Source organism: Bacillus sp. FAU20 (genome assembly GCF_056033865.1).
Genome location: NZ_JBVYHY010000011.1, coordinates 288,358 through 403,700 on the forward strand (window position 1 = coordinate 288,358; position 115,343 = coordinate 403,700).

109 protein-coding genes, 10 pseudogenes and 1 riboswitch (2 of these 120 only partly in view) are annotated in these 115,343 nt (G+C 34.2%); of the genes and pseudogenes, 88 read left to right on the forward strand and 31 right to left on the reverse strand.

Annotated features, from left to right (window positions below):
- Together AC0OM3_RS09860 and ycaC are read right to left on the reverse strand one after the other, a co-directional pair.
- Positions 1 to 570: pseudogene (locus AC0OM3_RS09860) on the reverse strand (amidohydrolase family protein) (its annotated part extends 108 nt beyond the left edge of the window); the annotation flags it as partial.
- Between the two features lie 18 nt (positions 571 to 588).
- Positions 589 to 1,233 carry an isochorismate family cysteine hydrolase YcaC gene (ycaC, locus tag AC0OM3_RS09865; protein ID WP_000129304.1) on the reverse strand — a complete coding sequence of 215 codons (645 nt, stop codon included), beginning with the start codon at positions 1,231 to 1,233 and terminating at the stop codon, positions 589 to 591.
- Positions 1,234 to 1,736: 503 nt separating this feature from the next.
- On the opposite strand from ycaC, the gene AC0OM3_RS09870 reads away from it, so the two are divergent.
- The 6 genes from AC0OM3_RS09870 (at position 1,737) to AC0OM3_RS09895 (ending at position 10,428) form a co-directional block, all read left to right on the forward strand.
- A complete protein-coding gene (locus AC0OM3_RS09870; RefSeq protein ID WP_001074309.1) occupies positions 1,737 to 2,573 on the forward strand; it encodes an alpha/beta fold hydrolase in 837 nt (278 codons plus the stop codon).
- Between the two features lie 387 nt (positions 2,574 to 2,960).
- Positions 2,961 to 4,550: a bifunctional metallophosphatase/5'-nucleotidase gene (locus tag AC0OM3_RS09875; RefSeq protein ID WP_046946076.1), complete on the forward strand. Its 1,590-nt coding sequence runs from the start codon at positions 2,961 to 2,963 to the stop codon at positions 4,548 to 4,550.
- 509 nt (positions 4,551 to 5,059) lie between these two features.
- Positions 5,060 to 6,391, forward strand: a complete 1,332-nt coding sequence (locus AC0OM3_RS09880) for an erythromycin esterase family protein (RefSeq protein ID WP_000726825.1) — start codon at positions 5,060 to 5,062, stop codon at positions 6,389 to 6,391.
- Between the two features lie 437 nt (positions 6,392 to 6,828).
- Complete coding sequence (locus tag AC0OM3_RS09885; RefSeq protein WP_474211791.1) at positions 6,829 to 8,052, forward strand: serine hydrolase domain-containing protein; 1,224 nt, start codon at positions 6,829 to 6,831, stop codon at positions 8,050 to 8,052.
- Between the two features lie 772 nt (positions 8,053 to 8,824).
- The gene (locus tag AC0OM3_RS09890; RefSeq protein ID WP_000272622.1) at positions 8,825 to 10,090 is read left to right on the forward strand and encodes a Y-family DNA polymerase; all 1,266 of its coding nucleotides are present in this window, start codon (positions 8,825 to 8,827) and stop codon (positions 10,088 to 10,090) included.
- On the forward strand, positions 10,087 to 10,428 hold the full coding sequence (locus AC0OM3_RS09895; protein WP_000800255.1) for a YolD-like family protein: 342 nt from the start codon (positions 10,087 to 10,089) through the stop codon (positions 10,426 to 10,428). Before AC0OM3_RS09890 ends, AC0OM3_RS09895 begins: the two co-directional genes overlap by 4 nt.
- Before the next feature lie 310 nt (positions 10,429 to 10,738).
- Here the strand turns inward: AC0OM3_RS09895 and AC0OM3_RS09900 are convergent, their stop codons facing one another.
- The 3 genes from AC0OM3_RS09900 to AC0OM3_RS09910 form a co-directional block, all read right to left on the reverse strand.
- Positions 10,739 to 12,412, reverse strand: a complete 1,674-nt coding sequence (locus AC0OM3_RS09900) for a ribonuclease J (protein ID WP_000022522.1) — start codon at positions 12,410 to 12,412, stop codon at positions 10,739 to 10,741.
- Positions 12,413 to 12,499: 87 nt separating this feature from the next.
- A complete protein-coding gene (locus AC0OM3_RS09905; protein WP_000500355.1) occupies positions 12,500 to 13,354 on the reverse strand; it encodes a manganese catalase family protein in 855 nt (284 codons plus the stop codon).
- A 234-nt stretch (positions 13,355 to 13,588) separates the two neighbouring features.
- Positions 13,589 to 14,722, reverse strand: a complete 1,134-nt coding sequence (locus AC0OM3_RS09910; RefSeq protein ID WP_000649073.1) for a zinc-dependent alcohol dehydrogenase — start codon at positions 14,720 to 14,722, stop codon at positions 13,589 to 13,591.
- A gap of 342 nt (positions 14,723 to 15,064) precedes the next feature.
- On the opposite strand from AC0OM3_RS09910, the gene sasP reads away from it, so the two are divergent.
- Together sasP and AC0OM3_RS09920 are read left to right on the forward strand one after the other, a co-directional pair.
- Complete coding sequence (gene sasP / locus AC0OM3_RS09915) at positions 15,065 to 15,277, forward strand: small acid-soluble spore protein, SasP family (protein ID WP_000002833.1); 213 nt, start codon at positions 15,065 to 15,067, stop codon at positions 15,275 to 15,277.
- 294 nt (positions 15,278 to 15,571) lie between these two features.
- Positions 15,572 to 16,087 carry a DUF3231 family protein gene (locus tag AC0OM3_RS09920; protein ID WP_000512139.1) on the forward strand — a complete coding sequence of 172 codons (516 nt, stop codon included), beginning with the start codon at positions 15,572 to 15,574 and terminating at the stop codon, positions 16,085 to 16,087.
- 35 nt (positions 16,088 to 16,122) lie between these two features.
- Here AC0OM3_RS09920 and AC0OM3_RS09925 read toward each other — a convergent pair whose 3' ends face one another.
- A complete protein-coding gene (locus tag AC0OM3_RS09925) occupies positions 16,123 to 16,593 on the reverse strand; it encodes a YndM family protein (RefSeq protein WP_474211614.1) in 471 nt (156 codons plus the stop codon).
- 274 nt (positions 16,594 to 16,867) lie between these two features.
- Between AC0OM3_RS09925 and AC0OM3_RS09930 the strand changes: the two genes are divergently transcribed.
- The 3 genes from AC0OM3_RS09930 (at position 16,868) to AC0OM3_RS09940 (ending at position 18,760) form a co-directional block, all read left to right on the forward strand.
- Positions 16,868 to 17,080 (forward strand): alpha/beta-type small acid-soluble spore protein, encoded by a 213-nt coding sequence (locus tag AC0OM3_RS09930; protein ID WP_000069660.1) that lies wholly within the window; start codon positions 16,868 to 16,870, stop codon positions 17,078 to 17,080.
- Positions 17,081 to 17,249: 169 nt separating this feature from the next.
- Positions 17,250 to 17,402, forward strand: a complete 153-nt coding sequence (locus tag AC0OM3_RS09935; RefSeq protein ID WP_000872954.1) for a hypothetical protein — start codon at positions 17,250 to 17,252, stop codon at positions 17,400 to 17,402.
- A gap of 14 nt (positions 17,403 to 17,416) precedes the next feature.
- Positions 17,417 to 18,760: an amino acid permease gene (locus AC0OM3_RS09940; RefSeq protein ID WP_000128225.1), complete on the forward strand. Its 1,344-nt coding sequence runs from the start codon at positions 17,417 to 17,419 to the stop codon at positions 18,758 to 18,760.
- 52 nt (positions 18,761 to 18,812) lie between these two features.
- Here the strand turns inward: AC0OM3_RS09940 and AC0OM3_RS09945 are convergent, their stop codons facing one another.
- Positions 18,813 to 19,439, reverse strand: coding sequence for a LysE family transporter (locus tag AC0OM3_RS09945; RefSeq protein ID WP_000510852.1), 627 nt, complete (start codon positions 19,437 to 19,439; stop codon positions 18,813 to 18,815).
- Positions 19,440 to 19,530: 91 nt separating this feature from the next.
- Positions 19,531 to 20,289 (reverse strand): YqcI/YcgG family protein, encoded by a 759-nt coding sequence (locus AC0OM3_RS09950; protein ID WP_474211617.1) that lies wholly within the window; start codon positions 20,287 to 20,289, stop codon positions 19,531 to 19,533.
- Positions 20,290 to 20,806: 517 nt separating this feature from the next.
- On the opposite strand from AC0OM3_RS09950, the gene cotF reads away from it, so the two are divergent.
- From cotF to AC0OM3_RS09965, 3 genes are all read left to right on the forward strand, one after another.
- Positions 20,807 to 21,286, forward strand: a complete 480-nt coding sequence (gene cotF, locus AC0OM3_RS09955; RefSeq protein WP_000121386.1) for a spore coat protein CotF — start codon at positions 20,807 to 20,809, stop codon at positions 21,284 to 21,286.
- Positions 21,287 to 21,628: 342 nt separating this feature from the next.
- Positions 21,629 to 22,135 carry a DUF2243 domain-containing protein gene (locus tag AC0OM3_RS09960; protein ID WP_000494506.1) on the forward strand — a complete coding sequence of 169 codons (507 nt, stop codon included), beginning with the start codon at positions 21,629 to 21,631 and terminating at the stop codon, positions 22,133 to 22,135.
- Positions 22,125 to 22,958: a cytochrome c oxidase assembly protein gene (locus tag AC0OM3_RS09965; RefSeq protein ID WP_474211621.1), complete on the forward strand. Its 834-nt coding sequence runs from the start codon at positions 22,125 to 22,127 to the stop codon at positions 22,956 to 22,958. Before AC0OM3_RS09960 ends, AC0OM3_RS09965 begins: the two co-directional genes overlap by 11 nt.
- 286 nt (positions 22,959 to 23,244) lie before the next feature.
- Here the strand turns inward: AC0OM3_RS09965 and AC0OM3_RS09970 are convergent, their stop codons facing one another.
- Positions 23,245 to 24,102, reverse strand: a complete 858-nt coding sequence (locus AC0OM3_RS09970) for an MBL fold metallo-hydrolase (protein WP_474211623.1) — start codon at positions 24,100 to 24,102, stop codon at positions 23,245 to 23,247.
- 195 nt (positions 24,103 to 24,297) lie between these two features.
- Positions 24,298 to 24,957, reverse strand: coding sequence for a DUF1796 family putative cysteine peptidase (locus tag AC0OM3_RS09975; protein ID WP_003301681.1), 660 nt, complete (start codon positions 24,955 to 24,957; stop codon positions 24,298 to 24,300).
- A gap of 385 nt (positions 24,958 to 25,342) precedes the next feature.
- Between AC0OM3_RS09975 and ppsA the strand changes: the two genes are divergently transcribed.
- The gene (ppsA, locus tag AC0OM3_RS09980) at positions 25,343 to 27,949 is read left to right on the forward strand and encodes a phosphoenolpyruvate synthase (protein WP_089149501.1); all 2,607 of its coding nucleotides are present in this window, start codon (positions 25,343 to 25,345) and stop codon (positions 27,947 to 27,949) included.
- Positions 27,950 to 28,004: 55 nt separating this feature from the next.
- Here ppsA and AC0OM3_RS09985 read toward each other — a convergent pair.
- A pseudogene (locus AC0OM3_RS09985) lies at positions 28,005 to 28,154 on the reverse strand (TetR-like C-terminal domain-containing protein); the annotation flags it as partial.
- A 2-nt stretch (positions 28,155 to 28,156) separates the two neighbouring features.
- Between AC0OM3_RS09985 and AC0OM3_RS09990 the strand changes: the two are divergent.
- Positions 28,157 to 28,597, forward strand: a pseudogene (locus AC0OM3_RS09990) (ABC-2 transporter permease); the annotation flags it as partial.
- A 105-nt stretch (positions 28,598 to 28,702) separates the two neighbouring features.
- Here AC0OM3_RS09990 and AC0OM3_RS09995 read toward each other — a convergent pair.
- Complete coding sequence (locus tag AC0OM3_RS09995) at positions 28,703 to 29,209, reverse strand: GNAT family N-acetyltransferase (RefSeq protein ID WP_001139525.1); 507 nt, start codon at positions 29,207 to 29,209, stop codon at positions 28,703 to 28,705.
- Between the two features lie 309 nt (positions 29,210 to 29,518).
- Between AC0OM3_RS09995 and AC0OM3_RS10000 the strand changes: the two are divergent.
- The 8 genes and pseudogenes from AC0OM3_RS10000 (at position 29,519) to AC0OM3_RS10035 (ending at position 36,647) form a co-directional block, all read left to right on the forward strand.
- Positions 29,519 to 29,863 (forward strand): annotated as a pseudogene (locus AC0OM3_RS10000) (ferritin-like domain-containing protein).
- Between the two features lie 215 nt (positions 29,864 to 30,078).
- Positions 30,079 to 30,546 carry a DUF2691 family protein gene (locus AC0OM3_RS10005; protein ID WP_000820197.1) on the forward strand — a complete coding sequence of 156 codons (468 nt, stop codon included), beginning with the start codon at positions 30,079 to 30,081 and terminating at the stop codon, positions 30,544 to 30,546.
- A 23-nt stretch (positions 30,547 to 30,569) separates the two neighbouring features.
- On the forward strand, positions 30,570 to 31,085 hold the full coding sequence (locus AC0OM3_RS10010; RefSeq protein WP_474211627.1) for a GNAT family N-acetyltransferase: 516 nt from the start codon (positions 30,570 to 30,572) through the stop codon (positions 31,083 to 31,085).
- The gene (locus AC0OM3_RS10015; RefSeq protein WP_474211628.1) at positions 31,086 to 31,964 is read left to right on the forward strand and encodes an aminoglycoside phosphotransferase family protein; all 879 of its coding nucleotides are present in this window, start codon (positions 31,086 to 31,088) and stop codon (positions 31,962 to 31,964) included.
- Positions 31,965 to 32,075: 111 nt separating this feature from the next.
- On the forward strand, positions 32,076 to 33,404 hold the full coding sequence (locus tag AC0OM3_RS10020) for a YjiH family protein (RefSeq protein WP_001289420.1): 1,329 nt from the start codon (positions 32,076 to 32,078) through the stop codon (positions 33,402 to 33,404).
- 390 nt (positions 33,405 to 33,794) lie between these two features.
- Positions 33,795 to 34,382, forward strand: coding sequence for a GNAT family N-acetyltransferase (locus AC0OM3_RS10025; protein WP_000394343.1), 588 nt, complete (start codon positions 33,795 to 33,797; stop codon positions 34,380 to 34,382).
- Positions 34,383 to 34,711: 329 nt separating this feature from the next.
- Complete coding sequence (locus tag AC0OM3_RS10030; RefSeq protein WP_000662216.1) at positions 34,712 to 35,344, forward strand: YdcF family protein; 633 nt, start codon at positions 34,712 to 34,714, stop codon at positions 35,342 to 35,344.
- Positions 35,345 to 35,498: 154 nt separating this feature from the next.
- Entirely contained in the window at positions 35,499 to 36,647 is a 1,149-nt protein-coding gene (locus AC0OM3_RS10035) for an acyl-CoA dehydrogenase family protein (protein ID WP_001218340.1), read from the forward strand.
- A gap of 214 nt (positions 36,648 to 36,861) precedes the next feature.
- Here the strand turns inward: AC0OM3_RS10035 and AC0OM3_RS10040 are convergent, their stop codons facing one another.
- The gene (locus AC0OM3_RS10040; RefSeq protein ID WP_000991285.1) at positions 36,862 to 37,332 is read right to left on the reverse strand and encodes a DinB family protein; all 471 of its coding nucleotides are present in this window, start codon (positions 37,330 to 37,332) and stop codon (positions 36,862 to 36,864) included.
- Positions 37,333 to 37,401: 69 nt separating this feature from the next.
- On the opposite strand from AC0OM3_RS10040, the gene AC0OM3_RS10045 reads away from it, so the two are divergent.
- The 11 genes from AC0OM3_RS10045 to AC0OM3_RS10095 all read left to right on the forward strand — a co-directional run bounded on the left by AC0OM3_RS10045 (position 37,402) and on the right by AC0OM3_RS10095 (position 46,098).
- Positions 37,402 to 38,109, forward strand: coding sequence for an ArsR/SmtB family transcription factor (locus AC0OM3_RS10045; protein WP_474211631.1), 708 nt, complete (start codon positions 37,402 to 37,404; stop codon positions 38,107 to 38,109).
- 199 nt (positions 38,110 to 38,308) lie between these two features.
- Positions 38,309 to 38,986, forward strand: coding sequence for a copper homeostasis protein CutC (locus tag AC0OM3_RS10050; protein WP_000895114.1), 678 nt, complete (start codon positions 38,309 to 38,311; stop codon positions 38,984 to 38,986).
- A gap of 23 nt (positions 38,987 to 39,009) precedes the next feature.
- A complete protein-coding gene (gene lepB, locus AC0OM3_RS10055) occupies positions 39,010 to 39,561 on the forward strand; it encodes a signal peptidase I (RefSeq protein ID WP_000662502.1) in 552 nt (183 codons plus the stop codon).
- Positions 39,562 to 39,716: 155 nt separating this feature from the next.
- A complete protein-coding gene (locus tag AC0OM3_RS10060) occupies positions 39,717 to 40,469 on the forward strand; it encodes an IclR family transcriptional regulator (RefSeq protein WP_000026351.1) in 753 nt (250 codons plus the stop codon).
- A 14-nt stretch (positions 40,470 to 40,483) separates the two neighbouring features.
- Complete coding sequence (gene pxpB / locus AC0OM3_RS10065; RefSeq protein WP_046946031.1) at positions 40,484 to 41,188, forward strand: 5-oxoprolinase subunit PxpB; 705 nt, start codon at positions 40,484 to 40,486, stop codon at positions 41,186 to 41,188.
- A complete protein-coding gene (locus tag AC0OM3_RS10070; protein ID WP_000382224.1) occupies positions 41,179 to 42,168 on the forward strand; it encodes a 5-oxoprolinase subunit C family protein in 990 nt (329 codons plus the stop codon). The genes pxpB and AC0OM3_RS10070 overlap by 10 nt, the downstream gene beginning before the upstream one ends.
- Before the next feature lie 18 nt (positions 42,169 to 42,186).
- Entirely contained in the window at positions 42,187 to 42,948 is a 762-nt protein-coding gene (pxpA, locus tag AC0OM3_RS10075; protein WP_061884339.1) for a 5-oxoprolinase subunit PxpA, read from the forward strand.
- A gap of 22 nt (positions 42,949 to 42,970) precedes the next feature.
- A complete protein-coding gene (locus AC0OM3_RS10080; RefSeq protein ID WP_000239810.1) occupies positions 42,971 to 43,666 on the forward strand; it encodes a DUF969 domain-containing protein in 696 nt (231 codons plus the stop codon).
- A 1-nt stretch (position 43,667) separates the two neighbouring features.
- A complete protein-coding gene (locus AC0OM3_RS10085; RefSeq protein WP_001021649.1) occupies positions 43,668 to 44,630 on the forward strand; it encodes a DUF979 domain-containing protein in 963 nt (320 codons plus the stop codon).
- Between the two features lie 16 nt (positions 44,631 to 44,646).
- Positions 44,647 to 45,294, forward strand: a complete 648-nt coding sequence (pcp, locus tag AC0OM3_RS10090) for a pyroglutamyl-peptidase I (RefSeq protein ID WP_474211635.1) — start codon at positions 44,647 to 44,649, stop codon at positions 45,292 to 45,294.
- Positions 45,295 to 45,360: 66 nt separating this feature from the next.
- A complete protein-coding gene (locus tag AC0OM3_RS10095) occupies positions 45,361 to 46,098 on the forward strand; it encodes an NAD-dependent protein deacylase (RefSeq protein WP_074594268.1) in 738 nt (245 codons plus the stop codon).
- 22 nt (positions 46,099 to 46,120) lie between these two features.
- Here the strand turns inward: AC0OM3_RS10095 and AC0OM3_RS10100 are convergent, their stop codons facing one another.
- Entirely contained in the window at positions 46,121 to 46,735 is a 615-nt protein-coding gene (locus tag AC0OM3_RS10100; RefSeq protein WP_074594270.1) for a hypothetical protein, read from the reverse strand.
- A 289-nt stretch (positions 46,736 to 47,024) separates the two neighbouring features.
- Here AC0OM3_RS10100 and AC0OM3_RS10105 point away from each other — a divergent pair.
- Together AC0OM3_RS10105 and lepB (AC0OM3_RS10110) are read left to right on the forward strand one after the other, a co-directional pair.
- Positions 47,025 to 49,179: pseudogene (locus tag AC0OM3_RS10105) on the forward strand (peptidoglycan D,D-transpeptidase FtsI family protein).
- 81 nt (positions 49,180 to 49,260) lie between these two features.
- Positions 49,261 to 49,809, forward strand: a complete 549-nt coding sequence (gene lepB / locus AC0OM3_RS10110; protein WP_474211638.1) for a signal peptidase I — start codon at positions 49,261 to 49,263, stop codon at positions 49,807 to 49,809.
- A gap of 4 nt (positions 49,810 to 49,813) precedes the next feature.
- Here the strand turns inward: lepB (AC0OM3_RS10110) and AC0OM3_RS10115 are convergent, their stop codons facing one another.
- A complete protein-coding gene (locus tag AC0OM3_RS10115) occupies positions 49,814 to 50,437 on the reverse strand; it encodes a cephalosporin hydroxylase family protein (RefSeq protein WP_277996463.1) in 624 nt (207 codons plus the stop codon).
- Positions 50,438 to 50,595: 158 nt separating this feature from the next.
- On the opposite strand from AC0OM3_RS10115, the gene AC0OM3_RS10120 reads away from it, so the two are divergent.
- Positions 50,596 to 51,120: an NUDIX hydrolase gene (locus tag AC0OM3_RS10120; RefSeq protein WP_000280185.1), complete on the forward strand. Its 525-nt coding sequence runs from the start codon at positions 50,596 to 50,598 to the stop codon at positions 51,118 to 51,120.
- Positions 51,121 to 51,301: 181 nt separating this feature from the next.
- On the opposite strand, the gene AC0OM3_RS10125 is transcribed toward AC0OM3_RS10120, so the two are convergent.
- Entirely contained in the window at positions 51,302 to 52,063 is a 762-nt protein-coding gene (locus tag AC0OM3_RS10125) for a class I SAM-dependent methyltransferase (protein ID WP_151522195.1), read from the reverse strand.
- Positions 52,064 to 52,571: 508 nt separating this feature from the next.
- On the opposite strand from AC0OM3_RS10125, the pseudogene AC0OM3_RS10130 reads away from it, so the two are divergent.
- The 7 genes and pseudogenes from AC0OM3_RS10130 (at position 52,572) to AC0OM3_RS10160 (ending at position 59,263) form a co-directional block, all read left to right on the forward strand.
- A pseudogene (locus tag AC0OM3_RS10130) lies at positions 52,572 to 52,770 on the forward strand (hypothetical protein).
- Positions 52,771 to 52,926: 156 nt separating this feature from the next.
- Positions 52,927 to 53,664, forward strand: a complete 738-nt coding sequence (locus tag AC0OM3_RS10135) for a lipoprotein BA_5634 family protein (RefSeq protein ID WP_474211640.1) — start codon at positions 52,927 to 52,929, stop codon at positions 53,662 to 53,664.
- A 26-nt stretch (positions 53,665 to 53,690) separates the two neighbouring features.
- The gene (locus tag AC0OM3_RS10140) at positions 53,691 to 54,383 is read left to right on the forward strand and encodes an ABC transporter ATP-binding protein (protein ID WP_000407084.1); all 693 of its coding nucleotides are present in this window, start codon (positions 53,691 to 53,693) and stop codon (positions 54,381 to 54,383) included.
- Positions 54,384 to 54,401: 18 nt separating this feature from the next.
- Complete coding sequence (locus tag AC0OM3_RS10145) at positions 54,402 to 56,387, forward strand: ABC transporter permease (RefSeq protein WP_000580037.1); 1,986 nt, start codon at positions 54,402 to 54,404, stop codon at positions 56,385 to 56,387.
- Between the two features lie 77 nt (positions 56,388 to 56,464).
- Entirely contained in the window at positions 56,465 to 57,163 is a 699-nt protein-coding gene (locus tag AC0OM3_RS10150) for a response regulator transcription factor (protein ID WP_001035094.1), read from the forward strand.
- Between the two features lie 8 nt (positions 57,164 to 57,171).
- Positions 57,172 to 58,407 carry a HAMP domain-containing sensor histidine kinase gene (locus tag AC0OM3_RS10155; protein WP_000798888.1) on the forward strand — a complete coding sequence of 412 codons (1,236 nt, stop codon included), beginning with the start codon at positions 57,172 to 57,174 and terminating at the stop codon, positions 58,405 to 58,407.
- Between the two features lie 49 nt (positions 58,408 to 58,456).
- Positions 58,457 to 59,263 (forward strand): hypothetical protein, encoded by an 807-nt coding sequence (locus AC0OM3_RS10160; RefSeq protein WP_000483292.1) that lies wholly within the window; start codon positions 58,457 to 58,459, stop codon positions 59,261 to 59,263.
- Between the two features lie 114 nt (positions 59,264 to 59,377).
- On the opposite strand, the pseudogene AC0OM3_RS10165 reads toward AC0OM3_RS10160, so the two are convergent.
- From AC0OM3_RS10165 to AC0OM3_RS10175, 3 genes and pseudogenes are all read right to left on the reverse strand, one after another.
- A pseudogene (locus AC0OM3_RS10165) lies at positions 59,378 to 59,960 on the reverse strand (DNA alkylation repair protein).
- A gap of 33 nt (positions 59,961 to 59,993) precedes the next feature.
- Complete coding sequence (locus tag AC0OM3_RS10170) at positions 59,994 to 60,299, reverse strand: iron-sulfur cluster biosynthesis family protein (protein ID WP_046946025.1); 306 nt, start codon at positions 60,297 to 60,299, stop codon at positions 59,994 to 59,996.
- Positions 60,300 to 60,412: 113 nt separating this feature from the next.
- Complete coding sequence (locus tag AC0OM3_RS10175; protein ID WP_001083381.1) at positions 60,413 to 61,879, reverse strand: amino acid permease; 1,467 nt, start codon at positions 61,877 to 61,879, stop codon at positions 60,413 to 60,415.
- 112 nt (positions 61,880 to 61,991) lie between these two features.
- Positions 61,992 to 62,185, reverse strand: a riboswitch (Lysine riboswitch).
- Positions 62,186 to 62,505: 320 nt separating this feature from the next.
- On the opposite strand from AC0OM3_RS10175, the gene AC0OM3_RS10180 reads away from it, so the two are divergent.
- Positions 62,506 to 62,955, forward strand: coding sequence for a GNAT family N-acetyltransferase (locus AC0OM3_RS10180; RefSeq protein ID WP_000764603.1), 450 nt, complete (start codon positions 62,506 to 62,508; stop codon positions 62,953 to 62,955).
- A gap of 35 nt (positions 62,956 to 62,990) precedes the next feature.
- Here AC0OM3_RS10180 and AC0OM3_RS10185 read toward each other — a convergent pair whose 3' ends face one another.
- The gene (locus AC0OM3_RS10185) at positions 62,991 to 64,001 is read right to left on the reverse strand and encodes a sulfite exporter TauE/SafE family protein (RefSeq protein WP_474211647.1); all 1,011 of its coding nucleotides are present in this window, start codon (positions 63,999 to 64,001) and stop codon (positions 62,991 to 62,993) included.
- 98 nt (positions 64,002 to 64,099) lie between these two features.
- On the opposite strand from AC0OM3_RS10185, the gene AC0OM3_RS10190 reads away from it, so the two are divergent.
- The 6 genes and pseudogenes from AC0OM3_RS10190 to AC0OM3_RS10215 all read left to right on the forward strand — a co-directional run bounded on the left by AC0OM3_RS10190 (position 64,100) and on the right by AC0OM3_RS10215 (position 68,607).
- Complete coding sequence (locus AC0OM3_RS10190; RefSeq protein ID WP_474211650.1) at positions 64,100 to 64,897, forward strand: VOC family protein; 798 nt, start codon at positions 64,100 to 64,102, stop codon at positions 64,895 to 64,897.
- Positions 64,898 to 64,911: 14 nt separating this feature from the next.
- On the forward strand, positions 64,912 to 65,850 hold the full coding sequence (locus AC0OM3_RS10195) for an aminoglycoside phosphotransferase family protein (RefSeq protein ID WP_000392072.1): 939 nt from the start codon (positions 64,912 to 64,914) through the stop codon (positions 65,848 to 65,850).
- Between the two features lie 13 nt (positions 65,851 to 65,863).
- Positions 65,864 to 66,607: a metallophosphoesterase family protein gene (locus AC0OM3_RS10200; protein WP_061884331.1), complete on the forward strand. Its 744-nt coding sequence runs from the start codon at positions 65,864 to 65,866 to the stop codon at positions 66,605 to 66,607.
- A gap of 173 nt (positions 66,608 to 66,780) precedes the next feature.
- Positions 66,781 to 67,284, forward strand: a pseudogene (locus AC0OM3_RS10205) (P-loop NTPase fold protein); the annotation flags it as partial.
- A gap of 103 nt (positions 67,285 to 67,387) precedes the next feature.
- Positions 67,388 to 68,212 (forward strand): DUF2785 domain-containing protein, encoded by an 825-nt coding sequence (locus AC0OM3_RS10210; RefSeq protein WP_151522191.1) that lies wholly within the window; start codon positions 67,388 to 67,390, stop codon positions 68,210 to 68,212.
- Positions 68,213 to 68,292: 80 nt separating this feature from the next.
- Positions 68,293 to 68,607 carry a DUF3892 domain-containing protein gene (locus AC0OM3_RS10215; RefSeq protein WP_474211653.1) on the forward strand — a complete coding sequence of 105 codons (315 nt, stop codon included), beginning with the start codon at positions 68,293 to 68,295 and terminating at the stop codon, positions 68,605 to 68,607.
- A gap of 70 nt (positions 68,608 to 68,677) precedes the next feature.
- Here the strand turns inward: AC0OM3_RS10215 and AC0OM3_RS10220 are convergent, their stop codons facing one another.
- Both AC0OM3_RS10220 and pdxR read right to left on the reverse strand, forming a co-directional pair.
- Positions 68,678 to 69,124 (reverse strand): YaiI/YqxD family protein, encoded by a 447-nt coding sequence (locus AC0OM3_RS10220; RefSeq protein ID WP_000708785.1) that lies wholly within the window; start codon positions 69,122 to 69,124, stop codon positions 68,678 to 68,680.
- Positions 69,125 to 69,354: 230 nt separating this feature from the next.
- A complete protein-coding gene (gene pdxR, locus AC0OM3_RS10225) occupies positions 69,355 to 70,797 on the reverse strand; it encodes a MocR-like pyridoxine biosynthesis transcription factor PdxR (RefSeq protein WP_000454887.1) in 1,443 nt (480 codons plus the stop codon).
- Positions 70,798 to 70,921: 124 nt separating this feature from the next.
- Between pdxR and AC0OM3_RS10230 the strand changes: the two genes are divergently transcribed.
- The gene (locus AC0OM3_RS10230; protein ID WP_151522189.1) at positions 70,922 to 71,833 is read left to right on the forward strand and encodes a DMT family transporter; all 912 of its coding nucleotides are present in this window, start codon (positions 70,922 to 70,924) and stop codon (positions 71,831 to 71,833) included.
- A gap of 33 nt (positions 71,834 to 71,866) precedes the next feature.
- Here the strand turns inward: AC0OM3_RS10230 and AC0OM3_RS10235 are convergent, their stop codons facing one another.
- Complete coding sequence (locus AC0OM3_RS10235) at positions 71,867 to 72,319, reverse strand: NUDIX hydrolase (RefSeq protein WP_000624002.1); 453 nt, start codon at positions 72,317 to 72,319, stop codon at positions 71,867 to 71,869.
- A gap of 201 nt (positions 72,320 to 72,520) precedes the next feature.
- Between AC0OM3_RS10235 and AC0OM3_RS10240 the strand changes: the two genes are divergently transcribed.
- The 5 genes from AC0OM3_RS10240 to AC0OM3_RS10260 all read left to right on the forward strand — a co-directional run bounded on the left by AC0OM3_RS10240 (position 72,521) and on the right by AC0OM3_RS10260 (position 76,348).
- On the forward strand, positions 72,521 to 72,823 hold the full coding sequence (locus AC0OM3_RS10240) for a DUF3980 domain-containing protein (protein ID WP_080545888.1): 303 nt from the start codon (positions 72,521 to 72,523) through the stop codon (positions 72,821 to 72,823).
- 17 nt (positions 72,824 to 72,840) lie between these two features.
- A complete protein-coding gene (locus AC0OM3_RS10245) occupies positions 72,841 to 73,311 on the forward strand; it encodes a GNAT family N-acetyltransferase (protein ID WP_044584591.1) in 471 nt (156 codons plus the stop codon).
- Between the two features lie 48 nt (positions 73,312 to 73,359).
- Positions 73,360 to 74,250 carry an AraC family transcriptional regulator gene (locus AC0OM3_RS10250; protein WP_151522188.1) on the forward strand — a complete coding sequence of 297 codons (891 nt, stop codon included), beginning with the start codon at positions 73,360 to 73,362 and terminating at the stop codon, positions 74,248 to 74,250.
- 24 nt (positions 74,251 to 74,274) lie between these two features.
- On the forward strand, positions 74,275 to 75,210 hold the full coding sequence (locus tag AC0OM3_RS10255) for a serine hydrolase domain-containing protein (RefSeq protein WP_474211660.1): 936 nt from the start codon (positions 74,275 to 74,277) through the stop codon (positions 75,208 to 75,210).
- A 100-nt stretch (positions 75,211 to 75,310) separates the two neighbouring features.
- Positions 75,311 to 76,348: an SDR family oxidoreductase gene (locus AC0OM3_RS10260; RefSeq protein ID WP_474211662.1), complete on the forward strand. Its 1,038-nt coding sequence runs from the start codon at positions 75,311 to 75,313 to the stop codon at positions 76,346 to 76,348.
- A gap of 59 nt (positions 76,349 to 76,407) precedes the next feature.
- On the opposite strand, the gene AC0OM3_RS10265 is transcribed toward AC0OM3_RS10260, so the two are convergent.
- Entirely contained in the window at positions 76,408 to 77,199 is a 792-nt protein-coding gene (locus AC0OM3_RS10265) for a DUF4240 domain-containing protein (protein WP_474211664.1), read from the reverse strand.
- A gap of 193 nt (positions 77,200 to 77,392) precedes the next feature.
- On the opposite strand from AC0OM3_RS10265, the gene AC0OM3_RS10270 reads away from it, so the two are divergent.
- Together AC0OM3_RS10270 and AC0OM3_RS10275 are read left to right on the forward strand one after the other, a co-directional pair.
- Positions 77,393 to 77,860, forward strand: coding sequence for an NUDIX hydrolase (locus AC0OM3_RS10270; RefSeq protein WP_000366248.1), 468 nt, complete (start codon positions 77,393 to 77,395; stop codon positions 77,858 to 77,860).
- The gene (locus AC0OM3_RS10275) at positions 77,861 to 78,526 is read left to right on the forward strand and encodes an alpha/beta hydrolase (RefSeq protein ID WP_474211667.1); all 666 of its coding nucleotides are present in this window, start codon (positions 77,861 to 77,863) and stop codon (positions 78,524 to 78,526) included.
- A gap of 45 nt (positions 78,527 to 78,571) precedes the next feature.
- On the opposite strand, the gene AC0OM3_RS10280 is transcribed toward AC0OM3_RS10275, so the two are convergent.
- Positions 78,572 to 80,515 carry a GTP-binding protein gene (locus tag AC0OM3_RS10280; RefSeq protein WP_474211669.1) on the reverse strand — a complete coding sequence of 648 codons (1,944 nt, stop codon included), beginning with the start codon at positions 80,513 to 80,515 and terminating at the stop codon, positions 78,572 to 78,574.
- Between the two features lie 265 nt (positions 80,516 to 80,780).
- Here AC0OM3_RS10280 and AC0OM3_RS10285 point away from each other — a divergent pair, with 265 nt between their 5' ends.
- The 19 genes and pseudogenes from AC0OM3_RS10285 (at position 80,781) to AC0OM3_RS10375 (ending at position 97,748) form a co-directional block, all read left to right on the forward strand.
- Entirely contained in the window at positions 80,781 to 81,209 is a 429-nt protein-coding gene (locus tag AC0OM3_RS10285; RefSeq protein WP_000204164.1) for a MarR family winged helix-turn-helix transcriptional regulator, read from the forward strand.
- Between the two features lie 18 nt (positions 81,210 to 81,227).
- A complete protein-coding gene (locus AC0OM3_RS10290) occupies positions 81,228 to 81,866 on the forward strand; it encodes a nitroreductase family protein (RefSeq protein ID WP_474211671.1) in 639 nt (212 codons plus the stop codon).
- A 44-nt stretch (positions 81,867 to 81,910) separates the two neighbouring features.
- Complete coding sequence (locus tag AC0OM3_RS10295; RefSeq protein WP_097915399.1) at positions 81,911 to 82,204, forward strand: putative quinol monooxygenase; 294 nt, start codon at positions 81,911 to 81,913, stop codon at positions 82,202 to 82,204.
- Between the two features lie 197 nt (positions 82,205 to 82,401).
- Entirely contained in the window at positions 82,402 to 82,677 is a 276-nt protein-coding gene (locus AC0OM3_RS10300; protein ID WP_474211674.1) for a TIGR04197 family type VII secretion effector, read from the forward strand.
- A 40-nt stretch (positions 82,678 to 82,717) separates the two neighbouring features.
- The gene (locus AC0OM3_RS10305) at positions 82,718 to 83,080 is read left to right on the forward strand and encodes a DUF3958 family protein (protein WP_000077521.1); all 363 of its coding nucleotides are present in this window, start codon (positions 82,718 to 82,720) and stop codon (positions 83,078 to 83,080) included.
- Complete coding sequence (locus AC0OM3_RS10310; RefSeq protein WP_061884318.1) at positions 83,077 to 84,843, forward strand: T7SS effector LXG polymorphic toxin; 1,767 nt, start codon at positions 83,077 to 83,079, stop codon at positions 84,841 to 84,843. Before AC0OM3_RS10305 ends, AC0OM3_RS10310 begins: the two co-directional genes overlap by 4 nt.
- 28 nt (positions 84,844 to 84,871) lie before the next feature.
- Positions 84,872 to 86,119: a PoNi-like cognate immunity protein gene (locus AC0OM3_RS10315; protein WP_474211677.1), complete on the forward strand. Its 1,248-nt coding sequence runs from the start codon at positions 84,872 to 84,874 to the stop codon at positions 86,117 to 86,119.
- Between the two features lie 194 nt (positions 86,120 to 86,313).
- A pseudogene (locus AC0OM3_RS10320) lies at positions 86,314 to 86,997 on the forward strand (cytoplasmic protein); the annotation flags it as partial.
- Positions 86,997 to 87,455 carry a hypothetical protein gene (locus tag AC0OM3_RS10325; RefSeq protein WP_474211679.1) on the forward strand — a complete coding sequence of 153 codons (459 nt, stop codon included), beginning with the start codon at positions 86,997 to 86,999 and terminating at the stop codon, positions 87,453 to 87,455. The pseudogene AC0OM3_RS10320 and the gene AC0OM3_RS10325, both read left to right, overlap by 1 nt.
- Before the next feature lie 352 nt (positions 87,456 to 87,807).
- Positions 87,808 to 88,995: pseudogene (locus AC0OM3_RS10330) on the forward strand (polymorphic toxin type 50 domain-containing protein); the annotation flags it as partial.
- A gap of 20 nt (positions 88,996 to 89,015) precedes the next feature.
- On the forward strand, positions 89,016 to 89,354 hold the full coding sequence (locus AC0OM3_RS10335; RefSeq protein WP_000387012.1) for a hypothetical protein: 339 nt from the start codon (positions 89,016 to 89,018) through the stop codon (positions 89,352 to 89,354).
- 231 nt (positions 89,355 to 89,585) lie between these two features.
- Positions 89,586 to 89,939, forward strand: a complete 354-nt coding sequence (locus AC0OM3_RS10340; protein WP_199717591.1) for an immunity protein Imm33 domain-containing protein — start codon at positions 89,586 to 89,588, stop codon at positions 89,937 to 89,939.
- Between the two features lie 210 nt (positions 89,940 to 90,149).
- A complete protein-coding gene (locus AC0OM3_RS10345) occupies positions 90,150 to 91,082 on the forward strand; it encodes an AAA family ATPase (protein ID WP_474211682.1) in 933 nt (310 codons plus the stop codon).
- The gene (locus AC0OM3_RS10350) at positions 91,079 to 92,188 is read left to right on the forward strand and encodes a DUF58 domain-containing protein (RefSeq protein WP_151522179.1); all 1,110 of its coding nucleotides are present in this window, start codon (positions 91,079 to 91,081) and stop codon (positions 92,186 to 92,188) included. Before AC0OM3_RS10345 ends, AC0OM3_RS10350 begins: the two co-directional genes overlap by 4 nt.
- A 15-nt stretch (positions 92,189 to 92,203) precedes the next feature.
- Complete coding sequence (locus tag AC0OM3_RS10355; RefSeq protein ID WP_001284448.1) at positions 92,204 to 92,932, forward strand: hypothetical protein; 729 nt, start codon at positions 92,204 to 92,206, stop codon at positions 92,930 to 92,932.
- 258 nt (positions 92,933 to 93,190) lie between these two features.
- Positions 93,191 to 93,697, forward strand: a complete 507-nt coding sequence (locus tag AC0OM3_RS10360; protein ID WP_000805745.1) for a DUF3902 family protein — start codon at positions 93,191 to 93,193, stop codon at positions 93,695 to 93,697.
- A gap of 204 nt (positions 93,698 to 93,901) precedes the next feature.
- Positions 93,902 to 95,068: a serine hydrolase domain-containing protein gene (locus AC0OM3_RS10365; protein ID WP_000710631.1), complete on the forward strand. Its 1,167-nt coding sequence runs from the start codon at positions 93,902 to 93,904 to the stop codon at positions 95,066 to 95,068.
- Positions 95,069 to 95,352: 284 nt separating this feature from the next.
- Positions 95,353 to 97,107, forward strand: a complete 1,755-nt coding sequence (locus tag AC0OM3_RS10370) for an adenine deaminase C-terminal domain-containing protein (RefSeq protein ID WP_474211686.1) — start codon at positions 95,353 to 95,355, stop codon at positions 97,105 to 97,107.
- Between the two features lie 113 nt (positions 97,108 to 97,220).
- Positions 97,221 to 97,748 (forward strand): hypothetical protein, encoded by a 528-nt coding sequence (locus AC0OM3_RS10375; RefSeq protein ID WP_000719379.1) that lies wholly within the window; start codon positions 97,221 to 97,223, stop codon positions 97,746 to 97,748.
- Between the two features lie 122 nt (positions 97,749 to 97,870).
- Here AC0OM3_RS10375 and AC0OM3_RS10380 read toward each other — a convergent pair whose 3' ends face one another.
- Entirely contained in the window at positions 97,871 to 99,250 is a 1,380-nt protein-coding gene (locus AC0OM3_RS10380; protein WP_001003073.1) for a catalase, read from the reverse strand.
- Positions 99,251 to 99,550: 300 nt separating this feature from the next.
- Here AC0OM3_RS10380 and AC0OM3_RS10385 point away from each other — a divergent pair, with 300 nt between their 5' ends.
- The 6 genes from AC0OM3_RS10385 (at position 99,551) to AC0OM3_RS10410 (ending at position 107,216) form a co-directional block, all read left to right on the forward strand.
- Positions 99,551 to 100,768: an aspartate aminotransferase family protein gene (locus AC0OM3_RS10385; protein ID WP_001286511.1), complete on the forward strand. Its 1,218-nt coding sequence runs from the start codon at positions 99,551 to 99,553 to the stop codon at positions 100,766 to 100,768.
- Between the two features lie 298 nt (positions 100,769 to 101,066).
- A complete protein-coding gene (locus AC0OM3_RS10390) occupies positions 101,067 to 102,089 on the forward strand; it encodes a hypothetical protein (RefSeq protein ID WP_000794259.1) in 1,023 nt (340 codons plus the stop codon).
- Positions 102,090 to 102,465: 376 nt separating this feature from the next.
- On the forward strand, positions 102,466 to 103,983 hold the full coding sequence (locus AC0OM3_RS10395; protein ID WP_000839306.1) for a glycosyltransferase family 2 protein: 1,518 nt from the start codon (positions 102,466 to 102,468) through the stop codon (positions 103,981 to 103,983).
- A gap of 52 nt (positions 103,984 to 104,035) precedes the next feature.
- Positions 104,036 to 106,357, forward strand: coding sequence for a glycosyltransferase (locus tag AC0OM3_RS10400; protein ID WP_151522262.1), 2,322 nt, complete (start codon positions 104,036 to 104,038; stop codon positions 106,355 to 106,357).
- Positions 106,358 to 106,662: 305 nt separating this feature from the next.
- A complete protein-coding gene (locus tag AC0OM3_RS10405; protein WP_001277651.1) occupies positions 106,663 to 106,863 on the forward strand; it encodes a hypothetical protein in 201 nt (66 codons plus the stop codon).
- A 110-nt stretch (positions 106,864 to 106,973) separates the two neighbouring features.
- Positions 106,974 to 107,216 (forward strand): hypothetical protein, encoded by a 243-nt coding sequence (locus AC0OM3_RS10410; protein ID WP_000752466.1) that lies wholly within the window; start codon positions 106,974 to 106,976, stop codon positions 107,214 to 107,216.
- A 142-nt stretch (positions 107,217 to 107,358) separates the two neighbouring features.
- On the opposite strand, the gene AC0OM3_RS10415 is transcribed toward AC0OM3_RS10410, so the two are convergent.
- Positions 107,359 to 108,855 carry a glycosyltransferase family 2 protein gene (locus AC0OM3_RS10415; protein ID WP_474211691.1) on the reverse strand — a complete coding sequence of 499 codons (1,497 nt, stop codon included), beginning with the start codon at positions 108,853 to 108,855 and terminating at the stop codon, positions 107,359 to 107,361.
- 83 nt (positions 108,856 to 108,938) lie between these two features.
- Positions 108,939 to 109,199: a hypothetical protein gene (locus AC0OM3_RS10420; RefSeq protein WP_000889744.1), complete on the reverse strand. Its 261-nt coding sequence runs from the start codon at positions 109,197 to 109,199 to the stop codon at positions 108,939 to 108,941.
- Between the two features lie 403 nt (positions 109,200 to 109,602).
- Between AC0OM3_RS10420 and AC0OM3_RS10425 the strand changes: the two genes are divergently transcribed.
- Positions 109,603 to 111,060 (forward strand): MFS transporter, encoded by a 1,458-nt coding sequence (locus AC0OM3_RS10425; protein WP_001186931.1) that lies wholly within the window; start codon positions 109,603 to 109,605, stop codon positions 111,058 to 111,060.
- Positions 111,061 to 111,116: 56 nt separating this feature from the next.
- Here AC0OM3_RS10425 and AC0OM3_RS10430 read toward each other — a convergent pair whose 3' ends face one another.
- From AC0OM3_RS10430 to AC0OM3_RS10440, 3 genes are read right to left on the reverse strand one after another with little or no spacing between them, the layout of a single operon-like run.
- Entirely contained in the window at positions 111,117 to 112,226 is a 1,110-nt protein-coding gene (locus AC0OM3_RS10430) for a DUF4018 domain-containing protein (RefSeq protein ID WP_474211693.1), read from the reverse strand.
- A complete protein-coding gene (locus AC0OM3_RS10435) occupies positions 112,198 to 113,364 on the reverse strand; it encodes a DUF58 domain-containing protein (RefSeq protein WP_151522174.1) in 1,167 nt (388 codons plus the stop codon). The genes AC0OM3_RS10430 and AC0OM3_RS10435 overlap by 29 nt, the downstream gene beginning before the upstream one ends.
- Positions 113,361 to 114,290: an AAA family ATPase gene (locus AC0OM3_RS10440; RefSeq protein ID WP_095021626.1), complete on the reverse strand. Its 930-nt coding sequence runs from the start codon at positions 114,288 to 114,290 to the stop codon at positions 113,361 to 113,363. Before AC0OM3_RS10440 ends, AC0OM3_RS10435 begins: the two co-directional genes overlap by 4 nt.
- Positions 114,291 to 114,496: 206 nt before the next feature.
- Between AC0OM3_RS10440 and AC0OM3_RS10445 the strand changes: the two genes are divergently transcribed.
- On the forward strand, positions 114,497 to 114,814 hold the full coding sequence (locus tag AC0OM3_RS10445; RefSeq protein ID WP_000991895.1) for a PadR family transcriptional regulator: 318 nt from the start codon (positions 114,497 to 114,499) through the stop codon (positions 114,812 to 114,814).
- Between the two features lie 7 nt (positions 114,815 to 114,821).
- Positions 114,822 to 115,343 carry the 5' portion of a DUF2812 domain-containing protein gene (locus AC0OM3_RS10450; protein ID WP_474211696.1) on the forward strand. It continues 6 nt past the right edge of the window, so only the first 522 of its 528 coding nucleotides appear in the window; its start codon is at positions 114,822 to 114,824; its stop codon lies beyond the right edge, outside the window.

The window sequence follows — 115,343 nt, forward strand, 5'->3', positions numbered from 1 at the left end:
ATGGGCATCGTGAGAAAGTATAGTGTGGGCTAGGTTAGCACCACCATAACCATAAACTCCCGTCGGTGACCAATCAGGTGATGCTGGTGGCAATTCAGGTGATAAATTTTTAAATTCATCATTTCCATAAACAACCTGCCCACCCATAATGGTGAGTAATGATTCAAGGTTCTTGATTTCTTCTTCTGGCAAAGTAAAGTAGTCAGCAGACAATACAGCAAGATCAGCAAACTGACCTACTGCAAGGGTTCCTTTTTTACCTTCATCACCAGAGAACCACGCACTTCCTTTTGAATATAATTCCAGGGCTACTTTTCTATCAAGTTTATTTTTTTCATCGTATATCGAAAGTCCACCAATGGTTTTTTCGGCAACCATCCAGTAAAGAGCGACCCAAGGGTTATAGCTGGAAACCCTAGTTGCATCACTACCGGCGCCAACAGGTATACCTAGGTCTAACATACGATAAATCGGAGGAGTACGCTTTGCAGCTTCCTTTCCGTATAAATCAACAAAGTATTCACCTTGAAAAGCCATGCGGTCTTGGATGGCAATACCACCATTTAAAGCTATTTCCTTGAAATACATTTATGCATTTTGTTTACTAAGATCTCGCTGCGCGCCCATATAGCTTCCAATTATATTTTGATAGCCTGGAAGATTGCTAGCAAGCAAATTGCCAAAACCTTCGACATCGTTGCGCCAATCACGTTGTAATTCGCAAGCTACGCTAAACCAGTTCATAAGTTGCACACCACTATGTGCCATACGAGTATTTGCAGCATCTGCTACTTGTTTACTGAAAGTTCCTGAAGCATCAGTAACAGCAAATACTTCATATCCAGCTTTTATAGCGGAAAGTGCAGGGAAAGCAACACAAACGTCAGTAACTACGCCCGCGATGATAAGTTGCTTTTTTCCAGTTTCTTCGATTGCTTTTACAAAATCATCATTATCCCATGCGTTAATTTGTCCAGGTCGAGCTATTTTTGGTACATGAGGAAAGAGATCAACCAATTCTTGCATTAAAGGTCCGTTAGGCCCGTTTTCAAAACTTGTTGTTAAAATAACTGGTAAATCAAAAAACTTAGCAGTATGAGCAAGAGCTAGAACATTGTTCTTGAATTCATCAACACCATAGTCACGTACTAGTCCGGACATAAGACCAGTTTGATGATCTACTAAAAGCACGACAGCATCATCTTTGTTAATACGAGAATAGAAATCAGTCATTATGTATTCCTCCTAAAAATTAAGTAATCGAAGAAAGTTTAAATAGTCGAATACTATCATAAGTTTCTTCGTTTATAACTAAGCTGACCAATAATATTGGTTATAGCAGCATTCACAGAACATGAAGTGCTATACAAATTTATAGTATTTGAAAACTGATTAATTAATCAATTCTAAATCATCTATAATTTGTATAGGTCGTAACTATAGTTGTTTTCACTATAAAATAGATTGGTTTTACCTATACATCCTATAGATAGAACAATATTGATAGTCACCTATTTTTGTTATTACAATTGAATATGAGTAATGTTCAGTAATTATTTTATGATGAAAAAGGTATTAGAGGGGGGGATTGTTCCAAAAGGAGAAAATGAATGCATTGGAACAATAGAGTTTCATACTTAGAGTTCACAACATAAAGGTGCATGAATAGGTTATGAGATTCATCCGAGTTATTGAAGAAAAGGATACATATTAGAATATTTTTTGGAGGTAGAAGCATGGCTAAAATTACTGTAGGAACCGAAAATCAAGCACCAATTGAGATATATTATGAGGATCATGGCACAGGAAAACCAGTTGTACTAATTCATGGTTGGCCGTTAAGTGGTCGATCTTGGGAATACCAAGTTCCAGCTCTTGTTGAGGCTGGATACAGAGTTATAACGTATGATCGTCGAGGATTTGGAAAATCATCTCAGCCGTGGGATGGGTATGAATATGATACCTTTACTTCTGATTTACATCAACTATTAGAACATTTAGAGCTTCAAAATGTCACACTTGTTGGTTTTTCTATGGGTGGAGGAGAGGTAGCTAGGTATATTGGGAAATATGGAACCAATAGAGTAGAGAAGGCTGTATTTGCAGGAGCTGTACCACCATTCCTTTACAAGTCAGCAGATCATCCTGAGGGTGTATTAGATGATGTAGCAATTCAAGGATTTGAAAATGGAGTAAAAAGTGATCGCCTAGCATTCCTTGATGAGTTTACGAAAGGATTTTTTGCTGCTGGAGATCGAACTGACTTAGTTAGTGAACCATTTCGACTTTACAATAGGGATATCGCTGCAGGTGCATCACCTAAAGGAACACTAGATTGTATCGCTGCTTTCAGCAAAACAGACTTCAGAGGCGATTTAGCTAAGGTTAATATACCTACCCTTATTATTCATGGTGATTCAGATGCGACTGTACCATTTGAATATAGTGGGAAATTAACACATGAAGCAATTCCTAATTCTAAAGTAACGTTAATAAAGGGTGGTCCACATGGGCTAAATGCAACGCATGCCAAAGAATTTAATGAAGCACTCCTATTATTTTTAAAGGACTAATTATAACTATATAATTGTTAATTGATAACTTATAAACAAGTTAAAATAAAGCTTTATAAAAGATGCTCTTGGATAAATCCAGGAGCATCTTTTTAAATGGTGATATTGAGATGTTAGATTGATAAATCTCCAGTAGTTTTGGATTGAATATTCTTCTTAACAGCTAAAATGTATTGATTAGAGTTTTTTAGATTTCTTAGAAGTATTGTTATATTACTATCAAGATAATATTTTGAATAATCCTCAAAAAAAGAAATGTTTTGTCAGAAAATAATAAAATTTTATTAATTTTTATAATTAGTTGAATTTTTATAGAAATAATTCTCTTAATATATTAAAATAACATCGTATTATGTCAGATTTTAATTATTAGGGGAGAGAAATTTTATGTTGAAAAAAATCATTCCAGTTGCTTTAGCAATAAGTACAGTTACTTTTACTAGTGTATTTGCTTTGCCTTCAGTACAAGCGAGTACAGAACCAAACCGCTACATAGATGTGCAAATGCTCGGTATTAACGATTTTCATGGGCAACTAGACACGGTAAAAAAAATTAACAATAAAGATGCAGGGGGAATTGAGTACTTAGGGGCTTATTTACGTAATCGTGAAAAACAAAATCCGAATACATTAAAGGTACATGCTGGCGATGTTGTTGGAGCAAGTACTCCTGTTTCAGCATTATTACAAGACGAACCTACGATTGAATTTCTAAATGATTTGAAATTCGATGTTGGAACGATAGGAAATCATGAATTTGATGAAGGTGTTGCGGAAATGAACCGCCTTATTTATGGTGGATACCATGAGAAAACAGGGAATTTTAAAGGAGCAAAATTCCCATATGTTGCCGCAAATTTCTATAATAAATCCACTGGTCGTTTATATTTACCACCATTCACTATAAAAAAGGTACAAGGAGTTCCTGTTGGATTCATCGGAGTCGTAACAACGGATGTTCCTAACCTTGTTATGCCTACTATGCTAAAGAATGTAGAAATTACAGATGAAGTTGAAGCTATTAACAAATCCGTAAAGCAATTAAAAAAACTAGGCGTTAAATCTATCGTTGTTCTTGCGCATAACGGAGGTATAACAGATGGGAACGGTGTAACAAATGGTGATATCGTCCGATTAGCAAATGAGACTGATCCAGAAGTCGATGTTATTTTTGGTGGGCATAGCCACACTTATGTAAATGGAACTGTTAATAATAAACTTGTCGTACAAGCAAATTCTTATGGTATGGCTTTTGCTGATGTTGATGTAAAGATTGATCGTAAGACACAAGATATTGTTGAGAAAAAAGCAGAAATTGTTACAACTTACCATGAAGGCATGGAGCCTGATAAAAAAATAAAGAAGAAGATGGAGAAATATCAAGCAAAAATCGCACCTCTTGTTAATGAAGTTGTAGGTAAGTCTATTGCTCCACTAGATCGTAAACTCAATACGGCTGGTGAATCTACTCTCGGAAATTTAGTTGCTGATGCCCAGCGTGCAACAATGCAATCTCAAATTGCACTTATGAATCCTGGTGGTATTCGTAATGACTTAGATGCTGGTGATATTACATGGGGAGAGATATATGGTATTCAACCATTCGGAAATCAATTAATAAAAATAAATTTAACAGGTCAAGACATTCGTGATATTTTAAATCAACAATGGCAAAAAGATATAACAAGAATGCTTCAAATTTCAGGTATCCAATACACTTGGGATGCGAACAAGCCTAATGGAGAAAAAGTAACAAGTATTCGCTTAACAAATGGAGAAGAAATCATTCCTTCTAAAACTTACAGCGTCGTTGCTAACGCATTTCTAGCTTCAGGTGGAGATGGATTTGTATCCTTTAAAAACGGTAAAGATGCTGAAACAGGACCAACTGATTTTGAAGCATTAGTAGATTATATAAAAAAATCAAAAGAACCAATTCAGTCTATTATCGATGGAAGAATTCAACAAATAAATTAGTTTTTATTAATCTCAAAAACAACTAGATTACCTGTGCGCTATACTCTTTAGTGTGCAGGTAATCTATTTTTTTGATTTGAAATAGTCTAACTGTGGCCAATGGGTATACCGTCTAGATGCAGAGTACCGAAAAAAATGAAGTGAACAAAAAATAACCCCTAAATTAACTCTATGATAAAGAGACTACAAACAATCAAAATTTGGAACTTCATATTAACCACGTTAATAATACATACTGAAATTGAATACTTTAGATAACATCATTTATAACGAATATCTATACATTATAATGTTATGCAATGAGGAATTTACACTACAATGGATTGAAGCTTATGTAGTTTTATATTCGTATAAGTGAATTAAGAATTTCTTAAGAACCTATTAAGAAATAAGTGAGTTTTAGGAATTAGAATAAATGTATCTTAACAGTAATAAGAAAATGAATGTTTTAAATGGAAGTTGGCAGAGTATGTCAAAAAGCTATAAGTAAATATTTCAGGAGGTTTTTTATGAAAAAGAAAATAATTATTGCAATTGTTGCTTCTGCTATAACAATGACTCATTTTGTAGGAAATACTTATGCAGATTCGAAAACAGAGGTTTCTGTTACAGCTCCCTACAATATAAATCAAATAGTGAAATGGTTAGAAGCACATGCAAAGCCTTTAAAAACAACTAATCCAACTGCATCTCTTAATGATTTGAAACCACTTAAGAATATGATAGGTTCAGCTTCAATTGTAGGTTTAGGTGAAGCTACGCATGGGGCTCATGAGATTTTTACAATGAAACACCGCATTGTTAAGTATTTAGTATCTGAAAAGGGCTTTACCAACTTAGTTTTAGAAGAGGGATGGGACAGAGCTTTGGAACTTGATCGATATGTTCTTACTGGAAAGGGAAACCCAAGCCAACATTTATCACCTACATTTAAGACGAAAGAAATGCTAGATTTACTTGATTGGATTCGGCAATATAATGCTAATCCAAAACATAAATCGAAAGTACGTATCATTGGGATGGACATTCAATCAGTAAACGAGAATGTCTATAATAGCATAATAGAATATATTAAAGCGAACAATTCAAAACTGTTGCCTAGAGTAGAAGAGAAGATAAAAGATCTTATTCCTGTAACAAAGGATATGAATACTTTTGAAAGCCTTACGAAAGAAGAAAAAGAAAAGTATGTTTTAGATGCTAAACAAATTAGTGCTTTATTAGAGGGAAATAAAAGCTATTTAAATGGAAAATCTAAAGAGTTTGCATGGATAAAGCAAAATGCTCGTATTATTGAACAGTTTACTACAATGTTAGCGACACCTCCTGATAAACCAGCGGATTTTTATTTGAAACATGATATTGCAATGTATGAAAATGCGAAGTGGACTGAAGAACATTTAGGGAAAACCATTGTATGGGGACATAATGGACACGTTTCGAAAACAAATATGCTTCCTTTTATATATCCTAAAGTAGCTGGGCAGCATTTGACAGAATATTACGGAAAAAGATACGTATCTATTGGAACGTCAGTTTATGAAGGACAATACAATGTCAAGAATAGCAATGGTGAATTTGGCCCATATGGAACATTAAAATCGGATGATCCAAACAGTTATAACTACATTTTTGGACAGGTCAAAAAAGATCAATTTTTTATTGATTTACGTAAGGCGAACGGCGTGACAAAAACTTGGTTAAACGAACAACATCCAATTTTCGCTGGAATAACTACCGAAGGGCCTGATATACCAAAAACTGTTGATATATCATTAGGTAAAACGTTTGATATACTTGTTCAAATTCAAAAAGTGAGTCCATCTCAACTACATCAATAAATTTAGAATAATGTACCTTAATGACAACTTGAGAAGTGTTTCATATAACACTATGAAATTTGTTTTATATAGCAAGAAGAATAATCGTATTAGAAAAAATCAGCAGTTTAACCTGTTAAGAGTAAAACGAATCTTCAATATGTAAAGCGCAAAAAACACTGAAGCGAAAAGCATCGGTGTTTTTTGCGCTTTTGGGCACAGATGCTACTTCGATCCTATTGTAGAAGTGATTTTGTATGTAAGGAATTTGTAAGGAATAGGTAAGGAAAAAGAGATTTTCATTGTGTAGGATAAAAATATAAGGAGGCGTGAAGGGGGGAACAAGTACGGCCTACATATAAAACAAATAATCAGTAACAAGAGTGTTTTGTGAAAATAATGAGTACAATGATTGCAAATGCATTGTTGCCTTTTCATCATTGAGAGAATGGATAGCTGTGTGGTTCGTATATGACACTGCTATTAACTATCTATATAATTTAAATAGAAGAGAGGAATTCTTTATGAAAACACGCAGTAAAATTACATGTGCAAGTCTAGCACTTTTAATAGGTGGAAGTTCCCTGTTATACATAACACCAACATCAATTGTAAAAGCAGAATCTACGCAAAATGTATCTAGTTCGTTACAAACAAGTACGAAAAGCGATCGTACTTCCGTTAAGAAAGCAATACGGGATGAACTGCAACTTGGATACCCGGGAATACTCGCTCAAATTTCTAAGGGTGGTAAAACTTGGAGTTATACCACTGGGGTAGCGGATCTGAAAACTAAGAGACCAATGAAAGCAGATTTTCGCTTTCGCATTGGCAGTGTGACGAAAACGTTCATTGCAACGACTCTACTTCAATTATCTGGAGAGAATCGTTTGAATCTAGACGACTCCATTGAAAAATGGTTGCCTGGTGTCATTCAAGGAAACGGATATGATGGTAACCAGATTACTATCCGGCAAATATTGAATCATACAAGTGGTATTGCTGACTATATAAATTCAAAAGACTTTGATATAACGGATATAAAAAAATCGTACACGGCTGAAGAATTCGTAAAGATGGGGATTTCACTTCCCCCAGACTTTGCACCAGGAAAGGGTTGGTCTTATTCAAACACAGGATACGTATTACTGGGAATCCTTATTGAAAAAGTAACTGGCAACAGTTATGCCGAAGAGGTTGAAAATCGGATTATTGAACCGCTTGATTTGTCAAATACATTTCTACCTGGCAATTCAAGCGTGATTCCAGGTACCAAGCATGCACGTGGCTATTTGCAACTAGACGGAGCGAGTGAGCTAAAAGACGTTACTTATATTAACCCAGGTAGCTCGGATGGAGATATGATTTCTACTGCTGACGACTTAAACAAATTCTTCTCTTACTTACTAGGTGGCAAATTACTGAAGGAACAGCAACTAAAACAAATGCTTACTACAGTTCCTACAAATAGAGAGGGAACTGGATATGGTCTTGGAATCCTTGAAATTAAGCTTTCGAACGGTGTCTCGGTATGGGGACACAGAGGTGCCGTTCCAGGGTTTTCCACTTTTGTTGGTGGAACACTTGGAGGTAAACATACACTCGCTATCAATTCGAACAGTTTAAACATTAATAACCCGGAATTTTTTAAAAACATTTTACTTGCTGAATTTAGCAAGTAGACAAAAAGGAAAACTGGATAAATTTATCATTTGCAATTTCAATAGGAATGGATTAACACTTGAAATGAGTATAGGGGGGCATTAAGTATCTAGAAATAATCAAACCAATAATGAGAGATTGCTAAGTAAAAGGATTTGTTTATATATTCTATTCTCTCCAGCCGATTAAAAAAGTAACAGATATAATGAGTGATTATTATGTATACATTATTGCATTTGTGTTGGTATCGTCACTGATTATAAATTTGTATAAGGTGCGAAGTCTAATTTATGACTTCGCACTTTTGCTGTTTAACAGCCATTATTACTAAGCTATTAATAATAGAAAAAAGGAGAATGTAACTAGTTATGCAGATGAATCTTGGCACAGGCGTTATGTAGGAGGTTTTGCTGAGAATAAATTTAGAAGAATATATGAATTAGAGACATGAAGGCTGAAGTGAATTTTAGTAGTTTTTATGTTCATGAGTTACTTGAAATTCTAGCTGTTTTGTATGCATAGTTTTTCCCACCGTGATTGATAGTGCATAGATATTATTCTTATTATTATATATATATTACCGAGTATGCATTAAGTGAGATTTTTTTAGAACTAAATACAGTGCCATCCCCTAATGGTGAAAATGGTATTTGAATATTGTAGGGCTCTTAAGTATTTTTTAGATTTTTAAAGCCCGGTCATTTTAACCAAAATTTTCATAGAAATACCTTTGAAAAGAACGTAAGTTTGTATATAATAAGAACGAATGTTCTTTTGTTGGGAGTGATAACCTTGTATGATTATTCTCTTTTACCGAATCGTATTATTCTTTGTGTAGACCTTCGTAGCTTTTATGCAAGCGTATCATGTATTAAAAAAGGACTTGATCCAAGATATACAAAATTGGCTGTCGTAGGGGATGTGAACCAGAGCGGATCAATTGTATTAGCAGCAACACCGCCATTAAAAGCGTTAGGAATAAAGAAGATGGCTCGTTTGTACGAAATACCGAAGCGACCAGATATTATTATTGTGAATCCAATTATGCATACGTATATGAAATGTTCAACTTTCATAACGGGTTTGGCTTTGCAGTATGTCGCGCCGGAAGATTTTCATCAATATAGTATCGATGAATTTTTTATGGATATGACTGCAAGTATTCATTTGTTTGCCAGTAATCCGCGCGAATTCGCATTAAAGTTCAAGCGAGAAATATATGAACGTACAAGGATTGAAAGTACGATTGGTATAGGGCCTAATTTATTATTAAGTAAAGTAGCGATGGATGTAGAAGCGAAGAAGAATAGGGATGGAATAGCGCAGTGGACGTATGACGATATACCCGAGAAGTTATGGAGTATTAGACCGCTCAGTAAATTTTGGGGTATATCGTATAAAACAGAGATGAAATTGAATCGAAAAGGTATACATACCATTGGAGAATTAGCTCAGTATCCTTTGAAATATTTAAAGCAATCATTCGGTGTAATAGGAGAAGAATTACATCTACATAGTAACGGAATTGATTTTAGTAGAATAGCAGAAAAATACGTTCCAGCAACAACATCTATAGCGAAAAGCCAAATATTATTGCGTAATTATTCGATAGAAGAGTTCATAGTTATTTTATTAGAGCATATAGAAGAGGTTTGTTATAGGTTGAGACGAGAAAAGAAATGCGCGCAAACAATTCATTTTTCAGTTGGATATAGTAAGGAATACGGTGAGGGAATAAAAAAGGTACATACGTTAAATAGAGCAACAAACTTAACGATGGATATTTATAATGTTTGTACATATTTTTTATATGAACGCCATACAGGAGAGCCGATTCGATCAGTAAGTGTTTCATTAACAAACCTTATTAATGAAGGGGAAGAGCAAATTTCGCTTTTCGATAACATTATACAAAGAGAAAAAGAAATACGATTAACGAAAGTTATGGACGAAATTCGAACACGATTTGGTAAGAATAGTATTTTACGAGGTGTTTCTTACACAAGCGTCGCAACAGCAAGATATAGAAATACATTATTAGGAGGGCACAAATCGTGAAGAATGTTAATATGCCAAAAGGAAGAGGTATGGTAAAGTGGCAACCGTTTGCCAGTATGCCGGAGCAGTTCGCAGTTATTAAAGAAATGGTAAAGGAGCAAACGAAAGCCTCGCGTCCAACTGTAACGCAAGATGCAAAAGAAATGATTGAAAATAAGCTATTAATTTCATTTTTAGGTGAGGAAGAGGTTTTACTTACATATTATAAAGATGGTTATTTATATAAAAATTACATAACAGTAGTGGATATTAATCCATTAATGGAGACGATCACTTGTACGGATGCTTTTTGTAATAAGCGCACTTTTAAGTTTTTTGATGTAATTGAGATTGATTAAAGTATATTTCTATGCAGCAGGCGTATTTTTTTAGCCTACTGCATAGAAAGGTCAGTTACAGTATTAGGCTTATACTAAAAATAAGATACCCTTTATTACCATTGACGATAGTTGCATTTTAGATGAAAGAATGTGGGGAAACACCCCCCGTTAACAATAGAATTAGCATTAACATTAACAGCAGTTATAGGGTTTCTTAAAATTATGCATATCAGTTGTTAGAGGGTGCGATATTTATTTAGAAAAAGCCGTTTTAGATACTAATAGATATAATTAAGAAAAGACTTAATGACTAAAGAAAATAAGCATTTTACACTTCAATTATAATAGGGAGGATCATTGGTTTTCTTTTTGTATGTGAGTATATAAAGTGACCAAGTGATTCTCGTATTTCTCTTTTTAGAACATTCCATTGATTAATATGTGCTTTTTGTAATCTGTTGACAGTTTCTACAACTAATTGATTAATTTTATTTAAGAAATCTTCTGAGTCCCGAACATATACAAACCCACGAGAAATTGTATCAGGGCCAGAAATTATTTTCTCTTCTGTTTTACTCAAGGTTATAACTATTACAAGCATACCATCTTCAGAAAGTTGTTTGCGATCGCGCAATAAGGCGTTTCCAACATCTCCAATACCTAAGCCATCTACATATATATTACCCGCAGTTATACGTCTTGTTTGCATAGCAGTTTGATTTTTAATATCAACAACATCTCCATTGCCGATAACATAAATATTATCTTTCTTGACACCAACAGATTCTGCCAATTGACGGTGATGATGTAACATTCTAAATTCACCGTGTATGGGAATGAAATATTTAGGTTTCATTAAAGTAAGCATCAATTTTAATTCCTCTTGATATGCATGTCCAGAAACGTGCATTCCTGTTGAACTTCCAGATCCATAAATAACATTTGCTCCTAATAGATATAAGTTATCTATAATACGTGAAACATTACGCTCATTTCCTGGTATGGGGGATGCAGACAAAATGACTGTGTCACCTGGTAAAATATCAACTTGTCGATAGTTGCCACTAGATAATCGGGACAGAGCAGCCATAGGTTCACCTTGACTACCAGTGCAAAGTATAGCGACTTTTTCGGGTTCCATTTGATTAATCTCATTTGCTTCGATTAACATGCCTTCAGGTATATTCAAATAGCCTTGTTCTAAGGCGACAGAAACTACGTTCACCATACTTCTTCCGAGGAGGGCAAGCTTTCTATTTGTTTTTAAAGCGGCATCTACTATTTGCTGTACACGATTCACATTAGAAGCAAAGGTAGATATAATAACTTTGCTGTGAGCCTTTACAAAGGCTTCTTCAATTTTTTCGCCTACTAATCGTTCTGATGGAGTAAATCCAGAACGTTCGGCATTCGTACTTTCTGAGAGGAGAGCTAAAACTCCGTTACTTCCGATATTAGCCATTTTGTGAATGTCTGGATATTGATTGTTTATGGGAGTCAAATCAAATTTAAAATCACCTGTATGGACTACTGTACCTTCTGGTGTATGAAAAGCAATCCCGAGGCAATCGGGAATACTATGATTTGTTTTGAAAAAAGATAGGTTTATCTGTCCGAATTCAATTAAAGACTCAGAGTCAATAACAATTAACTGTGTCGAATCTTGAAGTTTATGTTCTTTTAATTTAATGCCGATTAAGCCTAAGGTTAATTTTGTTGCGTAAATTGGTACATTCAATTGTTTTAAAAAATACGGAATACCTCCAATGTGATCTTCGTGTCCATGTGTAACAATTAAACCTCGAATTTTATCTTTATTTTCTTGTAAATATGTAACATCAGGTATTATTAAATCTATGCCTAATAAACTCTCGTCAGGAAACTTAGAACCACAATCAATGATTACAATGTCATCTGAATATTGTATGACATACATGTTTTTACCAATTTCATTAACGCCACCTAAAGCAAAAATAGATAGTTTATCATTTATTATACTCAAATGAATATCCTCCTCTTAAAACAAATTTACTTGAATCTATGTAAAGGTTTGTAACCAACTATTCATTAATAGTTGGTTACAGTTATCTCAAAGACCCATATCTTTTAATCCAGGACTATGCTCATTTGGCATTTCAGGAAGTTCTGGTACAGGAAAACCTTTTGGCGGGTCAGTTACTGCTAATGTTCCTTTGTTTCTACTTGGTGATTCACCTTGGAATATTTCTCCTATTCTTGTTGGATCTAAGCTAAAATTAAATTGTGCGTTATGGAATCCCATGTCTACATACTTTCTGCACTCTGGGTATTTATTAATATCATAGTTCGGCACAGGGAAGAGTTTCCCCCATTCAACACCCAATGTCTCTAAAGCTTTTGCGAAAGCATTTTGATGAGCATTATCACGTACAATTAAAAATGCAAGTGTTTCTCTAAAAGTTTGATTGGAACTCATTTCATAAATTCGAGTTTTTTGAAGTACACCTGTAGATTCAAGTACTACGTTATCTAATAAATCGCTAATTAAATTCCCATGACTATATACCCAAGATCCATTCCATGGGTTGCCAGCTGCATCAACAGGCAATGAACTTTGAGCACCTACAATAAAGTGGTGAGGATTTGCATGTTTAACCGCTTCATCAAGTGGTGCGTTGTCAACACCAGCATTTCCTGGCGTAGGTTCACCAGATCCAGTTAATAGTTGATTAATTGTATGTTGTACAAGTTCTACATGGCTTATTTCCTCTAAAAAAACACCTCGAAGTAAATCGCGATATTGCTTCTCTTTACCTCTAAAATTTGAGCTTTGGAAGAAGTATTGCATCATTGTACGCATTTCGCCATAATGCCCACCTAATATTTCTTGTAAAACTTTTGCGGCAGCTGGATCTGGCTTGTCCGGCTTGATAATATTAATCAGTTCTTCTTTATAATAAAACATGAAGTACACCTCTTTTAAGTTAGTTAACATTGTTATCGTGTCCGCTAATTGGTTACTTAATACTCAAATTCATTTTTTTACCAATAAATCATGATCTCAAAATGCAAATTCTTTTGGAAATAACTATTTTCGATATGAGATGAAAATGGGGGAATAGCTACTTACAATTTAATAAAAAAGATAAGATTACGGAGTGTAATCTTATCTTTTTATTAAGAATAATAAATTGTATCTTCAAGGTTTTAAAATGACTTTTATACAATCATCTTCACGATTATTAAAAATTTGATAACCATAGCTCGCTTCTTCAAGGGGGATTTTGTGTGTAATAATCTCTTTTGGATCGAATTCTTTGTTTATTATTTTTTCAAATAGTTCCGGCATAAAATGAATAACAGGTGCTTGTCCCATTTTAAGGTTAATATTTCTAACCCAAAATGCTCCGAGTGGAAATGCATTATAATTGCCACCATAAACGCCAGTCATTTGAACCGTTCCATATTTTCTTACGGCTTTCGTAGCGATTTGAATAGGGCCGAGAGTTCCGCCTTGTAATTTTAATTTTTGTTCTAGAAATTCTAGTGGCGATTTTTTTCCATCCATGCCCACGCAATCAATGACTACATCGGCACCGCCATGTGTGATTTCCTTTAAATGTTCTCCCATATCGGGGAATTTTGTAAACTCAAATACCTCAACATTGTTAATCTTTTTTGCATAATTTATACGATAATCTAAGTAATCGACTGCGATTACACGCTTAGCACCTTGCATCCAAGCAAATTTTTGTGTCATTAATCCAACAGGCCCGCAACCAAGGACGATAACAGTATCACCTGGCTTAACACCAGCGTTTATTACACTCCAATAGGCTGTTGGCAAAACATCGGATAAAAACAGTAAAGATTCATCTTCAAGTTCGCATGATTCTGGTATAACAAATGGAGTGAAATTTCCAAAAGGAACTTTTAAATATTCTGCTTGTCCACCTGGATGGTTACCAAATTTCTCTGTATAACCAAAGTATCCACCAGAATCATAATGAGGATTGGAGTTATCACATTGGCTTTCCATTTCATGTTGGCAATAAAAACAATGTCCACAAGAAACGTTGAAGGGGATGACAACACGATCTCCTTTTTTCACTTTAGTAACATCTGGACCAACTTCTTCAACAATGCCCATTGGCTCATGACCAATAATGTAACCTGGAGGTAAAGGCATGTTGCCCTGATATAAATGTAAATCAGAACCGCAAATAGCAGTTGAAGTAATTTTTACAATAATATCATCTTTTTTCTCTAACTTTGCATCATCAACCTGTTTAACTTGTACTTGGTTTGGTCCTTGATAGGTTACAGCTTTCATCTCATATCTCCTTAGGAATCATTTTTCATAATTTATCTCGCTATTTGCCGGCTGCCCGTAAAAGCCCGATTGATGAGGGCTGATAATCACCCGGGGATGAACAAAACCCCACTGATTAAAATTTCACTTTATATGTATCTCCTGATAAAATATAAATTTTTAGTAAAGAGAAACCTGTACATAGTGTTGTTATGAAAGTATGTTATAGCAACTCTTCTTTCTTATATCTTTTGCCCTATTTTAAGAAGAAACTCAATAATTATTCATAATCTAATTTCCATAAAAAGGATAATTATTATTTCATAATTTGTCGCATATTAAAAACATCGGAGGTGAAATAATATGGCAAACAATAATAGTGGAAATCGTAATGAATTATTAGTTCGAGGCGCTGAACAGGCTCTTGATCAAATGAAATATGAAATTGCACAAGAGTTTGGTGTACAACTTGGTGCAGATACAACAGCTCGTTCAAACGGATCTGTTGGTGGTGAAATTACAAAACGTTTAGTTGCAATGGCTGAACAACAACTTGGTGGTAGAGCTAACCGCTAAGAGAATTCGTATAAAATATAGCGAATATGTAAATCAATTTCTTTTGTATATGTATAAAAATAAAAACCCTTATAGTAAATGGATTCTCACTCAAAGATTATTGATAATCTTCTTTCATAATCTTTGGGTATTTAATTTGTAAACTACTTTCCTAAACAATAAACACGCAGTGTTGGAAAGGTGTTTTCCATGCATAGTAGAAAAGCTTTTGCAGGAAAAAGCATACTTAAAAATTTGATTTCAATATTGAAATCAATATTGATTATGATATTTTCGAAAGGGAGGAATTTAAAAATGGGTATTTTAAGTGGAAACCCTCAAAATGAACCGTTACATTACGGAGAAGTATTTGATATTTGGAGTTATCTTCTAGCCGCACAAGGTGGAATCGCAAGCCATCAAGTATTTATGAATCATACAGGTGACGAAGATTTGAAGAAGTTTTTAGAAAGCTTAATTGAAAATGATATGAATTCAGAAATAGAAGAGTTAAAAACTCTTTTAAAAGTTAATGGCGTAGCTTTACCGCCAGCTCCGCCAGAACGACCAGTTGCATCTATTGAAGACATTCCTCCTGGAGCACGTATTAATGATGCAGAAATTGCAGCAGCGGTTTCTACAGGATTAGCAGCTGGACTTGTGACATGTAGTCAAGTGATGGGAAAATGTCTTCGAGAAGATGTAGGGATGCTATTCGGACAATTTCATATGAAAAAAGCACAAGCAGGTGTAACTTTGCTACGTTTAAGTAAGAAAAAAGGGTGGGTAGTTCCACCTCCATTACATGTGAAAAACTCTGATCAAGCTTAATAAACAAAAATAAAAAAGTGGCATTGGCCACTTTTTTATTTTTTAGATGTATCCTCAACTTTGGATTTATTTATTGTAGAAGAATCCATATATTCATCTGACATTTCCATAGCATATTTATCATGATGATTGTGATTTCTTAATTCATCGTCGTTACGCAGTACTAACCTCTTCATATAAATGTGGAAGAAAACCTCTATTCCGCCAATAATTAAAGCGGCTAAGAATGAAGAAAGTCCAATATTACGAGTAGCATCTAAATTAGTAAACAAGTATGTTAAAAGCCAAATTCCGAAGAAGCTTAAGCCGAAATCTGCCATTGTAGCAATCGTATTTCCGTATTTAGGTAAAATGAAGAGATCGCCGATTAAATAGGCAGCTCCTGTTAAGAAAAGAGAAATGAGTAATACTCTAGGAATGGAAATGCCTTGAAAGATACTGAGTACGATAAGTAATACTGCAGTTATCGCTGTGTATTTAATTAATAAAGCAACAATATGTTTCATCATTTTCCTCCATTGTTTAAACGTATATGGAATAAAATATTTCATTAGAAACGGGTTATGCTTTTATATAGCGTAACCCGTTTCATTTTCTGATGGAGGCCTATTTATAATATCCCATGGCACGTATATTGTATTTCGTTCTCCTATACACTATTATGTTGGGCTTAAAGGGCATCAATTATACCTTTGAATTCACGGTCGTAATTACCAATTAATTAGCTATATATTTTAGCATGTAATTTAACATATTAAAGAAAGAAGGAGGTGAATGAACATGTCAAACAATAACAGTGGAAGCAGCAATCAATTATTAGTACGTGGCGCTGAACAAGCTCTTGATCAAATGAAATATGAAATTGCTCAAGAATTTGGCGTACAACTTGGTGCAGATGCAACAGCTCGTGCAAACGGATCTGTTGGTGGTGAAATTACGAAACGTCTTGTATCATTAGCTGAGCAACAACTTGGTGGTGGCGTTACTCGTTAATTTTATATATGAAATGGATATAAAGGAGAGGCATGCCGTCTCTCCTTTCTCATACATTTTTATTTGTTTAACTTTTAGACTCTCGAGGTTTTAAATACATAATGAATTTTTTGTGAAATAAAAGGATAAAAGATAAGAGGTTATATTTGATGCGAAAGGGGCAGAAAAAATGAAATATGAAGCGTTATTTACAGTTGAGATTTCTGTAGGAAGTGAGAGAGTAGCAAACCATAAAATAAAGGCACATGATGTCGTTGATGTTGTTGAAAAGCTTGCTGAAAAGTACTTAAGTAATCATGAGGGACATTCTCAAAATGAATAAAGGAGAATCGTAATATGACCTGTCATGATGTTAAGAACAAAACGAAAGAAAAAAAAGATTTAAAATGGTGGCAACTCTCACTTATTGGAATTGGTTGTACGATAGGAACGGGCTTTTTTTTAGGATCCAGTATAGGGATTAAAATAGGTGGATCTTCAATTATTCTTATTTTGATTTTAACTGGATTCACTACATATATTGTATTTGAAGCATTGGCAAAAATGGCTGTGGAAGATCCGCAAAAAGGATCGTTTCGCATTTATTCAAGAAAAGCTTTTGGAAATTGGGCGGGTTTTAGTCACGGATGGACATATTGGTGTTCGGAGTTGCTTATTATGGGCAGCCAGTTAAGTGCGTTAGGAATCTTTTCACGTTACTGGTTCCCTAAAATACCACTATGGATATTTGCTGCTGTATATGGAGTAGCGGCTATATTAATTATTTTTATAGGGGTAAAGATATTCGAACGTTTAGAAAAATGGATGGCTATTATAAAAATCGTTGCTATTGTGGGGTTTATTGTAATTGCCATTTTAGTTATTTTAGGATTTATAAAGGGTGGTTTATATAAGGCACAAATCCCGCGTAATTTTAAAGACTGGTTCCCAAATGGATTAAAAGGCACTTGGTCCTCTCTAATTTATGCATTTTATGCATTTGGAGGAATCGAAATTATGGGGTTAATGACAATAAGACTGAAAGACCCTAAAGATGCACAAAAGTCAGGAAGAGTAATGTTAATGATTTTAACGATTATTTACGTAGTCTCTTTAGGGTTGGCAATTATGATGGTTCCGTTAAATCAGTTTAATACGAAAGAAAGTCCTTTTGTAATAGCGTTACAAGACTATAATTTACCGTATGTGCCATTTATTTTAAATGTAGTATTAATTTTAGCGGGCTTTTCAACGTTAGTTGGTTCATTATTTGCAGTGACAAGTGTATTAATGAACTTAGCTGAAGAGGGTGATGCACCTGCGATGTTTGCGAAAAAAAACAAGAAGAATATCTCTTTTCCAGCTTTAATTCTTATCATAATGGGGCTTGGTGCTTCTATCCTTAGCGCTTTATTACTACCAAAAAATATATATGAATATGTAACAACTGCAGCTGGATTAATGTTGTTGTATACATGGAGTTTAATTCTTCTTTCCTTTTGGAGACTAATGAATCCAAAAGGGTGGATGCAGATAAAAAGTATTATTGGTCTTATTATGATTGCACTAGCTGTTAGTGGAACACTATTACAAAAAACAACGCGTTTTGGTTTCTTAGTGAGCTTGTTGTTTTTAGGAATAGTTATTATTGTTACTATAATTGTTCATTTTGTCTCACGAAAAAGGAATCCAGCTATATGAAGTATCTTTCTTTTCACACCATGAATAGTATGTCAGAACTAAATAATAGAAGTTATTGAAAAATGATTTGGTAAGTTTGAAAACCAAAATATAATCCATAAATAATAAGTGATATTCCAGATACTACTGTTATAAGAGACAATATACGTGTATTCAAAATTTTACGAAATATACTAGATGTACTTGCCATCGTAATATCCCAAATAAAAATGCCTAAAATAATCCCGAAACTATATAACAAAAGCTGCTCTTTATTATAGGAAGAAGCGGCTTTTGCTAATATAGAGCCGAAAATTCCAAGCCAAAATAGAATTGTTAATGGATTAGATAAGGACATAAAAAAACCAGAAAAAAAGCTTTTAATAACTGAATCATCATTTCTCGTATTACTAATGCTAATTTGATTTGCATTTTTTAAACTTTCGATACCTGTATAGATTAAAACAAAAGCGCCGAAAGACCATAAGAAAAGTTTTATAATATCTTTTTCGAGGAAATGAATGACACCTAAATAAATAAGTGCCATGTAGATGACATCTGCAAGTAAGGCTCCTATGCCAAGAATCCAAGCGTGAAAAAACCCACTCCTAATACCTTTTTCTAACTGTGCAGCATTAATAGGCCCCATTGGAGCAGATAATGATAAACCTAAGAAAACATAGCTTAAAAATATGCCCACGTATGATATGCTCCTCCCACTAAATTTGATCTATATTAAATCTATTCAGTGGTTAAAGTTTGTACAACTAAATAATAAAAAGTGGAGTGGGTTACTTATTTTTATGCAAGTATTTTATTATTCGAGAAAAGGGACACTTGGATGGAATTGTTTCATCATCACGTAAAAAATATTGTTGCCATTCATAATTATCTTTTTCACCATAATCTTTAAGAGAAGGGTGAATAGGAGCTTTGTCATAAGCGGCTAGACGTTGACGTATTAAGTTTTTTAGTTTTCTACTGCGTTTCTCAGAATTCATAATTCCCTGTAAAACCCACCTAGGAGTTAAAGCAAGCATCATACATGAAAAATGTCTACTTTGTCTATTGACATGGGCAGGTGTAGCGCAGTAAACAAAATATGATTCATTATGAAAGCAAAATTCCCAAGTGTTTTCCATAGGATCATTTGGAATGTGCATAGGCCATTCCATTTCGTCCAAACGGCTAGTTGTATTAAGTAGAGACCAATAAATATGTTCAAAATCTTCAACTGTAGTTTCTCGCAGTAAATCTATTGGTGTATGAATAAAAACAATAAGTGAAGCGTATTGCCCTGTGTCTCTAGAACATTCCGTATATTCTTTAAGTAATGTGGCAAAATCAGCGCTAGTATTCGTATCTCTAGGATCACCTATGAATCCGTACCGGAGGTGATTGGCTGTAAAGCCGTGTTGAGCTGGGATACAAGGGAACGGCTTATTTTTATCTGTCATTTTTAATTTAAAAGAATGGAAAGCTTCTTGTTGCCAATGTGGAAGGTTAGTAATATTTTTTTGTAAAGAGTCTTTATCATAAAGCATAGTCATCTTTTTATCCCTCCTAAGTCATAATATATAACCTATTAATTATTTAAAAATAGGTGACTAACACGGCTAGAATAATTATTTTTTAATCTATAAAAATAAAATGATTTAATGAAGAATCCCCTTCAATGTAGTTACTTTAATAGTTGATCTTTAATAACGTATAAATTTAAGTAGCTATAAAATTTGAAAAATATATAAGGAATATGTAGGTACAATGTTCACATTTATATTTTCTAACTAATATGGTTTATAACGAAACAAGAAGGGATGTATTATGATGGGGATTTTTAAGGAAGAAAAAATTAAATTTATAGATTGTAAAGGCGAGGAAGTCATTTTGAAAATCAAAATTAAGGATATAAAAAAGTAGGGAAGAGGAATTAAGGATACTTTATTGTGATTAACATAGAAGGATGAAAAGTAACCATGAATTAGATTGAAATGAATTCAGTAGTATAGGCCCTTTTTGAATTTTTTTGCATATTGTAGCATGAGTGAATATTAAGGGGGAACGTCTATGTCTTATCCTAATCAACTAGCTTGGCATGAAACATTGGAGTTACATGAATTAGTAGCATTTCAAGCAAACGGTTTAATCAAATTAAAAAAATCAGTTAGGAATGTACCTGATCAAGCACTTCAATCGTTATATATTAAAGCTATAAATGCCATCCAAAACAATTTACAAGAGTTAGTACAGTTTTATCCATATGCTCCTGGATTTCAATCGCAACATCGTGATGACACTGGATTTTACGCTGGAGATTTGCTTGGGTTAGCAAAGACATCTGTTCGAAATTATGCAATAGCGATTACTGAAACTGCAACGCCTCGTCTTAGAGAAGTTTTAATCCGTCAAATAAATGGTGCTATACAATTACATGCACAGGTTTTTAACTTTATGTATGAGCGTGGTTACTATCCAGCTTATGATTTAAAGCAACTATTAAAAAATGATGTTCAAAATGTGCAAAAGGCAATACAAATGCAATATTAAAATGAAGATTTGGAAATTATCATGAGAGAAAAACTATAGTTTATTTATAGAGGATCAAATAATTAAGACTATATGATAATTTCCATTGTTAATAAATTAATTAAATGCTAAAAATATAGATTCATTCTAAAATATTAAAGAAATTATACTAGCGCTATTTTAGAATGGTGAATTCCTTAAAGCTTTTTTAGTGAGTTTTAATAAAATATTAAATACGCTTGAGAATAAGTATTTATATGATACATCTAATTGAATGTTATTTTCCTTCGGCACTAAGTATGTTTAGCACGTTTTTCTTTTGGGAAAAATAAGAATATACATTAGTGGAAAGGATAGGATTTAATGTTTACCAAAACCGATAATACAAGCTATTTAACCTCTTCTGTTTATTTGACCCGTAATCTATGGTCAGGTATCTTGTTTGGGCTAGGGTTAGTAGCTTTTATAGATGAAACTATTTTTCATCAACTGCTACATTGGCACCATTTCTATGATAAATCTACAACAGATATTGGACTCATTTCAGATGGTCTTTTTCATGCTTTTAGTTGGTTTGCAACGATTGGTTCCTTGTTTATGGTTGCTGATCTCCGCCGTAGAAATGCATTTTGGTTGAAAAGATGGTGGAGCGGATTAATGCTTGGTAGTGGTGGATTTCAATTATATGACGGTATAATTCAACACAAACTAATGAAAATACATCAGATTCGATATGTAGATAATGTTCTTATCTACGACGTAATATGGAATATAATTGCGACTGTAATGCTCTTAATTGGCATTCTGCTAGTTTTTCAGACAAGAACTGATGAAAGATTATTGAGAGGTAAAAGCTTAAATGAACAATAACCATCTTCATCATGAAATATGGAATGCACTGGATATTTTACTATTCGTATTCATTTTAATTATGTTAATAATTTATATAGTAGCCACGATTTTATCAAATAGCCATTACAAACGATGGCCGTTATATCGAAGTGTCTTCTGGATTTTAGGACTTATTTGTGTGGCAATAGCAGTTGTTGGGCCCTTAGCTCATCGTGCTCATAATGATTTCACAGTGCATATGCTTGTGCATTTACTCCTTGGGATGCTTGCTCCAATTTTTATAGCATTAGCCGCTCCAATGACTCTTTTTTTACGAACGCTCAATGTGAAAGCAGCACGACGTCTTTCAAGGATACTAAAGAGTAGGCCTCTACAACTTCTTACTCATCCAATTATCGCAACCTTACTTAATTTAGGAGGACTATGGATTCTCTATACGACTAGCTTATACTCGATGATGCACGAAAGTATACTTCTTCATTTGTTCATACATTTCCACGTTTTTATTGCAGGATATCTGTTTACCACATCAATGATTTATGTTGATTTAATATCCCATAGGTATAGCTATACGTACCGATCAATTATTTTAATAATTGCATCAGCTGGTCATGGGATATTATCAAAATACATATATGCTCATCCGCCTGCTTGTGTAGTTACTAAACAAGCAGAAATTGGGGGCGTGCTGATGTATTATGGCGGAGATTTCGTTGATATTGTTCTTATTTTTATACTTTGTTTGCAATGGTCTAGGGGTAGCAGAAAGAGAACAAAAGTTAATAATGTAGTAAGGGCATGGGATGTATCGGATTTTTTGAAACTAAAAACTTTGAAATGAAATGTAGTTAAACTGTATTATGGATTAAGTATGGTATGAACAAAATTTAAAAAAGTATGTTAAAAGTAAAAAGAGCAGTTATTTATTATGACTGCTCTTTTTTATGGTAAGAAGTACAACCTGGGTAAGAAGCAGGCTACACTACAGGTAGTGTTTGCGGAATATCGAGTTTTATTCAACAAGGATAGTTCCATTCTTAAAATAGAGAGGTCGCCTAAGGTTATTGTTTTCACATATTTTAACATTCTTTGACATTTTGATTTTGTGAGACATTTTAGTTTTTTGTTTAATTTATGTTTTTATCTACATATTTTCCATAATCAGGTGTAGCAATTTTATCAAATTCTTGAACCAGTGTATTGAGGCTTGTTGATAGCAATTCACCTGACATTGGTATCCCATGTCCAGTAATAGCGACTAGAGGCTTTAATTCTTCTAATTTAATGACTGATTCTTTAGCTGCTTTCCAGTCTGTTGTTAAATAACGAGGGGGTCCGCTTATTTCCTGTTCTTGAGTTATTACTTTATACAGATACTCCTGTTTCACTGTAACAAAAGCGTCCCCAGCAATTAAAGTTCGGTCCTTCTCTCTGAATAATGAAATATGCCCAGGAGTATGCCCTGATGTATGAATCCATCTAAACTCTGGCATATAGGGAACAGTTCCATCGGTAGGTAGTGCTTTTACGCTATTTCCTAAATCAATCGGTTCATTAGGGAACAGGGGAGACATTTTCGCTACCATACCACCTTCAACTGTTGGATCTGGTTCAGGATAGCTTTGTTGTCCAGTCAAAAACGGTATCTCCATTTGATGGGCATAGACTGGAACATCCCAATATTTAATGAGTTCAATTATTCCTCCAACATGATCAAAATGGCCGTGAGTTAAAATAATTGCTTTTGGGCGACTATTGGTACCAAATCGATTCTCAGCGATAGAGATAATTTCATTTGCACATTTAGGCATTCCAGCGTCAACTAAAACAAAATCATCGGTATGCGGATTCCCAACAAAACATATGTTGACGATTTGAATCGTGTAGCAAAACAAATCAGGCAATACTTCGATGCCATGACCACTTTCAATTGAAGTTGCTGGAATAAACTTATAATCACTTCCATAATTCATCTCATTGTCCACTTTTTATCCCCCTTACTATATGTTAATACGACATTATAGTTCCCTAATTTCTCAAATCCATTTTGGAGGATTTGAGAAAAGAATGAGTGGGGGATTAAAAAAACAATAATTTACTCCTAGAATTAAGGTGGAGACATATCAATTTATATAAAGTGCAAACAAAAAATATTGATTGTAAAGTCGTAGTTTCTACTATTATTTTGAGTTTAAGTGTATATCTTTTAAGAGGATATACCAAGTTCTTTTATTTTGATAATTACTTGAAACTTGAATAGGGAAAACATGATCAAGCCCCCATTCTAATTCGTTTATTTCATTTTCAAGTCCTGTTGGATAGAGTAAAAGAATCTTAAAATTATTTTTAACAATATTCGATAAAACGGTTTGTAATTCTAGTGCTTCAGTCAAGTTTCCGCCCCATCTAACAAATAAAATGGATTGTGAATGATGAATTTTTTCGTAAAAGTTATCAATTCTTCGATCTAATTTTTGTTTAAAATCATGGTATGTGATGAACCAATCTTCATTTGGAATAACAGGGAAATCATGATAAGATGTTACGTTATATTTTGTGTCTTTTATAATATGAGAAAAAACAGGTTGTATCACACCATCATTAAACACAATATTTTGTTCCTGCATTGCGTGCATGTTTTTTAAATCCATAAAGTCTATAAAATTATTTTTCAATAATGTGTTGATAGAAGAAAGATTCGGTGATTCAAACCAATCTAGAGGACCTGAATATTTCCGCAGCCTATATTTTTTCAGATGGATAGCGGTATAACAATTTTCCCCTAAACTAATAACATCATCATAAATTCCTTGAAGTTTTTTCATTTCCAATACAATCATCCTTTTTTTGGGAAAATAGGAGAACTAATTCATTATAAATAATATATGTATGTATAAAACCTCCTGTGAAAAGGCTCACAGGAGGTTAAACTAAAGCGTATTTCGAGTTATATACTATTTGTCGAGGTAAGAATTGTGTGTGATAATTAATGGCGTGTTATAAAAAAGGAGAAAAACAGAAGTACATTGAAGTTAGTTGTGAATAAATTATAATTTAAAATTGAGCGGAAATAAGGAGCCCCAGTTACTTCATTATGCAACTGGGGCATTTTTTAATCTCTTCCTAACTTAATTATATCATGTAAATCAAGTTCGAAATAGACTGTTTCTTCTCATTTACTACTGTTACAATCAAGAACACATGAATAGTAAGGAGAGGTGCCAAATGAGTTCTTTCGTTCTCGGTTTTCAGGAAATAGAAAAAACACAGCTTTTTCTCGTTGGTGGAAAAGGATTGAATTTAGGGGAGTTATCCAATATTCAAGGGATACAAGTGCCAGAAGGTTTTTGTGTTACAACGGTAGGGTATGAACAGGCCATCGGAAAAAATGAAGCATTTCAAACTTTGTTGAATCAATTAAAAATGCTAAAAATTGAGGAACGAGATCAAATTGGTGAAATTAGTAAGAAGATTAGAGCAGTCATTATGGCGGTGGAAATTCCAGTTGATGTAGTGGAATCAGTAGCTCATTATCTCTCGCACTTTGGCGATGAACATGGGTATGCAGTGCGTTCGAGTGCTACTGCTGAAGATTTACCGTATGCCTCGTTTGCTGGTCAACAAGATACGTATTTAAATATTATTGGAAAAGAAAACATTTTGCAGCATATTAAAAAATGCTGGGCTTCTTTATTTACAGATCGAGCGGTTATATACCGAATGCAAAACGGTTTTGATCATAATCAAGTTTCTATATGTGTTGTCATTCAAAAAATGGTTTTCCCTGTGGCTTCAGGGATTTTATTTACTGCGGATCCGATTACTTCGAATAGGAAGGTGTTGTCAATCGATGCCAGCTTTGGACTTGGCGAAGCGCTAGTATCTGGATTGGTTTCTGCAGATAATTATAAGGTAAAAGAAGACGAAATCGTCGAAAAGGTCATCGCAACGAAAAAATTAGCCATCTATGGACGAAAAGAAGGCGGAACAGAGAGAAAGAAAATTACTCCTAATAAGCAAAAAGTTCAAACACTTACTGAACAACAGATTTTACAACTAGCACGCATCGGAAGACAAATCGAAGCTTATTTTGGTTGTCCGCAAGATATTGAATGGTGCTTAGTTGATGATACATTTTATATAGTCCAAAGCAGGCCAATTACGACTTTATATCCAATTCCAGAAGTAAATGATGGGGGAAATCACGTTTATATATCAGTTGGTCACCAACAAATGATGACCGATGCGATGAAACCATTAGGTTTATCCTTTTTCTTGTTAACGACTAATGCTCCTATGTGCAAAGCGGGAGGAAGGCTGTTTGTTGATGCTACGCAACAATTAGCTTTACCTGCTAGCAGAGATTATTTAGTAAACACTTTAGGGAAATCGGATCCACTCGTAAGAGATGCATTAACGACTATAATCGAACGAGATTATTTTATTAAATTATTACCGGATGAAGAAAAAGAAAAGAGTGCTAGTAAAAGTAAGCCACCAGTAAGTTCGCAACCAGAAATCGAAATTGATCCAGCAATCGTTACAGATTTAATAAAAAATAGTGAAGCATCAATCGAAGAGTTAAAGCGAAACATGCAAACGAAATCAAGGGTGGATGTACTTGATTTTATTTTGGAAGACATTCAGCAATTAAAGAAAGTATTATTTAACCCGCAAAGTATAGCGGTCATTATGGCAGGTATGAATGCTTCGGCTTGGATCAATGAAAAAATGGAGCAATGGCTAGGCGAAAAGAATGTAGCAGACGCGCTTTCTCAATCGGTACAAAATAATATTACGTCAGAAATGGGGCTAGCATTAATGGATGTTGCTGATGTGATTCGGCCGTATCCAGAAGTTATTGCGTATTTACAACATGTAGAAGAGGATAACTTTTTAGATGAACTTGTTCAGTATAACGGCGGAGAAAAAACTCGAGATACAATCATTGCTTTCCTAAATAAATATGGAATGAGATGTAGCGGAGAAATCGACATTACGAAAACGCGCTGGAGTGAGAAGCCAACAACCATTATCCCAATGATATTAAATAATATAAGAGACTTTGAATATGGTGCGAGTAAGCGGAAGTTTGAAGAAGGACTGCAAGAAGCTTTGAAAAAAGAAGAAGAATTATTAGACCGATTGCAGCACGTGCCGGATAGTAAACAAAAAGTAGAAGAAACGAAGCGAATGATTCGTAATATCCGTAATTTTATTGGCTATCGTGAATATCCAAAATACGGTATGATTAATCGTTATTTCATATATAAGCAGGCGTTATTGAAAGAAGCTGAGCAACTTGTGCAGAGCGGTGTCATTCATGAAGTTGATGATATTTACTATTTAACTTTTGAAGAGCTTCACGAAGTTGTTCGCACGAAGAAACTAGATTACGAAATTATTCATAAACAAAAAAATGATTATAAATTATATGAAAAACTAACGCCTCCGCGTGTAATGACGTCTGATGGAGAAATCATTACAGGTAAATATAAACGTGAAAACCTTCCAGCTGACGCAATTGTAGGCCTGCCTGTTTCTTCAGGAGTGATTGAGGGAAGAGCTCGCGTTATTTTAAACATGGAAGAAGCGAATTTAGAAGAAGGAGATATATTAGTTACTGCGTTTACTGACCCTGGCTGGACACCATTATTTGTATCTATAAAAGGATTAGTCACTGAAGTCGGCGGGCTGATGACCCATGGAGCGGTTATCGCACGTGAATATGGATTACCAGCAGTTGTCGGGGTAGAGAATGCTACGAAATTAATAAAAGATGGGCAACGAATACGGGTACATGGAACAGAAGGGTATATTGAAGTGTTGTAATGAAATAAAAGATCATCCGCTATAAATAGTGGATGATCTTTTATTTTGCAACAACTCATTTCTTTAAACCAGCCGCATAAAAAGGACCATGAACTGCGATTGTTGATAAAAAGCGAGCAATCTCCTCAGGTGTTTCTTTTTGTCCACTATTTAACCATTGTTGGATGACACCTATATGCGCAGATGCCATATAAGAAGTTAAGTATTATTGCGACACTTGTAATTGGGTTTGGTCTTACATGGATTGCGGATGGGATGGTAGGGTTAAATATCTCGAACTTCACGGATAAAGCTCTATTCTTATCCATTACTTCTTTTAGTTTCTTCTTAATGATATCTGCGGTACTTTCATTAGTTGGGCTAAAAGGGATCGGTTTATTCGCTTTATTACTATTCTTCGGGGCGCCGTTATTATCGTTAGCACCTGAGATGTTGTCTCCGTTTTATCAAGACTGGGTTTACTCATGGTTACCAATGAAATTTATGATTGAAGGCCTAAGAGAAATCTTCTTCTTCGGAAAAGGGTTAAGTTGGAATACTCCTGTTACTGTACTCGTTTGGATTGGTATAGTAAGTATGGTTACTATATTAGCAACTGCACTCAAACGTAGTGTAGTAAAAGGGCATGAAACAGAATTGAATGCTTAAAAACAAGCTGTTTCACTAATTAGTGAAACGGCTTGTTTTTGATTTTTTCTCAATGTAAATGCCTGATTGTTGAAAAGTGTATTGTTTAGAATTAAGTCGGAATCTCTAAAAATCGCGTACGTTCCAAACAATCTCACCACGTTCATCATCCCACGTACTGTGATGACGCTTAAATCCTATCTTTTCTAGTACCCGGAGGGAAGCGATATTCCAAGCACCTACAGTCGACCAAAGTCTTTGGCGCCCAGTAGCAATCGCTGCGTCCAGTACAATAGATGCCGCCTCAGTCGCATAACCTTTACCATGAACGCTACGGAACAACTCGTATGCAACCTCCGGCTCTTCAATTGTGGAACGTCCAATAATTAAGCCACAGTATCCGATGAAATCACCTTCATTGCGCCTTCGAATAGTGAGAAGAGAAATGCCATTTTCGTCTGCCTTCTTGCGCATCTCAATGAGCCGGTTACGAACGGAATCAACGGCTGGAATGTCCACGCCACGTTCGCCAATTAATTTGCTCAGCCAAACGGAATCGGATTCCTCCCACATACTAAGCTCAAGTCTTTCGGTTTTCAGCTGGAAGGCCATAGTTTTAAATAAAGATGGCATAGTGGTACCTCCTAGTTATATGACTGGATTCATAATAGCTTCGCATCTCAACACCACATCTGGTTGGAAACCTGATTCATTCGCGAATTTATAGCAACAGCGTACAAAAAAATAGTGATATTTTATCCGCTATTTGTCGTGTAGTAAAATCCCCACTGAATATAGTTTCACTTTATGAATAAGCAATTCCTTTGCAAAATAGACCCTTTTCTCAAACTTTTCTTTCAATCTAAAGCCGTCCCGTTATATACATAGGCTCCTACTATTTCTAAATGCATAAAATGTTAAGCGAAAGTATGAAGGGATACGATGTATAATTCGAATTATTATGATTGGTATAGACAAAATGATAAGTTGATTAGTGATATTGAAAAAGCTATAAATGGAGAGTATAGCGCTATAAGCTGCTATGCAAAATTAGCGAATATGGCTCCAAATCAAGTAGAACAAAAATAAATTTTTGAAATTCGTAATGATGAAATAAAGCATTTCCACAACTTTTTACAAATTTATACGAACTTAACTGGCAGGCAGCCGAAAGCACAAATTACTGAAAACTGTTCGAATACGTATTTACAAGGATTAGAGTTTGCTATACAAGATGAACAAAATCATGCAGTATGGTTTTTATATTACTTCCTGAAGTCGAAGTGAGCATTAAGAATGAACGGCTAATGTGGTGCATATATTAGAAAACATTTTAAAACGTAGTGCAACAATTGAATGAAATATTTAAATGTAAGCAGAAGGAAACCGTTTCGCTAGTAGTGGAGCGGTTTTTTATGATGTACATATGTATCGACAAAATATAGTAATTACATTTGATATATAATGTATGAAATGAAAATGAATAAGTTAGGAGCAGACATATGAAAAGAGGGATTACAGTAGATATTCTAGATGGATATGATAATTTACTTTGGAAAGTATTAAAGCCAATTGATATTACTGTATTTGATTGGCAAGTCATGGGAAGGGAGGAAGCTTATATAATAATAGGGAATGAATTAGGTCCAGAATTATTTTCAGAAGATAACGAGATCATGGAAGGATCAGAATTAAAAAAGCTAATAAAAGATAACATATATTATCTTTTATTTTTAGATCTAAAAGCATGTCCAAAAGGAGAGGTACTAGGAGAAATTGCAACATTTGAAGAATTTAAGGAGAGTAAGTGTGAAGTAGTCGTATTAGTAGCGGATGGTGAGTATATACAAATTTATGCGAAAAACCAAGAAGAGATTGAAATGATGTATGAAAACGCAGTGAATCAAGGATTTTATGTAGAATATATTACAGATGAAAATGATGGAAGGACTCGTTTGTCAGTATGGTAGCAATTTGAAAGGGGAAAGGCAATATGGAGAGCAGTATAAGTAAAGAATATGCAATTCGAATTGCTACTGAAAATGAAAGTGATAGTATTATCCTTTTATTAAAAGAGGTAGCACAATGGCTACAATATAAAGAAGTGGATCAGTGGCAGTATCTTTTAGGAGAGGAAGCTACGGCTGAAATAATAGAATGTATAAGAGAGAAATATACATATGTTGTTCTGAAAGAAGATGAAATAGTTGGTACGGTTACAGTTTCTCCTAAACAAAATGAATGGGATGAACATATTTTTGGTAAAGAGGAAGTTTCTAATTCATTATATATTCATAGATTTGCGGTGAAACGGAAGTATAAGGGGAACGGAATTGGCGAATGGATTTTACAGTGGATAGAAGAGAATGTACAACATGACAAAGAGTATTTGAAGTTAGATTGCGTGGGGCATAATCGTACGTTGAATGATTTTTATAAGAAAAATAGTTTTGAATATGTTGGGAGTACGGATGGGCTTAGTAAGTTTCAAAAGAAAAGGAGAATGTGAATGCATCCAATTAATGTAAGTTTAGTTAAAAAGTTAATACAGGAACAGTTTCCTGAATGGGCCCATTTAGAAGTGAAACTTGTAAAGTTTAGTGGGCATGATAATAGGACGTTTCACTTAGGGGATGAGATGAGTGTAAGATTGCCAAGTGATGTGGCATATGCACCGCAAGTAGAGAAAGAAAATAAGTGGTTACCACTATTAAGTAAGGGGCTTTCTTTACCGATTTCTACCCCACTTGCGAAAGGAAATCCGTCTGAAGCGTATCCATTGCCTTGGTCTATTAATAAGTGGATAGAGGGAGAAACAGTTACGAAACAAAACGTTCGGGATTTAAATGAATTTGCGGCGGACTTAGGATCTTTTTTAGTAGAATTGCAATCTATTAATGCGAGTAACGGACCTTTAGCTGGAACACATAATTTTTACCGAGGCGGACTTATATCTGTATATGATGAAGAGGCGAGAGTTGCTATTGAAAATAATAAGGATGTTTTTGACGAGGCATTATTAAAGCACCTTTGGAATGTAGCACTTAGTTCAACATGGGACCGTAAGCCAGTTTGGATTCATGGAGATGTAGCACCGGGGAATTTACTCGTTAAAGAGGGAAAACTTTGTGCTGTAATTGATTTTGGTATTTTAGGTGTAGGAGATCCTGCTTGTGATGCAGCGATGGCGTGGACGTTTTTTGATGAAAATAGTAGAAATGTATTTAAAGAAGTATTACGCATGGATGAAGAAAAGTGGAATAGAGCGAGAGGATGGGCTCTTTGGAAGGCGTTAATTACATATGATGCGAATAGGGATAGTAATGAAAAAGTAGCAGAAGAATCGTATCGTATCATTCAAGTGATTGTGGATGATTATGAGAGGTAATAGAAAAGCCTATTTTAAAATAGGCTTTTTCATATGATTAAATAGTAGAAATGGAAAGAAGGAATATAACATAATTATACAGAATATTTAGATAATAGGAGGTGTCGAATTTTGAGTGAAATTGAATTAAAGAGTAATGTAATTAAGACAGGGCGAGAGAAGGGGATTATTCTTCGGTTTATACTTGCTAGTCTCGTTGGGGTGTTTATGTTTTTCGTTCCTGTTACGATAAACGGTGCATCGTCTATTATGATTGATCATATCGTATCGTGGATTAGGGCTTCGGTTCCAGGCGTAGTACCTTATTATGCATTGTTCGTTATGGCGATTGGTGCGATTTATCCATTTTATACGAAGAAATGGAATGCATCTATCGTAGACATTTGTTTTTCTATTTTAAAAGTAGTTGGCGTTGTTTTTGGCATATTATATTGTTTAAAAGTAGGACCAGCTTGGTTCTTTGCGCCAGATGTTGGACCGTTTTTATATGAGAAGCTAGTCATATCAGTAAGTTTGCTCGTTCCAATTGGCTCGGCGTTTTTAGCGTTATTAGTCGGATATGGATTGCTTGAATTTATCGGTACATTCTGTCGTCCGATTATGAGGCCATTATGGAATACGCCGGGGAGATCGGCAATCGATGCAGTTGCGTCCTTCGTTGGAAGTTATTCGCTTGCTCTCCTTATTACGAATCGCGTGTATAAAGAAGGAAAGTATACGACAAAAGAAGCGGCGATTATCGCTACAGGATTTTCTACAGTATCCGCTACATTTATGATCATCATCGCAAAAACATTAGATATTATGCATTTATGGAATGTTTATTTTTGGACTACACTTGTTGTAACATTCATCGTGACTGCTATCACCGTAAGAATCCCGCCCCTCAGTAGAAAACCAGATACATATGTAACAGAAGAAGGGTTCCCAGAGCCTGTTTATAAAGAGAAAATGTTAGAACGTGCTTGGGAAGATGCGTTAGAAGTATCAAAATCTGCACCGAGCATTATGAAAAACATTGCAGTGAATTTAAAAGATGGATTTATTATGACGATGGGAATTTTACCATCTATTATGTCAGTAGGATTAATTGGTATCGTCTTAGCGAAGTTCACGCCAATATTTGATTGGATTAGTTATATTTTCTATCCATTTACATGGCTATTACAATTACCGGAAGCAGAATTAGCTGCTAAAGCCGCATCAGTTGGTATTGCAGAAATGTTTTTACCGTCATTATTAGTAGTAAGTGCACCACTTGTGACAAAGTTTGTTATTGCAGTTGTTTCCGTATCATCTATACTGTTTTTCTCTGCTTCCATTCCTTGTATATTATCAACAGATATTCCGTTAAAAGTATCTGAACTTATTATTTTATATGTGCAGAGAACGATTTTAACGTTGCTTATCATTACGCCGATTGCTTATTTGTTGCTTTGAAGTTTTAATAAGATAAAGTTATAAAAAAGAAGCCGTCTGTAAAAAGAGGGCTTCTTTTGTTTAAAAGCGGGATATTTTTATTTATTTTTCGTATATGACGTAACGCTTCTTAAGAAGATTCCTAGTCCCGCAAAAAAGAACCCTAAGCATAATAAGCTGCCTGGCGTTCCCCAAGTAATTTGATCTAACATTTTTTATCCCCTCCCGTTTATCATTATATAGGATTTATTGGAAATTATGAAAAGCTTCTTTTTTAAGGGTTACTGATGAGTCTTCCTACCGTATAATACGAGAAGAATATATTTGAAAAGAATTTTTTTATTATATTTTTTTATTCTTATAATACGTTTTTAATTCTTATGATATAGTAACAACAAAGGGGGCTTACAAATGGAATTTATTCACGAAAGAGCAAAGTTGCGGTTAATGGATAATACTGATGTCGAAACTTTGTTTTCGATTGTAGAAGGAAATCGGGATATTTGGGCGTATTTAATCTCTAAAACGGATAGTGTGCAAGATATGCAACAATACGTTCAAAAAGCGATAAAGGGTTACGGAAGAGGTACTCAAATACCTTTCGTAGTCGTAGATCAACAGACGAATAAGATTGTAGGAAGTACACGTTTATATAATATTTCAGTAGAAGATAAGACAGTTGAGTTAGGGCAAACGTGGTATCATCCGAGTGTGCAACGTACGAGTATAAATACAGAGTGTAAGTATATGCTTCTCCAGTATGCTTTTGAAAAACTGCATATGCTTAGGGTACAAATTAAGACGGATGCAAGAAATGAAAAAGCACAACGAGCAATTGAAAGGTTAGGAGCAGTAAAAGAGGGTGTGCTTCGAAATGAAAGAAAATTACCGAATGGTTATGTGAGAGATGCGGTGGTGTACAGTATTATCTCGAGTGAATGGCCAGGCGTAAAAGAACAATTGTTAGAAAAATTAGAGTTATATAAAGAAAAGTTATAATTCGTGTTTTGAAAGGTATATTGTTCGTGATATATGAAAAATATACCTTTTTTCTTACAAAATGCTACTTTATTTTAATTCCTTTTGTTTCATCGTTCCCTTCTGAGAAAAAATTCGTTACAATGTAGTTGTATGGTAATAAACTTATGAATTTAAAAAATGTAATGAAAACCGCAAATGAAAATGAATTGATAATCCTCAATTTTAAATGAAAACCCTTTTATATATAAATAACAAGTAAAGTTCCTTCTTTTAAATAAACTCAAACAAAACGATTTGATATAAATGTTTTTTATAGAAGTATGGATGATGTACGGAGGCAATTACAAATGAAAGAGAATAAGAAGAGTAAGAAAAGACGAATCTTTCAAGTATTTTTACTAATGATTTGTTCTGCTATTTTATATGTAAGTTATGCAGCTTACGATATTTGGAGTTATCGTTTTAAAGCAAATGATGACGTGAAAACGGATGCTGGTATCGTACTAGGAGCAGCTTCGTGGAACGGAAAACCATCTCCTGTATTTAAAGAAAGAATTAATCATGCGATTTCTTTATATAAGAACGGAAATATTAAAAAGATTATTTTTACAGGTGGTACAAAGTTCGAGGCAGAACTTGAGGAAGCACGTACTGCAAGAGTATATGCAATGAAACAAGGTGTAAAAGAGGAAGATATTTTAATTGAAACTAAATCCCTTTTCACTGAAGAAAATTTAAAAAATGCGAAGCAAGTTGGAATAGAGAACGGAATACGCACATACACGATTGTAAGTGATCCACTTCATATGAAACGCGCAATGAGAATTGCAAAACATATTAATATTGAAGCGTATGCTTCACCAACGCCGACATCAGCATATAAAACGTTAGACACAGAAATTCCATTCTTCTTTAAAGAATTATTCTCGTATATTGGATATGTAACCTCTTTGCCATTAAAGGCATTGAAGGGAGATTAACATAAGAAAAGAACCTATCCTTAAATAGGAACTTTTCTTATTAGTCAAAAACATTGTATTTTTATCGGAATAGTGAAACAATAGAGAGGTAGCTTCATATAATCATAATGAAAAAGTGAGCGGTTGATGAATCGAACATAAAGGAGATTATAGTATGGCACTCTCATTTGTTGAAACAGAAGAACAATCTTTCATTATTGCACAAATAAATAAATTGATTCCGAAGTTCATGGAAAGGGAGCATCAGCTAAGTGAATTAGGATCATTTCCGTATGAAAATATAAATGATTTGAAAGATATCGGATATACGAAATTAACATTACCGAAGGAATTTGGTGGTAGTGCGATTTCTTTATATGACTTTGTTTTATTTCAAGAGAAAATCGCGGAAGGCTGCGGAGCTACTGCATTATCGATTGGCTGGCATCTTGGCATTGTGAAAGAGCTAGCGGAAAATCGCTCTTGGAATGATGAGATGTTCAAATGGTTTTGCGAAGAAGTACGTAATGGTGCGCTCTTTAACAGGGCAGCAACAGAACCGAAAACAGGGAGTCCGACGCGTGGCGGCAAACCAGAAACAATAGCGGTTCAACAAGGCGAGAAGTGGGTTATAAATGGAAGAAAAACTTTTACAACGATGGCGCCAGTACTTGATTATTTTATTATTTCAGCAAGTATGGAAGGCCAAGAAGAAGTTGGTGAGTTTGTTATTCCAAGAAATACACTCGGTGTATCTATTGAAGAAACGTGGGATAGCGTTGCAATGCGAGGGACTGCTAGCCACGACCTTGTCTTACAAAATGTAGAGATAGAAAGTCGCTTTTTTACAGATATAAAAGGCGGGAAAGTAAAACAAAAGGGTGTTGGCTGGTTGCTACATATACCAGCATGTTATTTAGGAATTGCACAATCAGCAAGAAATTATGCAGTTCAATTTGCGGAATCATACAAGCCAAACAGTTTAAACCATTCTATTAGTTTATTGCCAAATGTTAGAAAATTAATTGGAGAATTAGAACTTGAGCTTATGCAGGCTCGTGTCTTTTTATATCAAATTGCGAAAAAGTACGATGAGGCAGAAGATAAACTATCACTGCAAGCAGAATTAGCAGCCGTGAAATACGCCGTAACAAATGCGGCGATATCTATAGTGGATAAATCGATGCGCATCGTAGGAGCAAAAAGTTTATCAGAAAAAAATCCGCTCCATCGTTACTATTTAAATGTCAGAGCAGGATTACACAATCCACCGATGGATGATGCAACATTGTCTATGTTGGCGGATGCGGCGTTTCGGTCGTAGTTTTTAAATTTTACATTTTATTGTTTGTGGATATTATAGTTGTTTTGAAAGCACGGGTTTGATTAGTAATCAAACCCGTGCTTTTTATGTGTATGAAGTACTTAGTTGAGATGTAGGTTTTTAATATAAATGATTATCATGGTTTGTGATTGTTTCTTGTTGAAAAATTCTTATTGTAATGCCAGTTTGGAGGCTGTATAAACATTTTTCGTATTTAATCCCAAATTAATGGTCTTTCTAAGTTTACCATTCGTAAATATTGTAAAAATTGACCTGCATGGACCGCATCATGATAGGCAATTCGTAATAGCATATCGCCTAAATATCGTTGATAGCCAACATCGCTTCTATCAATAAGTCTTGAATCTAGCTCGGCTATGCTTATTGATTGAACATATTCTATGAAGTCAGTAAAGTATGATTGTGCCAATTCAATTTCTTTTTTTACACAAGTAATCGGCTCGTCATCATACGTGATACGTATGTCGTTTATTGAACCGTTGTTTTTTATAATCATATGGTAGTAAAAAGTTGAACTCCATACATGACGAATCATCTCACCAAAAGACATAGCCTCAGGATCAGGCTTCCAATTAAGAAAATTATTAGGAAGAGAATTCCATAATTTTTCTGAGCGCCTTCTCGTTTCTTTCAAATTTAATATACTAAGATCAATTGCATTCATAATAAATTCTCCTTTACTATTAAACTTAAAATAATTGTATCAATTTAATAGTTAGGGTATCATCGAAATATGAATGTATATCCGAATATCTCATATATAGCTAAACTAATTGCTGAACCTACAAGAGCAATCATATTAGATTGTCTAATGAATAATCAGGCACTACCCGCTAGTGAATTGGCTTATATGGCAAAAGTGTCACATCCAACAATTAGTTCTCATCTTTCTAAATTAGTAGAAGGGAATTTACTTACAGTTGAACAACATGGTAGACATCGTTACTATCGACTTGCTAATCAAGAAGTTGCAGAAGTGCTTGAAAAGTTAGGGACAATCGCACCAACAGTTCAAGTTCGCTCTTTAAAACAATCAGGTCAACTAAAACAAATTCGTTATGCTCGAACTTGTTATGATCATCTTGCAGGCAAACTCGGTGTAGAGATAACTGGAAAATTACTAGATAGGCAATTTATAATTTTAGAGGATGGAGAATACATTGTAACGGAACAAGGTAAGAAATGGTTTCTGAATTTTGGAATAAATGTTGATGAGGCAGATACAAAAAGGAGGGTATTTGCAAAACCATGCCTTGATTGGAGTGAACGGCGTTACCATATTTCCGGTTGGTTAGGGTCTGCAATTGCAAAACTGCTTTTTGAACAGGGATGGATTACCAAAACGGATAAGAACCGAGCTGTCCATCTTACAAAGAAAGGTGTAAAGTTATTGGAAGATCAATTAGGCATTGATATGAAAACTGAGGAAAGAAAAGCTTGAAATTAGAAAAGTCCGTCAAAATGACGGGTTTTTTTCATTATGGTAGGAGTGTACATGAATAATAGGATGTTACCAATAATTGTTGCCAATAAAAAAATCTTTCTTTTCATTCTTCTTTTTTAAGTTTTAAAGGAGAAAGCTAGGCTTCTTATTTTTACTAATGTTATAATAAGAAAAAAGCACGAAAAGAGGTCATCTCATGCTAGAGGTTATTGCAACATGTTTAGAAGATGTAAAACGAATTGAAAGCGCTGGCGGGAAGCGGATTGAATTAATTTCATCTTATACAGAAGGTGGTTTAACACCGAGTTATGCTTTTATAAAAAAAGCGGTAGAAGCGGTAAGTATACCAATTCATGTTATGATTCGTCCGCATGCGAAGTCTTTTACATATACGGAAGAAGAAATTGAAATGATGAAAGAAGATATTATAGTTGCACAGAAGTTAGGAGCAGCTGGTGTAGTATTAGGCGTATTAAGCGAACGAAATGAAGTGGATGAAGAGAAATTAGCGGATTTACTATCTGTTGTAGATGGAATAAATGTAACGTACCACCGTGCGATAGATGATATAGAAAATCCAGTAGAAGCGATGAACACTTTAAAGAAGTTTCATAAAGTGACTCACGTTTTAACTTCAGGTGGACAAGGAAATATAGTAGAGAATATTCCGGTGCTTACAGAAATGCAAAAGGTAAGTGATGGTCAAATTCAGCTTGTAGCTGGAGCTGGCGTGACGAAAGAAAATATAAAGCGATTGCTAGATGAAACTGGAATTTCGCAAGCTCATGTCGGTACAGCGGTAAGAGAAGGAAAATCATGTTTTTCTGAAATAGACCCTAATTTAGTACAAGAATTAGTTAAAATCATAAAATAAGTGCTTAAGAAAGAGGAGAAACGATGAAGGAAAATACGAAGAAAGAATTATTCTCTTGGGCTAAAACGATAGGTTTTACCCTTGTATTAATTGCTATTATTCGCGGTGTTTTATTTACACCTTCTTTAGTGCAAGGTGAATCAATGATGCCCACTTTAAAAAATAACGAACGAGTGCTCGTGAATAAGATTGGTTATAGTATAAGTGGATTAGATCGCTTTGATATTATCGTCTTCCACGGAAAAGAAGGATACGATTTAGTAAAACGAGTAATTGGTTTGCCAGGCGATACAGTTGAGTATAAAAATGATGTTTTATATGTAAACGGCAAAGCGATGGAAGAACCATATTTAAAACAGTTTAAAGAAAAAGCAGTAGGCCGTGTATTAACTCCAGACTTTACGTTAGAACAAATCACAGGAAAAACGAAAGTGCCAGAAGGCCAAGTATTTGTTTTAGGGGATAATCGTGAAGTTTCTAAGGATGGTCGCATGTTTGGCTTTATTTCAGAAGATGAAATTGTCGGAAAAGGACAAGCTGTTTTCTGGCCGTTGAAACAAGTAAGAGCGTTATAAAGTGTAGTGAAGTATGGGAGAGATATTCTTCCATACTTTTTTATTTGCTTAAAATCTATTGATTGAATTGAAAGAATATTTTATAATTTTAAATTATATGTTTGTTTCGAAAAACGGAATTTAAGTTCCGTAATTCGGAACGAAAGGGAGATAGAATGAGTATAAATAAAACGGCAGTTAAGACAATGGATATTTTAGAGTTGTTTTATGAGCATGAAGAGCTAAGTTTAACTGAGATGGTTCAGCTTACCAATATGCCGAAAACATCTGTTTATCGTTTAATTGGCTCGTTAGAAGAGATGGCGTTTTTACAAAAAAACGAAAAGGGGAAATATCGTTTAGGGGTCGTATTTTTACGGTTCGGTCAACTTGTTTCACAACGATTATCAGTAAGAAATATAGCAATTCCTTATATGAAAGAACTTAGAGATAGTTTAGGACAGGCAGTTAATTTAATAATTCAAGATGGTAATGACGCAATTTACGTTGAAAAGATGGAAGGTGTTCAGCCGGTACGCGTGTATACGGCGGTTGGAAGAAGAGCACCGCTTTATACTGGTGCATGTCCAAGAATTTTACTATCGTATTTCTCTGAGGAAGAGAAACGGAGATACATAGAGGAAGTGGATTTAAAACAGTTTGCAGATGGAACAATCGTGGATAAGAAACAATTGTTAGAAGTGTTGCAAATGGCAAAAAAGGAAGGCTATACAATTAGTTATTCTGAGTTAGAAAATCATACAGCCGCAATAGCAGCGCCCATTTTCGCAAGTGATGGAACGGTTGTAGCAGGCATTAGTATTTCAGGATTAGCAATTGAGTACAGCGAAAGTAACATTTCATATTTTATCGCTAAGGTGAAAGAAACAGCACATCGCATTTCGAAAGAACTCGGCTTTTTGGCATAGAAAGAGGGAGTAGGATGAAATTTTCTGCGTTAGGGGATCAAGCAATTATTGTTACATTTGGTGAAGAAATTAAGATGGATATATATGAGAAAGTACAGCGGTTATTTCAAGCACTGCAGCAACATCCGTTTGCAGGAATGATTGAGTGCGTTCCATCGTTTACTTCATTAGCTGTTTACTACAATGTATATAAAGTATGGAAGAGAAGTGAAAGACCATATGATTATGTTCGCCAGTATATAAAGGAGCTTTATGATTCTAATAAAGAAGAAGTAAAACAGGATGTGAAACATATTTCTATACCAGTTTGTTACGGGGGAGAATATGGACCTGATTTAGAAGATGTCGCACATTATAAAGGTTTACAAGTAGAAGATGTGATTCGAATACATAGTGAAACTACATATTTTGTATATATGCTAGGTTTTACACCAGGGTTCCCGTATCTAGGAGGACTATCAAAAGAATTAGAAACACCTAGAAAAGAAACACCACGGTTACAAATTTCTCCTGGTTCAGTGGGTATTGGCGGGAATCAAACAGGTATATATCCACTTGAAACACCAGGAGGATGGAATATTATCGGCAGAACTCCTATTTCATTATTTAATCCAGAAGAAGAAATACCAACATATATTCAAAGTGGTATGTATTTACGATTTATCCCAATAACGAAGGAAGAGTACGTATCACTTGAGGGGGCTAAAGAATGGATGTAGAAGTTTTGCATGCGGGAATGTTTACAACAGTCCAAGATTTAGGGCGATCACATTATCAACAATACGGTGTACCCGTTGGCGGGGCAATGGATCAAAGTGCGCTTCGGATGATCAATATGTTAGTTGGTAATGAAGAGAATGAAGCCGGACTCGAAATTACGATTATGGGACCTAAATTGTTAATAAAGAAACCGACTTTACTTGCGATTGGCGGAGCAGACATGGAACCGTTATTGAATGGAGAACGTATCCCGTTATGGCGTCCCATTTTAGCGGAAGAAGGTAGTATGCTTTGTTTTGGAAAGGTGAAAAGTGGTTGCAGAGCGTATGTGACTTTTGCGGGTGGCATCCATATTGATCGCACTATGGGAAGTAAAAGTACGTACATACGTGCTACGATTGGCGGTATAGAAGGAAGAATGTTGAAAAAGGGTGACTACTTCCAAATTGGTGCACAACCAGAAATGGCGAATTGTTTCATTCAAGACTTACAAAAAGATGAGCGAATAAAAACGAAATGGGCAATTAGCAACAGCGTACTACCAAAGTATAAGAAACATCCTAAGCTTCGTGTCATAGCTGACTTTGAATATAATCAATTTACAGAAGAAAGTAGAAAGGCATTTTTTACGAAAGAGTATAAGGTATCTAATCATGCTGACCGTATGGGCTATAGAGTTGAGGGAGAAGTATTAAATAGGATTGAAGAAAAAGAGATTTTATCGAGTCCTGTTACATTTGGAACCATTCAAGTTCCAAATGGTGGACAGCCGATTATATTAATGGCAGATAGACAAACGACAGGTGGCTATCCGAGAATTGGAAATATCATTTCAGTAGATTTACCTCTTCTTGCCCAGCTAAAGCCGGGGGACTATGTTTCTTTTGAGAAAATTACGCTTGAAGAAGCGGAACAATTGTACATAGAACAAGAAGTAAATATGAATCTATTAAAGAAATTCATCGCTTTACGAAGCTGAGAGCAGGAGGGAAATATCATGACTACAATTGATTTGAATTGTGATTTAGGAGAAAGTTTTGGCGCTTATAAAATGGGGAATGATGATGAAATTCTTCCGTTCGTTTCCTCTATAAACGTTGCTTGCGGTTTTCATGCGGGTGATCCGTCTGTTATGCGTCAAACTGTTGAAAAAGCTTTGGAGCATAACGTAGCAATAGGGGCGCATCCTGGATTTCCTGATTTAATTGGATTTGGTAGAAGAAACATGAATGTTTCAGCAAGTGAAGTATACGACTATGTATTGTATCAAATCGGTGCATTAGACGCTTTTTTGAAAGCAGCTGGCGGGAAGATGCATCATGTAAAACCACACGGTGCTCTATATAATATGGCGGCGACTAATCCGGAAATTGCAGATGCAATTGCGAAGGTAATTTATCATAGTAATCCAAATCTATTACTTTACGGATTAGCAAATAGTGAGGCATTTATACAGGCTGCAAAAAAATACAAAGTAACTCTCGTACAAGAGGCTTTTGCGGATCGTACATATAAGCAAGATGGTACATTAACGAGCCGTACAGAAGAAAATGCGCTTATAAAAGATGAAGACGAAGCGATAAAGCAAGTACTTCAAATGGTGAAAGAAGGCCATGTAAATTCGGTCAATGGAAAGAAAGTAGTAGTCCAGGCGCAAACGATTTGTTTACATGGTGATGGGGAAAAAGCAGTGCAATTTGCAGAAAGAATATACAGAACATTCAAACTTAACGGCATTTCTATTTGTGCACTGAAGTAAAAAATGAGGGGAAGTGTTGGAATTGGTGAAATTAATCGGGATATTACTTGTTGCAGTGGGCTTTTTATTTAGATTAAATACACTTTTAGTAGTTATGGTTGCAGGTATTGTTACTGGTATGGTTTCAGGATTAAGTTTTTATGATGTGATCAGTATGTTCGGTAAATTTTTCATAGAAAATAGATATATGTCTATGCCAATTATATTAACATTACCGGTAATCGGAATTTTAGAGCGTTACGGTTTAAAAGAAAGAGCAGAAGCACTTATAACGAAATCAAAAGGAGCAACAACTGGAAGAGTATTAATGTCATATTTTACGATAAGAGAATCCTCAGCAGCACTTGGACTGAATATTGGTGGTCATGCACAAACAGTAAGACCGCTCGTTGCACCGATGGCAGAAGGAGCCGCACAAGGTAAATACGGTAAACTCCCTGAAAAATTAAGAGAAAAGATTAAAGCAAACGCAGCTGCTGCGGAAAATACAGCTTGGTTTTTCGGAGAAGATATTTTCATCGCAACTGGTGCTATTTTATTAATGAAAGGATTCTTCGATTCAGTAGGTATGCATGTCGGTGTATGGGATATGGCACTTTGGGGCATTCCTACAGCAATATCTGCACTTATTGTAAGCTGGATTAGATTTAGAAGGTTTGATAAATATATAGAGAAAACAATGAAGGCAGAAGGAAAAGAAGAGAAGGAGGTAATCTAATATGAACATCATCACAATGGATACAATCTATTATGTATTAGGGATAATCGTTGCCTTTATCGCTGTTCGTATCGCATTCGATCGTGAACATCCAAACAGATTCGGTTCTAGTTTATTTTGGGCATTGTTTGCAGTTACATTTTTATTCGGAAATATAATTCCTTCGTTTTACGTTGGTTGTATAGTGCTTACTATGGTCGTTTTAGCTTCACTAAATAAAGTAACAAAGTCTCAGGAAAAAGAAGTACCAGTACAAGAACGTGTGAAACATGCTGAGAAATTAAAAAATAAAATTTTTATGCCTGCACTTTTAATTCCTATTTTTACAATTATCGGTACGTTAACGTTAGGGAAAATTAAATGGGGAAATGTCTCTCTTGTTGATCCAGATAAAGTAACATTAGTTGCATTAGCGCTTGGTGCATTACTCGCATTCGTCGCGGCAATGCGTATTACAAAATCAAAAATAACAACGCCTGTACAAGAAGGAAGCAGACTATTACAAGCTGTCGGCTGGGCTGTCATTTTACCACAAATGTTAGCAGCACTTGGTGGTATATTCGCGAAGTCTGGCGTTGGACAAGTTGTTTCAGACTTAGTCGGACAAGTGTTACCGACAGAGTATCCGTTCGTTGCTGTTATGGCGTACTGTTTAGGCATGATGCTATTTACAGTCGTAATGGGAAATGCATTCGCAGCGTTTGCTGTTATTACCGGCGGAATTGGCTTACCTTTAATAGTTCAAATGCACGGCGGAAACCCAGCGATTATGGCAGCGCTTGGTATGTTTGCTGGATATTGCGGAACACTGCTTACTCCAATGGCAGCAAATTTTAATATCGTACCAGCAATGCTTTTAGAACTAAAGGATAAAAATGCAGTTATTAAAGCACAAGTACCAATTGCTCTTTCAATTTTTATCATAAATATGTTTATTATGTACGGCCTTGTATATCGTTTCTAATTAGGAGGATAAAACTATGAAAACAGTATTATTAACAGGGTTTGATCCATTTGGCGGAGAAAATATCAATCCAGCTTGGGAAGTAGCAAAAGGTTTGCATGAAAAAACAATTGGAGAATACAAGGTAATAAGCAAACAAGTACCAACTGTATTTCATAAATCAATAAGCGTATTAAAAGAGTATATAGAAGAACTAGCGCCGGAAATTATTATATGCATTGGACAAGCTGGGGGCAGACCAGATATTACGATAGAACGTGTTGCAATTAATATTGATGATGCAAGAATTGCTGACAATGAAGGAAATCAGCCGGTAGATGTACCGGTTGTAGAAGAAGGACCAGCTGCCTATTGGTCTGCACTTCCGATGAAAGCAATTGTAAAAAAACTTTACGAAGAGGGCATACCGTCATCTGTTTCACAGACGGCAGGCACATTCGTTTGTAATCACTTATTCTATGGACTTATGCATGAACTAGAGAAACATGATAAGAAAATAAAAGGCGGATTCATTCATATTCCGTTTTTACCAGAACAATCGAGTAATTATCCAGGGCAACCGAGTATGTCACTTTCTACTATTAGTAAGGGAATAGAATTGGCAATTGAAGTAACGATGACAGTTGAAGTAGATATTGTAGAGATTGGGGGCGCAACGCATTAAGTAAAATGAATTGTACAACACCTCCTGTAAACAACTGGTATAATAAGAATAGGAAAATACATAGAGGTGATTTTTGTGCAACAATTTGAAGAAGTACGTTCAATTTTAGAAAAAGCGAAGAAAATTACAGTATTAACAGGCGCTGGTGCAAGTACGGAAAGTGGTATCCCAGATTTCCGTTCAGCAAATGGATTGTATGCTGATGCGAATGTGGAGATGTATTTATCAAGAGGATACTATAACCAAAGTCCGAAAGAATTTTGGAAGCATTATAAAGAAATCTTTCAAATTAATACGTTCCATCAATATAAACCAAATCGTGGACATCGTTTTTTAGCTGAGCTAGAAGAACAAGGGAAAGATATTACGATTTTAACGCAAAATATTGACGGTTTACATCAATTAGGTGGCAGTAAGCATGTTATTGATTTACATGGAACACTTCAAACAGCACATTGTCCAAAATGTAAATCAGGCTATGATTTACAGTATATGATTGATCATGAAGTACCGCGTTGTGAGAAGTGTAATTTCATTTTAAATCCAGACGTAGTTTTATACGGAGATACATTACCGCAATATCAAAATGCGATAACACGTTTATATGAAACAGATGTATTTATCGTTATGGGAACCTCATTAAAAGTACAACCCGTCGCTTCATTCCCGCAAATCGCAAAGAGGGAAATAGGGGCAACAACAATTTTAGTAAATGAAGAGTTAACAGGGCAAGAATATAACTTTGATTTTGTTTTTCAAAATAAGATTGGTGAGTTTGTTAAAGGGGTATCTTCAGTGAAATAAGTTATCTAAAAAAGTGAGGTATCTACCTCACTTTTTTATTTGAGTAATCGCTGTTTAAAGCGATATGAAAACATTTTGATAACGTAGTAACAACATCTTTATAATTTATAAAAAAGAGTTTGGTAGGTAAAATGGCAGAGTAAGAAGTAATATTTTCTTTAGCGAATACACAATCGTCATAAAGTAAGCTAATGTGTACCTGTTGTAAAGGTTTTATTTGGTTTTGTTTTAAGTATAAAACTAAATCATTATAAAGTTGCGTACTATACTCACTTACAGACCATTCTAATGAATGCTGACCTACTATGCTAGTCCACCATACTTTAAAACTACACAGTAATTCTTTAAAAGATTCCTCATTACATAATTGAGTGTCAAAAAGCTTCTCGTAAAATATATGATTCTCCTCGTGAAAAATTTGTAAATCATATCTGTCGTTAGCAGTTTGCTTACGAAGAGTCAGCCATAATTCTTTGAAGTTTGTTTTAAAGTCAGTGGAGAAATGTAATGTTTTTGTTATGTAAGGAAAACGAAAATTTTCTTTTTTTCCTTTTTGATTGAGATAAATATTTTGAATGTAAATCATAAAGTTTAAACAATGTGGCGTATTAGTATATATGATAAACGAATCTGTCATTTTCGTTCTCTCCTTAAGTAATGTCTTTTATGAATCTATTTCTTTAGTATACAAAGAAATGTGAATTAATGGTATAAAAATCAATTTGTCCCATTTTTCTTTTAGAATAATATTCATGTTATTGTGCATTAAGGGAATGGTAATAAATAGGATAGTGAAATAAAAAACTGAAAATTAAATCTTTTATTTCTTTTGTAATTAATATAAAATTCTATATATATCATATAAATAAATTTGATACATAATGATTTTGCATAGAAATGTTAATAGAATGAAGCGAGGGAGCGAAATGAGACAGAAAAAGGAGCAGAAAAAACAATCGAAAAAGAAAAAGACTCATATTCCATTTCGGTTAAATGTACTATTTTTTATTGTCTTTCTTTTATTTTCAGCTATTATAATTCAATTAGGTAAAGTACAAATCATTGATGGAGAAACGTATAGAAATGAAGTAAACAAAAAGGAAGATGTAACGGTAGAGCACTCCCGTTCCTAGAGGGAAAATGTTTGATCGGCAAGGTCACGTTATTGTAAATAATAAACCATTGCGAACCGTTACATATACGAAAATGAGAGGAGTAGACTCGAAAGAAGTTTTACAGGTAGCAAAAGATTTAGCTAAGCTAATTGAAATGTCGCAAGAGGACATGGATAAGTTAACAGAGACAGATAAGAAAGATTTTTGGATGCAGTTAAATGAAAAGCGGGCAGCAGCGAAAGTAACGAAAGAAGATGAGAGTAAATTTAGAAAGCAAGAAATAGAAGGAAAAGAGTTAGATAAAAAAGTAGAAGAACTGCGCCGGGAAAGAATTACACAAGAAGAATTAAATGAGCTTTCAAAGGAAGATATAGAAGTATTAGTAATTAAAAGCAAAATGAATGCGGGATATAAAATGACGCCGCAAATCGTTAAAAAAGATGTAAGTCAAAATGAATATGCTGTCGTTAGTGAAAGGTTGGCAAGTTTACCGGGGGTAGATACAACAGTAGATTGGGAACGTGAATACCCAAATGATAAAATACTGCGCTCTATACTCGGTAGCGTTTCTAATGAAAATGAAGGGTTGCCAAGAGAACAATTAGATTATTATTTAGTTCGTGATTATAATCGAAACGACCGTATTGGTAAAAGTTACATCGAAAAACAATACGAAGATGCACTACATGGAACGAAAGAACAGTCTAAAAATATTATGGATAAAGCAGGGAAGATTGTTCGAACTGAAAAAGTGACTGAAGGAAAAAGTGGAAATAACTTGATGTTAACAGTCGATATGGATTTACAGAAAAGAGTAGAGGGAAGCCTTGAAAAGAATTTACGAGCTTTTCATGCTGCAGAGCCGATGATGGATCGTGCGTTCGTAGTAATGATGAATCCGAAAAACGGTCAAATTTTATCAATGGCAGGAAAGAAAATTGTAAATAAAGATGGCGGTATGCAAATAGAAGATTATGCACTAGGAACGATGACAAGTTCTTATGAGTTAGGGTCAACTGTAAAAGGTGCTACTTTATTAACTGGATATCAAACAGAAGCGATTAAGCCGTATACACATTTCTTTGATGCACCAATGTATTTTAAAGGAAGTTCTAAGCCGAAGAAATCGTGGAAAGAATTTGGGGATATTGATGATTTAAGAGCTTTGCAAGTGTCATCGAACGTTTATATGTTTAATACGGCTTTAAAAATGGCAGGCATTAATTATGTCCCAAACAATCCATTAGACATTAAACAAGAAACATTTAATAAAATGCGCTACTATTTTAGACAATTTGGCCTAGGTGTGTCGACTGGTATTGACCTGCCAAATGAATCAATTGGTCAAGTAGGTAGAACTGATAACATACCCGGATTTTTACTTGATTACGCGATTGGACAGTATGATACATATACGCCGCTTCAGCTTGCGCAATATATTTCAACCATTGCAAATGGCGGTTACCGAATGAAACCACAAATTGTACAAGAAGTTAGAGAGCAACCGAATAGACCAGAGGATGTAGGAAAAGTCGTTCGGTCGATTGAACCAGTTGTATTAAATCGAGTGGATATGGACACTTCGTACATTAATCATGTAAAAGAAGGATTTAGAAGGGTTTTTCAAGAAGCTGACGGAACAGGTACTGGAACGTTTAAAGGTTTACCATATAAACCAGCGGGAAAAACAGGAACAGCTGAGACAGTATATGGTGGAGAAAGTGATATTGGAAGAGATGAGAACAACAACAGAAAAAAATGTTATAATTTAACTCTTGCCGGTTATGCGCCATATGATGCTGATCCGGAAATAGCCTTTTCAGTTGTTGTGCCATGGGTGAATGATGATAAATCAGGAATTAATTCTGCCATTGGTAAAGAGATTTTGGATGCGTATTTTGAATTAAAAACAAATAGATCAAATGCAAATTCAATTCCAGTAGAACAACCGAACAAGGCACAGTAAAAATAGTATCACTGCATGGAAACTTATTGTGCAGTGATATATTTTTTGAGTTAAAAAGCGCTTTATAAGGTGGGAATGGATATGAAAAAGGAGATTAAGAGAGGCTGGGGAAAGTACATACTATTTATATTGGTGATAGTCATAGGCTACCATTCTTTTACTTTATGTAAGGTGGAAGGGGAATCGATGCAGCCGACTTTATATGAAGCAGACTACGTATTTGTAAATAAAGCAGCAGTACGTCTTTCTAATTTACAACACGGAGAAATTGTCATTATAAAAGAAGAGGATGAATCGAAATATTATGTGAAACGTGTAATAGGGCTTCCGGGTGATGTAATTAACATAACGAATGGAAAGGTATATGTGAACGATAAAAAGCAAGAAGAACCATATACGAACAAAGATTTATTTAACAACACACAAGTGTTTTATAACTTTCAAAAGACAAAAATTCCACCAAATAAGTTATTTGTAATGGGAGATAACCGCGAAGTAAGTAGAGATAGTCGCAATGGCTTAGGATATATTGAAGAAGATAACATAATTGGCAAGGTGGAATTCGTATATTATCCTTTTTCAAAAATGAAAATGATAGAATCAGTGGGGGATGAATCCCTCACTGATTAAAGTTTCACTTTATTTTCTTTAAAAACCCTTTTGGATTAAATGATATGAAAAATTTATGTTTAGAGTCGTCGATTATGAAGTTATTATTTTTTGTTAAAAACTCATCTACAGCTTCCATCGGGCCAGGACCCCAATCAGGAAGAAGTGGATTTCCATTAATGGAGGTATCTTCTACAATTATATAACTGCCAGTAGTGACGATAGATTTATATAGTAAGAGTTCTTTGGATACATGTTCTTTACTATGATCAGAATCTAAAATAACTAAAATCACATCATCAGGTTTGCGCATACTTACTATTGTTTGAACGGCCTGCACAGAAACAGAAGAGGCTGTTAAATACGTAATCCGATTATGTGATGGCCGATTTGGCTGCGGAGTTATATCGATAGTAAGTACGTGACCTTTTCCAATTAAATCTAACATAGAAGCTAAATACAGTGCACTACCACCATGAAAAGTCCCGCATTCAATAATTAAATCGGGCTTTAATTCATAAATGATTTCTTGATACAAAAAGAGATCAGAGGGAAGTTTACAGATTGGAACCCCGAGCCAGTGTGTATCGTTTAACCACACAAGGCTGTTGTAATATTGGTTTAAAAATTCATTGCTTATAGTATCGATTTTAAATTCTCCTTTCTAAAAAGGATTCTCTCGTTTGACGTAAAGTGTTTACGCATGAAAGTTGTACTATATATTATGTAGTAAGGAATTGTAAGGCGAGTGTTTTTACTTGAAAATAAGCCAAATAACTCATGTGGAAAATGAAAGGAAATGATTGTATGTACAAGTACACAATTTGCTTTATTAGAAAAAGCGATAAAATACTGCTATTAAATAGAAATAAAAAGCCGAATATGGGGATGTGGAATGGTGTCGGAGGAAAAATAGAAGATAATGAAACGCCATACGAAGGAATAATTAGAGAAACATTTGAGGAAACGGGCATAGAACTTTCAAGTGTAACGTATAAAGGGACTGTTGTTTTTAAAGGTAAAGATGAGCCCCAGGCTAATGAAGGAATGTATGTGTTCGTTGCTGATTTGCCAGATGAAATGCAGATGAATACACCATTTCGTACGGCTGAAGGATTATTAGAATGGAAAGAAATTGATTGGATATTAGATGGTGATAATAGAGGTGTAGTTAGCAACTTACCAAAATACTTACCGACAGTATTAACAGAAGAAAATAAGTTAAAACATATATTCACGTACGATAACCGGAATATTATTAATTACACAACTGCATATTTGACAGAAGATGATACGAACAAGCGATATGAAAAACAACTTGTTTCTCAATAGAAGAGGAAAGTGAAAAATCACGTTTTTGCTCTCATTATATATGCGAGGTGATTATATGTTTCAGAAATACAACTCATTGGTCATAATTGTAATATGTATGATATAACTTTTCTTATGATGAAAGAGTAGAGAACATACGTAAACGGAGCAAAAAGGAGGTGGCTATGCCACCTCCTTTTTGCTAGCTGCGAATCGCCTTAGTCATAAATCGATGTTGCTTCACATCAAAATATCCTTTTTGCAAGATGCTCTCATGTATGCGATATAAATCCTCATAATATCTTTCGACAGTAAAATCAGGAATTTGCCACGGAATCGCTTTTAAATAATAGACGATAGCGCCAATATCATAAAAGCGTTGGAAAGGGAATTCTTCCCTTGCTTCTAAAATAGTAAATCCATTTTGCTTTAACTCACTGCATGCTGTTTCGAGAGACCAACTTGCAAAGTCGCTATTTAGTGTTGAGCCAAACTGCTCATTAAGTTCCGCGCAATCAAGACCGCCAACTTGTTGTGTAAGAAAAACGCCACTTGGAGAAAGGATTCTGTTTACCTCAGAAGCAGCATACGATTCATGTTGATTTATAATTAAATCAAACTGCCCATCTTGAAATGGTAATGCAGTATCATCAGTTACTTCTAAAACAGTAACTCCTAAAGGCTCTAATTTGTTTTGAGCAATTGACACGTTTGGAGTGTAGCCCTCAGTAGCGAATATAGTTGACGGGAACGGTTGTAACATAGATAAAAACTCTCCGCCGCCAGTACCCATATCGAGCATTGATTCTGCACATTGCATAAGCTGAAAAGCAGTGCTGCCGTACGACCACGATAAAGGCTCGCTCTTCATTCGACCCGTTTCTGAAATGAAAGAAAAATCCCAGCCGCTAAAGTTTGTATTTGCACTTTTTAATAAAGTTAAAAATAATGGATTACGTTTCATAATTATTTCCTCCTATTTCGTAAATGAATGATATGATGAGAAAAGAAAAAGGGAGGACCTCTTATGAAAGAGAGGCAGTTTTACGTTTCGTGTTCGAATAGATTCATATAGATTCGCTCCTTGTGAGAATGGTAATTTATATATTCGGGATAACCGAGTGGAAATCATTTGAAATTATGGGAGAAGGTAGTTGTTTAATGAAAGATTGGATGGAGTGTACAGAAAAAGGGTGCACTCAAACTTTAGAAAAGGTATTTAGTAAACTTAAATTTCCGCCCAGCCCTTTTATGAGATATGTGATATTTCTCACTACTATTAAGTAACAATAAAGTCGTACTGTTTATAAAAGAAGTGACGTTTTTGTATCCCTTTGGATTTACTTAACTATGGGATAAGAAAAGAAGTAGACATATAAACTGAATATAAAAACGCTTTAATTCTTTGAAAACATTCCATAACTTAGTATTTTTATATATGGATAATTTGTTTGTACGAAAAGAGGAATAAGATGTTTATACAAAAGTATAAGGGTTTGATGCTAGGGATAGTTGGTGCTGTATTAGGAGTAATATCCTTTGTTTATTTTAAAGATTTAGATTATATATAAGACGGGCCTTAAGTTATTATCTGTAACATTAATCATTATAGGTCGGGTTATTGCCTGTGATTCGACCCGTTCCAATAAAAAAGAGAATAATAATGTATAAGATTATTATTATATAAATTTAGCTTGTTGAGCATGGGGAATACTAATCTTACAAAATTGTAAGATTAGAAGTCACATAGTTAGATAGAAGTCATTAACTTATGAAAAAAACTCATCTATAATCCAGATATAAATCATTTACTAAAGGAGTATTCTAATGAAAAAAATTATCAGTTATACGGTTGTTATTGCTATTTTTATAGGAATAGGATTAGGAGTAAAACGTTATGTGCAAGGTCCAGGACAACCAGTCGATGGGATTCTAGTTAGTGGTACTGCAACTGACGTAGAAAAAGTTAAACAAGAGTTTAAAGATGACACTAAACAATCAATAGACTATAAGATAAAGTACGTCACAACAACAAAAAGGATTCCATTATCAGAAGAAGATAAGAAACAAAATGATACAAATGAAGAATTTGAAATCAACACTACAGAATATGCAGTTATTAATAGTTCTACCGCGGTAAAATTATTTAATAAGGGACTTCTAAGAGCTAGAAAAGATCCAAATTCAGCATCTATTATTTCTGAGAGGGTGAAAGATAAAAATAAAGTATCTAGTGATCAGAATCTATTATTTTCTTATGCGGGTGATAATTCTACGGTTGATAATTTTGAAAATAACCAGTTGAATTTGAACGATAAGATAGTACCTGCTCAGTATGTTAAACAGCAAATTTGGATTGGGTATGTTCCAATGAACCTTGTTATTCTAAACGACCAAGAATATAATACACTTTCTGAATCAGAGTCAATAATGAAATTGATTCAATTTCAAAAACGTAATTTTGATTATAAAAACAAACAAGAAGTAGACAAAGTTTTACAACAGGTTGATAAGCTCTCTTCGAATAATCAGAATAAAATAAACTTTGTAGAGGTACAAGACTAAATTAAAATGAAAATAAGGTGATATGAGTGGAAATCGTAAGAATAGAGGATGTCGTCAAAAGTTATGGTGAAGGCAATAGTAGGGTAGATGCTTTGAAGGGAATAAACCTTACAATACATCAGGGGGAATTTGTTTCAATCGTAGGAGCTTCTGGCTCAGGTAAAAGTACATTGTTGCATATTTTGGGAGGGTTGGACCGTCCGAGTTCAGGACAAGTATTTATTGGAGAGAACAATATTTATAATTATTCAGATAATGAACTTTCGATATTTAGAAGAAGAAAAGTTGGTTTTATATTTCAGTTCTTTAATTTAATTCCTGTATTGAATGTGCAAGAGAATATAGCTTTGCCCACTTTACTAGATAATGAACCTGTAGATAATCCTTATATGGACGAAATTATTGAAATTCTGGGACTTCATGAAAGACGAAATCATTTACCATCTGAATTATCAGGAGGTCAGCAACAACGGGTTTCGATTGGGAGGGCACTTATAAATCGCCCACATTTAATCTTAGCTGATGAACCTACAGGAAATCTTGATACTCAAAATACAAAAGAAGTCATGGATTTATTAAGATTGACAGCAAAAAAATATAATCAAACTATTGTATTGATTACTCACGATTTAAAAATTGCATCAACTTCTGATCGTATTATTACAATTGAAGATGGCCAAATCATTTCTGATCAGTGGCTAGCTACGAATAAGCCTTAAGACGGGAGGAAACTAATCTTGATTGGTAATTATAAACAATTAAGCAGGAGATACTTAAAGGGAAATAAGAAACGAACAATTTTAACTTTGATTGGAATCGTACTCTCTGTATCGTTAATTTCTACAATCGGCCTATTTATGAACGGTACTCAGATTTCTCAAATCGAGAATACGAAAAAGAGGCAAGGGTATTCTTTTCATGCCGTTGTATTAAATTACGATGAATCGATATTGAAAAAAATTAAATATAACTCGCAAATTGAATCATTTGGTTTAATGTCACAGGGAGAAACAGTCCAAGTTGGAGAGGCTGCTGTACAAATGAATTTTGCTGATGATAACGCCTTGGAATTTTTAAAATACAGTATTATTAAGGGCAGATTGCCATCTAATGATCAAGAAGTTGCTGTTGATCCCTGGGTATTACCTTATATAAAAGAAAATATTCAAATAGGTGATTCATTCGAATTAAATGAAAAAAAATACAAATTGGTTGGTTTTCTAAGTGATAGTACATATACACAGGAGAATAAGGTGGGACGGTTACTAACCTATAAGAGTAAGTTTAGCGCTCGTGAAGGGAAAATATTAGTTGGAATTAGCTCAAAAGCAAACTTTAATGAGGTTTTAGAGGGACTCAAGACCATTTCCGGAGAGAATAATATTAATATAAGTAATGAATTAATTCAATTAGAGAAACCAGGTTACAATAATTCGATTATGGCTACGCTAATTATTACAATCAGCATTGTTGTGATAGCGACAATTGTTGTGATTTACAACGCTTTTCAAATCAGTGTCGTAGAACGAACGAGGCAGTTTGGCTTGTTGAGAAGCATTGGTGCAACACGAAAGCAAATTAGACAAATCGTTCTGAGAGAAGCTACTTTTCTGGCTGTCATCGCTATACCAATTGGAATTATATGTAGCCTAATAGCACTTGCCTCTCTGCAGTTCACTTTTTCACTTTTAATGGAAAATAGTAAAGCGGTCTCGATATTCCATGTCGATTGGAATATTTTACTAATCAGTTCGATTATTACCTTGCTTTCTGTAATAGCGTCAAGTTTGTACCCAGCTTATTTTGCAGGGAAAATCTCCCCTTTGTTGGCAATTAGTAGCAGGTTGTCAATTAAAAAGGAACAAATCAAAAAACAAAAGAATTCCATGGTGAAAAAACCTTTATCTATTCCTTTGAGCATGGCTATGAAAAATGTTAAGCGAAATAAAAATCGCTATACCATTACAATCTTATCAATTATTATAAGTAGTGTGTTATTTATTACTTTCTCGTATTTAATGAGTGTTGCATTTGCATCTAAATCTTTTGATAAGTTATCTGTTAAATCGGATATTACAATTAAGATAGAGGATAATAATCCAGATCATTTAGCTGAGAGTGAACAAGTTTTGCATCAATTGAAATCACTTGAAAATATATCTAAAGTATACGAAAAAAAGGAGAATAGCTTTGAAACTAAATTAAAGGATGTAACTCAATCTTCCGCGACAGTAAAGGAAATAGAAAACACGATTGGAAAAAGATATTCCATTACAATCGTAAATAATTATCAAGAAAATAAAACAAAAAAAGAAGAAAAACTTACTTTACAAGTGCTTGCATATGGTTTCATCACAGTCATTTCTTTAATTAGTAGCGTTAATATCCTCAATACTATAACTATAAGTATCATGACTAGACGAAAAGAATTGGCCGCGTTGAAATCCATTGGTATGTCACAAAAGGATTTGAAAAAAATGATTACCTATGAAGCTTTGATTTACGGTTTTTCTGGAAGTTTACAAGGAATCTTTTTTAGCTGTATATTGTCTTATATTATATATTTAGCTATATCTAATATGTTGAAAATGACATGGACAATTCCCTATGAGGCTTGTATCATTACGTTTGTTTCAGCTTTAATAATTAGTTATTTATCAGTCTTAAATCCATTGAAAAAAATTCAACAAGATAATATTATTGATAATATCAGAGAACAATAATATTATAAGCCTGGCTAGATTATAGCCAGGCTATTGTAATTGGAATATAAGCTAGGGGAAAAAAGGAGAGGGCATACTTGAATAAAAAAATATTACTAGTTGAAGATGATGAAGCTCTTGGCATAGCCATCGAATTTTCATTGAGAAATGAAGGTTATGAGGTGATTAGAGCGTCCAGTGTAAAAGAAGCTAAACACCAGTTTGTTCACAATACATTTGATTTGTCCATCCTTGATATCGGCCTACCAGATGGTAATGGTTATGACTTATGTTTGTATTTTAAAAAGAAAAACGAGAATTCGATTATTATTTTCTTAACTGCACTAGATGAAGAAGCAAATGTGGTAATGGGGCTGGATATAGGCGGTGATGATTATATAACCAAACCTTTTCGGGTTAGGGAACTCATGGCCAGAGTGAAAGTACAATTGCGTAAACAAGCGTCGCTAGAAACGCCATCTCAAATTTTAAGATCTGAGAATATAAGAATCGATACGAACCTAGTCAAGGTTTATAAAAATTGTGAAAGTATTACATTGACGAATTTAGAATACAAGCTGCTATTGAATTTCATGAAGAATTCTCACAAAGCATTAAAAAGAGATGAACTCCTACAACAAATAACAGAAGGAGAAAATGTTTTTTTTGATGAAAACACGTTATCTGTATACATAAAGCGTTTAAGAGCTAAAGTTGAAGACAATCCTCAAAAACCACAGTTTATCGTTACCGAAAGAGGATATGGTTATCGTTGGAGCAAGGACGTGATTGGGTGAGCAAGATAATGAAAAATACCGAGTTAAAAAGCTATATGACGATACTAGCCGTCCTTTTATCTATATTTGTGATTTACCAATTTATTATTCAACAATTATTTTATGATCATTTGAAAAGAGACTCTATTGCAACATGGGGGGAAATTACAGCTAGGTTGGTAGAGCAGAATCCAGAAAATGAAGCGGAAATTATGAAAGTCTTATCAAGTCATTCGTCTCACTCAAGTAAATATCAGGAAAAAGGGACAGAGATCCTAAAGCAATATGGATTATATGAAGACTTGGATTCAAAATTTTTTCCTCACTTAAATAATCTAATTATTAATCACAATCAATTTATGATGTGGGGATTGATTGCTTTTGGATTTTTACTTTTTGTTGCAAACTACATGCAACAAAAAATTATTTTCAATAAGATTAGCCAGCTTACTAGAGCTGCAAAAAAGATAATCGAGGGAGATTACTCGGTTGTCATCAATGAAAATAAAGAGGGGGATTTCGCGAAACTGGCGATTTCATTTCGTTCAATGAGGGATATCATTAGAAAAAATATGCATGATTTGCTTGAAGAGAAACGGTTTTTAGGAGAAATGTTGCAGGATATATCTCATCAGTTAAAAACGCCGCTTTCAACTATTTCTATCTATAATGAAATGTTGTTAAATGAGAAACTATCCCGAGAGCAACAAGCTCAATTACTACAAAATAATGATATTCAGATTTCTAGAATGAATGTCTTAATTCAGAATTTGTTAAAAGTAGCAAAAATTGATGCAAAAGCGATTTCGTTTGATAAAGAGCCAGGGAATTTAGTAGATACGACTGAGGAAGTACTAAATCGCTTGCAAAGCATGATAAGTGATAAAAATATTTTGATTGATTGGAATGCACCAAGAGAAATAGTCGTTATTCACGACAAATTATGGATGCAGGAAGCTTTGTTAAACCTGTTGAAGAATGCAATCGAACATTCTAAACCCGGTGGTAAAATAATGATTCAGGCCAAAAATTCTCCAATCTATACAGAACTAGTAATCCAAGACTTTGGAGAGGGAATTTCAGCTGAAGAATTACCTCATATTTTTGAACGATTCTATAAATCAAGTAGTTCTAAAAAGCACGGATCGACCGGAATTGGATTGGCACTTGTCAAAGCTATTATAGAGGCACATCACGCCTTAATTACAGTTGAAAGTGAAAAAAATGCTTATACAAAATTTACAATTATTTTTATGAAATTTTAATAACAGTTTGGTATATATTTTAATCTTTTTAATATAAAGGGGTTTTTTTATGTTTAATAGATTGAAGTGTTTTCTTTTATCTGAGAAAGAAATAGTTGATACTGTGAAAAAATACAAGGAGGAAAAAATACACGTTTCCATAATAAAAGATTTTTTAGGGGATTTAATCTTAATAAGAACTTTTACATTTTTAATGTTTGTTCCAATATCAACTTTTATTTTTTCAGTTATAATTTATGGAGCTGTTTTCTTTTTATCAGGCATTAAGATTACTGTTTGGGGCATCACTATAATGTTATTAGTTCCAATAACATTACTTTTCTATATGAATATAACTAATACATCAATTATTATTACTGATTTAGTGAGAAAATTTTTATTAACCATAAAATATCTAAATCCATTTTACTCAATCATAAATAAACCTTGGCTCTTTATTTTTGAATTATTAATTGGTTTTTTATATGTATTTCTACTATCTTTATTTTCTATTTGGATAGTATTACATTCATTAGAAATAGATTTTTCTGAATTTAGTTCGGAGGATAATCGAAGTTTTCAATTTTCAATTATTATTTTACATACAGCAATTTATTTGTTTATAAGAGTTCATGGTCAGTATTGTAAGACAACTAAGCAAAAAATTAAAAAGTTGAAAATGAAGTTTTATTTATGGTTTTGTTCTATGATTGCAAGTATTGTATATATATTTGAATCACTCTTTAATTATATGAATGGAATCCAAGCAATTTATTTTATTTTTGTTTTAATGATTGCTTTAGAAAGAACAGTGACACATTATAAGAAATTTATAGATTTTTTAGAATGTGAAAATTTGTATGAAAAATATTTTTAGAGAGAAAAGTCTTTTGAAATATAAAAAGTTATACCTACTAAATACTGGACGAGTAAAAAAACGCTATTCTTTTTCTAGAATCATAGGAAAGGATAGCGTTTTTGTTTAATATACTCAAAAACAAAAATCTTTTGGTAAAGTACCATTTTTAATAACTGTTCTTAACCCATGTTTTATAATCCAAGGATTAATAGGATGCTGTTTATCACGTAATTGCTGTAACCATTGAAAAACGAGTTCTTTATCTTCTTTCGTAATATCGTTAATATGATTGGCTACTGATTTTTGGACATATTTAGAAGTATCATTCATTAATGGTTCAAGAAGCTGTAAATTGTACTTAAAGTCACCTTTCAGAGCTCCTATTTTTTTAGCCCAAGGAAGCCTTGGTCTTGTACCTTCAGAAACTAATCTTCTAATGTGGCTGTTTTCGTCATGAATCCACTGTTGTATTTTCTGGTCCTAATGTTTTCAGTAATATATGTATTGCTGCATTAAAATCTTTTTGTAAAGCATTTTGTAATTCATCTGCTATTACTTCAATACGTTGTTTTAACTCTAAACCTTCAACTTTACATGTTACAGAGGTTACAAAGTTTTTTTTAGAGAAATTCGGATCGTATTTACAAATAGAATCAGCTATTTTTTCTGCTAATTCTTCGCTAAATAAAAATTTTAACGGAACATAATTATCCATTTTTTCACCTCGGTGGTCAAATGAAAACAATTTTTATTTTTTAATCGACAATCCATAAACTAACGTCTCACTCGGAGTCGTAATACTAAAACCAGTCGTCTTATAATCAAGCTTCACTGTATCACCAGTGTAGTCTTTCGTGAATGAATCCATTTGTACGATAAGCTCTGCATCTTCATATACAACATCATCTGCGTTATATGTATCCCAAATTAAATCGACATCAACGAAAATACTACAAGAGTTTGTCATTGTCCCTCTAATGCGAATGATCTTTTTGTCTTCACGTTCTAATCTATGTATAGCTGCTTTTGCTTCATCAGTAATACGAATGTTCATAGTATCCCAACCTTTATTTATATTTCCTTTATTATTGCAAAAACAGGAGCAATAGGGAAGCAAAGAGGTTTGCAACAAAAAACGAGCAAACAAATTTGTTTGCTCGTTTCACTTTATTTTAGTTCACATTTATCAAGTGGAATCACTTTTGTTTTTTTCGTAAATTTATATCCTAACCATAGTACTAAGAAGAGTGGTAAACCGATGTAAGAAACGAGTACGCCATTCCAATCGATTGATTCACCCATAAATGCCCCGTAGTTTTGTCCTAAAATTACGATGATACAAAGTGTAAATGCGAAGATTGGACCAAATGGGAACCATTTTGCTCTATATGGTAAGTCATTTAAATCTTTTCCTTGTGCGATATATGCTTTACGGAAACGGTAATGACTAATTGCGATTCCAACCCATGCGATAAAGCCAGACATTCCAGATGCGTTTAATAACCAAATGTATACAACACCGTCACCGAATAAAGAAGCAATGAAAGCAATACTACCAACAATTGACGTTACGATTAACGCGTTAACAGGTACACCGCGGCTATCTAATTTGCCTAAGAATTTTGGTGCTTTTCCTTGGCGAGCTAAATCCCAAAGCATACGAGTTGATGCATACATACCAGAGTTACCAGCAGATAGTACAGCAGTTAAAATAACAGCGTTCATAACAGAAGCAGCAAAGGCAACGCCCGCTTTTTCAAAAATAAGTGTAAATGGACTTACTGTTACATCACTTGCTGCAAGGCTTTCAGTTGTATAAGGAATTAATAAACCGATAACGAGAATCGCAAGGATATAGAATAAAAGAATACGCCAAAAGATCGAACGAATTGCTTTCGGAATATTACGTTCTGGATCAGATGTTTCACCAGCAGCTACTCCTAATAATTCAGTTCCTTGGAAAGAGAAACCAGCTGCCATAAATACACCGATAATTGCCATGATACCGCCGTTAAATGGTGCATCTGCAACAGTGAAGTTTTTGAATCCAACCGTTTCGCCGCCCATAATTCCGAAAATCATCATGAAACCAACAATTAAAAAGATAATAATAGTAACTACTTTAATAAGTGCGAACCAATATTCAGATTCACCAAACCCTTTAACAGATAAGTAGTTTAAAAGGAAAATAATAGCTAAACATAATCCGCTCCAAATAAGAGAAGGGGTATCCGGGAACCAAAATTTCATAATTAATGTTACGGCCGCTAGTTCTGCCGCAATTGTAATTGCCCAGTTATACCAATAGTTCCATCCAAGTGCAAAGCCAAGTGATGGATCAACAAATTTTGTTGCATACGTGCTAAAAGATCCAGTAACAGGCATGTAAGCTGCAAGTTCAGCTAAGCTTGTCATTAAAAAATAAACCATAATTCCAATTGCGGCGTATGCAATTAATGCGCCACCAGGTCCAGCTGTATGGATGACACCACCGCTGGCAAGAAATAGTCCGGTACCAATTGTACCACCGAGAGAAATCATCGTAAGGTGCCTTGATTTTAGACCGCGTCTTAATTCACCTTTTCCTTGTGTAGTTTGCGTTTTAGAGGTAGATTGATTTGTTGCGCTATTCATGTTCAACACTCCTTTTCTTGTAGGTTAGGAAGGAGCGGGGGAGAAAAATACAAAAAACCGCCAAAGGAATTTGGCGGAACGTTTCACAAATAACCACCCCATCATACCCTTCCGTTAAGATAGCACCCCACGTTTACACGGTAATTTTGTAAACGTGACAGTTCTGTTCCTTTCGGAGACAGCCCCAGCTCATATTTCCAGAGAAGAAATATAAACTTCGGCAACTTTTCCTTTCAAACGGAGTCAGCTGACATTCTCTGTGTCTCGTCCGTTTTACTATTAAAAGTCGCAACCTCTACCTCATCGGATTGATGAGGATTTATATATTGCTAAGATTTTTAATATATGGCAATTGTAATGACTTTCTGAATATATTGCAAGATATTTTGTAGGAAAAAATCAAAAAATATCGGTTATTGTATAGGAAACGCTTGCAAAACTCCACCCGAACCAACTATTATGTAGCAATAAGCAAAGAAAAAATTGTTATACAAATGTTTCGCAAAAAATATTGAAAAATCCTTTAAATTAAAAGAAAATTCAGAAAAATATAATTCGACATTCATGATAAGGTCATATTATTTGTTATAATTAGAGTAACGTTTAAGCAAAAAGGGGAAATCAAAATGAAATTAGAAACAGAAAGGCTCTATATAGTGCCGTGTACAGAAGAGAGGATTCAAGTCGCTAACGAGCAAGGATATAATAGCGGTCCGCATATTGTGGGGCATGTAGGGAATATAAAACAAGATGCGGATTTATTATCATGGGGGGCGTGGTATGTTCTTCGGAAAGAAGATGATATCGTTTTAGGTGATATTGGGTTTAAGGGGAAACCAAATGAGAATCAAACAGTAGAAATCGGTTATGGATTTATTGAGAAATATTGGAATCAGGGCTATGCAACAGAAGCTGTAAGAGAACTAATCGATTGGGCTTTCAAAACAGGAGAGGTAGAAACAATAATTGCAGAGACACTCCTAGATAATTATAGTTCGATGCGTGTTTTAGAAAAGTTACATATGAAGAGAGTAAATGCTACAGAAACGATGATTAATTGGAAAATAGAAAAATAAAAAATACCGCTCTAAATTGGGCGGTATTTTTATAGTTATGGTAGCATTTGCTTCTGATCATTCGGATACTCAGCCGTTGATGCGTTAGGCCGATTGGAATGATTTCGAACAGCAATGAGAATAGAAATAATAACGACAAGACCAACTGCAACGTAAGAAAGTGAAATAATAGTTGGATCCACTTTAAATGTAGTAAGCAGTGTACGAATATTTGTGAAGATAATAAGACCGCCAACTAATACGCCAAGTAAATGTGCTGGAACGATGCGAACTAACCATGCAGCAATTGGTGCAGCGACAATACCGCCAAGCATTAACGCAAATACCCAAACCCAGCTTACTTGTTCCCAGCCAAGTGAGATGAAGAAGCCAATTGTTGCAGCGAGTGAAACAGGAAACTCACTCGTATCTACAGATCCGATAACTTTTCTCGCTTCATTTCCTCTTGCTAAAAGTACAGGTGTCGTAATCGGACCCCAGCCACCACCACCAGTTGAATCAACGAATCCAGCGAATAAGCCAAGCGGCACAAGTTGTTTTGCAGACATACGTTTTTTTGAAGCAACAATTTGTTTTTGAATGATGAATCGTAATAAAATATAAACCCCTAAAGTAAATAAAAATACAGAAATGTACGGTTTAATGACATCACCAGGTAAATTGCTTAAAAAACATGCCCCAACAAATGCGCCAATTGCTCCTGGCAATGTAAGCCTGGAAACTGTATATTTATCAACATTTCCAAATTTGATATGAGATGCACCAGAAGCCGCGGTTGTAACGACTTCAGCTAAATGAACAGATGCGGAAGCGACAGCTGGTGCAATACCAAACATTAATAATAAAGAGGAAGACGTTACCCCGTACGCCATTCCAAGCGCTCCATCGATTAATTGAGCGAAAAATCCAATAATAGCAAAGACAATTAATTTCTGCATAAAAAATCCCCCTGTAATAATAAATGAAAAAGGCACTTTTCCCGTATGAGAAAAGTGCCTTTGGTTTTTCCAATCAGCAATAATTAAATTTGTTTCATTATAATACATATTAATCTTATAAATCAACTGGGTTTTAAAGTTTTTTGAATTGAATGAAAGAAAAATAAAATATACAATAAAAGGATGGAAAGAAAGGGGAGAAAGACATGTTACGATTTGATCATCTCGTACACGCAGTACATGGTACACCGGAGGAAGCAGCAAAACAAATGCAGGAACTTGGATTTCATACTGTATTAGGCGGAGAGCATACGAATTGGGGTACTTGGAATAGTTTAAGTTATTTTGATTTATCATATATAGAATTTTTAGCAGTTCAACATGAAAAAAAAGCGAAAGAAGCAGAAAATCCGTTAGTACAAGAAACGGTAGTGAAATTACAAGATGGCGAAGGGATGCTACAAATCGCAATTCGAACAGATGCCATTGAAGAATTAGCAGATAAGTTTAGTAAATACGGTTTACAAACAAAAGGACCATTTGAAGGGAAACGTATGAGAAAAGATGGTCGCCTTTTAGAATGGAAAATGTTATTTGTAAAGCAAGAAGAGAACGGGCCGAAATTACCTTTCTTTATACAATGGAATGAAACAGATGAAGAAAGAAGAAAAGATTTACGTAACATTGGAACAATCACGGAACATAAAAACAAGGTACAACAAATTGAAACGGTTCATTATGCGGTGAAAAATGTTCGAGAAACGGTGCAGAAATGGAAAGAAGTAATGGAGTTAACTGCAAGCTCGGTCGTGAAAAATGAAGAATGGAATGCGGAGTGTCAAAGTGTATCGTTTGGTGACATTCATGTGCAGTTTTGTGAACCGGTTGGAGAAGGTCTAGTGCAAGAATACAAAAAAAATCATGGCGAATATCCATTTGCAGTGGAGTTTAAAGGTGAAAATAAACGAGAGCATGAAGTGTTAGGTAGTTTGTACATATATTGATAGAGGTGAACGTTGTGGAAGAAATGCTTAGAGAGATAGAGAGAGAACTAGAATGGCCTCGTATTGTAAAGTGTACAGCTATTTCGAAAGGTTTTTCACATGAAGAGAAATATAAAATAGAGTTAGAAAACACAGTAACATATTTTGTAAAAGTATGTGATGCTGTTCATTTTGAACGTAAACAAGAAGAATATACGTATATGAAACAATTAGAGTTATTACATATTCCAACGCCGAAGTTAATTCATTTCATAAAACTTGAGGAATTAAATAAATGTGTTCAAGTATTTGAATGGGTCCAAGGTGTAAATGGTGAAGAAGGTTTAGGGAAGCTATCGGTGGAAGAACAGTATTATGCAGGAAGAAAAGCAGGGGAAGTATTAAAGAGGATTCATTCAATTGAAAAAGAAAGTGTAAGTAATAAATGGGAAACGGTTCGATGGAATAAGTATGAAAGATATATAGAAGCATTAGAAGGTTACGAGGTGAAATTTCTCGATTTGAAGCCCATATTAACCTTTGTAGAAAATCATAAGTATTTATTGAAAAATCGTCCAATCACCTTTTTACACGATGATTTCCATCCAGCAAATAGTATGATTCATAATAAGGAGTTTATCGTTATCGATTTTGGTGGATATGATTTTGGCGATCCAATACACGATTTCTATAACGTAGCGATTTTTACTACAAGAATAAGTAAACCATTTGCAGTTGGACAAGTTCATGGTTATTGCGGGGGAGAACCGTCACTTCATTTTTGGAAACTGTACTCCTTATATGCAGCAATGACATTCCCAGCGGATATCGTATGGACAAACCGAAGCATGCCCCATTTAGTAGATGATATGAAAGAAAGATTGAACAGAATTTTAGAAGATCATAATCATTTTTCATCCTATATTCCAAAATGGTATCAATCACAACATGAGGATATAATAAACTATAAGTAATGGAGGGATTCATATGGATAAAATAGCAGTAATTTCAGATATTCACGGCAATATTCCGGCATTAGATTCTGTACTGAAAGATATTAAATTAAGAGGAATTGAACGCATTATTTGTCTTGGAGATTTAGTCGGAAAAGGCCCTCATTCTAGCGAAGTAATTGAAATCATTCGTAAAGAATGTGAAGTAGTTGTAATGGGTAACTGGGATGATTTTATTACAAAACCGACTGAATTTGAAGCGTTAAAATGGCATCAAAAACAATTATCGGAAGAACAAAATGATTATTTAAGAAGCTTACCATTTTCAATCGAATTTTTTATGAGTGGCAAATTGATTCGTATGTTCCACGCTTCACCGAGAAGTTTATATGAAAGAATTCAACCACACGCTTCAAGAGAAGAACGTATTAGTATGTTCGAAAATAGTGATCTGACGGAAAATATAGAAGGGGAAAGAAAACCAGATGTCGTTTGTTACGGTGACGTTCACCAAGCATTCGTTCAAAATTTCAGAGGGAAAACGTTATGTAATGCCGGTAGCGTAGGAAACCCACTTGAAATAACACAAGCTTCCTATTTAATATTTGAAGGAACTTACAATGAAAAAGAAGCAGCGAGCTTTTCTATTCAACTTGTACGAGTACCGTATGATATTGAATTAGCTATCAGACTAGCAGAAGAACTCGAAATGCCAGAAATTGAAGAATACAAACAAGAATTACGGACTGCTTTATATCGAGGGTTTAAGGGAAAGTAAGCCAATCATAATATATCAACGATTTTTCAAATATATCTATCATAACTTAAAATATATCAATGATTTTTTCGAGATATCAGCGATTCGAGAAAGGATATCGATTTACCGACAAATAGTGACATGAATTATTATCTATAATTATATTATGTAAACTAATTATAAAGGGAGATATCATGAACCGAAAACAACGAATCAAAGAAATTGCAGATCATATTGTAAAGCTAAACTTAACCCATCCAATAAGAGTTGGAGTAAGCGGTATTACAGCATCAGGAAAAACAACATTTGTAAACGAATTAGCGGAAGAAATAAAAAAAAGAGGATTACCAGTAACACGCGCCAGCATTGATGATTTTCATAATCCAAGAGTGATTCGCTATGCAAAAGGAAAAGAATCTGCAAGGGGGTATTATGAAGATGCACACGATTATACAGCTTTCAAAGAAAGATTATTAATGCCTTTAGGACCTAACGGGAATTTACAATATGAAACGATTTCTCATAACTTAATAACGGATATGCCTGTACATAGTGAGCCGCTATTGGCCACGCAAAATATGATATTAATAGTAGATGGAACGTTTCTATTGAAAAAAGACGTTGCGCATTTATTTGATTACAAAATCTTTGTAGATACAAATTTTGAGATTGCGAGAAAACGTGGTGCTAATCAGAAATATATGTATAGCCTTTTGTTTATTGTTATAATTAAATTAATTTTATGAAACAAATAAAAGGGGATAAGACAATAAAAAACGCAAAAAGGGGACAAGAAATATAATGAATGAAGTACTAGAACTAAAAGAAGAACTACTACAAATTAAAAATAACAATTATGCTGTACCAGAAGATGTAGATGCATATCCATATGCGCAATGGATGCTAGATTATATCGGATCAACTGATGCTGAATTACGTGATGATTTAATTTATAGTACGCTTCATACATGGATTACAAATGATGTGTTTAGACAAAAAGAATTACGAGGGTTAATGCTACAAGTAATTAGTCCTGATTATTTATTTTATAAAATTGGTGAAAAGGGAACAGACTCTGTATTTAAACGTGCATTCTCCGTATTAATTCCACCACTTATTTTATCTGTTCATGAAAGAGAACCGTTGTTATCCGAAGAACAACTGTACAGTGTAGCAGAACAAGTGCTGGAATATGTATATTTAGAAGAAGATGTAAGAGGTTACGTAGAAGGAAAAGGCTGGGCACACTCTACTGCACATGCAGCAGATGCGCTTGATGCGTTAGCACGTACAATCCAAAATCGTGAATTTTCGTATGCGATTCTTGCAGCTGTTCGTCAGAAGGTACGCTTACATGACTACGTATACATTCACTTTGAGGATGAGAGATTAGTAGCACCAATTATGTCGTTACGTAACCAAAATCTTTTAACTGAAGAAGAGTGGAGCAATTGGCTACATAGCATAGCAATTGTTGAAGACATCCCGCATCCTCAATATGATATTTTGGTACAAAATATTAGAGCTTTCTTAAGAAGTTTATATTTCAGAGCTTTAGAGACAGAGGGTAGTACAGCCTTTACAGATGATATATTGGAGACTTTGAAGGGTTTGCGTAGGTATTAAAAATTCGTTTTTCTAACAGAAAAGTACATAAAACCAACACCTCCCAACCATACTAATAAAATGTGTTGGAGGTGAGTTTAATGGACAAAAAAGACTTTGAAAAAGTATATAATGATTATTTACATCAAGGGGAAGAGCAAGCTCAATTTGAAATAGCTCAGGAAGTTACTTCAGGAGCAGAACAAATTGTTGCTGTTCGTAAAAATGATGAAGGTGATTTGATTGCTTTTAAAACAAGTAGCGGGAGAGAGTTAGATTATACGACTGCTCTTAGTGAAGCAAAATCAGGGAAGTTAGCTCATGTGGACGTATTTCATAAGCGTGGTAGAGATATTATACGTAGTGAACCGGATGGAATAAAAGAAAATAATTTAGATAATTTACCTTCATTTTAAACGGGTAAACCCCAAGAAGAGAATGTTCATTTGGATATTCTCTTCTTTTCTTCCTCTACAAATAGAAGGTTTATTTCTGAAGTGCAATCATACTTTTAAAGAGCACTCTAAATTTCTCTTTATCTTCTGCTGTAAATGGTTTCGGTCCCTTTGTACGTTTACCACTTTTTCGAACCATTGCACTTAAATATCGTGTTTGTAACAATTGTTCAATGTTATCATTCGTATACTTGTACCCTTTATGATGAAGAACGATACAGCCTTTTGCTAAAGCCAGCGAAGCAAGACCGTAATCTTGTGTTACGATTAAATCTTCTTTTTTTGCTAACTGCATAATTCGGTAATCTGCAGCATCTGCTCCAGAATCAACATAAATTGTTTCGACACCTTTTGGCTGCTCTGCATTAGAATAATGAGAAAAGCTAGTAACGAGGGTTACAGGGATTTCTGCATTCGTAGCCTCATAAATAATTACATCTTTTACAGGGCAAGCATCTGCATCAACGTAAATTTTCATTTTTACCACTCCTATAAAGTGAAACTTTAATCAGTGGGGGGATTCACCCTTCACTGATTATTAGTTGAACCAATCGGGCATTTACGGGCAGTTAATCTCCCACCTAACTTCTTTGTTACAGCTAAATTTTGAGCTGGGAGTTTTATTGCCCGTTAATGCGGGGTAACTAGGTTCGTGTTGATAATAATGGTAGATTTTTCTTTTGTCAAACGAGAAGGCTTTATCTCACATTATTTTTCACAAAGCAAAATAGCCTCACGTAAACGAGAAATCCCTTCCTCAATTTGATTAATATTCACTTTTCCATAAGATAAACGAATATAACCATCTTTCGCGCCGAAAATACTACCCGGCATAAAGGCGATTTCTTGTTTTAAACTTTGCATAATGAGTTGTTTTTCGTTTATCGGTTCGTTTAATTTTCCCCATATGTATATACCGCCGGTCGGGTTTGAAAAAGAGATTTTGTCGTGAAGTTGCTCATTTAAGGCGCGAACGATAACGTCTCTTTTTTCCGCTAATTGTTTTCGTAACGGTACGATATGAGAGTGAAATGGCACAGTTTCGAAAAATTGCTGCATAAGCCACTGCGGGAAAATACTCATACCTAATTCCATTTGGTGTCTTGCGTCGGATAACCTTTCTACTACAGACTGCGGGGCGACAAGCCAGCCGACTCGTAAACCTGGTGCAATCATTTTAGATAAGGAATGTACATAAATGACTGTCCCATTTTCATCTATTGATTTTAAAGTAGGACAAGGTTGTTTCTTTTCTAGTGTCAGCAAACTAGATGGATCATCTTCAACGATCGCAATTCGTAAATCTGCGCAAAGTGATAACAGTTTTTTTCTACGGTTTGGATGAAGCATTGTGCCCGTAGGGTTTTGGAAATTTGGATTTAAAAAAATCATTTTAATGCGGTGCTTTCTATATAATTCCTGTACATCATCCGGATTAATACCATGTTCATCGACAGGTAACGGGAAAATACGAATACCTGCTGATTGGAATAACGGTAAGGAATAACAGTGTGAAGGACTTTCAAAAGCGACTGCATCACCGGGATTTAATAAGCATTGTACGATAAGGTGAAGTGCTTGCTGGGCGCCGGATGTAATCATAATGGATTGTTCAGTCGCCTCAACTTTTAAATATTCTTTCATATATTTTACGACCGCTTGTCTTAACGGGAGATAGCCTTGCGGATGATCATAACTTAATGAATGCGTTAACGGTTGTTCTCGTAAAATCGTTTGTAGTTGATCGTGAGGATAAAGATTACAACCGAGTTCTCCGTTCGCGAAATCTATAATATTTTCATTTTGTTGTATTTCTGCCCGAATATGGCGAAGTAACGGTAAGTTTGGTAAAAACGTACCACCTTCTACGAAATTTCTCCAGTTCGGCGTTAATGTTGGAGAAACGCCCCACATATGTGTACTTACACGTGTACCTTTACCAGTCGTACTTTCTACAATTCCCATTGCACGTAGTTCATTATAAGCAGTCGTTACTGTACTTCGGTTTACATTTAACTGTGTAGCTAATTTCCGTTCGGAAGGGAGGAAGCTACCTGGAGGAAGTTCTCCATATGTAATACGTTTTTCAATAAAGTCAACAACTTGCTGATAAATGGGGATTTTACTGTCGTTATCTAGCTTCCATTCCATACAAACGCCTCCGAATCTCTTATATATATTCAGTATAACAAATTGGCTGGGTAAAAAAACAGCCAATTGGACGGTGTTATATCCAGCCAATTTTACTATGCTAAATATGGAAGGGGAGATTCGGATGAAACGATGGCAAATGGAATGGCTCCTAGTATCAGTTGCATTAGTATGGGGAGCAAATTATACAATTGGAAAGTATGGCGTGGCATTTATGTCATCCATTCAATTTAATAGTTTACGATTTTTAGTAGCATCTCCGGTATTATTACTTATTACGTTTATGATGGAACGTTCATTACGTATTGAAAGAAAAGATTGGTTACGATTAGTAGCAGTCGGCATCGTTGGTACGGCAATGTATCAAACGATGTTTATGCTATCTGTGAAATATACTTCAGCAACGAACGCCTCATTATTAATTGCGATGTCACCTATTTTTACAGGGATATTAGCAGTATTACACAAACAAGAACGTTTTTCGATGAAAGTACAAATTGGTTCAATAGTAGCGTTTATTGGTGCAGCATTCGTTTTATTAACAGGACATACAGGAGGAGCTACTTATGAGTATGCGTGGCTCGGAAATGTAATTGGATTAGTCGCAGCAATTGCGTGGGGATGGTATCCAATATTAGCGCAACCTCTTATCACAAAATACTCCGCAATGAGAGTCACATCATGGTCTACTTTAATTGGAATTGTACCGCTAGTTATATACTGTTTATTCAACGTAAATTCATTAACATGGCCAGTAGATACGCCAAGCTGGGGATCACTAGCATATTCAATCATCTTCGCGACCATCTTCGGACTAGCAATATGGTATGTCGGTATTAGTCAAATAGGCTCAACAAAAGTAATGGTTTATATGTATCTTGTACCTTTATTCGCAGTTATCTTTGCGGCAGTGACAATTGGGGAGCAAGTTAATATGATGCAACTCGTTGGCGGGCTTATTATCTTTATCGGTTTATATGTTGTAAAAAAAGGCGGAATGAAAAAGCCTGCTCTCAATTTGAAAAAAGTAAGTTAACAGTAAAAATGATCTCTTTCATATAGAAGGAGATCATTTTTTATTTCGTAATAAAAGCGCGTGTTCAACGGCCCATTTTTGATGATCGTGTATGAGAAGCTTTATAGCATGCAATGGAGACATCCACCTTAGAACATGATCCTCCTCACAGTTTTCAGTTTGTTTCTGCACCATATTCGCAATATAAAAAAATCCATCGTTTAAATAATATATATCTTCCTTTTCTGCATAAAAATATCGAGCCGCATTACCGACATACTGATCAATTTTAATTGCCCATCCTAATTCCTCTAGTAGTTCACGGTGCAAACATTCTTCTTTTGTTTCATTACCTTCCATACCGCCACCAGGTAAAAAGTAACGGTCTCCTTTTTGGATAACAGCAATCTTTGAAGAAGATGAATGGAAAATAATCGCATAACAACTAGGTCTTAATACATAATGAACGGTACGTTTTTTCGAGCCAAACGTGAGTTTTGAAATCATAAAACACGACCTTTCTCTATAAAATACATAAAAGGGATATTAAGGTAAAAATAGAATTGTATAAGTATAATCTTAATAGATTGGAGTGGTAACAACATGATAAATCGAAAATGCTCAAGATGTAAAGAAAGAACAGGTACGATGCACGGTGGTAAAAAAATTAAGGAATAATTTCTATGTGAAGACTGTTTACAAAAAGGAATTGAGAACGGAGAAATCGAATTATCACAAGTGGAGCAAGAACAAACTTCGTATCTTTCTATAAAAATATTAAAAATAATGAGTGTGATTTATTTAATAGGATCTATTTTAATGGCTTTTTCAACTGGTCCATTTATACATAACCTGGGGTTTGATGAAATGTCCATTTCAGGATCAGAATTAGGTTTAATAAGTATTGTTATGCTAGGTTCTATATTTCAGTCAGTTCTTGTATTTTGCGGGATATGGGTATTCATCCTATTAGTAGAAACAGTCATTAAAATTTATGAAAAAATGAAGTGAGTGAGAGGGAGAAACATATGCGAGTAAGAAACATCCAAGGGGAAGATTATGTAAAGATTCATTCTGTTTTAAATGATTGGTGGGGCGGGAGAGACATGGCTGCCATGTTGCCAAAATTGTTTTTCGTTCACTTTCAAGAAACGAGTTTTATCATTGAAGAAGAAGGAGAAACGTTAGGTTTCTTATGTGGATTTTTTTCACAAACATATAAAGATGAAGCATACGTTCATTTTATCGGTGTAAATCCGAAGTATAGAAGAAGAGGAATCGCATCGACATTGTATTCTTATTTCTTTGATGTCGCTCGTGCAAATAATCGTAAAGTTGTAAAAGCAATTACGTCACCAACTAATAAAAAGTCGATACAGTTTCATCAAGAAATCGGTTTTCGAATTGAGGCTGGGGATGATGAGGTAGAGGGTGTATCGGTACATACAAATTATGATGGGAATGGCGGGAGTAGAGTTTTATTTTTGAAACATGTGTAAAAGTAGGCTAGCGCAAAGTTAGCCTTTTTGTTGTGAGGAGCTAGAAATATGGAGAGTAAACAAAGTAGAAATGAGTATTTAAGACGCATACATAAGGTTCAAGATTATATAGAATCAAACATAAATGATGCACTTTCAATTGAAGAGTTAGCAGATGTAGCAGGATTTTCAAAGTTTCATTTTCATCGGATTTTTAAAGGAATCGTAGACGAGTCGTTATCTCGGTATGTGAATCGCTTGAAGTTAGAAAGGGCAACAAACCTTCTTACATATCGCCCGGATATGACGATTACGGATATCGCTTACCATTTTGGTTTCACCGATTCAGCAGTTTTCTCTCGTACATTTAAAAAGTGTTACGGTGTAAGTCCGTCTCAATATCGAAATGACAATAGCAAGAATTGCAAAGACGTAAGGGGAATTCCTCAATACAATGAATGTAAGAAGGTTCGAGGAAATGTTGAAATTGTAACAGCGGATAATATAAACGTCGCATACATAAGACATACAGGTACATATGAAGAGTTAGCTATAGGTTTTCCAGAAATGATAGAAAAATTATTTCGTTACGCGGCGAAGAAAAACTATCATGTATTTGAGGATACGAAAGTATTAACCATTTACCACGATCATCATGAATTTACTGAGGGCAATCATTTAAGAACTAGTTTATGTATAACAATTCCGAATGAGTCCGCAGTAGAAACGAGCGACATTGGAATAATGGTTATACCTTCTGGAAAGTATGCGGTAGGTCATTTTGAAATATTCCAAGATGAATATAAAGGAGCATGGGATTTCTTATACGGTGAGTGGCTTCCCAATAGCGGATGTAAGCCGAGAGATTCATATCCTTTTGAAATGTATAAAAATGACCCAAGGCAGCACCCGGAAAATAAACATATAGTTGATATATATGTACCTATCGAACCTTTTTAATCATGGATTAAAGGGGAATGATTAATGAAAACTGCTGAAAAGTTAGATCAAATTATAAAAGAAGAGTGCAAAAATATTAATGGTATGTTAGTAGTGCAGAGAGGTAATGTTATTTTTGAAAAATATTATAACGGTCACGGTCCAACTGATGCATTTCATATAGCATCAGTCACAAAAACGATAATCTCTGCGCTAATTGGGATATGTATAGATAAGGGCTATATAAAAAGCGTTGATCAAAGAGTAATAGAATTTTTCCCGGAATATAACGTTAATTCATCTGAAGTAACAGTAAGCCATCTTCTAACGATGACAGCTCCACATCCATTCGTAGACTGGCAGGAACCGTTAGAAGAACTATGTACACAACAAGATTGGATACAATATACGTTAAATAGGATAGGAAACGGCGGAGAAATTGGATCTTTTAAATATTCATCTGCAGGAGCTCATATACTATCAGCGATCATAACGAACGCAATAGGAAAAAATGCGCGTGAATTTGCGAATGAATACTTATTTCAGCCACTCGGCATGAGAGAAATTCCAAACTATAATATGAAAGCATTTGGATTTGATGACTTATTCGGAAAAGATGTGAAAGGATGGGTTCACGATCCAAATGGTATTTCGGCGGGCGGCTGGGGACTAACGTTAACGGTTAGGGATATGGCTAAGTTTGGACAGATGTATTTGAATGAAGGTATTCATAATGGAAAACAAATACTATCAAAATCATGGATAAAAGAATCAATAGCGATGAATTCAAATCAATATGGTTACTTATGGTGGTTACGAGAAGAAGAGGGTGTCTATTCGTATTGTGCAATGGGTGATGGTGGGAATATGATTTGTTGTATTCCAGAGAAGGAATTGGTGGTGGTGATGGCTTCTGAAATTGTGCCAGAAACAAAGGATAGATGGAGATTAATCAAAGAGTATATACTTTTAAAAGAGTAATGGTGAACTTGTAGAAAAATTTAAACGCTCCCCGTAACTTTCCTCAATAAAAAATCGTTAAACATTAGGAAGGGTTATTAATCACGAATGGGGGAGAACCATGAAAATTCTAATTCTAGGCGGTACACGATTTTTAGGAAGAGCATTTGTAGATGAGGCTTTACAGAGAGGGCATGAAATTACGTTATTTAACCGAGGAACAAACAAAGAAATTTTTTCTAATGTGGAGCAGTTAACCGGTGACAGAAATAACGATGTATCAAGTTTAAAAAATCGAACGTGGGATGTTGTCATAGACACATGTGGATTTTCTCCACATCATATTAGGAATGTTGGAGAAGTGCTTAAAGATAATATTGAACACTATATATTCATCTCAAGCCTTTCCGTATATAAAGATTGGATTCCGCATGACATAAAAGAAGACTATATATTACAACCTGAACCGACGGAAGAGCAAATAAAGGCTGTAGAGAATGGTGAAATATCTCATTATGAGCATTATGGTGCACTAAAAGTATTATGTGAAAAAGAAGCAGAGAAATATTGGCCAGGGCGTGTTTTACACGTAAGAGCAGGACTTCTTTCAGGAATGTTCGATTATACAGATCGACTTCCATACTGGATCGGGCGTGTAACAAAAGGAGGTAAAGTGTTAGTTCCAGGAAGAAAAGACCGTCCAGTGCAGATAGTTGATATAAAAGACGTCGCAAACTGGGGACTAAACATGGCAGAAAATAAAAATGTAGGTACATTCAATGTAACAGGTCCAAATTATGATTTGACGATGGAAGAGCTATTAAATACGTGTAAAAAAGTTACGAATAGTGATGCTGAATTCGTTTGGATAGAGGAATCGTTTATGAATGAACATAAAGTACAGCCTTGGACAGAGATGCCACTATGGCTTCCAGAAACTTTTTCATTAGAAGGTGAGACGAAGCCGTGGAAAGGTGGGTTTTCAATTAGTATTGAAAGTGCTGTTAAAGAAGGACTTACTTTTAGAAGGTTAGAACATACAGTTACAGATGTGTATGAGTGGATGAAGAGTGTGGACGAATGGGAATTAAAAGCAGGTATTTCAAGGGAAAGAGAAAAGATGTTATTGGATAAGTGGTATGAAATAAAGAGAGTTTAAATAAGAATCTTGTGAAAAAAGGACTCTGTTTATTGCTTAAACAGAGTCCTAATATGAATCTACCACTCAATCGGTTCTTCCCCATACATCTCCCATAGCTTAGGAAACATCTTTTTTAAACCTTCTTCATCGTCTTCATTCCAGTCAAATTCAAAATCTACATCGTCGAATTCTTCATTAGATAAGACATGGTAAAGTGTAAAGTAAGTATCATCTTCGTCACCAGTTTTTTCTGCATATACAGTGAAACCGAAATATAAAGAAAGTTCTTCAATCTCTGGGACGTCATACTCACTCAAGTTTTCTAATACAGGAATTAATCGTTCTGGATCTTCAATACAAGCTTCGTATGTCTCTTTTCCTTGATATAATAACCATCCGCGGAAGTAATCGAAAGTATCATCTGAACAGCCACCCATAATAATATAGGCTGCTGCCCATAAACGGGAGGTATAGGAGTCTTTCAAAAGACGATGCATATGCGTATCAAATGCTACAATTTCATGTACTGTACGTTTAGCAAGGTGAGAAGTAAGCCATTCTATTTGTTCTTCTTGGTCCTCACCTTTCGTTTTTGCATGATGAAGTAGTTCCCAAAATTCTTCTTCGGTTATCGTTTTTTCTTTTATGTAATCTTCCCCAGGCAACGGGTCTGTATATCCTTTTTTACGTTTGGAAGCAACTAGTTTATTAGCTTCTTTCATACATTCTTCTTCTGTTTCAAACTCTTTCGCTTTCACACTGCCAGCTGTGCCAATTTTTCCGTAAAACACAACATAGTCCTTTTCTTTCACAACGATTTTCCAAAACTTATTTGATTTCTCAGTTTGCTGGATTAATAACGTTTCCATCCGTACCCCCATAATGTTTTCTAGTGTGCAATGTGATTGTAACATATGTATATACACTTGTAATGATGAAAAATAAGAGTTTAGAAAATTCGAAAATGATTGAATGAAGTGAATAAATTTAGTAACCTTATTTGTACAGTAATTACATAATTGTTTTGTAATAATTCGATATTTATATGAGGGGGCATTACGGATGGATCTTACGTTTAAAGTAGAGGAAACATGTTTTAATTACCGCGTTGGAGCAATTTGTAAACAGGATAATAAAATACTTATTCTTCAAAACAAAGGGGAAGATTATTGGTATGTACCAGGCGGAAGAGTGAAAATGCTAGAAAATAGTGAAGATACGTTAAAACGAGAACTTGCAGAAGAATTAGGTGTTCCTATGAAAGGGAAAAGATTAATATGGTCAGTAGAAAATTTCTTTACACTTTCTGAGCGAAAGTTTCATGAAATTAGTTTTTATTATGAAGTAGAGCTACATGAGTTACCTGCAAATGGAGCGGATCAATATATTTTGGAAGAAGAAGGTAGAACGTATTTCTTTAAGTGGGTGCCGGTAGAAGAGTTACATGCATATAATTTACAGCCTGCATTTATAAAAGAGAAAGTAAAGGATATAGCAGTTCATACAGAACATATCGTTTTACAAAATTAAATGTATTCGGAGGGGAAAAGGGTGAAGGGGACTAAAAAAGAAATACATATAGATGATAAAGTAATTCGTTACACACATATCGAAAAAGGTTCTAGTAGGATTTGCTTTATGTTCCCCGGTTCAGGATACAATTACGATAAACTGTTATTTTATTATGCGACGATGCTTATGCTCGAAAATAAAATAGATGTAGTACATATTCATTATTCTTATGACGAACAAGTAATGAATAAAACAATGGAAGAAGTAACGAAAGTAATGATGGATGATATTAATCCTGTAATAAATGAAGTATTAAAAGATGAGCAATACAACGAGACTATGTTTTTAGGGAAGTCACTCGGAACAATTCCGATTGCAAATGATTTAATGAAGAGAGAAGAATTCGCGCAGTCAAAAATGATACTACTTACACCTTTACTGACGTTTGATACAATTTTTGATTCTATCTTACATAGTCGACACGAAGGTTTTTTAGTTATTGGGGATAAAGATCACCAATACAATGCAGATCAAATTGATCAGTTATATAAAACGAATTTACAGATTGAAGTTGTCAAAAATGCAAATCATTCTGTAAATGTTGGGGGATATGAAACGGAAAATTCAATTGAGGCTATAGCGAAAATAATAGGAGAACTTAAAGAAGTTGTTAGGACAAACTAACCTATTAATACATGCAAAAGAGGTGCGAATTGCACCTCTTTTACTTTAATAAGCCTTCAAAACATGAAGTAAATAATCCTTACGGTTCAGCGGATTATAATCAACACGTTTTCGAGTAGGGAAGGGAGCCATAAGCTTTGTGAAACCAGCTGGCTTCGTTGTAAATATGCCGTCTCCTTCTGTAAATGAATGTAGCATTCGTTTAAAATTCTCTGTTTTTGCAACAGGTAATGATCCTGTTAACTGGTAAGAGTTATTATTCAATATAGGCTCTCTAAAAGTTGCTGGAACGGCAGCGAGCTTATACATCGCGGTACTAATTGCGTGCTCCGGTACAGTTAATTCAAACTCGTTTATTGGTTCATATACATGTGTTTCAGCTTGCTTTAAAGCATCCATTAATACGATCGGTGTTAAATTTCTAAAGTCACTCGCTGTTGTAACAGGACTAGCATAACCAGTATGTGTTAACGTGACGATAATATCTGTAACTTCCCATCCATATAATCCTTGTTTTAACGTTTGAAATACCGTATCTTCAATCGCTTTATGGAATGCTAAAGGTAGTGAGCCGAGCTCAACACCTAATTTATATGTTATGCCGCAATTAAGTTCACCACGTTCAACTTTGAATCCGACTGTTGCGTAAAATGGATTGGCTTTTTCACCCATGACTTCAACGGAATGCCCAATGCCAATTGGCTTTTCAATACATACAACTCGCGTATTTGAAAAAGTAACCTGCAAATTATATTTTTCAAAAAGAGTCGTTTCAATTACTTCTTTCTGTACTTCACCGAAAAGGCGAATATATAGTTCATTATGAACATCATCTTTCCACACTTTAATAAGTGGATCTTCTTCACATAGCTCCATAAGTGCAGCGTATAAATCATGAATTCTTTCTTTTGATACTGCATCAATGGAAGCTTCCATTTGTGGTTCGGCAAAGTGAATATCTTTTATATAATCCGTACGTTCACCAATAATATCACCAATTTTAATATCATTCAGTCCCCACACTTTGCAAAATTCTCCGCTAGGAACGATAGAAGCTTGAACAACATTCCCGTTATGAAATAGACATATTTTCTTAACCTTTTCTTTATGCCCCAGAACGTCTCCGCGCTGTATATCAACATATTTTCTTACGTGTAAACGACCAGAAAAAACTCTTACATAAGCAATCTTTTCTCCAGAAGGTTCACGTTCAATTTTAAACACAACACCGGATAATGTTTCGTTTTCTGCCGACTTATTAGCTGGAAATAAGGTTGAAATATTTTCGAGCAGTTCAGTTACACCTATACCTGTCATGGCTGAACCGAAAAAGATTGGGTACACACTTGCTTGCTGTATTTGTTTTTCGAGTTCTTCTCTTAATAATACGTCCGGTACGATTTCATCATTTACATATGACGCAAGTAACGATTCATTATATGGTGCTAACAGTTCCATACAATCGTCATATGATTTGTATTCAATGATCCGGGCTTCTTTCGTTCCTTCGTTTAGAACAGAGTAGAAGGGGAATGCTTCATTTGAAAGAACCTCTTTTATTTGTTTCATAACTTTTTCAGTGTTTGCGCCACTACGATCAATTTTATTAACGAATAAAATAGTCGGTATGTTTAGTTTCTGTAATGTTCGCATTAAAACTTTTGTTTGTGCTTGTACACCTTCAACGGCAGAGATAACTAAAATCGCACCGTCTAGAACGCGGAATGATCGCTCCACTTCAGCGATAAAATCAGCGTGTCCAGGTGTATCAATGACATTTACTTTTACATCATCAATAAAGAAAGAAACGACAGATGCTTTAATCGTAATTCCGCGTTGTCTTTCTAATTCCATTGAGTCAGTTTGTGTATTACCACTATCAACTCGGCCAATTTCTTTAATCACATTCGTTTCATAAAGAATACGCTCAGTCAAACTCGTCTTGCCAGCGTCTACGTGCGCAACAATCCCTATATTTATTGTTGTCATTTGTGAATATCCTCACTTCATTTTCCATTTTCAATTCCTCATTTCTATTTGTGTATTGCCGCATTATCAATCACTCTCCAGTTCTTTAAATTAGTATTATTATAGTGCAATTAACATTATTTGTAACGCTACAAAGCGCCTTAATTTGGAAAAAATAAAATAAAAACAAAATGCTTGCATTCTAAATCGATATAGATTATATTAATTGATATATCAACTATTGATACATCAAATGTTTTTATTTTGATTGTAAAGGAGGGTTAATTTGACAAGTTCATGCTCAAAAGAAGCGATTATTTTATATAAATTACACTTTCTAAATAAAGAAGTAAGTTCGAAATTTGAAGGGTGTACGGGTATGAGCCAGTCTCGATTAGAGCTTATACTTCAATTATTTGAAGTAGGTGAAATTAGTCAAAAAGCACTTCAGCAAGAAGTGAATATTGATAATGCTGCGATAACAAGGCATTTAAAGCAGCTTGAGGCCAATGAAATGATTGTAAGACGTAAAAATCCAGAAGATAACAGAATTACGTTAGTTTCTCTTACTGAAGAGGGACGAAATAAAATTCAAGCGTTTCAAGAGGAAAAAGAACGTTTTGCAGCATCTGCATTTAAAGGATTAAGTGAGGAAGAACGCGATAATCTTTTAAATATGTTAAATCACATTCAAGAAAATATAAAAGAATTATAAAAAAGGGAGAATACAACTATGACTAACTCAGTAAAAACAAATGATTTTAACGAAATTTTAACAGGACGTCGTTCAATTCGTAAGTACGACCCTTCAGTGAAAATTAGCAAAGAAGAAATGACAGAAATTCTTACAGAAGCAACACTTGCACCATCTTCAGTAAACATGCAACCATGGAGATTCGTAGTGATTGAAAGTGATGAAGCGAAAGCAACACTTGCGCCACTTGCGAAATTCAATCAATCTCAAGTAGAAACATCTTCAGCAATGATTGCTTTATTTGGTGATTTAAACAACTTTGATAACGCAGAAGAAATTTACGGTACAGCAGTAGAGCGTGGTTTAATGCCAGCAGAAGTAAAAGAAGACCAAATGAAAAAACTTTCAGCTTACTTCTCAATGGTTACACCAGAAGTAATGAAAGATACGGTATTAATTGACGGTGGTCTTGTAGCAATGCAATTTATGCTAGCAGCTCGTGCTCACGGTTATGACACTTGCCCAATTGGCGGATTTGAAAAAGACCAAATCGCACAAGCTTTCGGATTAGATAAAGAACGTCACGTACCAGTTATGTTAATCTCAATCGGAAAAGCTGCTGACAGTGGTTACCAATCAGTTCGTCTTCCAATTGAAAAAGTTGCTGAGTGGAAGTAATTTTATAAATACAGAAATAAGTGAGATATGAGAGGGGAAACACCATGATTATTATTCACGCAATATTTCAAGTAGATCCAGCAAAACAACAATCATTTTTAGAAGAAATTCGTCCGCTTATTCATAGTTCAAGAGAAGAAAGTGGAAATGTATCTTACGACTTATATAAAGATACCGAAAAAGAAAATGTATATACGATGGTAGAAGTATGGAAAGATGAAGAGGCAGTTGCGGGTCATAATACGAGTGAACACTTCACATCTTTCGTTAGTAAAGCAGCACAGTTTTTAACTGCTCCACTTGATATAAAAGTTTATAATGGAGAGTTAGTGAAATAATAAGGTAGAAAAGATGACTTTAGCGTATAGCTGAGGTCATCTTTTTTGTATAAGTAGAACATAATTTCGACACAGTTATGTTGAAATTATGTTCAATAATAGTGGTGAATTGTATGTTAAATTCGAACATTCGGTTTATTGGGATATTTTTCCGTGTTATAATTTTCTTGTAAATAAAAGGTAGAGGGGAGTAAGTAATGGGAGAATTTCAAAGTAATTTGCATACGGCAATACAACTTGCAACGAAAATGAGAACTGCTTCAGATAGAATGCAAAGTGCTACTAGTCGCTCTATAAATAAGGCAACGCGTACTACACTATCTGTGAACTTCCAAGCACAAGAAGCAAATCAACAAAATTTACAGATCACGAAACAATTTTGTACTGCTTTTCAACAAACAATTGATAATATCCATTCCGTAGCAAATGAATTTGAGAAAATGGATACAGGACTTCAAAAGACTTTTCAATAATGTAACAACCTACGTAAAGGGGAAAAGGTAGGGAGAAAAGATGAGTCAAGGAATTGAAACGAGAATCAATCAATGTAATCAAAAATTACGAATTATATTTGAAGAACAAAATGAAAACCGAATCGCGCTGCAAAATCAAGAACGAGCTGAGGCTAGTTTTCATGAATGGAAAAATAGAAGTAATCGTTTATTTAACCGAATACTAGAAACTTGGTATGGTGACAAAGAAGCATTTCACTTTTTTACGAATATGCGGCAAGAGATCGGGCAGTATGAAAGAAAACTTACATTCGAATTAGAAAACGAAAAAGAGACGTTGCTTAAAGAAAAACGGCATCTCAGTGAGAAAGAAAACAACCTTTCCTATGAACAGCAGCAACTACAAAGGGAGGCCAATACATGAGTTTAAACATGTATTTGGGAGAAGTACAAAGTCAAACTCAAAGTATGAACGCTATATGTAATGCTACGATTCAAAGTATGGAACAAGCCATTCAATCTATTGATGCCTTTGCGATAGACACAGTATTACAAGGACAAACATACAGTAGTGCAAAAGCCTACCTTGTCCAAACATTTCGGCCATTAGCGCAAGGAATCATATGCTTATGTGAAGAATTAATTCGCCAAAATGAAGCATTTCCAAATGAGTTCCAAGCGAAAGTTGCTTCGACAGATGTGATTGAACAAGAAATAAGAGAACAAATAAGGGGAATTAATCAATCGATTACAAGTATAGAAGCAATAGAAGTACTTACACCAATGCCCGGAGTAGGTGCAATTGTAACGGTATTAGGTGCAATGAGAAAAAAACTGGAAGAAAAACTAGAGCATTTATATGAATTCAATCATTCATCCAGCAACAACTACAGCACCGCTCTCCAATTAGCAGCTAGCATCACAGCCGGACTCGCTGAAGTGCAAAGTGGGAAAGGATTTAGTCCTGTGAGTGGTACGTTTAGTACACAAGGGTTGAATATGGATTGGGTGAGTTCGATTCAGGGGATTATAGAAGAAACAGCTCGAAAAAATGATCAGTCAATTAAAGATATAGAAACAAATAACATAATTGAGAAGAAATCTCCGGTTAGAAATGCTTGGGACGATGCGGCAGACGGTATAGTTAGCACGTTTGAAACAGCGAAAAAGATGTGGGAAGCTATTCAAAGAGGATCGGGGAAAGCTGTTGGTGATGAAATCGAGTCCGCAATAGCTTTAAGTAATATGGACATAGGAACTTTTATTAATGTAGCCTATGCACTTTTCCATTTGGATGAAACTGCAAAAAATATGTGGCATGCATTTTCAAATAAAATAAAACGAGATATGATAGAGGGAGATGCAGAGAGTCGTACAGAATTGACTACCTATGGATTAACACAAATAGCTACCACAATATTAGGCGATAGGGGACTAAATAAAGTAGGCCATATCACAAAAGGAGCAAAAGCATCAAGTGGATTAAGTACATTTGCTAATGCAGTAAAACTAGCAAAAGAATTGAAGCCTACGCTTGAAATGTTACAATCATTTAAGAAAGAGGCTTCCTATGCATTCTCTAGTGTTGGTGGAACTGTTGTAACCAAAATACCTCAAGGTGAATTGATAGAAGCTTATTATAAGTTTGCGAAGTCTAAAGATGGTGGTAAGGGTAAACCTAGCAGTAACAAAAATACAAATGTAGACAATTTTGATGCAAAAACAGCTACAAATAAGCAAAAAGGTAATTATGGTGAAATAAAATCTAGTGACAATTTATTGAATAATCAAAGTTTAAAAGAAGCTGGATTTGATTTAAAGCCAGTCGGAAAAAGTACACCATCAGGCATAAATGATAAAATAGTAAAAGGGATTGATGGATTATACGAAAATGCAAATGCAGAATCAAAGATCAAATATGTTATTGATGAAGCTAAGTTTGGTAGTTCACAATTGGGGAAAACTAAAGATGGACGACAAATGTCAGATGGTTGGTTGAATGGTGCGAAGACCCGAAAAAGTAGAATATTGAAGGCCGTTGATGGAGATGCAAAATTAGCATCAAAGATTACGAAAGCATTACAAGATCAGGAAGTTGAGAGAGTGTTATCAAAGGTTGATAGTAGTGGAAATGTGAAAACATTTAGAATAGATGCAAAGGGAGACATAATTGGAGAATGGCCATAATTTAAGGCACTAGGAGGAATTGAATAGTATGAGAGATCCTTTATGTATAGAAGAAAAATGTAGAGAAGGAATAGAATATAATAAAGAGTTTATTGAGGAAAATAGAGAGGAGATTAAAAGTTTTGAAGAAGATGAAAGGAATGGTATTCAAAGAAAGGCTAAAGATAATAAAAGTCTTATAGAAGGAAGGTATCTATTAAATTTTAATTATGAGTTAGAGGATATTATTGCAAAATATTCCCTAGGAGAAGCTATCCATACAATAGAAGGAGATTTTGACAACGCTCTTATTGATTTGAGGCATATAGGGGAAAATGAAGTTGGATATTTAAATCTAATTTGGATGATATCTCTAGGGATTTTATTAGAGACGGAGAAAAAGAATCTTGTAAGTTTAGCTAAGCTAGTTGAGAAAGAAAATATGAACGATGCAGCAATCGATTTCCTCTTATGCGCTAGTGATATCGGATACACAAAAATGACGAACAGATATTATAAAGAAAATCCATATGCAAAAACGAGAGAGATTATAGAACTTGCACAAACAGATAAAAAAGAAGCATCTAAAAGATTACAAACGTACATGGAGAAAGAATGGTTTAAAGGCCATTATGATTATGAATGGAAAAATGCGCATAAAGAACCTGGATATGTAGGGTATTGGAGCTTTGAGACAGCTGCAATAGTAAAGATACTCGAACTTGATGATACAAGTTTAAAAGATAATAATCATTATCCATATGATTTGGGACATTATAAAAATGAAATGAAATTTAAGCATATAGACCTAAGTGAATATCACTATGAAGATGAGACAGAAGAAATCGAGGATATAGTAGAAGGAATTGAACATAATCCTGCATTGGAAAACATTATTCCGCCAAAATGGCATTCATTGGTCAATGAATTGATCCATGACTATGATAATATGGACGATAGTAGTTTTTATGAAAAATACAAAAAAACGATAGGAATAGGTCAAGTGTGGTTCTTACCACAAGAGTATGAAGAAGAAAATGAGCAAAAAAATCTATTAGGAAGTTTAATTGTGTTTGCCCTGACGGTAAGAGATTATATATTACAATTGGATTATAAAGAGGATTTCGAAGACTACATTGATAATCTTAAAAATTTCTGGTATGGATCAGAAACAAAGTTAGTTCAATTTATTTTAGAGAATGATCAAGACTATTATGCATGGGTACCGAAAGAAGTAAATATCCCAAATATGTATGAAGTGAAGATAGAGAGTGTTGATGTAGAGGAAGTTCTATAATGAACAAATCGAAATATACGCATCATGAGTAACGTTAAAAAACTAATTTATACGTAATTTAATGAATGAAGAATTTAAAAATAGTGGTAGTTTGGAGAATCCAACTGCCACTATTTTTGTGTTTACGAATGGTTCTGTAAATTAAGTAGAGTATTTCAGAGTATATATATTATGTAGGAGAAGTAAATAAGTCAAAGGCGCTAAATAAAATCGGTCATATCGCAAAGACATCAAGTGGAGTAAGTACATTTGCTAATGCAGTAAAACTAGCAAAAGAATTGAAGCCTACGCTTGAAATGTTACAATCATTTAAGAGAAATGCTTCCTATGCATTCTCTAGTGTTGGTGGAACTATTGTAACCAAAATACCTCAAGGCGAATTATTAGAAGCTTTTTATAAGTTTGCGAAGTCTAAAGATGGTGGTAAGGGTACGGGTGAAACACTATCTAAAAAGAAATCAATACCGGACTTTGTGAAAAAGCAATGGGAAGCAGGGAATAGATTTAATAAGGAAAATCGTCCTCGATATCCTTATAATGAAGTAGAGTTAGAGGCAAAGGAAATCAATGGGAAGAAATATGTTGTAGATTCTTATATTCCTAGTGAAGAAATTGTCTCGAGGAAATTTACCCAATTGGCTGAAGTAAAAGAAAAGACGGCATTAAGTTATTTAAGTGAGTTTACTAAAAAGTATTCTTCCGGTTCAGAAATTTCTTCAGGCAAATTTAATCCTAATGCTTTAAAAGGTGGTCGACTAGATGGAGAGTTAATTTTGGAAATCCCTGTACAAACAAAGCCAGTTCCACAAAAAATTATTGAAGAGGCGAATGAGAAAGGGATTATTATTCGTGATATTAATGGGAAGGTGTATAATTAATGGGAATTTATTATTGTGATAAGTGGTCTAATATAAAAAAGAAGCCTTGGAATATTATTGATGAGAATGCAGCCAAGACACTTCATGAAAATCGTCATTCTTATACTGCTGTTCTTAGTGATGGAGAGCAGCCAAAGTATTTAGTAAATGTCACTGAGAAATGGGTATCGGTAAGTTTTTTTGATGATTTTCTTCGTAAATATTTACACTACGATTTTATTGTTAAAGAAGATAATAGACTATTCCTAAGGACAATAATGTATTGGGAATATGACGGGGATACACAGTTAAAAAGTATGATTTTGGGGTATCAAGAAAATGGTCATATTGCTATGGAGCAAAAAGATTCTAAAACTGGAGAAGTAGAAGAGCGAGAGATAAAAGATGATGTATCTAGAAATTGGGATGCATTCCCTAAGTTTGGCCAATACTTATATTTGTGCAAAGAAGAGAGGTAATTCTTTTGAATATAAGAACAATAACTAGGCGAGATAGCTATTAGTGGGCTAAGAATATAAATAAATGGAATAAACATGAAACTAATGAATTCGTAAGTTTTAAAGATATTGTAAAGTTAATTGGAAATTTCCCCAAATAATCCTACTTAATAAACAGATTAACTTAAAGCACTTGATTGCCGACTAAAAGCAACAAGTGCTTTTTATTTCGGAATTACAATATTTGGTACGGTGAATTATATATTCAAAAATACCAAAACAAAAGTTTCAAATGATGAAGTGCTTCCACAATTCTCTTTCATGATATGAAGAAGTTTTCAACGACTGGATTATCGTAGCAGTTTACTCTACGAGACATGCCAATCAATCGATTACAAGTATAGAAGCAATAGAAGTACTTACACCAATGCCCGGAGTAGGTGCAATTGTAACGGTATTAGGTACAATGAGAAAAAAACTAGAAGAAAAACTAGAGCGTCTATATGAATTCAATCATTCATCCAGCAACAACTACAGCACCGCTCTCCAATTAGCAGCTAGCATCACAGCCGGACTCGCTGAAGTGCAAAGTGGGAAAGGATTTAGTCCTGTGAGTGGTACGTTTAGTACACAAGGGTTGAATATGGATTGGGTGAGTTCGATTCAGGGGATTATAGAAGAAACAGCTCGTCAAACCGAGATGAAACAAATTACTTTGCAAAAACAACAATTTAACTTACAAGAGCAGGAAGACAATAGATCATGGCATGAAAAAACAGCCATTTATGCGCAAACGTTTTTGCATGGAGTTATCGAATTTTTTCAAGGTGCTGGTGATGCAGCACTAGAAAACTTTTTTGGACTACAACCACATGAGAATGATAAATTAGAAAGTAAGACAACTTACCAAGCTGGAAGGTTGGCTGGAAATGTTATATCAATAGTCTGGTCCATTGTAGAAATGTTTGAAGGTATCTCGCTCATAGGCGGATCTAATTTCTTAACTATCGTGGCAGAAGTAGGAACTGGCGGGTTAGCGTCACCAATTGTTATCCCATTAGATATAGCAGCAACAGCTGCTGGGGCTAGTCTTTTTGCACATGGTGGATTTGTATGGGATAAATCGATTCAAAATACTAAGGGTACTATTCAAAAAATTCAGTCTTCTGGTGGGGGTAAGGGTGCGAGTAATCGAATACCTTCTTATGGAAAAGATTCTGTACCTAAAGGTCCATACCGTGAAGTAAATGGTTATCCAATAAAAGTGAAAGCAGGAGCTCAAGAAAAGCATATTCCTGATACACCGAACTATAAACAAGAATTAGCAAATGGAAAAAATAAGAGCATTTTCTATGGTGATAATAAAATAGCGCAAGAATTGCTTGATAAGTTTGCCGGAAAAGGAACCACTGTTACCAAAAATAAAGAAAGAGTGGACTTTGGTAAACCAATAGGTAAATACTATGACACTGTGACCGGACAATATATAGAGACTAATAGAGGAATGATACATTATGGAAAAGATGGTGCCCATATAGTACCAGCAAAACCATCAGAATAAAATTAAGAAAGAGGATGTCTATGGAAGCAGATTCTTTATTTAAAACATTAACAGAGCATGAAGGTGTAGAAATCATATTAGAGTGGAACAGTGGGTTGAGAATTATAGGCAAAACAGACACATTTTATGAGACAGACAATGGATTAGATGATGATGACCCCGCATACGCAGAATATTATGCAACAGCATTTCAAGTAAATCATATTTTATCTCAACCTTCTACTAACGAAGGTATTGTATATAATTGGTTGATACAAGAAAAAAGTTCATTGGTTGAAATTTCTCTCTATGATGATCCGCCAAGTGCAGTGTTTTTAACTGACGGAAAAAGAGTATGGGAAAGTGGAATATGTAAATAATAGGTGGTATATAAACTGAGACCTTGATTGGCATACATGCTTTTCAAGGTTTTTCTATGTTTTTAACACCTGTAAAGGGTGTTCATCAGTGGCACGAAATTGGTTGCAAGAATAAGAGGCAGATGAGAGTATGAGTGTACTTAGGATATCTAATAGAAATCAATGTCGATTCTTTAAAGAAACAATGAGACGAACTCAAGAGATTATAGAAGTACAAGCTGGCAAACCAAGATGAAACAATTTACTTTGCAAGAACAACAATTGAACTTACAAGAGCAGGAAGACAATATTGCTGCAGCTAGAGAGGTTGGGATAGCGAAAAATGTGTTGCAACAAGAAGGGCTTTATTTACAAAGATCTAGTGGTTGTGATAAAGGTGATTCGGGTTGGTATATAGGTCCTATTAATGAAGAAGTATCAGGAGAATTAGAGACCATATACGCCTACGAATTATTAAAAATGAAACCTGCAATTATTCAAGTACTAGCTTTACCGTATAATTATTTAGTAGTTTTTGAGAAAGACGAAATTAAATTGATTTTAAATGAAAGTGATATTGATATTTGGAGTGAAATAGAAAGATAGTGAATGTATATAAGGTGTTAAATACCCAATATGAAAATTACGTGAGTTAAGCACCTTATTGTCAACATACGACAATAAGGTGCTTTTTTGCGTGCAATGAAGAAAAAATAAAAGATTCATTTTCACTCTATTTCATCTTCGAATTACATGTTATAATTTGGAAAAAATATATTCTTAATTTTTAGATAATTTAAAGGTGGTAGATACTATATGAGTACATTAAAGAAGATTACTAATAATATTTCGAAAGTTATTATAGGAAAAGATGAATCGATTGAACTGGCAGCTATAGCTCCTATAGCAAGGAGGCATATTTTATTAGAAGATGTACCTGGGACAGGAAAAACAACGTTAGCGAAAAGCTTGGCTAAAAGTGTGGACGCTAAATTTCAAAGAATACAATTTACAGCGGATACTTTGCCTGGAGATGTTATTGGTCTTGAATATTTTGATGTGAAGGAATCGGATTTTAAAACGAGGTTAGGTCCTATTTTTGCAAATATCGTATTAGTGGATGAAATTAATCGAGCTGTACCGAGAACACAATCTTCGTTACTTGAGGTTATGGAAGAGCGTACTGTTACAATTGCGAAACAGACACATTCATTACCAGAACCTTTTTTAGTTATAGCAACGCAAAATCCACTCGAATCAGCCGGCACATTTCCGTTACCAGATGCTCAGTTAGACCGGTTTTTACTCACAATACGCCAAGGTTATCCTAGGGGAGAAGCTGAAAAGGAAATGATGAATCGGTTTCAAATGAATGATCCATTAGAAACGTTACATTCTATTATTTCAAGTGAAGAAATTATTACGATGCAAAAGCGTGCAAGAGAAGTGTTAGTGGGGAATGATGTGCAAGATTATCTCCTTGAAATTATTGAAGCAACTCGTAACCATGAGTTAATTGAAATTGGTGTAAGCCCTCGGGGAACGTTGGCATTTATGAGAGCAATTCAAGCACGGGCAATATTAAATGAAAGAGATTACTGTACGCCAGATGATATTAAGACGCTCGCTGCATCCGTTTGTGCTCATCGTTTAACGTTAACGATTGAGGGAGAGATGAAAACGACGAAAGAACAAATTATGAAAGAAATTCTTCATACGATTAGTGTGCCAGTGGAGAATGTACGATGAATCAACAGCTTGTGTATACACCTTTAGCGGAGCCTTTCGTAATAGGAGTTATGTCAGTTGTAGCCGTTATTTTATGTGTATTTTCAAGTAATCTACTTATATTATCTCTCGTATTTTTGTATGTAATTTTAATAGGTGCGATGCATGTGTACATACGTAAAGTATCTCGTGTTGAATGGGAATACAGTCAAGGGAATTCAAACGTTTTTATAGGTGAAGCGAATATGTGCAAAATAAAAATTTCAAACAAGTCGTTATTCCCTATTTTCAATATCGTATTTCGATTTAAATGTGAAAATAAGCTAACTTGGAATCATGATGAAATAAACAAAAATACGAATACAGGTTCAAATTATTATATGAATTTTAATATAAAAGGAAGAGAGTCAGTTTCATTTGATTTGCAAGCTGTAGCGTTAAAAAGAGGAATTGCGAAATGGGAAGAAGTTGAAATTGTCATTACGGATCCCTTTGGATTCATAACGAACCATATAACATATAAACTAGTTGATACGCCCTCTTATTTAGTCTTACCAGCTGTTCTGAAAATACAAGTTCCTGAATTACAAGAATGGTCACGAGGATTTCGAAAAGCGATGTCATCACCCTTATATGATGAAACGAAAGTAATGGGAGTGAAGTCTTATGAAAATGAAGATTTTCGTTCCATCCACTGGAGTGCAACGGCGAAAACAGGGACGATAACTGCGAAAAAGTACGAGCGAACACAATCAGATAAATATGCGATTTATCTCAATTTGCAAAATAAAAGTGGCGTTTCATTGCGAAATGATATAGAAGAATTAATTGAATTAACAGCAGGCATATGTAAACAACTTCTTATGCAAAACTGTTCGTTTGAAGTATGGATTAATAGTGTGAAAGATAATGGTTTGCTACATATAAAAAATGGGGATAATCGGAAACATTTGCAAAATGTATTAAAGGTACTTGCCTCAATATCGGATCAAGATACACCTATAACTTCTTCTTATTTTTACACAGCTGGATTTCGGCGAAAGGAATTAGATGCGGTTCCTTTAATTCTTGGTACTTCCCCAAGGAAATACAGTAGAACGAATAAATGGGTCGTAATTAAAGAATAAGAAGGGGTTTATGTCATGGCTAATAAAGAGAGACATGTGAAAGTAAAGTTGTGGAGTGTTAGAGTATTAATACTACTTTTCTTTACGGTTAGTGCGATAACGTTATCACAAGGTGTTGTGCATGTACAAGACATAGTAAATGGGCTTTTTTCTAGTAAGACGGAGACAATATCGGAAAGAAATTATGATTTTACTAGTGTAGACGCACAGTTTGATGAACCTGAAAGAATTATAGATGAAGAAATAGGAGTTGTAGATACAAGAACAAAAATATATAGGGAAATTCCACTTTTTGTACGAAAAAATTCATGGACTGATGTGTTTTCTGTTCTTTCAAATGCATGGATTAGTGTCGTTTTTTATGTAATTATTGCATTAGTTATTCTATATGCTTTTTATAAATTAATGAGGAAAAAGGTAACAAAATCAGAAATAGAACAGGATAAACAATCGATAACAAAGGAAAATACGGATAGAACCGAAAAGAACAAGAAAGTGAAGCATCAGTTTGAACAGCCGTTACCTAAAGATACGATAAGGAAAACGTTAGTTGAATGGGAAAGAACATTACCATTTCACGAACAAAGAAGGTCTTATGAAACGATGCAACAATGGTTAACGAGAATTTGTAGAACGAGAGATATTATTTCGATATATGAGTCTGTTCGTTATGGTGAAAAGACGTATACGGATTTAGATGTAGAGAAGACTGTACGATGGATAGAGCGAGACGGTAAAGGGTGACATTAATATAAGTAAATAAAATTACCATATAATTAATTTTATTTACTTATATTTAATTATATGGTAATGTATACTTACTTTTTTATATCAATACTAATGGAAATGGGTTGTCTTAATAGAGTATTGCTCGTTACATTTTTTGTGGAGTTATCTTCACTACATCAATATAGAATGAAAAAGAGATAAAACAATTACTAGTAGCATGTAAATAAGAAATTATTATTTATTTTTAAATTTTTGTAAGGGTGTGAAAACAGAATGAAACCGGTATTGAAAAACATACTCCTTTCCTTTATTTTTTCTGCAGCAGGGATGTGTTGGTTTCTGTTTATGGTAGTTAGAGGAGGCGGAGACTGGTTATTGTCTTGGATAGGTGTATTAATGGCATTTTTATCTTTATACACGATAATAGATTTATATTGTAAGTATACATACGATAAAAAAACGAGTAAATTGTTTATCAAAGCAACAATTACTACCTTTAGTTTTGCAGTATTGGGAATCACCTTTGGTATTGTACACGAGCTATTACAGCCATGGAGTCTCAGTTTAATGGTTTGGTATTGGTTGTTAGTGTTACTTTTGTTTGTAACGACCATAATATTGTTAGTTTTTGTATTATTTGTTAATCGTAAAAATTATAATATTCCTGGAAGATATAGAATACTTATACTGTTTAATCTATTTCTTACGTTAGTACCAGTACTGTGGCCACTACTTCTTACTATTATAGGAAATGGTATGAACGCTAGTGCAGGATGGTAAAAGTTAATAGAGTGCTTAAAAGAACGTGTTTATAAATGAAAACACGTTCTTTTTTTATTTCCATACATAATTTTTTCTCATCTGGTCGCCAAATTTTGAAAGTAAGTATTTCGTAAGGAATGGATAAGAAAAAAGAGAGATTTATCATATAGGATGAAAGTATAGCTTGAATCAATCCGATATTAATGGAGGAGAGAAAGCCTTATGAAAAAATGTAATTCAATTAAGTTAGCAAGTTTTGCAGTTTTATTAGCGGGTACTGCTCTATTCACACCTGGTTTTACTGTGACTGCAGAGTCAACTCAAAATATTTCTAGTTCGTCACAAGTACATGATCAAAAGAATCGTAATGGCTGGAAACAAGTAATGCAGGAAACAGTACAGCTTGGTGCTGTAGGAATATTAGCTAAGGCGTCTAATAACGGAAAAACTAGTAGTTTTACTGCTGGCGTGGCGGACTTAAGTACAAAGAAACCGATGAATTCGGATTATCGCTTTCGGATTGGTAGTGTGACGAAGTCGTTTACTGCCACGACTATTCTTCAATTAGTAGGAGAAAATCGCTTACAACTTGATGATCCAATTGAAAAGTGGCTACCGGGTCTTGTGCAAGGAAATGGGTATGATGGTAATCAAATTACGATACGACAACTTTTGAATCATACGAGTGGTATCGCTGAATACTTAAAGTCAAAAGACGCGGACATAATGAATTCGAAAAAAACGTATACAGCAGAAGAAATAGTGAAAATAGGCCTTTCGCTGCCTCCAGATTTTTCGCCGGGTAAAGACTGGTTGTATTCAAACACAGGATACGTAATACTAGGAATGCTTATTGAAAAAATAACTGGAAATAGTTATGCGGAAGAAATCGAAAAGCGAATTATTGAACCTTTGGACCTATCAAATACGTTTTTACCAGGAAATTCACCCGTCATCCCAGGAAAGAATCATGCTCGTGGATATGTGAAAATGGAAGGAACAGGCGAGTTGAAAGATATTACTTATTATAATCCGAGTTTAGCTAATGCAGCTGGAGATATGATTTCTAATGCGGATGATTTAAATAAGTTCTTTTCATCTTTACTCGGTGGTAAGTTACTGAAGGAACGCGAGCTAAAAGAAATGCTTACTACAGTTCCTGTAGAAGGAAAAGGGGTTGGTGACGCATACGGTCTTGGAATCTATGAGACTAAACTTCCAAACGGTGTTTCAGTTTGGGGGCATGGAGGAGGAATTCCTGGATTTACAACTTTTGCTGGGGGAGTAATTGGAGGCAAACATACATTGGCTATCAGTCTCAACTCTATAGGTGGGGTCGATATTGTTCCGCAGTTTAATAAAATGATGCAAATTGAATTTAAGAAATAGATGAAAAGAAAGCGAATAGCATTCTGTTGTAAAGGACAGTATTAGCATTCCTAGTATGACATCAAGTGTAATTCAACAATAAAAAGGATGTCAGTTACACGACATCCTTTTTTATTGTTGAGCAAAGAGGTGTGTTTTTGATTCTGAAAATTGTTATTTTTACAATCATTCCATATAATGAAGGGGATAGGGGTTATACAGGGGAGTTATGAATGGATAATACTTTAGTTTGTTAATTATTTTTATTTTAATAAATAATGTAACTAGATGTGGAGTGAAATTCATTGGGAGAAAATCAGTTTAGATGGAGTAACAAGCAATTAAGAGAACATGTTGAAGTAATAGACGGCACAAGAAGTCCACACATTTTATTGAAAAATGCAACTTATTTAAATTCCTATATACGCGAGTGGATGCAAGCACATATTTGGATCTATGATGATCGTATTATTTATGTAGGAGAAAAACTACCAGTGCAACTACAAGGATGCGAAGTCATTGATTGTGAAGGAAAGTATGTCGTACCCGGTTACATAGAACCGCATGCACATCCGTATCAATTATATAATCCAGAAACGTTAGCGAATTATGCGATGCAATTTGGGACGACTACTTTTATTAATGATAATTTAACTTTATTTTTCACATTACAACGTGAAGAAGCATTTTGTTTATTAGATGAATTTGAAAAGATTCCAGCAAGTATGTATTGGTGGTGTCGTTTCGATGGACAGACTGAATTGCAAAACGGGGAATCTTTATTTAATTGTGAAGAAATAATAGAGTGGCTAAAGCATAAAGCAGTTCTTCAAGGCGGTGAGCTAACAGCGTGGCCAAAGTTATTACATGGCGATGATGAAATGCTACATTGGGTGCAGGAAACGAAACGATTACATAAAAAAGTAGAAGGATATTTTCCAGGAGCATCTGAAACGACTTTAGCAAAGTTAAAACTGTTAGGTACAGATTGTGATCATGAGGCGATGACAGGACAGGAAGCTTTTGCTCGTCTTATGCAAGGTTACACGGTTTCCCTAAGAAATTCTTCAATCCGTCCAGATTTAGAAGTGTTACTGAAAGAATTGCTGGAACTAGGAGTAAAGCAGTTTGATAGATTTATTCTTACGACAGACGGTTCACATCCTTCGTTCTATGAAAATGGAATGACAAATGTAATGATAGCTACCGCGATAAAACAAGGAGTGCCAATAATAGATGCTTATCATATGGCAAGCTATAATATCGCTCGTTATTACAATATGGAACATCTACATGGTTCAATTGCGACAGGTAGAATTGCTAATATTAATATTTTGGAAAGTAAAGAAAACCCGGTTCCAATAAGTGTAATTGCAAAGGGGAAATGGGTGAAGCGTGACGGTGTAAATACACATGAGGCATTACATATAGACTGGAGTAAACATAAAGTAACTCCATTATCACTAGATTGGTCAATAGAAAAAGAGGATATGATTTTCTCTAATAAAACGGGGATACACTTATTAAATAACGTTATTACAAAACCATACACTAGTGAAATCAATATAGACTGTGATGAATTGTCCACAGATCATGATGAATGTTTCCTTATGATGATTGCTCGTGATGGCGGTTGGCAAGTGAATACAGCTGTGAAAGGTTTTGCAAAAGAACTAGGGGGGCTTGCTAGCTCTTATTCTGGTACAGGTGACATCATTCTTATAGGAAAAAGAAAAGAAGATATGCTTACAGCTTTTCGTAGAGTAAAAGAGCTCGGTGGTGGAATGGTCATAGCAGAAAACAATGAAGTGTTACACGAAATAGCATTACCATTGCTCGGGATTATGTCTAATTTAAAAATGAGAGAATTAATACAGGAAGAGAAACAGATGGTGAAATTACTACAAGAGCGTGGCTACGCGTATGATGATCCAGCATTTACAATTTTATTCTTTTCTGCGACGCACTTGCCTTTTGTACGAGTAACACCTATAGGATTATATGATGTGAAAAGTAGTAAGGTAGTTGCCTCGCCCGTGAATTTGATAAAGCAATATTAAAAGGAAAGATCCTATAAAAATTTTATTTTATAGGATCTTTCCTTTTATTAGCATAAGAATATTGTAAGCCTCAAATGATATAGTATCTAAATCATTTGAGGTGATATGTAAATATGAAAAAAATATTTTACATTTTAAGCGTATTTATTCTGTGTGTATCGATACAACACGTTGTACATTCCCAATCAGATGCACCAGAGTTATCTTCGGATTGTCTCGAAGAAAGAAAAGTTAGAGATGAAAAGTATGTGAAGAATATAATACAGGACATTAAATCCACATTTAATTTAAATATTGATGAACATAGTTTTTGGGAAGTAAGTAAAAGAGATCTGGAGGCTGCTCATTTGATGTATGGTGGAAAGGAAAATGATTCTTATTATACTTCGCTAACTAAAATTTATGATAGTGGTGGATTTAGCGAACAGCCCAGCCTATTTGTGAGGGCGCAAGAAGCATTTTTACTTTATAAAGAAAAAGATAATATCAATGTAATGAAACGCCTAAAACTAGACGTTGAAAAAGGGGAATGGCTCGTTATAAAAACGACAAAGAAGAAAGGGAAAAAAGTGAAATTCAAGCCGTTGCAATGTGAAAAAGATTATATGAAAAAGAAAAATGAGTATCATAATATAAAATGAAATAACGAAAATCTTACAGGAGAATCTATCTTTAATAATTTATAAACGAGACAATAAATTTTATTAGTAATTTTTCTATAAAAAACGTTATTTTAAACATTAAAATGACGTTTTTTATATGCTTAAATCTTTTGCAACGCACTCTCAATCTTTGCAGCTAAATCAGCAGACACTTTATGAAAATACCCTAAAACGACCTTTCTGATATCATCGGATATAACTTTTAAATCACTAGCTAAGTTTTCAGCGAGATGTTCTTTTTCTATCGGCTGTAACTTCGTATAAAATTCACCAGCCTGCGTAAAGTCATCCTGTTTCGTTATAGAAGTTCTTTCAAGTTTACCTTCAACGTACCTTCCTTCACCGGTTGTAATTTGATTAGCAGGTGTCCAATCTTGCTGCTGGTTAATCGTTAATTTGCGAAATTCTGGACCAATTCTTCTTCTTTGTGAATCACTGTAAATGTTAGCGCGCCCTTGCAGCATTTTATCATCTGATAGTTCTGCACCATCCAGTAAATTAGAAGGAGAGAATGCGACCTTTTCTACTTGTTCCATAAAATTTTCAGGATTTTTATTTAATACCATTTTCCCGACTGGTATGAGAGGATACGTCTGTTCATCCCATACTTTTGTGTCATCTAAAGGATCATAAGATAGGTGCGCTTCATCTTTCGGATCCATGAGCTGGACGTATAAACCATACTCCACTGGTTTACCATTTTTAATAGCATCATATAAATCTTTCCCGCTATAATCAGGATTTTCAGCAGCTAATTTAATTGCTTCTTTACTAGTAATGTACTGTACACCTTCAAATGGGTACCAATGATACTTTACATACTTTCGATTACCTTCCGCATTTCTCCATACATATGTATTAACACTATGTCCTGGAATGTGGCGAAGACTTTTGGTCGTACCATTATTAGAGTATAAACGGACAACAAAATGAATCGATTCAGGTGCTTTAGCGACAAAATTCCAAAATCTATTCGGGTCTATTAAGTTATTTTTAGGTGAAGGCAATAATGCTTGAATCGTTTCAGGGAAACGCATTGGATCACGAACAGAAAAAACAGGAATGTGATTACATAAAAGGTCAAAAATTCCTTCTTTTGAATAAAATTTTGTAGAAAAACCGCGTACATTTCTAGCAGTATCCGGTGTTCCTTTCGTACTAACAGCTAACGAAAATCGAACCATAACAGGAACTTTCTCATTAGAATTTTGTAAAAAACTTAATTTAGTATGTTCAGACATCGAATATATCGTTTGAAAATAACCGAACGCACCAAATCCTTTTACATGAACAGGCCTTTCTAAAATTTTTTCATGAATAAATTGTTGTAATGACTCATGCAGTACACTATCTTGTTCTAGTACGGGGCCACGTAAACCAACTGTTTGAGAGTGGAATTTAGCTGGTTCAGTAAGTTCTCGATGTTTATTAAAGTCTTCATCTAATAAATCTTTTTTATATTTATCATGTTTTTCATTCATCGATATAGCCTCCAAATTTTTTCGTCGATTGTTACTAAATATGATTTTATAGTCCCAATTATGTATGACATGCAAAGTTCAAAGCAGTAACATACCGCTAGATGAAAAAAACACATATGTAGTGGACCTGTTGAAATAGAAGAAATTATGGAAAAATGAATATCGGGAAGAGAAAGCACACGTTTTAATAAAAATGTGGAAGAAAACCACTATTAAAATTTCAATCTTAAAACTTAATTTATAAACGATTATATAGAGAATGAACGTTAAAAAAGGAAAAATAACTAGGAGGAATTTAACATGTCGGATTGGTTTCAATTAGATAAAGAATATATGGTGTCTACATATTGTCGTACAGAGGTTGCAATGGAAAGAGGAGAAGGATGTAATCTATATGATGTAGATGGTAAAGAGTATTTAGATTTATTTTCTGGCGTAGGAGTAAATGTATTAGGATACAATCATCCTAAAATTGTACAAACGACAATGGAGCAAGTTGCGAAATCGTTGCATTTACCGTTTCATTTCTTAAACCCAGTTGCAATTGAGTATGCAAAGAAATTAGTAGAGTGTACTTTAAAAAGCGGAAAAGTCTTTTTTACAAACTCTGGTACGGAAGCGACAGAAACGACATTAAAATTAATTGATAAATATAGAACTATTGCGAATGAAGAACGTGATGGAGTAGTTGTGTTAAAAGATAGTTTTCACGGGAGGACGTTAGGGGCACTACATTTTACGAGACAAGAAAAGGTATATCAAAATTTCCCTAAAACATCTATTCCTGTATATGAAGTAGAGCGCGAAAATATAGACCAATTAGAAGAGACCATTATTAAAGAGAACCCAATTGCGATTATGCTAGAGCCTGTTTTAGGAAGTGGGGGGATTTATCCTTTATCAAGTGAATATTTACATGGTATTCAATATTTATGTGAAAAATATAATGTACTTCTTGTCGTTGATGAAGTTCAAAGTGGTATGGGTAGAACGGGAAAACTATTTGCTTATCAAAATTTTAATATTACACCGGACATTATTCAAATTGGTAAAGGAGCAGGAGGCGGGATACCGCTAGGAGGAATTATTGTAGGTGAAAAGTTATGTGATGTATTTGCACCTGGAGATCACGGTACAACGTTTGCTCATTCATCTATGGGAACGGCTTTAGGGTTAACTGTATTAAACACATTGATTGACGATGGTTTAATGCAAGAAGCGTATGAAACGTCACTATATTTAAATGATAAATTACAAGAAATTCAGAAAGAAAATTCTTATTATATTCAGGAAGTACGTCATGCTGGCATGATGTTTGGAATTAGTCTGAATGATACGTATGAAAATGTGAAGAAATTACAGATTGAGCTAATGAATAAAGGAATGTTAGTCGATGTAACACAAGGGAATATTATTCGATTACTTCCGCCGTATATTATTACGAAAGAGGAAATTGACGCATTTATTAATCAGTTTATTATTTGTTTAGATAAAGTTGCTGCTGTAGTAAGTGCTTAAAAATTAAAGCTATATTTTATATAAAGTGCACTCTAATTGTTAGAAATAGTTTTACAATTGGGGTGCATTTTTTATAGTAGAATTTTGTGAAATACAGTCGTTATGAAATGAGAATGAAAAAATAAAAGGAACTTTATTAGATTTGATACATTATTTATTGATATTTGGTTGGTGAGGAAAAGAGAAAGTAAATGTGTAAAGATAGTAGATAAAACGAGTGGTACTAACAACTAATGATAGAACGTTTTGAAAATAATAGCATACGAATATATATATATGATAAGAATGAGGTGATATATTGAAAAATAATGATATTCAATTTACTTCTTTACAAATGCGAACTGATAGATTTGGGTGGGCTGGTATTCAATATACAAATAAAAAGCAAGCTATCTTATATACTCGAAACGGAGGAGTAGAATGGGAAGTTGTTAATCCTCTAAATTCAATTATATTATTTGGATATCCAATAAATGCTCGAAGCTCTTGGGCATATGGTTTAACAAAAACTAATGATGATTTATTGCCCGCTATATTTTATACAGTTAATAGAGGGGAAAGATGGAGTGAGTTTATATTACCAATTGAAGAAGAGTGGGAGAAATCGACTGATATTCAAGTACAATTGCATGCCACCAATATGGATAGTATATGGATTGTATTGTCTAGAAAGCTTGCATCAAATAAATTTGAACATAATTTATACTACATGAAAACGAAAGGGAGAGTATGGAAAGTAATTAAAAATATAAGTATTAGTGATAGTATTTCAGGAATAACATTTATAAACGAGTTAGTTGGATTTATTTCATTGCACAAACAATATGAAACATCAGCGGTATTTAAAACAATAGATGGCGGGGTAAATTGGCAGCCTATAAAAGATATTCCAAGTCTTGAAGGAAGTAATAATGAGACTTCTATGGCTTATAAAGCAATCTATAAAAATAACTTGTTAGTAATACCAACTAAAATGAATAATGATGTATTTTTAATGAATTACTCATTTGATAAGGGGAATTCGTGGCATATTTCAAATAAAACAATAAATACTAGTAAAGCGGCTGTTTCTTTTTTTAGTTCCTATTATGGCTGGGTTATAAATAGTGAACATGGAAGTGTATATCAAATAATAAAAAAAGGAGCAAAATGGATAAAGGTATCAAGTAATCCATTGTTGAAAAATGTATTTTGTTTACATTTTTTTAATCGGCGTAAAGGTTGGGCGTGTAATAAAAAAGAAATATTTACTACAACGGATAGAGGTATAACATGGAAAAAGATAGTATATAAAATTAATAATGTAAATAAATTAGTTTAAAACAGTCCTAAAGAAATTAGGGCTTTTTTTGTTTTTAAATGGTGAGAGTTGTAACAAATAATGATAAGAGGAAGGGAACGAGTGTAGAACTTATATTTTCAAAAATAGACGATTGTTTTTACACAGTATAATTCACTTTTGAATATGTTAATAAAGTAGCAAATTCATAGGAAATGGTAATACTTAATATTTTATCCCGCTTTAATGGGCGGTAAGACCCCACCTCAAAATTTAGTGAAAGCAAAGAATTTAGGTGGGGGTCGGGGCTGCCCATTAAAGTCCGATTGGTGAGGGCTAATAATCAGTGGGGGATGAAGAAAACCCCCACTGATTAAAGTTTCACTTTATGTCACATGATGTGTAAAGGGGGCGTGTAATGAAATCGTTAACGGTTATTATTTTGTATAGTGAAAGAGAGCAAATATTAGAAGAGTCAATTCAATCTATATGGAAGCTAAATCCTCTTGAAATTATAATTTTAGTTCCTAACGATAGAAGAAATTTGTATGAAATAGCAAAGAAAAATAAATGCCATATTGTTTTGATGGATAAATATAGTACGTATTATGAGGGGTATGAAGCTTCTGTAAAGGCAGCAAAAGGAGATGTTTTGTTATTTGTAGATAGTAATTTTTCAATATCTACAAATGAGATGAAGAAATTTATTGAACCAGTTGTTACAAATCAGGCTGATGTAGTATTAAACAAAATAGATAAATTTGTAGAAGTTGGTAAATGTCCAAATATGGATATTGTATGGAGAAAAATGTTAAATGAAATTTTAAGTCGACCAGATTTAAAAAGCAATTCAATACTTTCATTACCATATGCACTTGCGAAGGAAGTAGTAGTAAATATCGGCTTTGATTATATGAAAAATATCGTTCTAGCTCATATGAACATAGTGGATCAAGGATGGCGGATTAACGATCAATATGCAATAAAAACGTTATCTAGAGATGAAACGTTAGAAGAGGAAGGGTATTTAGTTAAAAAAGAATTGTCAGAAAATGAAAAGGAGAAATTGGGAAAATATTTAATCGGTATTTCTAAATGGATAGAGAAAAAGGGAAAAAGAGTAGGGTTTACTGATGCAGGAAAAAGAAGAGATATTGTTCAAAAACTAGGTGAATGTAAGCGATACCCTTCCTATCATCAAGGGTGGGGAATGCATTCTTCAATTTATGATGGGAAGCAACTTTCTGTCATTATACCGGTGCAAAATGAAGAGGAAACTATAGAACAAGTAATACTTGAGGCGAGAAAAATAGAACCACTAGAAATAATTGTCGTTGTAAATGGTTCGATAGATCAAACGGCCAATATCGCTAAAAGACTTGGTGCTACTATTATTAAATATAACGAACGACTCGGTCATAATGTTGGACGTGCTATTGGAGCGCTTGAAGCTACAGGAGATATTCTTTTATTTATTGATGGTGATTTTAGTGTTTCAGGAAGTGATTTACATCACTTTACAAAAGCAGTTTCAGATGGCATAGACATAGCGTTAAATGATTTGAACCCAATGCTCAATCCGCCTTTTTATATTGTTGATATTGTAAAATATATGCTTAATTTAGCATATGATCGCCCAGAATTAAGTAATGGATCATTAGTAGCTATTCCACATGCAATGAGTAGATCATGTTTAGATGCAATAGGGTGGGAAACTTTACTATGCCCTAGTCTTGCACAAGTAAAAGCTATATTACAAGGATATAGGGTAGAATGTGTTCATTATGTTGATGTTGTAAAACCGAATAGAATTCGTTTAAAGGAAAATGTAAGTCAAAATGGACATCCTCCAGCAGTATTAAGAATAATTGGTGATCATGTTGAAGCTCTCTCTTACTTGATAGAACAACTCGAAATGGATGGAAAGGGTGATTAAACTGTTAGACCAGTATAAAATAATTAACATTTCATATGAACAATTATGGCAAATGGATTTTCAAACTACGGAGCCATTTATACTCAAGGTTAATTGGGATAAAGTAACGTATGAATTTTTAATTCGTATTAAGCCCAATGCTTCTAACACAATTGTTTTTGGATCTGGAGCAGGTGGGTTTCAAGAACAACCAATTGGTCCACCTATTTTTCATCGACATTCTTGGATGAATGAATTTGAAGATACTGTTATATATTATAATGATCCTACTTTATATCTTGGAAAATTATCTTTAGGTTGGGGACAGGGAGAGTTAAATAGATTTTATTTACAAGATATAGCTAATATTCTAGAAATATTATTTATAAAGTTAAAAGTTGATTCAAAAAATGTCTTGTTTTATGGAAGTTCTGGAGGAGGATTTATGTCTTTAATTTTAGCTGGATTCGTTAAAGGTTCCACAGCTTTCATTAATAATCCTCAAACAAATTTAATAAAGTGGATACCTGTACCGGTAAATTTAGTTTTCGATTTATCTTATCCAGGTTTATCAAGAGAAGAAGTTGAGGAGAAATTTGGTGAAAGAATTAATGTTGTGAAATTTTTTAATCACATTAAATATGTGCCGAACATTTATTTTTTGCAAAATTTCGCGTGTGAATTTGATGTGCAAAATCATTTGCTACCATTTATTTCTGAATTAGAGCAACTTGATAAAGACACGGAAGTAAATCAAATTATAATTGACTTATATTTTGATAAAAAAGCAGGGCATGCAGCTGTAGGTAAGAGTGAAACAATTGAATATATAAAAAAAGTAAAACCTAATCAGACTGTAAAAGAAGAACAAAAAGAAGTGGACCTATCAGTCGTTATAGTTTTAGGAGAAGATAAATCAAAATTGAATCAAATTTTAAATAAAGTGCAGCATATAAAACCACTAGAAATTATTATTGTATCTGATGATAGAATGAGTGCGATACAATCTATATCAACATTTGTTGAAAGTAACGTTGTTGTGATTGAGGAGAAAAGTAAATGGAAAGCACCAGTTCATGGGGCAAAAGTCGCCAATGGTGATGTGGTCTTATTTTTAAATGGAGAAGATGTTATTTTTTCGGTAGAATTAGAACGATTTATAGAACCGCTACTAAAAAAGGAACAGGATGTAATCTTAAATAACATAGACTCCGTATGTTTTGAAAAGATGAGAGTAGAATGGCCAAGTATTGCTATGGTGTATAGAAAAATAGTAAACGATGTATTGGGGCGCATGGATTTAAAATATGATTCGGTGTTATCTATGCCATATGCCATTAGAAAAAAAGCAATTGAGGACATTGGATATGACACTTTGCAAAATCCCGTTCTATCTCAAATAACTTTTATTGAGAAAGGGTGGCGACTACAATCCTCGTCAGCTATCACTAACACCTCCTTGAATAATATACCCACAAACAAAACCTCTTTCTATAAAAATAAATTAACTAAATTAGAAGTATGTGAGATTAAAGAAAACGTAAAAGCTTTGGAGAGTTGGTTACAACGAAAAGATGGTAGAGGTAACTATACAGATGGAGGAAGAAAAAGAGAAATTATAGAGCAACTAAAAAAACAGAAGAATTATTCACTTTTTCATAAAGGATGGGGAATGAATTCCTCTATTTATAATGGAAAACAGTTATCGATTATTATACCAGCACAAAATGAAGAAACAACGATTAAAGAAGTTATTCTTGAGGCAAGAAAAATTGAACCGAAAGAAATAATTGTTGTAATTAATGGATCAACAGATCAAACAGAAGCAATTGCTAAGCAACTAGGAGCTACAGTAATTGTTTATCAAGAAGCATTGGGTCACGATGTAGGACGGGCAATTGGTGCACAAGAAGCCACAGGGGATATACTTCTCTTTATTGATGCTGATTTTGCTATTCCAGCAAAAGATCTTCACCCATTAACAAAGGCTGTTGCCAATGGGATTGATATGGCTTTAAACGATTTAAATTTAAATCTTAGATTTCCTCTATATATTGTAAATTTATATAAATATGTGTTGAATATTGCTTGTAATCGTAAAGATTTAGGAGTGGGATCCACAATTGCTGTTCCCCATGCTATTAGTAGAAAATGTTTAGAGGGAATCGGCTGGGATACACTTCACACAGCGTGTGTTGCGCAAGTAAAGGCAATATTAGAAGGATATAAAGTTGAATGTGTCCATTTTGTAGATGTAATGAAACCTAATCGTATTCGGCCACAAGAGCATTTTGCCACGATAGGACATCCACCAGCTGTATTAAGAATTACTGGGGATCATTTAGAAGGATTTTCGTATTTATTGAAGAATAAGGGTTTTAAAGATTTATTTTAAAAGGGAAATTTGTCTATTGAATGAGTAACCTCAACATTTCATTTATGCAACTTAACGATATTTAGTATTGTAATGAAACTGAAATCAAAAATTTTTATTATTTTTAGCTTAGGTACAAGTGAAGAGCATGTTTCACTGACTGATAATAAATGAACAAGTAACCAAAAGGTAAAGGCTTCTTTATATATATGAAGGAGCTTTTATCTTTTTTATTTTATGTATGGAAAGTAAAGAGTGAATAAAGTTGTAACAATATTTTTATTTCTGAATAAATTGATATTGGATATAAGAAAGGAGGAAATATCTTGTCTTGCATCAATAAAAGTTGTTTTAATATTTGTTTAGAAACTAAAGTCAATCCAAATGGTGGGGCAGAAATATTCGTAAGGTGCAATGATGAATGTTCATCTAATTTTAATGTAATACCGTTTATTGCATGTGTTTCTATTTCAGTAAAGGATGATTTGAGTTTTTTAGTTGATTTAGATAGTTTAATAAAACGTTAATTTTCTTGGAACCTAATAGTAAAATAACATCTAATTTATAAAATTTAGTAAGAGAGTCGTGTCCGAATTTAACTAACTGCATATATTGTTAAGAGAAAGGAGGGAGAGTTATGGCATGTACTACGAATAATGTTTGTTTTGATGTATGTCTTAAAATTACAATTACCCCTGGTAGTGGAATTGACGCTGTAGTGGATTGTGGGGGTGCATGTGGGACAAGTCCTACAATTGTAATTAGTCCTAGTGGATCAATTGTAATTACTTTACCATTAGTTGCATGTTTCTCAATTACACTAAACGATGATTTAAGTGTTGTATCTTCATTAACAAGCCTCTCTTTTCAAACTTCTTAAGAAAATCAAGAAATGAAAAGCCTACTTTCTACTTTTCTTTTGAACTAATGTAAAAATAAAAAAGATGGTTACAAACCATCTTTTTTATTTTGCTATATATTTAAATTGAATTTATATATTATCTGTTCGTAAGGATATACAATTAAGAGCATTCAGTGTCTCCTTTTTGTTCGAGGAGGTAAGAAATTGCCTCTATATGATCACCAATGATTTGCTGTGTTGCTAATGAAAGGTGGCCTTCCTCAGAGAAGTGTTTTTTGGGTCGAACTCGATTTATCTTGTCAACGTCGACAGAATGGGCTTTTTGTATATGCAAGCCTGCTAAAATTGTTTTAACTTGACTTAAGGTTGGTGAAAGAAGTGAATCAAATCCAATTATATCAATGCATTTTCGACTAAAAGCATGAGGGACAGCAATTGTGGATCCCATACCTAAATCTTTTCGATTACATGCTAAATTAACAGCATACTTACATGCAGTCACGATAGTATAAGGAAGACGATACATGTAGTAGTCCTCTAATTTATTTAAAGCTAAATCGGTTCCATTTTGAATAGATTGTACAAATGGTAATAAATCAGAACTAGGAATTAAGAAATCACCATCAATAAATAATAATATATCACCTTTTGCAAAATATGCACCAACGGCACGTCCGGTATCAATGCCGAGTGCTTCTTTGTAAGTAATAACTGTTGCACCGCAATTCTTCGCCAATTCCTCTGTTTTATCTGTTGATCCATTAACAATAATGATGATTTCTAAAGGTTTTAATTTCTGCACCTCAAAAATGATAGATTCTATCGTTTTTTCTTCATTTTGAACAGGGATAATGATGGATAATTGTTTATTTCCATAAGTATTTGAATAAAACTCTTTACCTGTAATTATTTTTGGTATAGCTTTTTGTTCGCCGTTTTGAAGTTCTAAAATAATATCTCGCCTTCGATTATTATCAGTATAGTTTCCTCTTGAATTTTGTAATATATTTATCCAATTTTCAATTGCTTCTAGGTGATAACGAATGAGTTGTTTTGAGGGGAAGGAGGGAATTTGCGGTATAGAAATTTTAAAATGATTGCTAATCCGAAATTTATTTTTAATAATTTTCATTTGTGCTAATATCGGATTTAATAAACTTTCTGGAGTAATTGCTTCAAGAATTTCTTTTGTTATTGCATAGGGAGGAAATAATAATGAGTTAACATGTAAATCTGGACGATGAAAAAAATGATTCGTAACTTGCTGCCAAATCATTTCTATAGTTGGCTTTTGCTTTTGATAAAAAAAATCATCTAAATTGTTTAATACTAAGTCAGCTGATTCATCTAGTAATGGTTGAAGAAATTGTTTAAGTAAGGAAGGGTGGATATTGTAATTTGCATCTAAAAATAAGAGGTACTTACCCTTTGCTTTTTTGGCACCAATTACATAACAATTATTTGATTCTGTCGGTTCTTCTAGCGTGATAATTTTACAATTGTAAGATTGTGCAATATCAATGGAATCATCGATACATCCGTTAATAGTAAGGATGATTTCTAAAGGCTGTAGTTGTTCACAGGCTTTCAAAATTTCAGTTAAAACTCTTATGTTATGCTGTATACGAATAATAATAGAAATCGGATTTTTACACATAAGTAGTCTCCTTTTTAATCAGAGGTAGTTATTAATAAGGTTAGATAAAATAGGAGATGTATATTTTATTATATACGTAACGACTATTTAGTTTTATCAGATTTAGAATTTTCATTACCTGAATTAGAACCTTTATTTATTCCAGAAGCGAGTAAATTATTGAGAACGCTAAGGTCTAATTGCATAGGGATTGAGTTTTCGGATGTAGTTTTCTCATTTTCTTTTTTCGTAGTTAATATAGTCTTTATATTTTTTATTTCTTTATATTGCTTTAAGGTAATGAAAAATCCAGAAATAATTAAGAGAAAAGAAACAGTAGCAAGTAAAAGGATTATTTCCAACATAAAACAGCCTCCTTTAAAACTACAATAATATTATAGTTGAATGTAATAAAACAGAATTCGAGCCAATGAGTTCACTTTTTAAATATATGCAAGTCTTTAGTAAAAGTTACTGATTTCTAAGTTAGAGGAAGCAATTATAGAAACGTTATAAATATAAATAAATGAAAGGTTCATTTATAGTGTAAAGGTATATATTATATAGCCTAAACTTCATTTTATAAAAAGTTAAATAGGGTGTAAATTTATACAAAAAGAGCATTTAATTGGACAAATAATTAATTATGTGAAATAATAATAACAGACAAGGAGACGTTGATTTCCCTTAAGTGCTTCGAATTAATTTTATTCAATAAGAGAAGGTGTGCTTAAAGAAGTTAAATTAAAAAAGGAGCTGTTTTATTATATGCAACAAAATAATGATTTAAATTTTGAACCTCAAGACGTTAATATTGTCAATCCTAAACAAGCCAGGAAAGCAGTAATTGCTACTGGTATAGGGAACGCAATGGAGTGGTTTGACTTCGGATTATACGCGTATTTAGCGGTAATTTTAAGTCAATTATTCTTCTCAGGTGTTGATAATAGTGGATTGCAACTTGTACTTACATTCGGTACATTTGCAGCAGCCTTTCTCGTTCGACCAATCGGAGGTGTATTCTTTGGTAGAATAGGAGATAAGTACGGCCGAAAAATCGTGTTAAGTACTACTATTATTTTAATGGCACTTTCTACATTATTCATCGCATTACTACCAACCTATGAACAAATTGGTGTATGGGCACCAATACTACTTTTAGTTGCCCGAATGATTCAAGGCTTCTCTACAGGCGGCGAATATTCAGGAGCAATGGTTTATATCGCAGAATCTTCTCCAGATAAAAAGCGTGGTATACTCGGTAGTGGTCTTGAAATTGGAACACTCTCAGGTTACATTGCTGCATCGGTAATTGTTACCATTTTGACGTTATTGTTAACAGATGAGCAAATGCTCAGCTGGGGATGGCGTATTCCGTTCTTAGTAGCTGCACCAATTGGTTTGGTCGGTTTATACTTACGCCGTCATCTAGATGAATCTCCAATCTTTGAAGAGATGGAAAAAGCACAAGAGGAATCTGAAGACAATGAACAATTTTCATTTATGGACATTATTAAGTATCACAAAAAAGACTTCTTATTAAGCACAGTAATTGTCGCCTTCTTTAATATTACGAATTATATGATTCTTTCGTATATTCCTTCTTATCTAACTCAAGTACTTAAAGTCGAAGAAACAACAGGCTTATTAATTATTTCTATTACGATGGCACTTATGATTCCACTAGCACTATATTTCGGTAAATTAAGTGATAAAATTGGTAATAAACGCGTTGTGCAAATTGGTTTACTTGGTTTAACTGTATTTGCAATTCCAGCATTTTTACTAATAGGTAACGGACATATTGCAGCTATATTTGCAGGTATTTTCGTATTAGGTTTCTTCTTAAGTGTATATGAAGGAACATTACCTTCATTATTACCATCACTCTTTTTCACTGATGTACGTTATCGAGCACTTTCGATCTCATTTAATATTTCTGTATCGATATTCGGTGGAACAACACCGCTTGTATGTTCATACTTAGTTCATGCAACTGGTAACCCGCTCGCACCGGCATTTTATTTAGCAGGTGTAAGTATTATTGGATTAGTTGTATTTAGTGTACTATTCGTTACGACTTCAGGGCGTGCGCTAAAAGGTTCATATCCTACAGTAGAAACGAAAAAAGAAGCACACCAAATTGCTAAAGAAGATCCTGAAGAAACACTTTGGTGGCATGAAGAGTCATTAGAAATTGAAGCAGGGAAGAATGCTTCCATTTAAAAAGCAACGTAGAAGTATAAAAAGACTCCTATGAATATAGGAGTCTTTTTGTTACGTTATTTCTTTCGTTTCTTCAAATTTTTTTGATATGCATAAAGCTTATGAATCTCTTTCTTAAATTCATGTAGAAGTACAGTGTTTGCACCATTTGAATACCGCACAGTATTATAAGCATCTATAATAATATCACTTTGAATATTTACATCTTCTTCATCGTTTATTCTTTCTAGCCAAGTTTCAACAGTTTCTCCCCGTTTTCTATTTAAAGGAGAGGTTAACTTACTCTCTAGCTTAAAAATTTCCTTCCGAATTTCGTTATGTGGCGGTTTATTTCGTTTAAAACGATTTTGGCTCATTCCTTCTTTATCAGTAATGATAGTAGATTCGAAGACGTGCATATTTGGTAAACTTAAATGTTTTCGTTTTTTTACTATTTTCCAAACGACGTAAATAGCGATAGCTGTACAGACTATTATTGTAGCGCTATTTATGAGTATTGGATCAAAATCAGGAATTTTTTTTCCGTCTTCAATTTTTGGTTTTAAGAGATGTCCTTTATTTGCCCAAACATCTTCAGTATCTTTTAATTCCGCTGCTTTAATTAATGGCATTAAAGCATAGCCGACGCCTAATGCGACTACTTCCGTTATAAAACCAAAAATAAGTCGAATGAAAGGAAATATTTGAACAATTAATATACTCATTAAGCCAATCGTAATGATAGAAGCAAAACGTAATAGTTGTTGTTTGCGATTTGCCCCGGTTAACCAAAATGTAATCATAAGATGCAAGGCTAACATTAATAGTTTCCACAACGGTGGAAAGGGTGCATAAAATATAACTGAAACGACAAACCATACAATACCACCTAAAGATTTTTGAACTGGATATCCAGATCCGACCACATGTACGATAAAGAAAAATAGTGGTAATATGATTGTGCCAAAAAGAGAAAAAGGTAAAAATAAAGAGAAAAGAACGATTTGAAGAACTAAAAGTATTACAAATCCTGTTGTTTTTTTCTGCATAAATTTATGAATAAGAAATACTCCAATATAGCCTGTTGTTAAAAATATTGCAATACTAATTAGTTCATCTCTTTCTGTTAATAATGAAAGCAGGAGGAGCAGAATGAAATCATGAATGTGATATAGCCAAGTTTTCAACCGATTCCACCATCCCTTCACTAGTAATGAGAAACGTTGGCTGCGAGAGAAGAGGGAGTTCATTTCTTTGTAAACCAATGTATATCATTGTAGACGATCGTTCTCTCTTTCTCGTTACATAATGAAGGAATCCTTGTTTCGGAAGTAACGTACTATCATCTGAAATACGGGCTAATTCTTCTAAAGCTTTTGCATATTGCGTTTGCCCTTCATGTAACGATAAATGTAATGCACCACCTTCTGCTAATACACTAATAAATAATTCAAACGGTATGTGATGCTTCGTTGCATATTGGCAAATGTATGTTGCGAATGAAATTAAATCTTCAACATTATCTTTCCAACCAAATCCACGATCGGCAGCTAAAGAAAGACAAATCGTCCAACTATAATTTTTTACAGGTTCATATTGCTTCGCTTGTAATTCCTGCATTTTAGCAGATGCCTTCCAATGAATAGAACGGAATGATTCACGTTCATAGCGTTTTACACCTATAATAGATGTTTCGTCATTGTAAAAAGAAAAATTCGTTTGATAGGATCCGATTAAAAGTTGCTGAAGTTCTTGCAAACCTGCTACTTCTTTAGGAGAAGGATACACAATAATTTCAGTCCTTAATTTATCAAAAACAGGTAAATGTACAGTTAATAGATGAAATGGATCTTTTAATACACATTCAAACTGTTCAATTTGAAACACCCCACGCTTCGTAGTGGTTAATGTTAAATCCCATTTTTGTGCCGAATGTGCAGGTTGTGAAAATGGGAAAGAGAATAACGTTTTTGATATTTGTTCAATGCCTTGCTCTTTATGCGGTATAAGGGACGAATTTAAATGAAAGTAACAAACACCATTAACGAGCGGTATGCTGGCTCCATTTTTTAAATGAATAAAAAACTGTCCAGATTCCTCAGGAAAAAGCCGTGTAGTTTGTTTCTCATTTATGATTTGAAACTTCTTCTCTATGAAAGCGACATATTTATAAATAAAAATCGCAAATATATAATAGAAGAAAAAGAGAAACATAAGCATTCGTTGCGGGAAAAAGAATGTGAAAAGTAACGCGATTGGAACGGTTAGTTGAATAATATGAAGTTGAAAAAATAAAGGTACAGTTACAACGCGCTGTCCATTCATGCTTGCTCAATCTCCACGGGTACATCAACTTCTTTTAAAATACTTTGCATAATATCATTTTTTGTCGTACGTAATGCACCTTCCATTGATAAGACGATACGGTGATTCCAAACAGAAGGAACTAACAATTGTATATCTTCTGGTGTGCAATATTCTCTCCCATGTAAAAAGGCTAAAGCTTGAACAGCACGTACTAAAGCTAATGTGGCACGTGGGCTTACACCGTTAGCGATATAATCATGATTTCTTGTAGCATGAGCAAGTTTAATAATGTAATGTTCTAACGGTTCCGAAACAAATATTTCTTTTACTCGTTTTTGAGATTCTAAAATATCTTCTAATGAGATGACAGATGTGACACTTTCTAATGGTAAATCGTTCCGAAAACGTCGCATCATTTGTAACTCATCTTTAGGAGTTGGATAACCAATTGAAATCGTCATTAAAAAGCGATCAAGCTGTGCATCTGGAAGAGGGAAAGTCCCTTGTGATTCAATTGGGTTTTGCGTCGCAATAACAAAGAACGGTTTCGGCAGAGGAGTTGACTGCTTCTCAAGCGTCACTTGTTGTTCTTCCATCGCTTCTAACAAACTCGACTGCGTTCTCGGCATTGCACGGTTAATTTCATCTGCTAGCAAAATGTTTGTCATAACTGGTCCAATTCTTAATTCGAATTCGCTTGTTTTTGGGTTGAAGTATTCAATACCTGTTACATCACTTGGAAGTACATCAGGGGTGAATTGAACGCGAGAAAAACTACCACCAATACTTTTGGAAATGGTTTTCGCCAGTAACGTCTTCCCAGTACCAGGCACGTCTTCGAGTAGTACATGTCCATCAGCAAGAAGTGAAACGAGCAGTAGATCAATAACATTTTCTTTCCCAACAAACACAGATCCGATGTTTTCTTTCAATTTATTTATCATATGTACCATTCCTTTCATTATAAAAGAGCTAATATTTCTATATTTTAACAAATTATTCAGAAAATTTGTATGGTTTTTTAATTCAAAGAAATGGATATTTAATTATTAAATTAATCTTGAATATTTTGGAATATGATTATATAATATCGATATACGATGTATCGCAAGCCGATATATCATAAGGCGATGTATCGGAGGTAGTTATAATGAATGCGAAGGCGCAAAAATATATTCCGTTAACTGAGGGGACATATTACATACTGTTATCACTAGTGAAACCAATGCACGGATATGGAATTATGCAAATGGTAGAAGAGATGACAAATGGGGAAGTAAAGCTCGGTCCTGGTACTTTATACGGGAATACGACGAAATTACTTAAAGAAAAATTAATTGTTGAAGTTGCCTCTACAGATAGAAAGAAGTGCTATGAGTTAACGTCGTTTGGTAGAGAAGTGTTAGAGCTAGAATATAACAGATTGCAGAGATCTGTAAGGAATGGAAATAGTATATTAGGGGAGTGAATGATAGATGGAGACAAAGAAGGTATTTAAATTTTTCATGGCATGGAGTTTAGAAAAAGAAGAAGTTTTTTTACGGAAAATGCATCAAAAAGGTTGGGCGTTACAAAGATATAATTTGTTGTATACGTTTAAGAAAACAGAACCAAAAGATGTAGTATATAAAGCGGACTTTAGATTAGAGTATAAAGATTCGACAGAAAAACAAAAAGAATATATCGAAATATATGAAATGTGTGGTTGGAAACATGTAACGAGTTTTGCGAAGTGGAATTACTTTTGTAAAGAAGTAGAAGAGGAAAATGAGTTACCTGATATTTATTCAGACAAAGAAACGAAGATACAAAAACTTGTTGAATTGATACAGTTCGTTGCAATTATGTTTGTAATGTTAATTCCAGTGCTTTACTTATGTTTTCTTGGAGTATCAGAATCAGGATTATATAAAGGTATGGTAGGGTTTTTAGTTTGTATATATTTATATGCGTTTATTAATTTATTTAGGAAGATTAAAAAGTTAAAAAAGGAAATA

Coding starts and splice junctions, on each gene's coding strand:
- ycaC (WP_000129304.1), bottom strand. CDS start 1,233: ATGACTGATTTCTATTCTCGTATTAACAAAGATGATGCTGTCGTGCTT.
- AC0OM3_RS09870 (WP_001074309.1), top strand. CDS start 1,737: ATGGCTAAAATTACTGTAGGAACCGAAAATCAAGCACCAATTGAGATA.
- AC0OM3_RS09875 (WP_046946076.1), top strand. CDS start 2,961: ATGTTGAAAAAAATCATTCCAGTTGCTTTAGCAATAAGTACAGTTACT.
- AC0OM3_RS09880 (WP_000726825.1), top strand. CDS start 5,060: ATGAAAAAGAAAATAATTATTGCAATTGTTGCTTCTGCTATAACAATG.
- AC0OM3_RS09905 (WP_000500355.1), bottom strand. CDS start 13,354: ATGTTTTATTATAAAGAAGAACTGATTAATATTATCAAGCCGGACAAG.
- AC0OM3_RS09910 (WP_000649073.1), bottom strand. CDS start 14,722: ATGAAAGCTGTAACCTATCAAGGACCAAACCAAGTACAAGTTAAACAG.
- sasP (WP_000002833.1), top strand. CDS start 15,065: ATGGCAAACAATAATAGTGGAAATCGTAATGAATTATTAGTTCGAGGC.
- AC0OM3_RS09920 (WP_000512139.1), top strand. CDS start 15,572: ATGGGTATTTTAAGTGGAAACCCTCAAAATGAACCGTTACATTACGGA.
- AC0OM3_RS09925 (WP_474211614.1), bottom strand. CDS start 16,593: ATGAAACATATTGTTGCTTTATTAATTAAATACACAGCGATAACTGCA.
- AC0OM3_RS09930 (WP_000069660.1), top strand. CDS start 16,868: ATGTCAAACAATAACAGTGGAAGCAGCAATCAATTATTAGTACGTGGC.
- AC0OM3_RS09935 (WP_000872954.1), top strand. CDS start 17,250: ATGAAATATGAAGCGTTATTTACAGTTGAGATTTCTGTAGGAAGTGAG.
- AC0OM3_RS09940 (WP_000128225.1), top strand. CDS start 17,417: ATGACCTGTCATGATGTTAAGAACAAAACGAAAGAAAAAAAAGATTTA.
- AC0OM3_RS09950 (WP_474211617.1), bottom strand. CDS start 20,289: ATGACTATGCTTTATGATAAAGACTCTTTACAAAAAAATATTACTAAC.
- cotF (WP_000121386.1), top strand. CDS start 20,807: ATGTCTTATCCTAATCAACTAGCTTGGCATGAAACATTGGAGTTACAT.
- AC0OM3_RS09960 (WP_000494506.1), top strand. CDS start 21,629: ATGTTTACCAAAACCGATAATACAAGCTATTTAACCTCTTCTGTTTAT.
- AC0OM3_RS09965 (WP_474211621.1), top strand. CDS start 22,125: ATGAACAATAACCATCTTCATCATGAAATATGGAATGCACTGGATATT.
- AC0OM3_RS09975 (WP_003301681.1), bottom strand. CDS start 24,957: ATGATTGTATTGGAAATGAAAAAACTTCAAGGAATTTATGATGATGTT.
- ppsA (WP_089149501.1), top strand. CDS start 25,343: ATGAGTTCTTTCGTTCTCGGTTTTCAGGAAATAGAAAAAACACAGCTT.
- AC0OM3_RS09995 (WP_001139525.1), bottom strand. CDS start 29,209: ATGCCATCTTTATTTAAAACTATGGCCTTCCAGCTGAAAACCGAAAGA.
- AC0OM3_RS10005 (WP_000820197.1), top strand. CDS start 30,079: ATGAAAAGAGGGATTACAGTAGATATTCTAGATGGATATGATAATTTA.
- AC0OM3_RS10010 (WP_474211627.1), top strand. CDS start 30,570: ATGGAGAGCAGTATAAGTAAAGAATATGCAATTCGAATTGCTACTGAA.
- AC0OM3_RS10015 (WP_474211628.1), top strand. CDS start 31,086: ATGCATCCAATTAATGTAAGTTTAGTTAAAAAGTTAATACAGGAACAG.
- AC0OM3_RS10025 (WP_000394343.1), top strand. CDS start 33,795: ATGGAATTTATTCACGAAAGAGCAAAGTTGCGGTTAATGGATAATACT.
- AC0OM3_RS10030 (WP_000662216.1), top strand. CDS start 34,712: ATGAAAGAGAATAAGAAGAGTAAGAAAAGACGAATCTTTCAAGTATTT.
- AC0OM3_RS10035 (WP_001218340.1), top strand. CDS start 35,499: ATGGCACTCTCATTTGTTGAAACAGAAGAACAATCTTTCATTATTGCA.
- AC0OM3_RS10040 (WP_000991285.1), bottom strand. CDS start 37,332: ATGAATGCAATTGATCTTAGTATATTAAATTTGAAAGAAACGAGAAGG.
- AC0OM3_RS10045 (WP_474211631.1), top strand. CDS start 37,402: ATGAATGTATATCCGAATATCTCATATATAGCTAAACTAATTGCTGAA.
- AC0OM3_RS10050 (WP_000895114.1), top strand. CDS start 38,309: ATGCTAGAGGTTATTGCAACATGTTTAGAAGATGTAAAACGAATTGAA.
- lepB (WP_000662502.1), top strand. CDS start 39,010: ATGAAGGAAAATACGAAGAAAGAATTATTCTCTTGGGCTAAAACGATA.
- AC0OM3_RS10060 (WP_000026351.1), top strand. CDS start 39,717: ATGAGTATAAATAAAACGGCAGTTAAGACAATGGATATTTTAGAGTTG.
- pxpB (WP_046946031.1), top strand. CDS start 40,484: ATGAAATTTTCTGCGTTAGGGGATCAAGCAATTATTGTTACATTTGGT.
- AC0OM3_RS10070 (WP_000382224.1), top strand. CDS start 41,179: ATGGATGTAGAAGTTTTGCATGCGGGAATGTTTACAACAGTCCAAGAT.
- pxpA (WP_061884339.1), top strand. CDS start 42,187: ATGACTACAATTGATTTGAATTGTGATTTAGGAGAAAGTTTTGGCGCT.
- AC0OM3_RS10085 (WP_001021649.1), top strand. CDS start 43,668: ATGAACATCATCACAATGGATACAATCTATTATGTATTAGGGATAATC.
- pcp (WP_474211635.1), top strand. CDS start 44,647: ATGAAAACAGTATTATTAACAGGGTTTGATCCATTTGGCGGAGAAAAT.
- AC0OM3_RS10100 (WP_074594270.1), bottom strand. CDS start 46,735: ATGACAGATTCGTTTATCATATATACTAATACGCCACATTGTTTAAAC.
- lepB (WP_474211638.1), top strand. CDS start 49,261: ATGAAAAAGGAGATTAAGAGAGGCTGGGGAAAGTACATACTATTTATA.
- AC0OM3_RS10120 (WP_000280185.1), top strand. CDS start 50,596: ATGTACAAGTACACAATTTGCTTTATTAGAAAAAGCGATAAAATACTG.
- AC0OM3_RS10125 (WP_151522195.1), bottom strand. CDS start 52,063: ATGAAACGTAATCCATTATTTTTAACTTTATTAAAAAGTGCAAATACA.
- AC0OM3_RS10135 (WP_474211640.1), top strand. CDS start 52,927: ATGAAAAAAATTATCAGTTATACGGTTGTTATTGCTATTTTTATAGGA.
- AC0OM3_RS10155 (WP_000798888.1), top strand. CDS start 57,172: ATGAAAAATACCGAGTTAAAAAGCTATATGACGATACTAGCCGTCCTT.
- AC0OM3_RS10160 (WP_000483292.1), top strand. CDS start 58,457: ATGTTTAATAGATTGAAGTGTTTTCTTTTATCTGAGAAAGAAATAGTT.
- AC0OM3_RS10170 (WP_046946025.1), bottom strand. CDS start 60,299: ATGAACATTCGTATTACTGATGAAGCAAAAGCAGCTATACATAGATTA.
- AC0OM3_RS10175 (WP_001083381.1), bottom strand. CDS start 61,879: ATGAATAGCGCAACAAATCAATCTACCTCTAAAACGCAAACTACACAA.
- AC0OM3_RS10180 (WP_000764603.1), top strand. CDS start 62,506: ATGAAATTAGAAACAGAAAGGCTCTATATAGTGCCGTGTACAGAAGAG.
- AC0OM3_RS10185 (WP_474211647.1), bottom strand. CDS start 64,001: ATGTATTATAATGAAACAAATTTAATTATTGCTGATTGGAAAAACCAA.
- AC0OM3_RS10190 (WP_474211650.1), top strand. CDS start 64,100: ATGTTACGATTTGATCATCTCGTACACGCAGTACATGGTACACCGGAG.
- AC0OM3_RS10200 (WP_061884331.1), top strand. CDS start 65,864: ATGGATAAAATAGCAGTAATTTCAGATATTCACGGCAATATTCCGGCA.
- AC0OM3_RS10210 (WP_151522191.1), top strand. CDS start 67,388: ATGAATGAAGTACTAGAACTAAAAGAAGAACTACTACAAATTAAAAAT.
- AC0OM3_RS10215 (WP_474211653.1), top strand. CDS start 68,293: ATGGACAAAAAAGACTTTGAAAAAGTATATAATGATTATTTACATCAA.
- AC0OM3_RS10220 (WP_000708785.1), bottom strand. CDS start 69,124: ATGAAAATTTACGTTGATGCAGATGCTTGCCCTGTAAAAGATGTAATT.
- pdxR (WP_000454887.1), bottom strand. CDS start 70,797: ATGGAATGGAAGCTAGATAACGACAGTAAAATCCCCATTTATCAGCAA.
- AC0OM3_RS10230 (WP_151522189.1), top strand. CDS start 70,922: ATGAAACGATGGCAAATGGAATGGCTCCTAGTATCAGTTGCATTAGTA.
- AC0OM3_RS10235 (WP_000624002.1), bottom strand. CDS start 72,319: ATGATTTCAAAACTCACGTTTGGCTCGAAAAAACGTACCGTTCATTAT.
- AC0OM3_RS10245 (WP_044584591.1), top strand. CDS start 72,841: ATGCGAGTAAGAAACATCCAAGGGGAAGATTATGTAAAGATTCATTCT.
- AC0OM3_RS10250 (WP_151522188.1), top strand. CDS start 73,360: ATGGAGAGTAAACAAAGTAGAAATGAGTATTTAAGACGCATACATAAG.
- AC0OM3_RS10255 (WP_474211660.1), top strand. CDS start 74,275: ATGAAAACTGCTGAAAAGTTAGATCAAATTATAAAAGAAGAGTGCAAA.
- AC0OM3_RS10260 (WP_474211662.1), top strand. CDS start 75,311: ATGAAAATTCTAATTCTAGGCGGTACACGATTTTTAGGAAGAGCATTT.
- AC0OM3_RS10265 (WP_474211664.1), bottom strand. CDS start 77,199: ATGGAAACGTTATTAATCCAGCAAACTGAGAAATCAAATAAGTTTTGG.
- AC0OM3_RS10270 (WP_000366248.1), top strand. CDS start 77,393: ATGGATCTTACGTTTAAAGTAGAGGAAACATGTTTTAATTACCGCGTT.
- AC0OM3_RS10275 (WP_474211667.1), top strand. CDS start 77,861: ATGTATTCGGAGGGGAAAAGGGTGAAGGGGACTAAAAAAGAAATACAT.
- AC0OM3_RS10280 (WP_474211669.1), bottom strand. CDS start 80,515: ATGACAACAATAAATATAGGGATTGTTGCGCACGTAGACGCTGGCAAG.
- AC0OM3_RS10290 (WP_474211671.1), top strand. CDS start 81,228: ATGACTAACTCAGTAAAAACAAATGATTTTAACGAAATTTTAACAGGA.
- AC0OM3_RS10295 (WP_097915399.1), top strand. CDS start 81,911: ATGATTATTATTCACGCAATATTTCAAGTAGATCCAGCAAAACAACAA.
- AC0OM3_RS10300 (WP_474211674.1), top strand. CDS start 82,402: ATGGGAGAATTTCAAAGTAATTTGCATACGGCAATACAACTTGCAACG.
- AC0OM3_RS10305 (WP_000077521.1), top strand. CDS start 82,718: ATGAGTCAAGGAATTGAAACGAGAATCAATCAATGTAATCAAAAATTA.
- AC0OM3_RS10310 (WP_061884318.1), top strand. CDS start 83,077: ATGAGTTTAAACATGTATTTGGGAGAAGTACAAAGTCAAACTCAAAGT.
- AC0OM3_RS10315 (WP_474211677.1), top strand. CDS start 84,872: ATGAGAGATCCTTTATGTATAGAAGAAAAATGTAGAGAAGGAATAGAA.
- AC0OM3_RS10325 (WP_474211679.1), top strand. CDS start 86,997: ATGGGAATTTATTATTGTGATAAGTGGTCTAATATAAAAAAGAAGCCT.
- AC0OM3_RS10335 (WP_000387012.1), top strand. CDS start 89,016: ATGGAAGCAGATTCTTTATTTAAAACATTAACAGAGCATGAAGGTGTA.
- AC0OM3_RS10340 (WP_199717591.1), top strand. CDS start 89,586: ATGAAACAATTTACTTTGCAAGAACAACAATTGAACTTACAAGAGCAG.
- AC0OM3_RS10345 (WP_474211682.1), top strand. CDS start 90,150: ATGAGTACATTAAAGAAGATTACTAATAATATTTCGAAAGTTATTATA.
- AC0OM3_RS10350 (WP_151522179.1), top strand. CDS start 91,079: ATGAATCAACAGCTTGTGTATACACCTTTAGCGGAGCCTTTCGTAATA.
- AC0OM3_RS10355 (WP_001284448.1), top strand. CDS start 92,204: ATGGCTAATAAAGAGAGACATGTGAAAGTAAAGTTGTGGAGTGTTAGA.
- AC0OM3_RS10360 (WP_000805745.1), top strand. CDS start 93,191: ATGAAACCGGTATTGAAAAACATACTCCTTTCCTTTATTTTTTCTGCA.
- AC0OM3_RS10365 (WP_000710631.1), top strand. CDS start 93,902: ATGAAAAAATGTAATTCAATTAAGTTAGCAAGTTTTGCAGTTTTATTA.
- AC0OM3_RS10375 (WP_000719379.1), top strand. CDS start 97,221: ATGAAAAAAATATTTTACATTTTAAGCGTATTTATTCTGTGTGTATCG.
- AC0OM3_RS10380 (WP_001003073.1), bottom strand. CDS start 99,250: ATGAATGAAAAACATGATAAATATAAAAAAGATTTATTAGATGAAGAC.
- AC0OM3_RS10385 (WP_001286511.1), top strand. CDS start 99,551: ATGTCGGATTGGTTTCAATTAGATAAAGAATATATGGTGTCTACATAT.
- AC0OM3_RS10395 (WP_000839306.1), top strand. CDS start 102,466: ATGAAATCGTTAACGGTTATTATTTTGTATAGTGAAAGAGAGCAAATA.
- AC0OM3_RS10400 (WP_151522262.1), top strand. CDS start 104,036: ATGGATTTTCAAACTACGGAGCCATTTATACTCAAGGTTAATTGGGAT.
- AC0OM3_RS10410 (WP_000752466.1), top strand. CDS start 106,974: ATGGCATGTACTACGAATAATGTTTGTTTTGATGTATGTCTTAAAATT.
- AC0OM3_RS10415 (WP_474211691.1), bottom strand. CDS start 108,855: ATGTGTAAAAATCCGATTTCTATTATTATTCGTATACAGCATAACATA.
- AC0OM3_RS10420 (WP_000889744.1), bottom strand. CDS start 109,199: ATGTTGGAAATAATCCTTTTACTTGCTACTGTTTCTTTTCTCTTAATT.
- AC0OM3_RS10425 (WP_001186931.1), top strand. CDS start 109,603: ATGCAACAAAATAATGATTTAAATTTTGAACCTCAAGACGTTAATATT.
- AC0OM3_RS10435 (WP_151522174.1), bottom strand. CDS start 113,364: ATGAATGGACAGCGCGTTGTAACTGTACCTTTATTTTTTCAACTTCAT.
- AC0OM3_RS10440 (WP_095021626.1), bottom strand. CDS start 114,290: ATGATAAATAAATTGAAAGAAAACATCGGATCTGTGTTTGTTGGGAAA.
- AC0OM3_RS10445 (WP_000991895.1), top strand. CDS start 114,497: ATGAATGCGAAGGCGCAAAAATATATTCCGTTAACTGAGGGGACATAT.